Source organism: Photobacterium sp. S4TG1 (genome assembly GCF_036040035.1).
Taxonomy (GTDB): Bacteria; Pseudomonadota; Gammaproteobacteria; order Enterobacterales; family Vibrionaceae; genus Photobacterium.
This window is the reverse complement of sequence record NZ_JAYXUH010000014.1, coordinates 1-115,343: the sequence shown is the minus strand read 5'-3', so window position 1 is coordinate 115,343 and position 115,343 is coordinate 1. Positions and strand designations below refer to the sequence as shown.

96 protein-coding genes, 1 tRNA gene and 1 riboswitch (1 of these 98 running past the window's edge) are annotated in these 115,343 nt (G+C 40.8%); of the genes, 54 read left to right on the top strand and 43 right to left on the bottom strand.

Annotated elements, in window-relative coordinates:
• The 3 genes from cadB to VXS03_RS15360 form a co-directional block, all read left to right on the top strand.
• A protein-coding gene (cadB, locus tag VXS03_RS15370) for a cadaverine/lysine antiporter (RefSeq protein WP_327764763.1) crosses the window boundary here: on the top strand, nt 1–24 show its final stretch. Its footprint begins 1,326 nt before the window's first position; 24 of the gene's 1,350 nt are visible here — the last part of the coding sequence; its start codon lies off the left edge, out of view; it ends in the stop codon at nt 22–24.
• An 89-nt stretch (nt 25–113) separates the two neighbouring features.
• Nucleotides 114–2,246 (top strand): lysine decarboxylase, encoded by a 2,133-nt coding sequence (gene cadA / locus VXS03_RS15365; protein ID WP_327764762.1) that lies wholly within the window; start codon nt 114–116, stop codon nt 2,244–2,246.
• Nucleotides 2,247–2,421: 175 nt separating this feature from the next.
• Nucleotides 2,422–3,075 carry a 2'-5' RNA ligase family protein gene (locus VXS03_RS15360; RefSeq protein ID WP_327764760.1) on the top strand — a complete coding sequence of 218 codons (654 nt, stop codon included), beginning with the start codon at nt 2,422–2,424 and terminating at the stop codon, nt 3,073–3,075.
• Between the two features lie 74 nt (nt 3,076–3,149).
• Here the strand turns inward: VXS03_RS15360 and VXS03_RS15355 are convergent, their stop codons facing one another.
• Nucleotides 3,150–4,013 carry a PA4780 family RIO1-like protein kinase gene (locus VXS03_RS15355; RefSeq protein WP_327764759.1) on the bottom strand — a complete coding sequence of 288 codons (864 nt, stop codon included), beginning with the start codon at nt 4,011–4,013 and terminating at the stop codon, nt 3,150–3,152.
• 295 nt (nt 4,014–4,308) lie between these two features.
• Here VXS03_RS15355 and VXS03_RS15350 point away from each other — a divergent pair, with 295 nt between their 5' ends.
• Entirely contained in the window at nt 4,309–5,631 is a 1,323-nt protein-coding gene (locus VXS03_RS15350; RefSeq protein WP_327764758.1) for a porin, read from the top strand.
• 232 nt (nt 5,632–5,863) lie between these two features.
• Here the strand turns inward: VXS03_RS15350 and VXS03_RS15345 are convergent.
• Nucleotides 5,864–5,948: transfer RNA gene (locus VXS03_RS15345), tRNA-Leu, on the bottom strand.
• Between the two features lie 241 nt (nt 5,949–6,189).
• Between VXS03_RS15345 and VXS03_RS15340 the strand changes: the two genes are divergently transcribed.
• On the top strand, nt 6,190–6,681 hold the full coding sequence (locus VXS03_RS15340; RefSeq protein WP_327764757.1) for an RDD family protein: 492 nt from the start codon (nt 6,190–6,192) through the stop codon (nt 6,679–6,681).
• Between the two features lie 62 nt (nt 6,682–6,743).
• Here VXS03_RS15340 and lptG read toward each other — a convergent pair whose 3' ends face one another.
• Nucleotides 6,744–7,817 (bottom strand): LPS export ABC transporter permease LptG, encoded by a 1,074-nt coding sequence (gene lptG / locus VXS03_RS15335; RefSeq protein WP_327764756.1) that lies wholly within the window; start codon nt 7,815–7,817, stop codon nt 6,744–6,746.
• A complete protein-coding gene (lptF, locus tag VXS03_RS15330; protein ID WP_327764754.1) occupies nt 7,817–8,917 on the bottom strand; it encodes an LPS export ABC transporter permease LptF in 1,101 nt (366 codons plus the stop codon). Before lptF ends, lptG begins: the two co-directional genes overlap by 1 nt.
• Before the next feature lie 194 nt (nt 8,918–9,111).
• On the opposite strand from lptF, the gene pepA reads away from it, so the two are divergent.
• The 4 genes from pepA (at nt 9,112) to VXS03_RS15310 (ending at nt 14,643) form a co-directional block, all read left to right on the top strand.
• A complete protein-coding gene (gene pepA / locus VXS03_RS15325; RefSeq protein WP_080158545.1) occupies nt 9,112–10,620 on the top strand; it encodes a leucyl aminopeptidase in 1,509 nt (502 codons plus the stop codon).
• Nucleotides 10,621–10,668: 48 nt separating this feature from the next.
• Nucleotides 10,669–11,124, top strand: a complete 456-nt coding sequence (locus VXS03_RS15320) for a DNA polymerase III subunit chi (RefSeq protein ID WP_327764753.1) — start codon at nt 10,669–10,671, stop codon at nt 11,122–11,124.
• A gap of 28 nt (nt 11,125–11,152) precedes the next feature.
• The gene (locus VXS03_RS15315) at nt 11,153–14,014 is read left to right on the top strand and encodes a valine--tRNA ligase (protein ID WP_327764752.1); all 2,862 of its coding nucleotides are present in this window, start codon (nt 11,153–11,155) and stop codon (nt 14,012–14,014) included.
• Nucleotides 14,015–14,229: 215 nt separating this feature from the next.
• The gene (locus VXS03_RS15310) at nt 14,230–14,643 is read left to right on the top strand and encodes a DUF2061 domain-containing protein (RefSeq protein ID WP_327764750.1); all 414 of its coding nucleotides are present in this window, start codon (nt 14,230–14,232) and stop codon (nt 14,641–14,643) included.
• Nucleotides 14,644–14,697: 54 nt separating this feature from the next.
• Here VXS03_RS15310 and VXS03_RS15305 read toward each other — a convergent pair whose 3' ends face one another.
• Nucleotides 14,698–17,133 carry a beta-mannosidase gene (locus VXS03_RS15305; protein WP_327764748.1) on the bottom strand — a complete coding sequence of 812 codons (2,436 nt, stop codon included), beginning with the start codon at nt 17,131–17,133 and terminating at the stop codon, nt 14,698–14,700.
• Between the two features lie 202 nt (nt 17,134–17,335).
• Nucleotides 17,336–17,734 carry a ribonuclease E inhibitor RraB gene (rraB, locus tag VXS03_RS15300; RefSeq protein ID WP_256383276.1) on the bottom strand — a complete coding sequence of 133 codons (399 nt, stop codon included), beginning with the start codon at nt 17,732–17,734 and terminating at the stop codon, nt 17,336–17,338.
• A 542-nt stretch (nt 17,735–18,276) separates the two neighbouring features.
• On the opposite strand from rraB, the gene VXS03_RS15295 reads away from it, so the two are divergent.
• The 8 genes from VXS03_RS15295 to VXS03_RS15260 all read left to right on the top strand — a co-directional run bounded on the left by VXS03_RS15295 (nt 18,277) and on the right by VXS03_RS15260 (nt 26,936).
• Entirely contained in the window at nt 18,277–19,725 is a 1,449-nt protein-coding gene (locus tag VXS03_RS15295; RefSeq protein ID WP_327764741.1) for a YfcC family protein, read from the top strand.
• A gap of 742 nt (nt 19,726–20,467) precedes the next feature.
• Nucleotides 20,468–21,688 carry an arginine deiminase gene (gene arcA, locus VXS03_RS15290; RefSeq protein WP_327764739.1) on the top strand — a complete coding sequence of 407 codons (1,221 nt, stop codon included), beginning with the start codon at nt 20,468–20,470 and terminating at the stop codon, nt 21,686–21,688.
• 69 nt (nt 21,689–21,757) lie between these two features.
• Nucleotides 21,758–22,672 carry a carbamate kinase gene (gene arcC, locus VXS03_RS15285; RefSeq protein WP_327764736.1) on the top strand — a complete coding sequence of 305 codons (915 nt, stop codon included), beginning with the start codon at nt 21,758–21,760 and terminating at the stop codon, nt 22,670–22,672.
• Nucleotides 22,673–22,797: 125 nt separating this feature from the next.
• Nucleotides 22,798–23,808, top strand: a complete 1,011-nt coding sequence (locus VXS03_RS15280; protein WP_327764734.1) for an ornithine carbamoyltransferase — start codon at nt 22,798–22,800, stop codon at nt 23,806–23,808.
• Nucleotides 23,809–24,236: 428 nt separating this feature from the next.
• A complete protein-coding gene (gene pyrB, locus VXS03_RS15275) occupies nt 24,237–25,166 on the top strand; it encodes an aspartate carbamoyltransferase (RefSeq protein WP_327764733.1) in 930 nt (309 codons plus the stop codon).
• 15 nt (nt 25,167–25,181) lie between these two features.
• Complete coding sequence (gene pyrI, locus VXS03_RS15270) at nt 25,182–25,649, top strand: aspartate carbamoyltransferase regulatory subunit (RefSeq protein WP_080158557.1); 468 nt, start codon at nt 25,182–25,184, stop codon at nt 25,647–25,649.
• A gap of 304 nt (nt 25,650–25,953) precedes the next feature.
• Entirely contained in the window at nt 25,954–26,439 is a 486-nt protein-coding gene (locus VXS03_RS15265; RefSeq protein ID WP_327764730.1) for an arginine repressor, read from the top strand.
• A gap of 110 nt (nt 26,440–26,549) precedes the next feature.
• A complete protein-coding gene (locus tag VXS03_RS15260; RefSeq protein WP_327764728.1) occupies nt 26,550–26,936 on the top strand; it encodes a Rid family detoxifying hydrolase in 387 nt (128 codons plus the stop codon).
• Nucleotides 26,937–26,990: 54 nt separating this feature from the next.
• Here VXS03_RS15260 and idi read toward each other — a convergent pair whose 3' ends face one another.
• From idi to nudF, 8 genes are all read right to left on the bottom strand, one after another.
• On the bottom strand, nt 26,991–27,524 hold the full coding sequence (gene idi / locus VXS03_RS15255; RefSeq protein WP_327764726.1) for an isopentenyl-diphosphate Delta-isomerase: 534 nt from the start codon (nt 27,522–27,524) through the stop codon (nt 26,991–26,993).
• Between the two features lie 146 nt (nt 27,525–27,670).
• A complete protein-coding gene (locus VXS03_RS15250) occupies nt 27,671–28,399 on the bottom strand; it encodes a 1-acylglycerol-3-phosphate O-acyltransferase (protein WP_327764724.1) in 729 nt (242 codons plus the stop codon).
• Nucleotides 28,400–28,563: 164 nt separating this feature from the next.
• Nucleotides 28,564–30,843 carry a DNA topoisomerase IV subunit A gene (gene parC, locus VXS03_RS15245; protein WP_327764722.1) on the bottom strand — a complete coding sequence of 760 codons (2,280 nt, stop codon included), beginning with the start codon at nt 30,841–30,843 and terminating at the stop codon, nt 28,564–28,566.
• Nucleotides 30,844–30,924: 81 nt separating this feature from the next.
• Nucleotides 30,925–32,808 (bottom strand): DNA topoisomerase IV subunit B, encoded by a 1,884-nt coding sequence (gene parE, locus VXS03_RS15240; RefSeq protein ID WP_327764720.1) that lies wholly within the window; start codon nt 32,806–32,808, stop codon nt 30,925–30,927.
• Between the two features lie 214 nt (nt 32,809–33,022).
• Nucleotides 33,023–33,601 (bottom strand): esterase YqiA, encoded by a 579-nt coding sequence (yqiA, locus tag VXS03_RS15235; RefSeq protein WP_327764719.1) that lies wholly within the window; start codon nt 33,599–33,601, stop codon nt 33,023–33,025.
• A complete protein-coding gene (gene cpdA, locus VXS03_RS15230; protein WP_327764717.1) occupies nt 33,601–34,425 on the bottom strand; it encodes a 3',5'-cyclic-AMP phosphodiesterase in 825 nt (274 codons plus the stop codon). The genes yqiA and cpdA overlap by 1 nt, the downstream gene beginning before the upstream one ends.
• Before the next feature lie 40 nt (nt 34,426–34,465).
• Nucleotides 34,466–34,894, bottom strand: a complete 429-nt coding sequence (locus tag VXS03_RS15225) for a DUF1249 family protein (protein WP_327764715.1) — start codon at nt 34,892–34,894, stop codon at nt 34,466–34,468.
• 32 nt (nt 34,895–34,926) lie between these two features.
• Nucleotides 34,927–35,562 carry an ADP-ribose diphosphatase gene (gene nudF, locus VXS03_RS15220; protein ID WP_327764713.1) on the bottom strand — a complete coding sequence of 212 codons (636 nt, stop codon included), beginning with the start codon at nt 35,560–35,562 and terminating at the stop codon, nt 34,927–34,929.
• A gap of 319 nt (nt 35,563–35,881) precedes the next feature.
• Between nudF and tolC the strand changes: the two genes are divergently transcribed.
• Nucleotides 35,882–37,180 (top strand): outer membrane channel protein TolC, encoded by a 1,299-nt coding sequence (gene tolC, locus VXS03_RS15215; RefSeq protein WP_327764711.1) that lies wholly within the window; start codon nt 35,882–35,884, stop codon nt 37,178–37,180.
• A gap of 64 nt (nt 37,181–37,244) precedes the next feature.
• Here tolC and hldE read toward each other — a convergent pair whose 3' ends face one another.
• From hldE to VXS03_RS15195, 4 genes are all read right to left on the bottom strand, one after another.
• A complete protein-coding gene (gene hldE / locus VXS03_RS15210) occupies nt 37,245–38,675 on the bottom strand; it encodes a bifunctional D-glycero-beta-D-manno-heptose-7-phosphate kinase/D-glycero-beta-D-manno-heptose 1-phosphate adenylyltransferase HldE (RefSeq protein ID WP_327764709.1) in 1,431 nt (476 codons plus the stop codon).
• Nucleotides 38,676–38,746: 71 nt separating this feature from the next.
• Entirely contained in the window at nt 38,747–41,635 is a 2,889-nt protein-coding gene (glnE, locus tag VXS03_RS15205; protein WP_327764707.1) for a bifunctional [glutamate--ammonia ligase]-adenylyl-L-tyrosine phosphorylase/[glutamate--ammonia-ligase] adenylyltransferase, read from the bottom strand.
• Nucleotides 41,636–41,746: 111 nt separating this feature from the next.
• Nucleotides 41,747–43,339, bottom strand: coding sequence for a methyl-accepting chemotaxis protein (locus tag VXS03_RS15200; RefSeq protein WP_327764705.1), 1,593 nt, complete (start codon nt 43,337–43,339; stop codon nt 41,747–41,749).
• Between the two features lie 256 nt (nt 43,340–43,595).
• Nucleotides 43,596–45,110 carry a CYTH and CHAD domain-containing protein gene (locus VXS03_RS15195; protein ID WP_327764703.1) on the bottom strand — a complete coding sequence of 505 codons (1,515 nt, stop codon included), beginning with the start codon at nt 45,108–45,110 and terminating at the stop codon, nt 43,596–43,598.
• A gap of 185 nt (nt 45,111–45,295) precedes the next feature.
• On the opposite strand from VXS03_RS15195, the gene VXS03_RS15190 reads away from it, so the two are divergent.
• From VXS03_RS15190 to VXS03_RS15180, 3 genes are all read left to right on the top strand, one after another.
• Nucleotides 45,296–45,976: a TIGR00153 family protein gene (locus VXS03_RS15190; RefSeq protein ID WP_297481896.1), complete on the top strand. Its 681-nt coding sequence runs from the start codon at nt 45,296–45,298 to the stop codon at nt 45,974–45,976.
• A 31-nt stretch (nt 45,977–46,007) separates the two neighbouring features.
• Nucleotides 46,008–47,273: an inorganic phosphate transporter gene (locus VXS03_RS15185; protein WP_327764698.1), complete on the top strand. Its 1,266-nt coding sequence runs from the start codon at nt 46,008–46,010 to the stop codon at nt 47,271–47,273.
• A 114-nt stretch (nt 47,274–47,387) separates the two neighbouring features.
• Nucleotides 47,388–47,999 (top strand): TIGR04211 family SH3 domain-containing protein, encoded by a 612-nt coding sequence (locus tag VXS03_RS15180; RefSeq protein ID WP_327764696.1) that lies wholly within the window; start codon nt 47,388–47,390, stop codon nt 47,997–47,999.
• Nucleotides 48,000–48,096: 97 nt separating this feature from the next.
• Here the strand turns inward: VXS03_RS15180 and VXS03_RS15175 are convergent, their stop codons facing one another.
• Together VXS03_RS15175 and VXS03_RS15170 are read right to left on the bottom strand one after the other, a co-directional pair.
• Nucleotides 48,097–49,065, bottom strand: coding sequence for a general secretion pathway protein GspB (locus VXS03_RS15175; protein ID WP_327764694.1), 969 nt, complete (start codon nt 49,063–49,065; stop codon nt 48,097–48,099).
• On the bottom strand, nt 49,065–50,681 hold the full coding sequence (locus tag VXS03_RS15170; protein WP_327764692.1) for an AAA family ATPase: 1,617 nt from the start codon (nt 50,679–50,681) through the stop codon (nt 49,065–49,067). Before VXS03_RS15170 ends, VXS03_RS15175 begins: the two co-directional genes overlap by 1 nt.
• 243 nt (nt 50,682–50,924) lie before the next feature.
• Between VXS03_RS15170 and VXS03_RS15165 the strand changes: the two genes are divergently transcribed.
• Nucleotides 50,925–52,154, top strand: coding sequence for a multifunctional CCA addition/repair protein (locus VXS03_RS15165; protein WP_327764690.1), 1,230 nt, complete (start codon nt 50,925–50,927; stop codon nt 52,152–52,154).
• A gap of 60 nt (nt 52,155–52,214) precedes the next feature.
• On the opposite strand, the gene VXS03_RS15160 is transcribed toward VXS03_RS15165, so the two are convergent.
• Genes VXS03_RS15160 through folB form a run of 3 tightly spaced genes read right to left on the bottom strand, consistent with a single transcriptional unit; the run spans nt 52,215 to nt 53,888 of the window.
• Complete coding sequence (locus VXS03_RS15160; RefSeq protein ID WP_327764687.1) at nt 52,215–53,018, bottom strand: undecaprenyl-diphosphate phosphatase; 804 nt, start codon at nt 53,016–53,018, stop codon at nt 52,215–52,217.
• Nucleotides 53,019–53,061: 43 nt separating this feature from the next.
• Complete coding sequence (gene folK / locus VXS03_RS15155) at nt 53,062–53,535, bottom strand: 2-amino-4-hydroxy-6-hydroxymethyldihydropteridine diphosphokinase (protein ID WP_327764685.1); 474 nt, start codon at nt 53,533–53,535, stop codon at nt 53,062–53,064.
• Nucleotides 53,535–53,888, bottom strand: coding sequence for a dihydroneopterin aldolase (gene folB, locus VXS03_RS15150; protein ID WP_327764683.1), 354 nt, complete (start codon nt 53,886–53,888; stop codon nt 53,535–53,537). Before folB ends, folK begins: the two co-directional genes overlap by 1 nt.
• Before the next feature lie 250 nt (nt 53,889–54,138).
• Here folB and plsY point away from each other — a divergent pair, with 250 nt between their 5' ends.
• On the top strand, nt 54,139–54,753 hold the full coding sequence (plsY, locus tag VXS03_RS15145) for a glycerol-3-phosphate 1-O-acyltransferase PlsY (RefSeq protein ID WP_327764681.1): 615 nt from the start codon (nt 54,139–54,141) through the stop codon (nt 54,751–54,753).
• A gap of 74 nt (nt 54,754–54,827) precedes the next feature.
• Here plsY and tsaD read toward each other — a convergent pair whose 3' ends face one another.
• The gene (tsaD, locus tag VXS03_RS15140) at nt 54,828–55,844 is read right to left on the bottom strand and encodes a tRNA (adenosine(37)-N6)-threonylcarbamoyltransferase complex transferase subunit TsaD (protein WP_327764679.1); all 1,017 of its coding nucleotides are present in this window, start codon (nt 55,842–55,844) and stop codon (nt 54,828–54,830) included.
• A 249-nt stretch (nt 55,845–56,093) separates the two neighbouring features.
• Here tsaD and rpsU point away from each other — a divergent pair, with 249 nt between their 5' ends.
• From rpsU to VXS03_RS15110, 6 genes are all read left to right on the top strand, one after another.
• Nucleotides 56,094–56,309 carry a 30S ribosomal protein S21 gene (rpsU, locus tag VXS03_RS15135; protein WP_005301411.1) on the top strand — a complete coding sequence of 72 codons (216 nt, stop codon included), beginning with the start codon at nt 56,094–56,096 and terminating at the stop codon, nt 56,307–56,309.
• Nucleotides 56,310–56,337: 28 nt separating this feature from the next.
• On the top strand, nt 56,338–56,781 hold the full coding sequence (locus VXS03_RS15130) for a GatB/YqeY domain-containing protein (RefSeq protein ID WP_327764676.1): 444 nt from the start codon (nt 56,338–56,340) through the stop codon (nt 56,779–56,781).
• Between the two features lie 130 nt (nt 56,782–56,911).
• Nucleotides 56,912–58,669, top strand: a complete 1,758-nt coding sequence (gene dnaG, locus VXS03_RS15125; RefSeq protein ID WP_327764674.1) for a DNA primase — start codon at nt 56,912–56,914, stop codon at nt 58,667–58,669.
• Nucleotides 58,670–58,761: 92 nt separating this feature from the next.
• Nucleotides 58,762–60,621 carry an RNA polymerase sigma factor RpoD gene (rpoD, locus tag VXS03_RS15120; protein ID WP_327764671.1) on the top strand — a complete coding sequence of 620 codons (1,860 nt, stop codon included), beginning with the start codon at nt 58,762–58,764 and terminating at the stop codon, nt 60,619–60,621.
• Nucleotides 60,622–61,802: 1,181 nt separating this feature from the next.
• Nucleotides 61,803–63,215 (top strand): pyruvate kinase PykF, encoded by a 1,413-nt coding sequence (pykF, locus tag VXS03_RS15115; RefSeq protein ID WP_080158585.1) that lies wholly within the window; start codon nt 61,803–61,805, stop codon nt 63,213–63,215.
• Nucleotides 63,216–63,590: 375 nt separating this feature from the next.
• The gene (locus VXS03_RS15110) at nt 63,591–64,214 is read left to right on the top strand and encodes an FCD domain-containing protein (protein ID WP_327764668.1); all 624 of its coding nucleotides are present in this window, start codon (nt 63,591–63,593) and stop codon (nt 64,212–64,214) included.
• A 74-nt stretch (nt 64,215–64,288) separates the two neighbouring features.
• On the opposite strand, the gene ilvN is transcribed toward VXS03_RS15110, so the two are convergent.
• From ilvN to leuO, 4 genes are all read right to left on the bottom strand, one after another.
• Nucleotides 64,289–64,786 (bottom strand): acetolactate synthase small subunit, encoded by a 498-nt coding sequence (gene ilvN, locus VXS03_RS15105; protein ID WP_080158587.1) that lies wholly within the window; start codon nt 64,784–64,786, stop codon nt 64,289–64,291.
• Nucleotides 64,786–66,504, bottom strand: a complete 1,719-nt coding sequence (locus VXS03_RS15100; RefSeq protein ID WP_327764665.1) for an acetolactate synthase 3 large subunit — start codon at nt 66,502–66,504, stop codon at nt 64,786–64,788. Before VXS03_RS15100 ends, ilvN begins: the two co-directional genes overlap by 1 nt.
• A 331-nt stretch (nt 66,505–66,835) precedes the next feature.
• Complete coding sequence (locus VXS03_RS15095; RefSeq protein ID WP_327764663.1) at nt 66,836–68,659, bottom strand: AMP-dependent synthetase/ligase; 1,824 nt, start codon at nt 68,657–68,659, stop codon at nt 66,836–66,838.
• Between the two features lie 371 nt (nt 68,660–69,030).
• On the bottom strand, nt 69,031–69,990 hold the full coding sequence (leuO, locus tag VXS03_RS15090) for a transcriptional regulator LeuO (RefSeq protein WP_327764661.1): 960 nt from the start codon (nt 69,988–69,990) through the stop codon (nt 69,031–69,033).
• A 794-nt stretch (nt 69,991–70,784) separates the two neighbouring features.
• Between leuO and leuA the strand changes: the two genes are divergently transcribed.
• From leuA to thiQ, 8 genes are all read left to right on the top strand, one after another.
• The gene (gene leuA, locus VXS03_RS15085) at nt 70,785–72,326 is read left to right on the top strand and encodes a 2-isopropylmalate synthase (RefSeq protein ID WP_327764659.1); all 1,542 of its coding nucleotides are present in this window, start codon (nt 70,785–70,787) and stop codon (nt 72,324–72,326) included.
• Between the two features lie 42 nt (nt 72,327–72,368).
• Nucleotides 72,369–73,457: a 3-isopropylmalate dehydrogenase gene (gene leuB / locus VXS03_RS15080; RefSeq protein ID WP_327764658.1), complete on the top strand. Its 1,089-nt coding sequence runs from the start codon at nt 72,369–72,371 to the stop codon at nt 73,455–73,457.
• Nucleotides 73,458–73,483: 26 nt separating this feature from the next.
• Nucleotides 73,484–74,911, top strand: a complete 1,428-nt coding sequence (leuC, locus tag VXS03_RS15075) for a 3-isopropylmalate dehydratase large subunit (RefSeq protein ID WP_327764772.1) — start codon at nt 73,484–73,486, stop codon at nt 74,909–74,911.
• 14 nt (nt 74,912–74,925) lie between these two features.
• On the top strand, nt 74,926–75,528 hold the full coding sequence (leuD, locus tag VXS03_RS15070; RefSeq protein WP_327764657.1) for a 3-isopropylmalate dehydratase small subunit: 603 nt from the start codon (nt 74,926–74,928) through the stop codon (nt 75,526–75,528).
• Between the two features lie 121 nt (nt 75,529–75,649).
• A complete protein-coding gene (locus tag VXS03_RS15065; protein ID WP_327764656.1) occupies nt 75,650–76,432 on the top strand; it encodes a DUF547 domain-containing protein in 783 nt (260 codons plus the stop codon).
• 28 nt (nt 76,433–76,460) lie between these two features.
• Nucleotides 76,461–76,577: riboswitch (TPP riboswitch) on the top strand.
• A 74-nt stretch (nt 76,578–76,651) separates the two neighbouring features.
• Nucleotides 76,652–77,683 carry a thiamine ABC transporter substrate binding subunit gene (gene thiB, locus VXS03_RS15060; RefSeq protein WP_327764770.1) on the top strand — a complete coding sequence of 344 codons (1,032 nt, stop codon included), beginning with the start codon at nt 76,652–76,654 and terminating at the stop codon, nt 77,681–77,683.
• 12 nt (nt 77,684–77,695) lie between these two features.
• Nucleotides 77,696–79,303, top strand: coding sequence for a thiamine/thiamine pyrophosphate ABC transporter permease ThiP (gene thiP, locus VXS03_RS15055; protein WP_327764655.1), 1,608 nt, complete (start codon nt 77,696–77,698; stop codon nt 79,301–79,303).
• Complete coding sequence (gene thiQ / locus VXS03_RS15050; protein ID WP_327764654.1) at nt 79,296–80,024, top strand: thiamine ABC transporter ATP-binding protein; 729 nt, start codon at nt 79,296–79,298, stop codon at nt 80,022–80,024. Before thiP ends, thiQ begins: the two co-directional genes overlap by 8 nt.
• 88 nt (nt 80,025–80,112) lie before the next feature.
• Here thiQ and VXS03_RS15045 read toward each other — a convergent pair whose 3' ends face one another.
• Complete coding sequence (locus tag VXS03_RS15045) at nt 80,113–81,489, bottom strand: PhoH family protein (protein WP_327764653.1); 1,377 nt, start codon at nt 81,487–81,489, stop codon at nt 80,113–80,115.
• 341 nt (nt 81,490–81,830) lie between these two features.
• Between VXS03_RS15045 and rapA the strand changes: the two genes are divergently transcribed.
• The 3 genes from rapA (at nt 81,831) to VXS03_RS15030 (ending at nt 86,630) form a co-directional block, all read left to right on the top strand.
• Entirely contained in the window at nt 81,831–84,752 is a 2,922-nt protein-coding gene (rapA, locus tag VXS03_RS15040) for an RNA polymerase-associated protein RapA (RefSeq protein WP_327764652.1), read from the top strand.
• 159 nt (nt 84,753–84,911) lie between these two features.
• A complete protein-coding gene (rluA, locus tag VXS03_RS15035; protein ID WP_327764651.1) occupies nt 84,912–85,610 on the top strand; it encodes a bifunctional tRNA pseudouridine(32) synthase/23S rRNA pseudouridine(746) synthase RluA in 699 nt (232 codons plus the stop codon).
• Nucleotides 85,611–85,676: 66 nt separating this feature from the next.
• Nucleotides 85,677–86,630 carry a D-2-hydroxyacid dehydrogenase gene (locus VXS03_RS15030; RefSeq protein WP_327764649.1) on the top strand — a complete coding sequence of 318 codons (954 nt, stop codon included), beginning with the start codon at nt 85,677–85,679 and terminating at the stop codon, nt 86,628–86,630.
• A gap of 88 nt (nt 86,631–86,718) precedes the next feature.
• On the opposite strand, the gene djlA is transcribed toward VXS03_RS15030, so the two are convergent.
• Nucleotides 86,719–87,573, bottom strand: a complete 855-nt coding sequence (gene djlA / locus VXS03_RS15025) for a co-chaperone DjlA (RefSeq protein WP_327764647.1) — start codon at nt 87,571–87,573, stop codon at nt 86,719–86,721.
• A 170-nt stretch (nt 87,574–87,743) separates the two neighbouring features.
• Here djlA and lptD point away from each other — a divergent pair, with 170 nt between their 5' ends.
• The 6 genes from lptD (at nt 87,744) to VXS03_RS14995 (ending at nt 94,705) form a co-directional block, all read left to right on the top strand.
• The gene (gene lptD / locus VXS03_RS15020; protein ID WP_327764645.1) at nt 87,744–90,143 is read left to right on the top strand and encodes an LPS assembly protein LptD; all 2,400 of its coding nucleotides are present in this window, start codon (nt 87,744–87,746) and stop codon (nt 90,141–90,143) included.
• Between the two features lie 46 nt (nt 90,144–90,189).
• On the top strand, nt 90,190–91,497 hold the full coding sequence (surA, locus tag VXS03_RS15015; RefSeq protein ID WP_327764643.1) for a peptidylprolyl isomerase SurA: 1,308 nt from the start codon (nt 90,190–90,192) through the stop codon (nt 91,495–91,497).
• Nucleotides 91,498–91,507: 10 nt separating this feature from the next.
• Nucleotides 91,508–92,500, top strand: a complete 993-nt coding sequence (gene pdxA, locus VXS03_RS15010; RefSeq protein WP_327764768.1) for a 4-hydroxythreonine-4-phosphate dehydrogenase PdxA — start codon at nt 91,508–91,510, stop codon at nt 92,498–92,500.
• A complete protein-coding gene (gene rsmA, locus VXS03_RS15005; RefSeq protein WP_060998499.1) occupies nt 92,497–93,318 on the top strand; it encodes a 16S rRNA (adenine(1518)-N(6)/adenine(1519)-N(6))-dimethyltransferase RsmA in 822 nt (273 codons plus the stop codon). The genes pdxA and rsmA overlap by 4 nt, the downstream gene beginning before the upstream one ends.
• Nucleotides 93,319–93,452: 134 nt before the next feature.
• Nucleotides 93,453–93,836: a Co2+/Mg2+ efflux protein ApaG gene (apaG, locus tag VXS03_RS15000; protein WP_327764640.1), complete on the top strand. Its 384-nt coding sequence runs from the start codon at nt 93,453–93,455 to the stop codon at nt 93,834–93,836.
• Between the two features lie 50 nt (nt 93,837–93,886).
• Nucleotides 93,887–94,705, top strand: coding sequence for a symmetrical bis(5'-nucleosyl)-tetraphosphatase (locus tag VXS03_RS14995; RefSeq protein WP_327764637.1), 819 nt, complete (start codon nt 93,887–93,889; stop codon nt 94,703–94,705).
• Between the two features lie 65 nt (nt 94,706–94,770).
• Here the strand turns inward: VXS03_RS14995 and folA are convergent, their stop codons facing one another.
• The 7 genes from folA to rplU form a co-directional block, all read right to left on the bottom strand.
• Nucleotides 94,771–95,253 carry a type 3 dihydrofolate reductase gene (folA, locus tag VXS03_RS14990; RefSeq protein WP_327764635.1) on the bottom strand — a complete coding sequence of 161 codons (483 nt, stop codon included), beginning with the start codon at nt 95,251–95,253 and terminating at the stop codon, nt 94,771–94,773.
• Between the two features lie 49 nt (nt 95,254–95,302).
• Nucleotides 95,303–95,767, bottom strand: a complete 465-nt coding sequence (locus VXS03_RS14985; RefSeq protein WP_442957456.1) for a threonine/serine exporter family protein — start codon at nt 95,765–95,767, stop codon at nt 95,303–95,305.
• Nucleotides 95,764–96,555 carry a threonine/serine ThrE exporter family protein gene (locus VXS03_RS14980; RefSeq protein WP_327764631.1) on the bottom strand — a complete coding sequence of 264 codons (792 nt, stop codon included), beginning with the start codon at nt 96,553–96,555 and terminating at the stop codon, nt 95,764–95,766. The genes VXS03_RS14985 and VXS03_RS14980 overlap by 4 nt, the downstream gene beginning before the upstream one ends.
• A gap of 148 nt (nt 96,556–96,703) precedes the next feature.
• Nucleotides 96,704–97,876 (bottom strand): Obg family GTPase CgtA, encoded by a 1,173-nt coding sequence (gene cgtA, locus VXS03_RS14975; RefSeq protein ID WP_327764629.1) that lies wholly within the window; start codon nt 97,874–97,876, stop codon nt 96,704–96,706.
• A gap of 87 nt (nt 97,877–97,963) precedes the next feature.
• Nucleotides 97,964–98,890, bottom strand: a complete 927-nt coding sequence (locus VXS03_RS14970) for a DMT family transporter (RefSeq protein WP_327764628.1) — start codon at nt 98,888–98,890, stop codon at nt 97,964–97,966.
• Nucleotides 98,891–98,957: 67 nt separating this feature from the next.
• Nucleotides 98,958–99,215 carry a 50S ribosomal protein L27 gene (gene rpmA / locus VXS03_RS14965; protein ID WP_036796188.1) on the bottom strand — a complete coding sequence of 86 codons (258 nt, stop codon included), beginning with the start codon at nt 99,213–99,215 and terminating at the stop codon, nt 98,958–98,960.
• Nucleotides 99,216–99,233: 18 nt separating this feature from the next.
• A complete protein-coding gene (gene rplU / locus VXS03_RS14960) occupies nt 99,234–99,545 on the bottom strand; it encodes a 50S ribosomal protein L21 (RefSeq protein ID WP_005369904.1) in 312 nt (103 codons plus the stop codon).
• 278 nt (nt 99,546–99,823) lie between these two features.
• On the opposite strand from rplU, the gene ispB reads away from it, so the two are divergent.
• Together ispB and VXS03_RS14950 are read left to right on the top strand one after the other, a co-directional pair.
• Complete coding sequence (ispB, locus tag VXS03_RS14955) at nt 99,824–100,795, top strand: octaprenyl diphosphate synthase (RefSeq protein WP_327764625.1); 972 nt, start codon at nt 99,824–99,826, stop codon at nt 100,793–100,795.
• A 154-nt stretch (nt 100,796–100,949) separates the two neighbouring features.
• Nucleotides 100,950–101,141 (top strand): hypothetical protein, encoded by a 192-nt coding sequence (locus VXS03_RS14950; RefSeq protein ID WP_327764624.1) that lies wholly within the window; start codon nt 100,950–100,952, stop codon nt 101,139–101,141.
• A 75-nt stretch (nt 101,142–101,216) separates the two neighbouring features.
• On the opposite strand, the gene mdh is transcribed toward VXS03_RS14950, so the two are convergent.
• Entirely contained in the window at nt 101,217–102,155 is a 939-nt protein-coding gene (gene mdh, locus VXS03_RS14945) for a malate dehydrogenase (RefSeq protein ID WP_327764623.1), read from the bottom strand.
• A gap of 394 nt (nt 102,156–102,549) precedes the next feature.
• Here mdh and argR point away from each other — a divergent pair, with 394 nt between their 5' ends.
• A complete protein-coding gene (gene argR / locus VXS03_RS14940) occupies nt 102,550–103,020 on the top strand; it encodes a transcriptional regulator ArgR (protein ID WP_327764622.1) in 471 nt (156 codons plus the stop codon).
• A 105-nt stretch (nt 103,021–103,125) separates the two neighbouring features.
• On the opposite strand, the gene VXS03_RS14935 is transcribed toward argR, so the two are convergent.
• Complete coding sequence (locus VXS03_RS14935; RefSeq protein ID WP_442957455.1) at nt 103,126–103,746, bottom strand: flavin prenyltransferase UbiX; 621 nt, start codon at nt 103,744–103,746, stop codon at nt 103,126–103,128.
• Between the two features lie 11 nt (nt 103,747–103,757).
• Nucleotides 103,758–105,113 (bottom strand): UDP-N-acetylmuramate:L-alanyl-gamma-D-glutamyl-meso-diaminopimelate ligase, encoded by a 1,356-nt coding sequence (mpl, locus tag VXS03_RS14930; protein WP_327764620.1) that lies wholly within the window; start codon nt 105,111–105,113, stop codon nt 103,758–103,760.
• A 196-nt stretch (nt 105,114–105,309) separates the two neighbouring features.
• Here mpl and fbp point away from each other — a divergent pair, with 196 nt between their 5' ends.
• From fbp to VXS03_RS14915, 3 genes are all read left to right on the top strand, one after another.
• Complete coding sequence (gene fbp / locus VXS03_RS14925) at nt 105,310–106,323, top strand: class 1 fructose-bisphosphatase (protein WP_327764618.1); 1,014 nt, start codon at nt 105,310–105,312, stop codon at nt 106,321–106,323.
• Between the two features lie 168 nt (nt 106,324–106,491).
• Nucleotides 106,492–107,019, top strand: a complete 528-nt coding sequence (ppa, locus tag VXS03_RS14920) for an inorganic diphosphatase (RefSeq protein ID WP_327764616.1) — start codon at nt 106,492–106,494, stop codon at nt 107,017–107,019.
• Between the two features lie 12 nt (nt 107,020–107,031).
• Entirely contained in the window at nt 107,032–107,406 is a 375-nt protein-coding gene (locus tag VXS03_RS14915; RefSeq protein ID WP_327764615.1) for a rhodanese-like domain-containing protein, read from the top strand.
• An 87-nt stretch (nt 107,407–107,493) separates the two neighbouring features.
• Here the strand turns inward: VXS03_RS14915 and tamB are convergent, their stop codons facing one another.
• The 3 genes from tamB to VXS03_RS14900 form a co-directional block, all read right to left on the bottom strand.
• Nucleotides 107,494–111,255 (bottom strand): autotransporter assembly complex protein TamB, encoded by a 3,762-nt coding sequence (gene tamB, locus VXS03_RS14910; RefSeq protein WP_327764613.1) that lies wholly within the window; start codon nt 111,253–111,255, stop codon nt 107,494–107,496.
• Nucleotides 111,252–112,976 carry an autotransporter assembly complex protein TamA gene (gene tamA, locus VXS03_RS14905; protein WP_327764612.1) on the bottom strand — a complete coding sequence of 575 codons (1,725 nt, stop codon included), beginning with the start codon at nt 112,974–112,976 and terminating at the stop codon, nt 111,252–111,254. The genes tamB and tamA overlap by 4 nt, the downstream gene beginning before the upstream one ends.
• Before the next feature lie 454 nt (nt 112,977–113,430).
• Complete coding sequence (locus VXS03_RS14900; RefSeq protein WP_327764611.1) at nt 113,431–113,640, bottom strand: DUF1107 domain-containing protein; 210 nt, start codon at nt 113,638–113,640, stop codon at nt 113,431–113,433.
• Between the two features lie 169 nt (nt 113,641–113,809).
• Between VXS03_RS14900 and VXS03_RS14895 the strand changes: the two genes are divergently transcribed.
• A complete protein-coding gene (locus VXS03_RS14895) occupies nt 113,810–114,361 on the top strand; it encodes a YtfJ family protein (protein ID WP_327764610.1) in 552 nt (183 codons plus the stop codon).
• A 75-nt stretch (nt 114,362–114,436) separates the two neighbouring features.
• Nucleotides 114,437–115,276 carry a TIGR03899 family protein gene (locus VXS03_RS14890; RefSeq protein WP_327764608.1) on the top strand — a complete coding sequence of 280 codons (840 nt, stop codon included), beginning with the start codon at nt 114,437–114,439 and terminating at the stop codon, nt 115,274–115,276.
• The last annotated feature ends 67 nt before the right edge of the window (nt 115,277–115,343 follow it).

Here is a 115,343-nt window from a genome sequence, read left to right as displayed (position 1 = left end):
AATAAAGTCGCACAATCTCACTAAATAACGAACCTCATAATATTATCAAGGCGCACGCTTACACCTCCCAAATTGGAGTGGTGCGCCTTTGTTCACCCTGGAGATATTCAATAATGAATACTATAGCAATCTTAAATAATTTAGGCGTATTCTTCAAAAAATACCCAGTACAAGAATTAGAACAAGCATTAGCAGCTCGCGGTTATAAAGTTGTTTACCCTGTAGATGACAAAGATTTAATGAAGCTGCTTGAAATGAACCCACGTATTAGTGGTGTGATTTTTGACTGGGATACTTACTCATTAGACTTGTGCCAGCAAATTAACCAAATTAACGAGAAACTACCGTTATATGCATTTGCTAATGAACATTCAACACTCGATATTAACTTAGCGGATCTTCGCTTAAATATTTACTTCTTTGAATATTGCCTTGGTAGTGCTTCTGATATTGCGCATAAAATTGAGCAAGCAACAGAAGACTACAAAGACAGTATTCTACCACCGCTCACAAAAGCATTATTTAACTACGTTGATGAAGCTAAATATACTTTCTGTACTCCTGGTCACATGTCAGGCACTGCATTTAATAAAAGCCCTGTAGGTAGTATTTTCTACGATTTCTACGGTGCAAATACCTTTAAAGCAGATATTTCAATCTCAATGCCTGAACTTGGCTCATTGTTAGATCACTCTGGTCCTCACAAAGAAGCTGAAGAATACATTGCGCGTACGTTTAACGCTGATCGTTCTTACATTGTGACTAACGGTACTTCAACAGCTAACAAAATTGTTGGTATGTTCTCAGCGCCTGCTGGCAGCACAGTATTGGTTGACCGTAACTGTCATAAATCATTAACTCACATGATGATGATGACAGATGTTGTGCCAATTTACTTCCGCCCAACGCGTAACGCTTACGGTATTTTAGGTGGTATTCCTAAGAGTGAGTTTAGCCGTGAAGTGATTGCTGAAAAAGTAGCAAATACGCCAGGTGCAACTAAACCAGGCTATGCGGTAGTCACTAACTCAACTTACGATGGTTTGTTCTACAACACCCAATTTATCAAAGAATCACTGGATACTAAGTTTATTCACTTTGATAGTGCTTGGGTTCCTTACACTAACTTTAACCCTATTTACGAAGGTAAATGTGGTATGAGTGGTGAAGCAATGCCGGGTAAAGTGTTCTATGAAACACAATCAACTCACAAATTATTGGCTGCATTCTCACAAGCGTCAATGATCCATGTTAAGGGTCAGCTTGAAGAAGAATCTTTCAACGAAGCATTCATGATGCACACTTCAACATCACCACAATACGGTATTGTGGCGTCTGCTGAGATATCTGCAGCTATGATGCATGGCAATGCTGGTCGTCGTTTAATTCAAGATTCAATCGACCGCGCTATTCGTTTCCGTAAAGAGATCAAAAAACTACGTTCTGAATGTGATGGTTGGTTCTTTGATGTATGGCAACCAGAAAACATTGAAACAACAGAATGTTGGAACCTAAAACCAAATGAAAAATGGCATGGTTTCAAGAACATCGATGAAGATCATATGTTCCTTGATCCAATCAAAATCACACTATTAACACCAGGAATGAACGAAGACGGCGAGCTATCTGCAACAGGTATTCCAGCGTCTATCGTAGCTAAGTTCCTTGATCAACACGGTATTGTTGTTGAAAAAACAGGTCCGTACAGCCTATTGTTCTTGTTCTCAATTGGTATTGATAAACCAAAAGCAATGCAACTATTACGTGCATTAACTGAGTTTAAACGTGGCTATGATCGTAACATGACTATCAAGTCATTCTTACCATCACTATACCAAGAAGATCCTCAATTCTACGCTAATATGCGTGTTCAAGATCTCGCACAAGGTATTCACGATCTAACTATAAAATACCAATTGCCAGAACTTATGTATAAAGCATTTGATGTGTTACCTGAAATGAAGATGACACCACATGATGCATGGCAGCAAGAGCTACGTGGTGAAGTTCGTGAGATTCCATTATCAGAAATGGTGAATGAAATCAGTGCTAATATGATCCTACCTTATCCTCCAGGTGTTCCTGTTGTACTTCCTGGTGAAATGGTAACTGAACAATCTCGTCCAGTATTAGATTTCCTTGAAATGCTATGTGAAATTGGTAATCACTTCCCTGGCTTTGAAACTGACATTCATGGTGTTTACAACGTTAATGGTGTTTACAAAGTGAAAGTGATCAAGCGTTAATACATACACTGGATATCGTTATTATTAAGGCATGCTTAGAGCATGCCTTTTTTATTTATTTGTTATCGCTCTAACAAAATCATATTCCACAAAGATATAAAATATCGTATTACTGACTTAAAAGTAGAATAAATAAATGCTTAAAAAACATCTACTAGCCTTAGGATGCATTTGTATGAGCGCTACCGTTATGGCTAGTCCCTCAGTGCCACCATCATCAAACACTGTGAGCTATAACTTATTTCTCATTCCTAGTCATGCCGTTAATAAAACGGTATCTACCATCAGTAACCAACTTCAACAACAGCAATTATCATCACTTTATAGCCAAGGCTTTCTACCACATATCACTCTTTATTTAACGGAATACCCAACAAAAAACCTCAACTTACTCAAACAACAAGCGCAACAACTAGCAAGCCAATGGCACCGTTTTGATTTAACGCTAGATCATATTCAACGGACAAAAGGAAATTGGTTAATGCTGGATGTTAACAATACACCAGAATTACAACGATTAGCCGATACTACGGCAATAATGGTGGCCCCACTTAGAACCATGGATCCAAAAATTCCGACATGGGTTAGCCACTATCCTGAAAAACTAGCTGCATTCCAACGCTATGGTAGTCCCAATGTATTTATGAATTTTGAACCTCATATCACCTTGTTACCGCAAACAGAACCGCAAAAACTAACTCAATTTATGACTGATTATGGCGATCAGTTTCAACCCGTGCATTTTAAAGCACTCGGCATTGGTATCGCCGCTGTTAATAGTAACGGCCAAGCAAAAGCAGAAATTGCAAGTTACTCGTTTCCTAAATAGCAGCCATAAAAAAGCTTCAATCAACGATTGAAGCTTTTTTTAATAGCGATATTAAAGAGAAATAAAGGTAGTGACTACTCACACTCTTCTTCGTTAATATCCATCAATCGCGCTCGGCGTAACTCAGCCTCAGCCATCACAGCATTAATTTCAGCCATTAACCCATCAATATCGGCATCTATTTCACTTTCAACAAAGACGCCGCTTAATTCAGTATCAGGATTGAGAGTGCCTGCCTGAAATAATGCCCACATCTCTTTCGCATATTGCGTTTCAAGTAATTCAGGGGCGTATTGGCCATAATAATGCGCCATATTATTTACATCACGCTCAAGCATCCATTTCGCATTATTATTTGCAGAAGCGTCTACAGCTTGAGGTAAGTCGATAATTACAGGTCCTTGCCCATCAACAAGCACATTAAATTCAGATAAATCACCATGAATAATACCAATACATAACATACGGGTGATGTAATTAATCATCACAGCATGATCACGCAGTGCTTGTTCTTTAGTTAGCGTAATATCATTTAGGCGAGGCGCAACAGCACCATCAGCATCGGTGATCAATTCCATTAACAACACGCCGTCAAAACAACCATAAGGAATCGGCGCACGTACATCCGCTTTTAGTAATAAAGATAAAGCATCAACTTCAGCTTGTTGCCAAACTTTTTCTTGCTCATCACGACCAAACTTAGACCCTTTTTCCATCGCACGAGCACGACGGCTATTACGTACTTTGCGTCCTTCACGGTAAGTTACCGCTTTCTTAAAGCTACGTTGATCAATTTCTTTATAGACTTTAGCACAACAAATTTTGCCGCCACTGCGAACAACATACACAGAGGCTTCTTTACCGCTCATCAGTTGAGATAAAACGTCATCAATAAGACCATCTTCAACTAGGGGTTGTAATCGTGGAGGAATCTTCATTACACCTACATTTGCCAGTAACTAGGAATATACCTGTTTATAATATCGCATTATCGCTAGCTAAAATTTTTTAACAAGCCTTGCGCAAAAGGATTTGTTAATAAACTGACCGCCCACCAGCTAATAATCGTAAACATTCGTCACAAAAAAACATTATTACCCATTAAAAACAACAACATAAAATTCCATTCTTCAATGTAGATTTAGGTTTCAACGACTCGCATTATTAGTGTCAATAAAAAGCTAGCAATTGATAGTCACTAATTAAAAAATAACAATAATAATGAGATTTCATATGAAGAAATGCTTGGCTACGCAAAAAACATTACTCTCCATCGCTATCATTGGAGCAGTAACACTTTCCCCGTTAGCGATAGCTAACACCACATCTCAAAATGGCTTTATTAACGGCTCATCACTTAATACAAAACTCATCAGTGACACTCGTGTTCGTAGCAATAATACTCACCCTAACTCTGATTTTCAGAGCCGATTAAATTATTCATCTTATAACGCTATCGTTGATTTTAATTCAGGCTATTACAATCAATTTATAGGGGTCGATGTTGCTGGTTATTTAGCGGGAGATATCTATAACAATAGTATTCAAAATGATAATGATGAATATTTATCAAATGAGATCTCATTATCAAATAACCAAGATTGGGGAGCCGGTGATGGTCCACATTTCAAACTTTATACTGCTGCGATTAAATTTCAATACCACGATATTTTTAATGGCAAGATCGGCTTAATTCAATCAACGGGTAATGGTACTGTGGGTAACGTCTGGTCATTTGTTCCGGGTACTTATCGCGGTTTAGAAGTTAACGCCTACATTGGTAGTGGTAAGTTAACCTATTTTTGGGCTGATAAATACACTGCGCCTTGGTTACTGAGTGAAGATGATTATATTGGCTGGGCAAGCACTAAATGGACTTATTTACATTCAATAGGCTATGCGAATCAATTCGGCAAATTTAGCTACAACCTTGGTATAGGCCAAGCTATGGATGTGCATTATAGCGACAGTAATCGTAGTGTTAATCCAATATCTTATAAATTCTATACCCAGTATATTGTTAATAGCCAAATAATATTAGCCGCTGATTTTTATGGTGTTAAGGATAAAGTTAAATATAACGGCTTAGGATATATGAGTGGTTTATCTCTAAATATTAATCAAGGCCGCTGGGGCTGGTTATCACAGTTAAGGTACGCTAATAGCCATAACGACATTGAGATTGTGCCACGTACCATCTATACCTATGCGATGAATAATGGTAGCTGGTCGCAATTTTGGGATGCATTATCTGATTGGAACCAATCAGGTGAAACATCATTGTATAACCGCTTATCGTTTAATGCAGGCAATGGCTGGAATTACTACATGGGTGTAGGGTATGGCTCTGGAATGGATCAAACTAAAGTTGGCTATAGCAGTGAAGCTGTGGTCAACGGTACGATTGGATACACCTTACAGCAAAGCACATTAAAAGGAAGTGTGGTACAGCTACACACTACATGGTTAACTCGTGATGAAGTTAAATCAGCAACAGTCGGTAAAGATGAAACGGATGTCCGCTTACAAATTATCATTCCCTATATTGTATTTTAATAACAAATAACGCTGACATTTAGCCTCAACATCAAGTTGAGGCTTTTTATAGGCTATTACTATAGTGATTATAAAATATAACCTAATGCTAAAGAACAAATAATATCAAGGGGGACTTAAACCCGCTTTCCTTTGATTGATGACAAGGTGAAAAGCGAACTTAAGAAAGTTGGAATAACCATGAGGCAAAAAAAAAGCCTCAATCTTACGATTAAGGCTTTTCTCTGAAATTTGGTGCCCGAGGACGGACTTGAACCGTCACTCCCGAAGGAAACGGATTTTGAATCCGTCGTGTATACCAATTTCACCACTCGGGCTTATGGCGGCTATTATACGTATATCGTATTGATGCGCAAGCGTTAATCCTCACAATTTACGACATTAAAGATCAAGCGTTGCTTTTTTGATCTGATATCAACTTATTGATGGTAATCAAACCACAGCCACAATAACCATCAATATATTTTGTAGCAATTTTGTACGTTCATTCGAATTTAATTTACTGCTACACTGCCGACAACAAGGACTTGCCCAACCATTATTGATACTGGAACCATCATGCAAAAAAAGAAACAGCAACAAACTACCGTTTCACACCAATATCCTAGCCTGTTACGTCGTTTAGGGGCTTGGTTCTACGATACGCTTATCGTCACTGCTATTTTAATGGTTGCAGGCACACTGGCAATGGTCATTGTTGCCACTTTACTCGCAGTTGGTGTGCTCACTTTAGGTGACTACCAAGATGCCAGTGATTATTTGATGTCAAATCCTACAGTAAGCATGTTATATAGCGCTTATCTTGCTATCGTTATTATTGGTTTTTATAGCTACTTCTGGACTCAAGCAGGACAAACCTTGGGAATGCGAGCGTGGAAACTAAAACTTCAAAATGAAGATGGTTCTCATATCAAAATTACTCAAGCTTTTATTCGTATTGCAACATCAGCATTTGGTTTAGGTAACTTACTTGCCTTTAATAATAAACGCCGTTCAATGCAAGATATTATGGCGGAATGTGAAATGGTCGTAACTGAAAAAGTGCATTAATACATCATCAGTCTTAATAAAAATCAGTCATAAAAAAGGAGCCATTAGGCTCCTTTTTATGACTATAATTTACGTCGAAGTAAATAAATAGTAATAGCTAAAAACACCAGACTAGGCGCAAGAGCACCCACGACAGGCGGTAAGTTATAAACTAAGCTCATCGGCCCAAAGACTTCATTGGAAATATAAAATGCAAATCCAAAGATAACCCCAGACAACACGCGCGCTCCCATCGTCACTGACCGTAACGGCCCAAAGACAAATGACAATGCTAACAACATCATTACCCCAATGGAGACAGGTTGCAGTGCTTTACGCCAAAAGGCGAGTTCATAGCGCATAGCATCTTGCTTAGATTCTTTTAAATAACCCACATAGTCATATAACCCAGATAGTGATAACTCTTCTGGTTTTACAGTAACTACCGCTAACTTATCAGGGGTTAATGTCGTATCCCATTTCTTGGTATCGTAATGTGTATTGGTAATCTGCGCCTTATTGGTCATATCCGTTACCGTCACATTATGCATCGTCCAGCCAAGCTTCGCGTCATAAACTGCTGTTTTTGCTGATAACACATCTAGCAGTTTATCTTGGCTATTAAATTGCCAAATGTTAACCACATCAATTTGGTTTTTATCATGTACACGGCCAAGATAAATAAAGTCATTATCATCTTTTGCCCATACTCCACTTTGAACAGATAGCATGCTGCCGCCACTGATCCATAAAGCTCGCAACTCACGCGCTGATTTTTGCGCTTGTGGTGCGCCCCACTGTCCAAGTAACGTCACAATGATCATTAACGGCACGGCGGTTTTCAACGTTGATAAACCAATATCTAACTTAGAAAAACCTGCTGCCTGCATCACCACCAGTTCAGAGCTTGATGCCAACATCCCCAAACCAATCAAAGCGCCAAGTAATACTGCCATCGGGAAAAATGTTACGATATCTTGTGGCATGGATAGCAACACAAAATACAATGCTTTCAGTAAATCATAACTGCCTTGACCGACTTTACGTAGCTGCTCAACATATTTAATGATGGCAGAGAGTCCGACGAGAGTTGATAAAGTTAATGCCGATGTTGCAATAATAGTTCGGCCAATATACCAGTCGAGAATTTTAAACATTAACCACGTCTCCGTAATTTATCTTTGAGGCGTCGAATCGGTAAACTATCCCAGCTATTTAAAGCGATTGCGATCAATAATGCGCCAATATTAATCGGCCACATTCCCATCCAACCAGGAATAAAACCATCTTCAATCGCAGATTTTGCCGATGATATTGCTAAGAAATACGCTAAATAAATTAATACCGCAGGCGCTAATTTAGCAAAACGTCCCTGACGAGGGTTAACTGCAGATAATGGCACCACAATCATGACTAATAATGGAATACACAAAATTAACGACAATCGCCATTGCAATTCAGCTGTTGCCGCTTTAGTTGGATCTTTTAATAATTCAGCGGTCGTTTTCGCTTCCCAATCACGAGAGCCTTGTTTCACTTCACGTTGACCGATTAACGCTTGGTAATTATCAAACTGTGTAATGGCATAATTGAGTTTAGTAGGTACACCTTCATAACGAGTACCTTGCTGAAGATCTAACATTTGACGACCATCAGCTTGTTCGGTGACAAAACCACGATCAGCAACCATTACACTCGGTTGTAATGAATCTTGCGCTTTTAATTGGGCAATAAACACTTTATGTAATTTGGAACCTTTATCGGTAATGTCATTAACAAATACCACCCCTGAGCCATTAGGTGCCATTTGGAATGTTCCTTTGACCAGCATATTTAAACCCGGATCAGCCTTAGCTTGATCGGTAATCTGTTCAATTTTATTTTGAGCCCACGGCGCAACCCATAATGCATTGGCGGTGGCTATCGAGCCGGTAATTAAAGCTAAAGCTAATGCGGCACGAATAAGAAATTTATTTCCCATACCAGTGGCGCTCATTACGGTAATTTCACTTTCAGCGTACAAACGGCCAAATGTAAGTAAAATACCAATATATAAACTCAGTGGTAACATCAGCAATGCCATTGCCGGAATAGAAAGTCCCATTAAAGTCACAATCAGATCGCTCGGAATCGAACCATCCGTCGCTTGTGCTAAAATGCGAATGAACTTTTGGCTAATAAAGACAAGAAAAAGCACAAAAAGTACTGCTAATTGGCTTTTTACTGTCTCTCTCGTCAAATACCTAACAATAATCACGCGTTATATTCCCATAGAAAACTTGTTTTTTTGATGGAATCACTATAGTTTTTGGTTAAATTAGTTATTTTTTTATCTTTCGGCTGAATGTAAGTCCGCGCTTTAAGCCTATACCGAAATCTCGGCAGAGCAAGCAAGTGTGGTATTATCTAACATTTAGCGTTAATTGTCTTTATAGGATGTTAGGAGTACGCATGGAGTTCAGTGTCAAAAGCGGTAGCCCCGAAAAACAGCGCAGTGCGTGTATTGTCGTGGGCGTATTTGAACCACGTCGCCTCTCTCCAATCGCGGAACAGCTAGACAAAATTAGTGATGGCTATATTAGCTCATTATTACGTCGTGGTGACCTTGAAGGTAAACCAGGACAGATGTTGTTATTACACCATGTTCCCAACGTATTGTCAGAACGAGTGCTACTTGTTGGTTGTGGTAAAGAGCGTGAACTTGACGAACGCCAATACAAACAAATCATCAAGAAAACCATTAGCACCTTAAATGAAACTGGCTCAATGGAAGCGGTATGTTTCCTAACCGAGCTACATGTTAAAGGTCGCGATACCTACTGGAAAGTACGTCAAGCAGTAGAAACGACTAAAGATAGCCTTTATACCTTTAACCAGTTTAAAAGTAACAAGCCAGAGACGCGCCGTCCACTACGCAAGTTAGTTTTTAATGTACCCACTCGCCGTGAGCTTTCTTTGGGCGAACGTGCTATTGCACATGGTCTTGCTATTTCATCGGGTGTTAAAGCCAGTAAAGACCTTGGTAATATGCCACCTAACGTTGCTAATCCTGCTTATTTAGCCTCACAGGCACGTCGTTTAGCGGATGATTTTGAAACGGTAAGTACCAAAATTATTGGTGAGCAAGAAATGGCAACTTTAGGTATGACATCATACCTTGCTGTTGGTCAAGGCTCTAAAAACGAAGCCATGATGTCAGTTATTGAATACAAAGGCCACCCTGATCCTGAAACCAAACCTATTGTACTGGTAGGTAAAGGTTTAACATTTGATTCAGGTGGTATTTCTATCAAACCTGGCGCGCAAATGGATGAGATGAAGTACGACATGTGTGGTGCTGCATCTGTATTTGGTACCATGAAAGCACTGGCAAAACTGAACCTACCTATTAATGTTGTCGGTGTACTGGCAGGTTGTGAAAATATGCCTGGTGGTAACGCTTACCGCCCTGGTGATATTTTGACCACTATGTCAGGGCAAACGGTTGAAGTGTTAAATACTGATGCTGAAGGCCGTTTAGTGTTATGTGATGCATTAACTTACGTTGAACGTTTTGAGCCAGAATGTGTGGTTGATGTTGCCACATTAACGGGCGCATGTGTGGTGGCGCTTGGTCATCATATTAGTGGCTTAATGGGTAACCATAATCCATTAGCGCATGAGTTAATTAATGCCTCAGAACAAGCAGGCGATCGTGCTTGGCGTCTACCGATGAGTGATGAGTACCAAGAGCAAATTGCCAGTCCATTTGCAGATATGGCGAACTTAGGCTCACCAGGTGCTGGTACCATTACGGCGGGTTGTTTCTTGTCGCGTTTTACCAAGAAATACAACTGGGCTCACCTTGATATTGCAGGCACAGCTTGGAAAGGCGGTGCTGCAAAAGGCTCAACTGGACGTCCTGTGCCATTGTTGGTCCAATTCCTTCTCAATCGAGCTGGCCAAGAGATTGTCGAATAAGACATTCAGAAAAGGGCCATTGGCCCTTTTCTTTTAGGACATTAATTTATGACTCATGCTACGTTTTATATATTAGATGATAAGCAAGATGGCGCTGATAGTGATTTTCAGTGGCATTTTGCTTGTCGTTGCGCAGCCATGAGTTACCGTCAAGGATTACGTGTTTACTTACTTGCAGCAGATAAACAACAAGCAGAACAAATAGATGAATATCTATGGCAACAAGATCCCGACAACTTTATCCCTCACAATTTACTTGGAGAAGGACCAAGAGGCGGATCGCCGGTTGAGATTGGTTGGCCCGGTTTACGTTATAGCGGACACCGCGCAGTATTAATTAATTTAGCCGAAATTGTCGCAAATTTTGCGGTTAGCTTTGCACAAGTGGTAGACTTTGTCCCTTGCGATGAAACGCTCAAACAGCAGGCGCGCGAGCGTTACAAGGCTTATCGCCTTGCTGGCATTCAAATTACGACTGTCAATGCTGTTACTGAGACGCCTTAATTCCACATAGAATCCTTCTAAGAGCGCTATGGAAAAGACATACAACCCACAATCAATTGAACAGGCGCTTTATCAGCGCTGGGAAGAGGCTGGCTACTTTAAGCCTCATGGTGATACATCTAAAGATGCTTACAGCATTATGATCCCGCCACCAAACGTCACAGGCAGCCTACACATGGGCCACGCGTTCCAGGATACCATTATGGATACCCTGATCCGTTGTGAGCGTATGAAAGGTAAAAACACCCTATGGCAAGTTGGTACTGACCACGCAGGTATTGCTACCCAAATGGTTGTGGAGCGTAAGATCGCTGCTGAAGAAGGCAAAACGAAACATGACTATGGTCGTGATGCTTTCATCGATAAGATCTGGGAATGGAAAAACGAATCTGGTGGCACTATCACCAAACAGCTTCGTCGCCTTGGCGCATCTGTAGACTGGGATCGTGAGCGCTTCACGATGGATGACGGTCTATCAAATGCAGTTCAAGAAGTTTTCGTTCGCCTTTACCAAGAAGATCTACTTTACCGTGGTAAGCGTCTGGTTAACTGGGATCCAAAACTACACACAGCGATCTCTGACATCGAAGTTGAAAACAAAGATGTTAAAGGTCACATGTGGCACTTCCGTTACCCACTTGCTGATGGCGTACAAACAGCAGATGGCAAAGACTACATTGTGGTAGCAACAACCCGTCCAGAAACTATGCTGGGTGATACAGGTGTTGCGGTAAACCCTGAAGATCCACGTTATAAAGATCTGATTGGTAAAGAAATCATTCTACCTATCGTTGGCCGTCGTATCCCTATTTTAGGTGATGAGCATGCGGACATGGATAAAGGTACGGGTTGTGTAAAAATCACACCTGCACACGATTTCAATGACTACGAAGTAGGTAAGCGTCATAGTCTGCCAATGATCAACATCCTAACCTTTAACGCTGATATTCGTGATGCAGCTGAAGTCTTCACCACTAACGGCGAAGAAAGTGATGTTTATAGCACTGAAATCCCAGCGAAATACCAAGGTATGGAGCGTTTTGCAGCTCGTAAAGCTATCGTTGCTGAATTTGACGAGCTCGGCCTGTTAGAAGAAATTAAAGATCATGATCTCACCATTCCTTATGGCGATCGTGGTGGTGTGGTTATTGAACCAATGCTAACAGCACAATGGTATGTTCGCGCAGCACCATTAGCAGAACCCGCTATTCAAGCAGTTGAAAATGGCGATATTCAATTCGTACCTAAGCAATACGAAAACATGTACTTCTCTTGGATGCGTGATATTCAAGATTGGTGTATTTCACGTCAACTTTGGTGGGGTCACCGCATCCCTGCTTGGTACGATAACGACGGTAAAGTTTACGTTGGTCGTAACGAAGCAGAAGTTCGTGAAAAGTACAACCTAGCACCTGTTGTGGTTCTAAACCAAGACAACGACGTACTTGATACATGGTTCTCTTCAGCACTATGGACATTTGGTACTCAGGGCTGGCCAGAAAACACGGCTGATCTTCAAACCTTCCACCCATCTGATGTGTTGGTAACTGGTTTTGATATCATCTTCTTCTGGGTTGCACGTATGATCATGATGACCATGCACTTCTGTAAAGATGAAGACGGCAAAGCACAAGTACCGTTTAAAACTGTTTATGTAACCGGTCTTATCCGTGACGAAAACGGCGATAAAATGTCTAAGTCTAAGGGTAACGTAATCGACCCTATCGACATGATCGACGGTATTGATCTTGAGTCTCTAGTAGAGAAGCGTTGTGGCAACATGATGCAACCACAACTTGCAGCGAAGATTGAAAAAGCCACTCGTAAGACATTTGAAGCAGGTATTGAACCATACGGTACCGATGCGCTACGTTTCACTCTTGCTGCTATGGCCTCTACTGGCCGTGACATCAACTGGGACATGAAGCGTCTTGAAGGTTACCGTAACTTCTGTAACAAGCTATGGAACGCAAGCCGTTACGTACTGATGAACACAGAAGATCAAGATTGTGGTTTTGCAGCTGGTAGCGAGCTTGAATACTCAGTGGCTGATAAGTGGATTGAATCACAATTCCAACTAGCGGCAAAAGAATTCAATACCCATATTGATAACTTCCGTCTCGACATGGCAGCAGGTGTACTTTATGAGTTCATCTGGAACCAATTCTGTGACTGGTACTTAGAGCTAACGAAACCTGTTCTATGGAAAGGCACTGAAGCACAGCAACGTGCAACGCGTCATACGCTAATCACAGTACTTGAGAAGACATTACGTCTTGCGCACCCAGTTCTTCCTTACATCACTGAATCAATCTGGCAGAGCGTTAAGCCGCTGGTTGACGGTGTTGAAGGTGAAACTATCATGAACCAGGCATTGCCTCAGTTTGATGAAGCGCAATTTGATCAAGCAGCAATCACTGACATTGAGTTTGTTAAAGCGTTTATCACTAGCATTCGTAACCTACGTGCTGAATATGATATCGCGCCAAGCAAGCCATTATCAGTCATGCTAAAAGTCGCTGATGCTGCTGATGCAACACGCGTTGAAGCCAACCTAACGGTACTGAAATCTCTAGCAAAACTAGAAGAAGTGAAAGTATTGGCTGACGGTGAAGCAACCCCAGCTTGTGCAACAGCACTTGTGGGTAAATCTGAATTGATGATCCCAATGGCGGGTCTGATCGATAAAGACGCTGAACTAGCACGTTTAGATAAAGAAATCGCGAAAATGGAAGGCGAAATCAAACGCACTTCTGGCAAGCTAAGCAACGAAGGTTTTGTTGCTAAAGCACCTGAAATCGTGATCACTAAAGAGCGTGAAAAGCTAGCGGGTTATGAAGAAACACTGGTTAAACTGACAGAGCAAAAAGCAACGATTGCTGCGCTATAAGTTATTGTTTACTGACTAAATAAAAAACCGACGCTTTAACGTCGGTTTTTTTATTTCCCTCAACTGCACAATTCCCCCATCATTTTAAAAACATTGCTCGCTTAGAAATACAGGCAAATGATAGCTTTTATCTATTGGTGATATATAAAATACCAAATTTACCTATTGAAGTAAGTTTGTAATACTCATTACATCAAATTAATGAGATTGACCTTATGAAAAAGACCCTCAGTTTTGCCATTATCCATTTTACCGTTGCTTTTAGTGTGGCATTCCTATTAACGGGCAATCTTTTGATCGGTGGCCTGATAGCTTTAATAGAACCCATGGTTAATACCGTTGCTTTTTACTTCCATGAAAAAGTATGGCAAACCCAAAAGCTTGTTCAAACCCAATATTCTTCTCCAAGTAAAAAGACAATCAGTTTCGCTATATTGCATTTTAGTGTCGCTTTTACAGTGGTGTATTTACTAACCGGTGATTTAGTGATTGGTGGTGCAATGGCGATGATCGAGCCAACAATCAATACTTTGGCTTATTACCTGCACGAACGAGTGTGGCAAAAAAAACAGCATCATCAAAATGCGCCTCAGCAATTAATGTCAATGATGGTATGTTTGCACCATTAAAATGCAAAAAACCTGCTAACGACTAATCGCAAGCAGGGTTTTATTAAGAGACGGTTAGTAACTCTGTTTTAGATGATAAACTCGTAAACCTTGCGCCACTTCAGCATAGCTTGCTGAGCCAATGTATTTAATTTGACGTTGGTGTTCCGGTACCAAAGTGAAACTTGAGTCTTCAAACCGACCTTCTCCCTCAAATTCCAAATGCACAAAGAAAGCGGGCTTACTGCTACTTAGCATCACCACGATATCATTATTGTGCTCTGCAACTTCAAACCGTAAATCAGGACAAGCTAACTCACAGTATTTAGGACGCGCTGGAAACCACGTGTTTTCAATTAATTGTTGGCCACTATGTAAATGTACATGGAAAAAACCGTCTTGTTCATGGCCGTCTAAATCTTCATTTAGCCATTCCCATACCACTTTGGTTGAGTCGGCTTCTAAATATTGAGAAATGGGCTCACGATAAAGAATTTCCCCTTCCCAGCTTTGCCATACCACTTCGCCTTTTAACTCGGCATTTTTACGGCCATCATTAACGAGGTGTAATTTAAGCCCTTGTTGATCACGAGTAAACGTGGCGATTTGCGGCGCAAAGAAGCGCCGCGCATGGTAATGCAATTGTTTCCAACGACCGCTGTATTCTAATGATGACCATGAGCTCACAGGCCAGCAATCATTTAATTGCCAAAACAACATTCCCCGGTTAATCGTTTTTTGAGTACGCCAATATTCAGCAGCTGTTTTCACCGCCAATGCCTGTTGCACTTGCGATAAATACAGCATATTAACGAACCCGTTTGGAAACCGGAAATAGCGGGTAAACATCTCGGTAATAACCGAATTACCATGACTACTTTTCTGATGATTTTCAAAACTTGGCGAACTTATATTCCAATCTTGCTCAGGTAAGAAACTCTTTACCGTTGGCAATGATGGCCAAGATTGAAATCCAAATTCAGAGCAGAAACGTGGCGTTACTTGCAAATAAGTATCAAACTCTTTACCGCTATCCCACACATCCCAACAGTGCATGTCACCCCGTAGAGGATCATGGTGCCACGTATCGATAATATCTAATTCACCATTACATGGTGAACTCGCCCAAAAACGACGTGATGGATCTTCACGTTCAACCACCTCTGCTAAGGTACGATTGAGACGATCGTAATTAAGCAGATGCTTCTCACGATATTGACGCGATTCAGGATCACGATTAATCGCCCCTAGCACTTCATTATCACCGCACCACAACGCTAAACTTGGATGATCTTTTAAACGTCGAACTTGATATTCGACTTCTTGTTCAACTTCTGCAATAAAATCAGGGGTTGATGGGTACAGCGCATTAGCAAACATCAAATCTTGCCAAACAAGCAGCCCCAATTCATCACAGATATTATAAAAAATGTCTTTTTCATACATGCCACCGCCCCACACTCGCAGCATGTTCATGTTGGCCGCTGCGGCATCAGTTAATAAACTACGGTAACGCTGTTCACTCATTCGCGCAGGCATCGCATCCAGAGGGATCCAATTTGCACCACGAGCTGAAATCGGCACATCATTGACCATCACCACCATACTTTGGCCGTGATCATCATCTTCAGTAACTAACTCTAACTTACGTAAGCCAATTTGCTTGGTAATGGCAACCCCATCAGCTTCTAAAGCTAATTTATATAACCGTTGCTTACCGTAGCCTGCAGGCCACCAATGACGGGGATTATCAATACGGAAAATAACACTGGCTTTGGTTGCTTCACGATCAAGCGTAAGGTGGAAAGTCTGTCCATCAAAGGTAACTGACGCATTAGCCAGTCCTTTTTCAGAGACAACTTCATAATGTAAAGTGACCGCTAACTCACACTCTTGTTGGTGCCATTTCTGCTTGGTTGCTAAATGACTAATGCGTACATGCTCAATCGGCTGCAGTACAATATCGCCATAAACACCCAATACAGATAAACAAATACTCCAATCCCAACCACTGTGAAATTGAGGTTTACGCAACGTATTCATGAATGGAATTCGATTATTCCCTTCTGCCCACGCTACTGGAAACGGCAGTTTATCTGCACGACTTTTAGCTTCTAAATCCGCACGATGTAGCACAATTTCAATACGGTTAGTACCGACTTGCAAACAGCTTAATACATCCACCTTATGGCGCATGAACATATTTGTAAAATCAGCAACGGTATGACCATTAATGCGAATCTCAGCTACCGTATCAAGCTGATTTAATACCAAGTCCATGGCATTACACGTCAGTTGTTCGGCCGTTAATTCAAAGTGGCGGCTGACAATCCAGTCGCACTCACCGACCCACTGAACTTTTTTTTCATTGGTTGCCCAATATGGATCAGGGATCTCTTCGGCTGCATATAATGCCGAATGAACATCACCCGGCAAATCAATATGAAGGTCTTGAATTGCAGGACGTTGAATACACGCAAGCAACCACTGGCCATTAAGTGAGATTGTCATCAATCACTCCAATACTGAAGCTATTCAGTATGATTTAAATTTGTGAGGATAAACGGAAAGATTTACACGCGTCGTGATTACAGACAGTGATCACGGGTAAATTTCTATCATATCGTGAATATCAAAATTTGATATCACCGCCAAAAAGTAGAAAAAGCCAGCAAAATGCCGGCTTTTTAGAACAGAGTGGTATTATGACGACTTATTCTTCGTCTTCGCTCTCTTCTTCATCATCTTCGTCAGATTCGAAGTAGGTACCCCAACCGTCATAATCAATGCTGTGTTTTTCAGCTAGTTTGATGAGCTTTTCAGCTTGCTCATCAATAAGCTCAGCGTTTAGAGCTGACTCCATAACTGCATCAAAACATACAACCTTGCCACCGCCATCTTCAGGATCAAGCTCTAGCTCTTCTGCTTCTAAAACATTAAAACCAAGTTTAAATGCTTCAACCGCTGCAGCTTCTAGTTCTTCAAATGTGTCTGCAGAGAAGTGGTGCTCAATAGTGTAAAGCGCCTCAGGCTCACTGCCATCTTCAAGTAATGCGGCAATAATTTCGCGCGTTTCTTCTTTTTGCTCTGCAATCAATTCTGCGTAAGACATGGTATCACTCCACCTATGGAATAAATTTGCTGGCAAATATCGCATGGTTTGCACTCAATTACCATATGTTACGCATCCACCAAGCCTAAATTGATCTTAATCAAGCGTTGATGAATTAACGTTAAACCACTAAATACTCACTGTAATGCATAATATTCCATGCTTATTTCAACAATTATTCAACAATAGCCGCAGCATCAGCCCTTATCCTCATTTCGTATATTCATTATTCGCATAGCCACCCATTTTTTTTACACTAATATCCCTCATCGAAAAATCATGCCTTGATGCATTAATATTGATACAAAAAAACTGTGAACAATCGTTGAGTTAGTAACTATATTCCGCTTTAGAATCATGGCACCCCAAAGGAAAATGAGACTGTTTATTAGTACGTTACACCTTTGATACTAAGTGATGCCCATTTTTAGTAAATTACGTTTATTGTTTGTTCCCTTATTTATCCATAAGTGCTTCTTATTTCACTCATGCAGACAAACACACCTTATGGTTATCATTAACCGACGGTGCAGGAGATAACCATGACGACACACACAGAAATAAAACCCGAAAAGAAAAGCTTTTTTTCTCAATTAAAATTCCCATCGGCCTACACCATTTTATTTACGCTTATTGCTTTAGTTGCCGCGCTGACATGGGTTGTACCAGCTGGTCAATATGATCGTGAAATGAATGTAGATCTTGGTAAAGAAGTCCCAATTACTGGTACCTATAAACCAGTTGAGAGCAACCCTCAGGGCGTTATTGATGTCTTACTTGCTCCTATAGATGGCTTCTATAACCATGAGTCTTATGAAGCTGCAGCTATTGATGTGTCACTGTTCATTCTCATTATCGGTGGCTTTTTAGGGCTAGTGACAAAAACAGGAGCCATTGACGCAGGTATTGAGCGCGTCACAGCTCGTCTGCACGGTAAAGAAGAGCTAATGATCCCTATTCTAATGGGTCTATTTGCTGCTGGCGGAACCATTTATGGTATGGCAGAAGAATCATTACCTTTTTATACGTTATTAGTACCAGTGATGATGGCGGCACGGTTTGACCCTCTCGTTGCTGCTGCAACAGTGTTATTAGGCGCTGGCATTGGAACCTTGGGATCAACAATAAACCCATTTGCAACGGTTATTGCATCTAACGCAGCAGGCATACCGTTCACTGATGGCATTATGTTACGAATTATTATTCTAACGGTTGGTTGGTTAATCTGTGTTGGTTACGTCATGCGCTATGCAAAAATGGTGCGCGAAGATAAAACAAAATCAATTGTGTATGACCAATATGAACAAAATAAAGCGCATTTTCTAAGTAATCAATCAGATCAAATGCTGGAATTCACCACCACACGTAAAGTTATTCTAGCCATTTTTGGACTCTCGTTTGCAGTGATGATTTACGGCGTAGCGGTTGCAGGTTGGTGGATGCCACAAATATCTGCAATGTTCCTTGGTGCTTCTATTCTGATTGGTTTTGTGTCACGAATGAGTGAAGAAGATTTTTCAACCAGCTTTATTGATGGTGCACGAGATCTACTTGGCGTGGCGTTAATTATCGGTATTGCGCGCGGTATTGTAGTGATAATGGATCGCGGTATGATCACCGATACCATTCTAAACTCAGCCGAGCATATCGTCACCGGCCTCTCAGCGGTGGTATTTATCAATGTAATGTATATATTAGAAATATTACTGTCATTTTTAGTACCATCCACTTCTGGATTGGCAGTACTCACCATGCCAATTATGGCACCACTGGCTGATTTCTCAGGTGTCGGGCGCGAGCTTGTTGTGACAGCTTATCAATCTGCTTCTGGTGTAGTTAATTTAGTCACCCCTACTTCTGCTGTAGTAATGGGAGGGCTTGCGATTGCACGTGTACCTTATGTTCGATGGTTAAAATGGGTCGCACCATTATTAGGTATTATTATTGTATTTACGATGGTGGTATTAAGTATTGGCGTAATATTAGTGTAGATCTTTAATTTACCCATTAAATCATTTTAAATAATTAAAACCACCCTTGGGTGGTTTTTTATTTTTCAGTCCAAATAGAATTAGATTTTTTATTATCCTTTAATTTATCACTATACTTGTTGTTAATATTTTTATTATTCATTACGTCCTACTCTATAACTCTATAACTCTATAATTCTATAATTCTATAATTCTATAATTCTATAATTCTATAATTCTATAATTCTATAATTCTATAATTCTATAATTCTATAAAACATAATACATATTTAAACAAAAAAAATAACATTTAATTGGTTTAACAAACAATGAATCAGCATCACAAAAAACACTTTAAAATTAAAATATCCAGCGCATAAAGACCATTATTTAAAATAGATAATCATATTAGGTGAATATTATTCAACAGCATTAAAACTTATTTAAAACAATAAAATGCATAAGATTCCACATTGAAAATAAATACTAATTAAAAACAACATCATAAGATAAGAAGACTTCTTAAAAAAACATCAAAACCACATAATAAACCAGGCTATATTTTTATTTTTTTACTATTTTTTTTTGAAAATAACCACCATAACTGAGCTAAGTCATTAATAATTAAAGTGTGATAACGATCTTATACAAATAAAACCAACCACGTAGAATCAATTGCATAAACAACACGCAATACTTATTTAACGCTTCGTAACTTTAAACATAGCCAATCATTAACAGGCATAAATAGAGAGATACTATCATGAGTAACTTTTATGTGGGTTCTGAAATAGGTCAACTACGCCGCGTACTAATCCACCGTCCAGAGCGTGCTTTAAATAATCTTACACCGTCTAATTGCCAAGACTTATTATTTGATGATGTTTTATCAGTTGAAAAAGCAGGCCAAGAACATGATGTATTTGCTAATACTTTACGCCAACAAGGTGTTGAAGTTTTATTATTACAAACCATGTTAAGTGAAACATTAGCAATTCCTGAAGCCAAAGATTGGCTATTATCAACTCAAATTTCAAATTACCGTTTTGGTGATACCTTTGCGAATGATATTCGCTGTTTCTTAGCGGATCTTCCTCACGCAGAACTCGCTTCAATATTATTAGGCGGCTTAAGCTACGCAGAATTACCACTGCAATCTTCTTCTATTATGCAAAAAATGCATTCGCCTTGTGATTTTATTATTAAGCCGTTACCTAACCATCTTTTTACTCGTGATACTTCATGTTGGGTTTATGGTGGTGTTTCAATTAACCCAATGGCTAAAGAAGCGCGTCAACGGGAAACTAATCATTTACGCGCTATTTATCGCTGGCACCCAACATTTGCAGGCCAAGACTTTATTAAATACTTTGGCGATGAGCAAAATGCTTATGACAAATCCACCATTGAAGGCGGTGATGTTTTAGTTATCGGTAAAGGCAGCGTATTAATCGGCATGTCAGAGCGCACAACACCACAGGGTGTTGAAGCATTAGCAGCAAGCTTATTTAAGCACGGCCAAGCCAAGCAAGTCATTGCAATGGAATTACCAAAGCACCGTTCATGCATGCACCTCGATACAGTTATGACACATATGCGTGAAGACACCTTCTCTGTTTACCCTGAAGTTATTCGCAAAGATGTCCAATGCTGGAGCCTAACTGGCGATGCTTATGGCAATGTTAAAGCTAAAGAAGAAAGTTATTTTGTTCACGCTATCGAAAAAGCTTTGGGCGTTGATCAACTTAATCTTATTACCACAGGTGGTGATAACTTTGAAGCTGAACGTGAGCAATGGAACGATGCTAACAACGTATTAACCGTCAGCCCAGGGGTCGTTATTGGTTATGAGCGTAATACTTACACCAATGAAAAATATGATAAAGCAGGCATTACCGTATTACCTATTCCTGGTGATGAACTTGGCCGCGGTCGTGGTGGTGCTCGCTGCATGAGCTGCCCAATTGAGCGTGATGGTATTTAACCCGAGATAACAAAGGCTGGTGCGGTGCGACTACCGACCAGCCACTAATAAATACGGAGATACACAGCTATGACTAAACAAACTGTTGTGGTTGCCCTTGGTGGTAACGCTTTATTACGTCGCGGTGAGCCTTTAGAAGCCAGCATTCAACGTCAAAACATTGCGACAGCCGCCAAAACTATCGCAGAAATTGCACAGCAATATAACGTGGTATTGGTACATGGAAATGGTCCTCAAGTAGGTCTACTTGCATTGCAAGGATTGGAATATAAAAAAGTCATGCCGTACCCATTAGACGTCTTGGGCTCAGAAACCCAAGGCATGATCGGCTACATCTTAATGCAAGAATTAAAGAATTTACTGCCAGAGCAAGACGTCTCTTGCATGCTAACTCAAATGCTCGTTGACCCACAAGACCCTGCATTTGCTGATCCAACCAAACCTATTGGCCCTGTGTATCAAGAAGCTGAAGCGCGTGAGTTAGCTGAGAAGTTTCATTGGACGGTAAAAGCTGACGGCCAATACTTCCGCCGCGTAGTACCAAGCCCACAACCGATTGGCATCGTGGAATGTGATGCAATCGAAACCTTAATTAAACGCGATCACTTAGTCATTTGTACTGGTGGTGGTGGTATTCCGGTTAAACGTGAAAATAACAAACTGGTGGGTGTTGAGGCTGTAATTGATAAAGACATGTCAGCGGCTTATCTCGCCAAGCAATTGAATGCCGATGCACTACTTATTTTGACAGATGCAGATGCCGTTTATCTTGATTGGGGTAAAGCGACTCAAAAAGCTATCTCAAGTACTACGCCACGAACGTTAGCACAATACAGTTTTGATGCTGGCTCAATGGGTCCCAAAATTGAAGCCTCCTGCGAATTTATCAAGCAGGGTGGAAAATTAGTTGGTATCGGTGCATTACATGATGGATTAGAAATTCTAAAAGGGCTTGCTGGAACAAATATTATTGCAGATAAGTAGAATAACTATTCACAAATTACAAAAAATAAGATACACATATTATTAACATTGAATATTATCGAGTAACTCAACCATAACATAAAAGATTCAGTCGAAGAGATACTGAACCTTAAGAGGGATACATCATGGCTTTTAATCTTCGTAATCGTAACTTCCTAAAATTACTTGATTTCACTCCTCGTGAGATTCAACATTTACTAGAACTATCGGCTGAATTAAAAAAAGCAAAATACAATGGCTATGAACAACCTCGCCTTAAGGGTAAAAACATTGCACTGATCTTTGAAAAAACCTCAACCCGTACGCGTTGTGCATTTGAAGTTGCCGCTTTTGATCAAGGCGCTCAAGTTTCTTACTTAGGTCCTTCTGGCTCTCAAATTGGCCATAAAGAATCAATGAAAGACACCGCTCGTGTATTAGGTCGTATGTACGATGGCATTGAATACCGTGGTTTTGGACAAGCTATTGTTGAAGAACTTGGTGCCTACGCTGGTGTGCCGGTGTGGAATGGTTTAACTGATGAATTCCACCCAACGCAAATTTTAGCAGACTTCCTAACAATGCAAGAGCATGGTCGTGGTAAAGCATTGCACCAAATGTCATTTGCTTACCTTGGCGATGCACGCAATAACATGGGTAATTCATTGATGGTTGGCGCAGCGAAAATGGGAATGGATATTCGCCTTGTTGCACCAAAAGCTTTTTGGCCTGACGCTGAACTTGTTGCTCAATGTCGTGAAATTTCGGCTGAAACAGGTGCAAAAATCACCATGACCGAAGATGTTCAAGAAGGTGTTCAAGGGTGTGATTTCCTTTATACCGATGTGTGGGTTTCTATGGGTGAAGCCAAAGAAGCATGGGCAGAACGAATTAATTTAATGCTGCCATACCAAGTCAATATGACGATGTTAAAAGCCACAGGTAATCCGCATGTGAAGTTTATGCACTGTTTACCAGCGTTCCATGGCGAAGATACCACCGTAGGAAAAGAACTCGCTCAAGCTTACCCAATGTTATCTAAAGGGGTGGAAGTGACTGATGAAGTAATTGAATCTGATCACTCTATTGTATTTGATGAAGCAGAAAACCGTATGCATACTATTAAAGCGGTAATGGTAGCAACACTGGGCAACTAAGTGACTATCAACAACAATAACGTTTAATGCCTGCCGTTCGCTTGAACGGCAGTTGCATATTTTTGCAGACACAAAATTCATCACAAAATAAATGTCTTTATTTTTCATGCAAATAAGAACATAAAACACCAAAAATCACGTAACTAAAATTGCATAAAAATCCGTAGATTGAATAGTTAACGCAAACGCTTGCGCCATAAAAAATAGACGGTATAATCCTTGCAATTTGCCTAGCAAGAGATAAAAAATGAACCCAGCAATGAACTCGACATTAACTCGCAGTAATCATCCTTTGATGATGGTTTGTTATTTTATTTTTACTATTTTTCAAAAAAAAGCCTCCTTTTAATAGGGGGCTTTTTTTTGCCTAAAATTTAGCAAACAACAACCGTTTTTAATTTAATCAAACCATCATAGGGAAAGAAGCCATGGCTAATTCGCTGTTTAAAAAGCATATTATTTCTATACCAGAGCTTAATCGTGCTGAGCTAGAGCTTATTATTGATACAGCCGCGAGACTAAAAGCCGAACCGAACCCGACCTTACTTCAAAATAAAGTCGTCGCTAGTTGCTTCTTTGAACCTTCGACCCGTACTCGTCTTTCTTTTGAAACGGCGATTCAACGCTTAGGCGGCACAGTTGTCGGTTTTGATTCACCAGGAAATACATCGTTGGCAAATAAAGGTGAAACATTATCAGATTCAGTCCAAGTGATTACCTCTTATGTTGATGCTTTTGTGATGCGTCATCCACAAGAAGGGGCTGCACGATTAGCATCTGAATTTTCAAATGGTGTGCCTGTTATCAATGGTGGTGATGGTGCAAACCAACATCCAACCCAAACTTTGCTGGATTTGTTTACTATCCATGAAACCCAAGGTCGACTTGATGGTATTAATATCGCCTTTGTCGGTGATTTAAAATATGGCCGTACCGTACATTCATTAACTCAAGCATTATCAAAGTTTAATGATGTTAAGTTCTTCTTTATCGCTCCAGAAGTATTGGCAATGCCTGATTATATTTGTGAAGAGTTGGATGATGCGGGTATCAGTTACAGCTTGCATAACAACATGGAAGACGTCATTCCTGAGTTAGATATTCTTTACATGACTCGTGTTCAAAAAGAGCGTTTTGATGAGTCTGAATATGTGCATATGAAAGCCGCTTATATTTTAACCGCCAACATGTTAGAAAGCGCTCGTGATAACCTAAAAGTATTACATCCACTACCACGAGTTGATGAAATCACTGTTGATGTCGATAAGACCAAATATGCTTACTTCTTCCAACAAGCAGAAAATGGTGTCTATGCACGTCAAGCGTTACTGGCTCTTGTACTTAATGAAACTTTATAAAAAGGTGTGATGATCATGGTTAAGGAAACCCAACTAAAAGTTGAAGCAATTAAAAACGGCACTGTTATCGATCATATCCCAGCCAATATTGGCATTAAGATTCTTAAATTATTTAATATCGATGGAACAAATGAGCGTGTCACTATCGGGCTTAATTTGCCGTCTTCAGCGCTAGGCGCCAAAGATCTTATTAAAATTGAAAATGTGTTTGTCACTGAAGATCAAGCCAATCAATTAGCGCTTTACGCGCCAAAAGCAACCGTTAATCAAATTGAAAATTATGAAGTAGTTAAAAAGCTAAATTTATCACTACCTGAATTTATCAGCGCTATATTTAAATGCCCAAACAGTAACTGTATATCACACGGCGAACCCGTTAACAGTGGCTTTAAAGTGCTGACTAAAAAATCAGATATTCAATTAAAATGTAAGTACTGCGAAAAAGTGTTCTCACGTCAAATCGTCACTGAATGTAATAGCTAAATAGCTCCCTCCTTTACCCAGCAAATACACTTTCGACAACAAAGCGTAAATGCTGGGTATGTTTGCTTCGCAAGATCACAAATTTACTATCAATTAGCAGTATTCAATAATGCTAATCAGCATCACATTGCCATCATTCACTACAATAACTCCATATTACGTTTGTTATTTGGTGATAATGGTCATATCACCACTATATTATAATTGTTATTATCCATATGAACCAAGATGCATTTTTGAGCCGTAACGGTTATTGATATCGCCAATCTGTTTTTGATCCATACATTGCCAAGGAGTGACTTCAATGGATATCCAACCCCCAGCAATCGATCATCATTATTGTAATGATAATATGACATCAGCATGTAAACGTTTACTACAACAACAAAGCTTTACAACGCAAGATGATATTCGGTATCAATTAATTGAATTGGGCTTTCATGATATCAGCCAATCAACAGTATCACGGCTATTATTACGCTTAGGCGTTGCGAAAGTACCTAATGCTGCGGGGAAAAAAATTTATTGTCTTACTACCGAAAATGAACCTATTAAAATTAATGCATCCATTGCATCACAAATAGAATTTGTTAGTCATAATCAACTCGTTGTCGTCATTAAAACCCATCCAGGTAGCGCACAGTTAGTAGCGAGATTAATCGATATGCAGCCTCATGTGGATATTTTAGGCACCATCGGTGGCAATGATACGGTGATGGTTGCACCAAAAGACATCACTCGAATTAACCAATGTCTACAAGTTGTAAAACAATGCTTAGGGTTGAAATAGCGATTTATAACGGTGATCATTAGTTGAATCTAAGCGTTATTGCCCCCATATTAATTAGCACTTAGAGGCGATTACTTGTGCCTTTTAATGATCATTAAATAGGATATATCATGACAAAAATTCTTCATACAGAGCAAGCACCAGCAGCAATCGGTCCTTACGTACAAGGTGTTGATCTTGGTAGCATGGTACTAACATCAGGCCAGATCCCTGTTAATCCTCTAACAGGTGAAGTTGCAGAAGACATTGCAGCTCAAACACGTCAGTCACTAGATAACGTTAAGGCCGTTGTGGAAGCATCAGGCTTATGTGTTGCTGATATCGTGAAGATGACTGTATTTGTTAAAGATCTAAATGACTTTGGTGCTGTAAATGAAGTTTACGGTACATTTTTCGATGAACACAATGCGCCTTACCCTGCTCGCTCTTGTGTTGAAGTTGCACGTCTACCTAAAGATGTGAAAATTGAAATTGAAGCGATTGCTGTACGTAAATAATCGTTAAAAAGCGATCACGAGACTGAAATCAGTGATCGCTTTTTATGATAATGATTAGGAATGAGACTGTTCCACGATAGCTAATACTTGCGCAAACCATGCAGTAAACAACTGCGGGGCTTGTTGTAGTTGTAACTGTAACTCCGCGATAGACCACCAACGGTAAGCCATCACTTCAGCAGTATTAGGCGTAAAGACTAATCCATCACCATTGGCAATCAGCACATGATCTAATTCATGTTCAATTAACTGCTGATCCAATTTAGCGTAATAACAAAAGTGACCTACATCAGTTAATTTAGTTGGTAGCGTAATGCCCATTTCTTCTTGTAAGCGACGAATACCCGCTTGACTAAATGACTCCCCTTTACGTGGATGAGAACAACAAGTATTAGTCCATAAACCACCACTATGGTATTTCTCTAGTGCACGTTGATGTAACAGGTATTCACGCCCAGAGGGAGTATCACGATAAAGTAATACTGAAAAAGCCAAGTGCAATGTGCCATCACGGTGAGCTTGCATTTTTTCTTGAAGACCCAGTTCATGGCCTTGCTCATCTACCAATACTACATATTCTTCAGTCATGATTATCTTCTACTTTTATAGCAAAATATTGCTCATTGTTATTTATTCACAATAAAACAAAACAAGGACATGTTCATAAAACATGTCCTTGTTAATGATGCTCATATTATATCTTTTAGCTATATTTATTAAGCTTTATATGGATATTAGTGATGACTGTTGCGCTGAGCAACTTCTTGATTGAGCTCTGCTAATTTAGCAACCATCACATCACGGCTTTGAGTTAGTAAGTTACGTACATCTTCCTTACCCAACCCTTGCGTCGCGATCGGTGCCATTACTTCAACAATCACTAAACCGTTATTCCAACGATTCAATTTCACATTATCCGTTGAACTACACACGATTGGTACCACAGGTACTTGAGCACCAATTGCCGCATGAAACGCACCAGTCTTAAAAGGTAATAACCCACGGCCACGAGAGCGTGTTCCTTCAGGGAACATCCACACAGATACTTTATTTTTTTTTATTTTATCAACAACCTGACCAATTGTACCTACCGCTTTACTGCGATTAGCACGATCAATAAGAATGTTACCTGTGATCCAGTATAGTTGCCCAAACAGTGGAATCCAGACTAAACTTTTTTTACCTACCGTTACTGTACGCTGCATAATCGCACCTGAAACGGTAAATAAATCATAGTTATTTTGATGGTTAGCAATATAGACAGCCGAGCCAACTTGCTCTGCACCTTCCGCGTAACGAATCTCCAGTTTAATCCCTAATACGCGTGACATTTTGCTAAAAAGCCGCCCAAAAGTATAAACATGTTTAGGGTTACGAGGGCTAAATAAGCAATAACCACAGCCAAAGACAAAGGTTACAATCGCAAAGATCGCGACAGCAATCATGCGTAAAATATAAATCATTCAAACACTCCTCTGCGTACAAGTGTGCGCCAGTATACCCACAGCAAAGAAAATTACACCTGTTATATAAATCTATAACGTTATAATTAACAGCACAATTTACACACATAAATCATTAAAAAACCCTCAATAAAAAGAGGGCCTTATGGTATATATCACCGTCATTAACTGTCAGTTAATTGATCATCGGTTGCTGTTTGTGGGGAATCAATTTCAATATTTGTCACACGTTGCAAGCCTCGTGGCAACATTGAACCTCGACGTCCTCGTTCGCCACGGAAATTTTCAAGATCACTTGGTTTTAGACCTAACTTACGTTTACCGGCGTACAATGTGACATGACTATCAGCCGTGATCACCGTCAAATACGATAAAAATTCTTCTCGAGCTTTTGCGCGGGCTGATGGAATATTAATGATCTTATTGCCCTTACCTTTACCTAACTGTGGCAAATCTTTAATTGGGAATAATAGCATTCGACCTTCATTAGTGATGGCCATAATTTGATCATTATTAATATCATCAATAGGTTGCGGTGGCAGTACCAATGAATTTTCAGGTACGGTTAATAAGGCTTTACCGCTCTTATTTTTCGATACCATATCACTGCTCTTACAAATGAAACCATAGCCAGCATCTGATGCCATTAGCCATAATTGATTATCATCAGCCATCATTACCTGTCGCATATTGGTGCCAGGTGTTAGATTTAAACGACCAGTGATCGGTTCACCCTGGCTACGTGCTGACGGTAAACTATGAGATTCAAGCGCATAACTACGACCATCTGAACCTAAGAAGATTGCAGGTTGATTACTCTTACCTCGCGCATGAGCAAGATAATTATCACCTGACTTATAATTTAGCGTGCATGGATCAACCTCATGCCCTTTCGCATGACGTATCCAGCCTTTATCAGACAGAACAACAGTGATCGCTTCGCTTGGAATTAAGTCACGTTCTGTCATCGCTTTTGCTTCTGCTCGTTCAACTAATGGTGAACGACGATCATCACCATACTTTTCAGCATCTGCGATCATTTCTTTTTTAATTAAGGTATTTAAACGACGTTCAGAACCTAATAACTTTTCAAGTTGCTCACGTTCTTTGGCTAATTCGTCTAATTCGCCACGGATCTTAATTTCTTCAAGCTTGGCTAACTGACGTAGTTTGATTTCTAAAATGGCATCAGCTTGAGTCGCACTTAAATCAAAGCGTGACATTAACTCGGCTTTGGGATCATCCTCACTACGAATGATCTCAATCACTTCATCAATATTTAAATACGCCGCTAATAAACCTTCAAGAATATGTAATCGTGCTATCACTTTATCTAAACGATACTGTAAACGGCGACGTACAGTGCTACGACGGTACTCAAGCCATTCTTTGATGATAGTCACTAAGCCTTTAACTTGTGGACGACCATCTAATCCCAGCATGTTGATATTAGCGCGAAAACTTTTTTCTAAATCTGTTGATGCAAATAGGTGGTTCATCAACTGATCGCAATCAATACGATTAGTACGCGGTACGATCACGATGCGAGTTGGATTCTCATGATCAGATTCGTCACGTAGATCCTCAACCATTGGCAGTTTTTTGGCACGCATTTGTGCCGCAATTTGCTCCAATAATTTGGCACCTGATGTCTGATGTGGCAAAGCAGTAATAACGATATCACCGTTTTCTTTATGCCAAATAGCGCGCATTTTAACGCTACCACGCCCGGTGGCGTACATCTTCTTCAAGTCTGATTTTGAGGTGATAATTTCAGCTTCTGTCGGATAATCAGGACCTTGGACAAATTCCATTAATTGTTCAAGATCAGCATTAGGATTATCGATCATATGTACCGCAGCATTGGCGACTTCACGTACGTTATGCGGTGGAATATCCGTTGCCATACCCACAGCAATACCTGTAATACCATTTAATAGAATATGAGGTAATCGTGCTGGTAACATTTTAGGCTCAAGCATGGTACCGTCAAAGTTAGGTATCCAATCAGCAGTGCCTTGGCTTATTTCAGATAATAAGACTTCTGAAAAACGCGATAAACGTGATTCGGTGTAACGCATTGCAGCAAAAGATTTGGGATCGTCAGGCGCACCCCAGTTACCTTGACCGTCCACTAACGGATAACGGTAAGAGAAAGGTTGTGCCATCAATACCATCGCTTCATAACACGCAGAATCACCGTGTGGATGGAATTTACCTAATACGTCACCAACTGTACGTGCCGATTTTTTATATTTTGCTGTTGCGTTCAAACCTAATTCAGACATCGCATAAATAATACGACGTTGTACTGGTTTTAAGCCGTCACCAATAAAAGGCAAGGCACGATCCATGATCACATACATGGAGTAATTTAAATAAGCGTCTTCAGTAAACTTTCTAAGTGGAAGCTGTTCAACGCCATCCATAGAGACATCAGTCATCGTGAGATAATCCGTCTTAAATAATGCGATTCGGCAAACATAATGTTTGCCGATTTAAAAAATGATATAGGTGGGGATGAATTACACTTCCGCCATATCGCCTTTGCTTTGTAGCCAATGGCGACGATCTTCTGCACGTTTTTTACCAAGCAACATATCCATCATTTCATTGGTTTCACTATCATCATCAATAGTTAATTGCACCAAACGACGAGTATTTGGATCCATGGTAGTTTCACGTAATTGCAATGGGTTCATCTCACCCAGACCTTTAAAGCGCTGCACGTTAATTTTGCCACGCTTACCGCTTAAACGCTCAAGAATGGCATTCTTTTCAGCTTCATCTAATGCATAAAAAACCTCTTTACCTAAATCGATACGGTAAAGTGGTGGCATCGCGATAAACACATGCCCGGCACGTACTAAGGCTTCAAAGTGCTTCATAAACAAAGCGCACAGTAAGGTTGCGATATGTAAACCATCGGAGTCCGCATCGGCAAGTACGCATATTTTACCGTAGCGTAGGCCACTTAAATCGCCACTATCCGGATCAATACCCAATGCAATTGAGATATTATGAACTTCCTCAGAAGCCAATACTTGATCCGATGACACTTCCCAAGTATTCAATATCTTACCGCGTAACGGCATGATAGCTTGGAACATGCGATCGCGAGCTTGTTTTGCAGAACCACCAGCCGAATCACCTTCCACCAAGAATAATTCAGTACGATTTAAGTCTTGCTGCGAACAGTCGGCTAATTTACCCGGTAACGCTGGGCCTGAAGCTATCTTTTTACGAACGACTTTTTTACTGGCTCGCATACGGCGATGGGCATTAGCAATACAAACTTCTGCCAACAATTCAGCCAGTTGTGGGCGCTCATTAAGCCATAAACTAAAGGCATCTTTTACTACGCCAGCAACAAATGCCGCACATTGACGTGACGATAAACGCTCTTTAGTTTGACCGGCAAATTGTGGATCCTGCATTTTTACCGATAACACGTAAGCACAGCGATCCCAAATATCATCAGCTGTTAGTTTTACGCCTCGTGGTAATAAATTACGGAATTCACAGAACTCACGCATCGCATCAAGTAAACCTTGGCGTAAGCCATTAACGTGAGTACCACCTTGGGCGGTTGGAATCAGGTTAACGTAACTTTCAGTGATCAGTTCACCGCCTTCTGGCAACCATAGCAGCGCCCAATCGGCAGCTTCAGTGGCACCACTAAAGACACCGGTAAAAGGTTCTTCAGGCAATAAAGTATAGCCTTTAACACCTTCAGCCAAATAATCCTTAAGGCCATCCTCGTAACACCAACTAACTGTTTCATCAGTTATTTTATTGGTAAATACTACTTCTAAGCCAGGGCATAATACCGCTTTGGCTTTTAAGTTACTTTTAAGACGGGTAACTGAAAATTTAGCGCTATCAAAATATTTAGGATTAGGCCAAAAATGAACTTTAGTTCCTTTAGCACGACGACCACAAGTGCCAATCACTTCTAATTCAGAGACTTTATCGCCATTTTCAAATGCGATTTGGTACACTTGACCGTCACGTTTAACCGTCACTTCAACCCGATTAGAAAGGGCGTTAACAACTGAAATACCTACCCCGTGCAAACCACCTGAAAATTGGTAGTTCTTGCCCGAAAATTTACCTCCGGCATGCAATTTACATAGAATAAGTTCAACCCCAGAAACCCCTTCTTCTGGGTGGATATCTACCGGCATACCACGGCCATCATCAATCACTTCTAATGATTGATCGGCATGAAGAATGACTTCAACTTTACGAGCATGTCCAGCCAAGGCTTCATCGACACTGTTATCGATAACTTCTTGACCAAGGTGGTTAGGTCTTACCGTATCGGTATACATACCCGGACGGCGGCGTACTGGCTCAAGGCCATTTAGAACCTCAATGGCTCCAGCGTTATAGCTTTGATCTGTCATATCACGGAAATTTACGGGAAAATTTTACAAACAATAGTCAGTAACCCTCGCGTTGTTGTCAAGCGAGAGTCAGCGGAAAACTCACATTCAGTGAGTAGCACCTCTTTTTGGCGTTATTAAAAAGGGGCAAAAACAAGCGATTCATTTATGCTAATGCACATAACTTGATTTATAGGGTAGCCTATCTCGTTACTCAATGAACAGATAAGTCAGGTTATAACCCTAAGAATTGAATAATGGTGGCGGGAAAACGTTCAAAATCACAAAAACCATGATCACCATTGGCTTCGATTGTTAACCGACAGTGTGCATATTTTAATGCTGCTTGGCGATAATCAAGTACTTCATCACCTTGCTGTAATAATACCCATAACAATTGCGGGTGAGTAATATTGATCACCTCAAGCGCTTTCAACTCATTAATATGCTGAGCATCCAATACATAGTGTTCACCACTGTATGGGTTTTGTTGAGGCCCAAGATAATCAACTAACAATTGATAAGGCTTAACCGCAGGATTAACCAATACAGCAGGAAGCTGATAACGCTCACTGAGCCACGCGCTTAAATAGCCTCCCAAAGAACTTCCGACAACACCAATCGTATAGTGGTCTTGGTACTGCTCAATGAGTTGTGTAAGGTATTGGCTAGCCTCAGCAGGATAATTAGGTAATTGAGGAGCAACAACTTTTATGTCAGGTCGATGTTCTTCACAATACGTTATCATTTGCTGAGCTTTCAATGATAATGGTGAGCTATTAAAGCCATGTAAGTAAATCAATAACGATGGCATCAGTAACCCGCCGCATCGAGTTTAGGTTTAAATTGATCGCCACTAATACGGTGTACACTGGTAATGATTCGCCCATCTTTAGTCAGTTCTAAATAACGCCAACCCGGATTATTATGATCTAATGCAAAATCGTCTGAGTCAGGCATAAACTGAATACATGTTGATGGCGTAGCCAGTACACGTACATCATGATATGTACGATCTAAATCTTGATGAATATGCCCACACAACACCGCCTTCACTTGCGGGTGACGATCAATCACATTCCATAAACCACTGTTATTATGCAGTTGATGTTGATCAAGCCACGCACTTCCAGCTTCAAGCGGATGATGGTGCAATAGAATCAAGGCATGTCGATTAGGATAACGTGTCAGAGCGGTCTCTAATAATGCCAGCTGTTCCGTACTTAGTTCACCATGAGGCACACCTTGAACTTGGCTATCGAGTAAAATCATTTGCCAGTAATCACCCACTAATACCTGTTGATGTGGCTTAATTTGCTCACTTGGTAAAATGGATTGCATTGTTGGCTGAAAATCATGATTACCCGGTAACCAAAAGCACGGTTGTGACCAGCGTGAAATACCATCAGCAAAACGCTGATAAGAGTATGGAGTATGATCTTGAGAAATATCACCCGTGGCCACAATAGCATCAAAATGACGCGCGGCAATATCTACCCCAGCAAGCACGGCATGAAAACTGTCTTTGGTTGCCACGCCAAGCAAAGAGCCTGAACCATTGGCAAACAAATGAGTGTCGGTAATTTGCAGAAGAACCACACTTTCGGGGTTAGTCTGCGGCAGCGAATAGGTCTGCAAAACGTAAAAAACCTTGTCTATTCTGAGCAATTAAGTTCAATTAACAAACGGATTGTTTACTAAGCCCGTGGCGTAAACAATGCTTCAACCAGTCACCTAAGAAAAGGTTGACTTGATGTTTCTCATTTTTTTGATGCATACGCAAGTTAGGATAATCATATATTGGCTTGAGACGAGAAATCTGCTGAGCAGCACACACTTCTGCTACCTTAGCATCATGATATAACCGCACTGTTAATAAGGGTGCTAGATAATCAACGACCGCTTCACTCTCAACTAAACCTAATGTTACCACTGTGGTGTAACGTGTTGTTTCAATAATTTCTAACTGGTATACATCATCACACACTAGGTATACGTGTCTGTCTCCAACAGTATCACTGCGAGGCAATAACGGAAGGAGTTTAGCGTAATTAGTTTCATACAAGCGCATTAGACTTATCAAATCAACAGTATACCTTTTATTCAAATCATTCCCCTAGAATTATAAGATAATTTATTTTATGCCAGTCGCAAACGTTGATGATGAAGTTGCAACCATTGTAATGCGATAATCGTGGCTGCATTTTCAATTTTACCAGATTCTAGCCATTGATAAGCCTGATTTCTGGAAACAACATGCACACGAATGTCTTCTGACTCACTCGCAACCCCGTGGAGCCCCCGAGCTAAACGGCTATCAACCTCACTAATAAAAATATCAAGTATTTCAGAACAGCCACCAGAGCTAGACAAATAACGTGAAATTTTTTCAGTTTTACCAAGCACAAGCCCTGATTCTTCAGTCGCTTCTCGACGTACGACTTGTTCTGCTGACTCATCGTCATGATCAAGCATACCAGCCACAATCTCTAGCTGCCATGGCTGACAATTAGCCGCTAGCGCACCGACACGAAACTGCTCAATCAATACGACTTGGTCACGTACAGGATCATAAGGTAAAACAGCTGCAGCATGACCACGTTCAAATAATTCACGCTCAAATTCACCGCTCCAGCCACCAGCAAATAGCTTATGTCGTAAACGATATTTGATCATTTTAAAAAAACCGTCATATACTGTGTTGGTTGATATAACCTCGACATCATTCCGATGAAATGTCTGTGGCATAGATAAATTATCTGATCCTTTAGTCATGATTTTCTCCTTTGACGATAAATATCAATTAAAAGTTCATCAACTCCAACCAATATTGTATCAAACTTAAGTGATATTCCTTGTAGTTATACTTTAAGTGTAATATTCCACTTTTAATGTTTAAACAATTAAATATCATGTATCTTTTTGACACGGTGTTTATTAAATCGATTACAATAAGTTTATTATTGAATGTTAGAATACAGTCATTAGGTAAAACTACGTAATGATCAGTTTCAAGCAAGCCTGCTTCAGGTAAACTGGCGCTTGCACTATTTATACATTCCCATTTTTGTCAGCAAGACCAGGAAAGGCATCCATGAAAAAATTGCTTCCAATCATTATTAGCCTTGCAATTGGCTCAATTAGTCAATCAGCATCGGCTGACGATCTCGCTCAGATTTATCAGCAAGCCAAGCAAAATGATCCACAACTTCTAAAAGCCGCGGCCGATAAAGATGCAGCTTTTGAAGCAATCAATTCTTCACGTAGCACCCTTTTGCCTCAAATTAATCTTTCTGCAGGCTACAACACCTACTACCTTGACTCAAAAGAAGGCAAGGATAACGGTTTTAATGCTGGCGTAACATTAAGCCAATCATTATATAACCGTGCTAGCTGGGTTGGTCTTGATATTGCAGAAAAGCAAGCTCGTCAAAGTGATGCAGCTTTCGCTGTTACGCAACAAGGTTTGATTTTACGTGTCTCTACTGCGTATTTTAACGTGTTAAAAGCGCAAGATGATTTGAAGTTTGGTGAAGCAGAAAAAGCAGCGGTTGGTCGTCAATTAGAGCAAATGAAACAACGCTTTGAAGTTGGTCTATCTGCAATTACAGATGTTTATGATGCACAAGCACAATACGACACCGTATTAGCCTCTATCATCGTTAAGAAAAATACCCTTGCTAATAGCTACGAAGAATTACGTGAAATTACAGGTCACGCTTATTCATCATTAGATCTATTAAATACAGCAAGTTTCTCAGTGAGCAAGCCTAAGCAAGCTGCTGATAATCTGGTTAAAGATGCAGAAACTGAAAACTTGACCCTATTAGCGTCACGTATTGGTCAAGATATTGCGCGTGATAATATTTCATTAGCCGATTCTGGGCACTTACCAACCCTATCGTTTGAATCTGGTTATCAATACGATGATACAAGTCGACTAATTAACCCAGATCAAGGCAACCTAAGTGCGGGTATTAAAATTGATCTTCCAGTCTACACTGGCGGTAATACCACCTCTCAAGTAAAACAAGCACAATATAGATACGTATCGGCAAGTGAAGCTCTTGAAGCACAATACCGTTTAATCGTCAAAGACGTACGTAACTACTACAACAACATTAATGCAACGATTGGTTCAATCAATGCATATAAACAATCTGTTGTTTCTGCAAAATCAGCATTAGAAGCAACAGAAGCTGGATTTGATGTAGGTACACGTACGATTGTTGATGTATTAGACTCAACCCGTAGCCTATACTCAGCAAACAGTGAGCTAGCTAATGCGCGTTATGATTACATTCTTGCGCAATTACAACTAAAGCAAGCGGTAGGCACGCTTAGCGAACAAGACGTGTTAGATATTAATGCTGGTTTAATTCAAACCAAATAAGCCATTAATACTGATATAAAAAAAGCGCCATTAGGCGCTTTTTTTATACGTGAAAACTCTTAGATTAACCGCGTCCACCACGAATGGCTTCAATAATTTTAGATGTTGAACACCCATCTTCAAAATTCAGCACTAGCACTTTACCCCCCGCCGCGATCACTTCTTTACCACCTGCAATTTGTTCAGGGGTGTAATCACCACCTTTAACTAGAATGCTTGGCAATACTTCACTGATTAATCGTTGTGGTGTCTCTTCAGTAAACGGAACCACCCAATCCACTGCGCCTAAGCCTGCTAATACAGCCATACGGCGATCTTCAGGATTCACTGGACGTCCTGGGCCTTTTAAACCTTTCACGGAATCATCAGAATTTACCGCCACAATAAGTCGGTCACCCAATTTTGCTGCTTCTGTTAGATAAGCGACATGGCCTGCATGCAAAATATCAAAACAACCATTGGTCATGACGACGGTTTCACCACGTGTACGTGCCGCTTTCACGGCATCGACTAATGCTGGTTCAGAAATAACCCCAAAGCCAGTGTCTTGACTACCATGAATAGCTTCGGTTAATTCAATCGTCGATAAGGTTGAGGTACCCAACTTCGCAACCACCACGCCCGCAGCTGCATTCGCAAGTTTGCATGAATCAGATAACGATTTACCGGCTGACAATGATGCGGCCAAGACAGAAATAACCGTATCACCGGCACCCGTTACGTCATAAACTTCTTGGGCAAGGGTTGGCATATGTAACGGCTCACACCCTTTTTCAAGTAAGGTCATACCATGTTCAGAGCGAGTAACCAGCAAAGCTTCAAAATCAAATTGTTCGATCAGTGCCATGCCTTTTTCAACTAATTCTTGTTCTGAATTTACACACCCAACAACAGCTTTAAATTCAGATAAATTAGGCGTCAGTAACGTCGCACCACGGTAGCGTTCAAAGTCAGTTCCTTTAGGATCAATTAGCACAGGTAAGTTTGCTGCACGAGCCAATTGAATCATTGCTTGTACATGAACTAATGCACCTTTAGCATAATCTGACAAGACCACAGCTTTAGCATTTGCCAGCGCAGGTTGCATTCGTTCAAGTATTAATGCTGGATCAACATTTTGAAAGCCCTCTTCAAAATCTAATCGAATTAACTGTTGACCACGGCTCATCACTCGTAATTTAGTGATCGTTGGATATTCAGCCAATGCAACAAAATCACTACGCACATTCAGTGATGATAATTTTTCAGTTAATGCTCGTGCTGGCTCATCGATACCGGTTAAGCCGATCAATTTTGCATTACCACCTAACGCAGCAATATTCATGGCCACGTTTGCCGCACCACCTGGGCGCTCTTCAATCTGATCAACCTTAACCACAGGCACTGGTGCTTCTGGCGAAATACGATCAGTGGGACCCGTCCAGTAGCGATCTAACATTACATCGCCAACAATCAATACCTCTGCTTGGTTATAATCAGGCAGCGTCAGTTTCATTTCTTTCTCCGAGAATATGGCAACGTTCGAATACTAGCATAAACTAAAATCAAGGGGCATCGAGATCACAACTAAACCTGACAAGGTTCAAGCCATTGCTGCCACACTTGCTCGACCGTTTGTCGCATTCCAACAAATTGTTGCTGATCAACATAAGCAGGTAACCCCAATAAACTCAATCGATGAATGGCATTACGCATATCACAGTAAGCTTGCCGTAATTGAATAGCAGTGGTGCTATCAATAATGCCGTTATCAGCCATTGATTCAAAAATACGTACATTATCAGACCAACGCGTTAAGGCGGGTTGCTGATGGGCGTACGCTAGTACTAAATATTGCGCTAAAAACTCAATATCGGTGATGCCACCTTGATCTTGTTTGAGACCAAACATACCTGCCTTTTTCTTACCAAGATGTGCGCGCATTTTGTGGCGCATTGTCACCACATCATTTGCTAATTGCGCCGAATCACGTACTGCAGTTAATACCTGCTGACGAACATCGGTAAATGCGGCTTGTAATTGTGCATCGCCATACACCATTCGTGCGCGAACAAGAGCTTGATGCTCCCACGTCCATGCTTGCTGCTGCTGGTACTCACCAAAAGCACTAATTGTTGTTACTAACAACCCAGAAGCACCAGAAGGTCGCAAACGCATATCAACGTCATACAATACTCCCGATGCGGTTCTGGTTGAGAATAGATGAATGATTCGCTGTGCTAACCGTAAATAAAATTGACGGCCATCAATTTCTTTACTGCCCATGGTATAGACATTATCAGGGCAATCATGAACAAACACTAAATCAAGATCTGAGCCATACCCCAACTCCCAACCTCCAACCTTGCCATAACCAATCACAGCAAAACCTTTACTTTCACGTTCTAATACATGGCTAGGCTCACCATATTTAGCTGCAATCTGTAACCACGCTTGATTAACCACCGCCGCAATAATCGCTTCAGCAAGATAGGTTAAGTGATCACTTACTTTCATTATTGGCAATACACCTGCAATATCTGCCGCAGCAATCCGTAATAATTGAGTTTGCTTAAACTGACGAATCGCTTCCATTTGTTGCTCCATATCCTCTTCAGGAATACGTGCCAGATACTCACGCAGCTCATCACGGTAACTGGTGAGTTTGGTCGGCTGATACAAATGCTGTGGGTCGAGTAATTCATCAAGTAACAATGGATATAACGCTAACTGATCAGCGACCATTGGACTTGCTGCACATAATCGAATTAGCTGTTTAAGTGCAATAGGGTGTTCGGTTAATAGTTCCAAATAGGTAGTACGCGTCGCAATACGAATGATTAATTTCGTCAATCGCGGCAACAACAGTACCGCATCCTCTCGCATCACAACCTGCGCTAAAATTTCAGGCATTAAGGTGGCTAACGCTTCACGTCCTCGCGGACCTAAAGTTCGTTTCGATAATTCATGCTTAAAAGAGACTAAGTTCTGTGCTTGCAATGCTTGCTGTGGAGCATCAAGCTCAGCCAAAATAGTGAGTAATACATCTTCATTAGTCACCATTGCCCACATTTCATGGTATTGCGTCGCCACATCTTGCTGATTATCTTGCTCATCATGCCCAATAATATCATCAAAAATAGCATGAATAGCGGTCATATGCTGTTCGGTTGTTGCCACCAATGCGGCCCAGTCAGGTTGTACCATCGCACAGGCTAATCGCGCTTGATCAAGGGCTTTATCTGGCAATGTTTGAGTTTGCTTATCATCAATTGCTTGCAAAAGATTTTCTAAACGACGTAAATGACAATACCCTGCCGTTAAAGTATCAATATCAGCAGATGGTAATAAAGCCAGTTCTTTAATTGCAGCAAGGGTTGGTAATAAGCCTCTTCCACGTAAACTTGGTTCACGTCCACCACGAATTAATTGAAAAGATTGCGCGATAAATTCAACTTCACGAATGCCACCCGCCCCCAATTTAATATTATTAGTAAGGCCACGTCGACGCACCTCACTGCCAATCATCGCCTTCATACGCCGTAACGATTGAATGGCACTAAAATCGATATAACGTCGAAACACAAACGGCCGTAGCATTTGGCGTAAGCTTTGATATTGCGTGAAGCTTTCTTTACCCATGACCCGTGCTTTGATCATCGCATAACGCTCCCAATCACGACCTTGTTCTTGATAATAATCTTCTAATGCAGCATAGCTCATTACTAATGGGCCACTGTCACCAAAAGGACGCAACCGCATATCCACTCGATAACAAAAGCCATCAAAGGTGATGTGATCTAATGCTTTAATCAATCGCTGCCCTAAGCGGGTAAAAAACTGCGCATTAGCCAAACTACGACGACCACCGACCGTTTCACCGTTTTCAGGATAAGTAAAAATCAAATCGATATCTGACGAGAAGTTAAGTTCACCACCACCCAATTTACCCATGCCTAAAATAAGCATAGGCTGCGGCTCACCTTGGTCATTCATTGGCGTTCCCCATTCAGCGCAACACTGCTGATAAAGCCAATGATACGCTTCCATGATCAAGGCTTCTGCCAATTGCGACAAACTAGCAAGGCTATGTTGTAAAGGTGCACGATGACTAAAATCTTGCCACGCAATTAACGTCATATAACGACGTCTAAAGTGACGTAAGTTGCGCATTAAACCCATTTCATCGGTTACTTGCGCCAGTTGTTGACTTAATAGCTGACGATAATCAATATCACTACACTGTTGATACTGGTCTAACAGCCATGACAATAGTGTTGAGTCTTGTATTAGAGATGCACTAATAAAATCACTTAGCCCTAACATCGCATGTAATTCTTGTTTGGCTTCACCTTGCCATAACGCCAACAGTTCTGGCTGCTTATCGGCTAATTTTTCCCATGCTAAGTCTGCAACTGCAACGATATCGCTACAATGATCAATGGTTGGATAAATTTGTGATTTTTCGGTCGCCATGCGCTGTCCCTTGAACAAGTAACTCGATAAAGAGTTCTAATTTAGCATATAAAAACGCCCATCAAACGATGGGCGTTATAATTTTATTTTATTCAATACCTAGCATTTTATTTACACTTTAAATGTATCTATTTTCGCTTCTAAATCACTAGCTTGATGCTGCATTTCTATCGAAGTTTGTGCCAACTCCGTGACAACACCAACCGAACCATCAACCAGTTCTCGTACATTTGTTAAGTTAACATTCATCTCATCAGCCACTGCACTTTGCTGTTCAGCTGCGGCAGCTATGTGAAAGTTCATATCATTAATACCTTGAATTTGTTCAACAATTTTATTTAACTCACCACCAGCACAGGTAACTAATTCAACGCCCTCATCAGCTTCAAGAACACTACGTTCCATTAAGTTAACTGCTTGTTGAGCACTTTGCTGTAATTGAGCAATCATATCTTGAATTTCAACGGTTGCTGTTTGAGTGCGTTGTGCAAGATTACGGACTTCATCAGCAACAACAGCAAACCCTCGCCCGGCATCTCCCGCTCGTGCGGCTTCAATTGCGGCATTGAGTGCCAATAAATTGGTTTGTTCAGAAATACTTTGAATGGTCACAATCACTGAACTTATTTTATCAACGCGTGTTTCTACTTGATTAACGGCAGCGGCTGATTGAGTAATGTCATTCGACAATTGATTGATGGTGACCATAGTACGGCTCACAAATTGTTGCCCTGTTGCCGCTTGTTCTGAGGTATTTAAGGTCGCATTAGACGCATCACGTGCATGACCCGCAACGGTTTGTACTGTAGACGTCATCTCAGCCATGGCCGAGGCTAACTGATCGATTTCAGCAAATTCTTCTTGAGAAGATTCTTTGGTTTGCTCCATCATCAATGACATTACTTCCGCTGATTGAGAAAGTGTGGTGGCCGCTTGACGTTGAGCAATAAATGCCGCTTTAAGCTGACAACGGCTTTGTTCAAGTTCTCGACTTAATTCACCAAATTCATCACGACACGCCATCGCTATCGGTTGTGATAAGTCATAATGCGTTAATGCTTGAATACTTTGTTTTAAACCTTCGATTTGACGCAGCATAATTCGTGATGCAAGCAGTAACACCAAAATAAACATCACTACCATTAGTGATGTTTGCCATGCAATTTGTACTAAATACTGTTGATAATAATTGGCTGCTAATGCATTTGATTGATAGCTAATAACCGCTAACTCTAGTGTGGGAAGTTTAACAATATACCCATAACCTTCATTATCTTGTCGTGTAAATGGCTGATTATTTAGCTGAGTATCTGTTACAATTTGACGTAACGTTTGCCCTTGCTTTAATGGCTGAGTTAGAGAAATGACTTGATTCAGTTTAGATTTATTTAGCATGTTGTCATCAATATAATCAACAACATATACATTATGATTACTCAGTACGGCGGATAATTTAGAAACAACTGAAGCAGAAGATTGGTCGTCGGTCGCGATTACGTTCGTCAGCATCTGAGCGTTAGACTGAGCTAACTGCTGTACTTTGTTTTGTTGTGTCGCAACAACTGATTGATAGAATAATTCAGCATCCCACAATTGTTTGCCAATTAATAACAACGTGCTAAACACCATCAATAAAACAAGTTTGGGTCTTAATTTAAGGTTGGTTAACCATTTTTCCCAAGGTTTAAACTCTAGCGTTGCCATTTATTATCTCCGTATCGCTAACGTTTACCCCCTTCACATCGATAGTGATGAGGTTATTCGTAAGCCAGTCATATCATCAATAAGCATCATTGCCCCATTCTCTTTAATACTTATCGACATAAGAGAATAAATATTTAGCTATCGATAACAAAGATACGTCAAAACATGATCTGTACCGCATGTTGTATTTCATTGGGGTAAAAACAATAACGCCCCGCATAAAGCGAGGCGTTGATATTTAATAACTCATAACGTATTACGGCCAGTAAGGCGTTAGCTCTATACTGATCTGTCGAGTCTGGCTCATCGCGTGCAACAATGATTCTTCTTGACGTTGTAGCCACTTTTGAATTTGTGCTAAATCATCACCTTCAAATAAGGCTAATAATTGACGAATAGGTTCTAATGCGCGTAAATCTTCTAGGCCTTGTAGTAAATCTAACCACGGCATTCTAAAAGACGCACGACGATCTTCATCATATAAACCAGCAAATGCAATGCCACTCATTAAATTTCGTAATAAACGTGGTTTTTGATCAAGATAATCAATACGACTCAATTCGCGCTCAGCGGGGAAAACATCAAGCAATTCAGACCATGATCGGGTCAACATATTATCGGCAAATGCTTTCACTGGTGCGGCTAACTTATCGCGAGATTTATCATCAAGGAATGGCTGCCAACCACGGCTTAAAATCCAACGGCTCAAATCAAGTAATAATCCACAATAACGCGCAGAACGCATTAATTGAACCATATCATCACTATCAGGCAGCTCTTGGTAACGCAGTTCCAGTTGCTGTTGCAACTCTTTACGCGCATTAAGCTTACGTAAAACATAGGCTTTATCGTCAATCAGTTCCTGAATGCTATTGGCTTCTTCTAACCAAGTGAGCTCACCTTCTAACCATTGTAATTCTTGGCGTAATAAGGCACTTGCACGACGAGGAATAATGCCACCAAAGGTTGCAAAAGTTTGACGTAATAGACTCAGGGCTTGTGATATTTGTACAAGCGCTTGCGGCTCTTGGCGCTCCATATAAATCTGTTCATGGTACAACCAATGCTCTAACGCATGTTCAAGTGTATTAATGAACGCCGATTCAACAGAATCTTGAGTTGTCGTGTTAACAAAAACTAATGGCTTGATAGGATCGCCTTGATAATCAGCAGCAAGTCGGTAGCCACGAGCAGCCTTGCTAAGATTACCTAATCGCATTCCACCATCAACGCATAATTCACGCGCTAAAGTGAATAAAGCGTCTGTCTGACCCGATTTAAGTTCTAGTTCTACTTCACAAATTGGCGAGCGTTTATCATCAACACTCACTTCACCATGATCAAAAGCTAATTCAATTTGGCTACCATCTGGCATTGCTACTAACCATTGCTGGCGAGTAAAATCAGTGCTAAATAATGGCTGAATTTGCTGCTGAACAGCAACAATATCAAAGTTGTGAGGCCAGGCATCTGCGGGATGAAGCGCTAAACTCGGTTCAGTACTATTCACTTCAACATTATATTCAGGACGCTGGTGTAATCCAGCAACAACACGGCCTGCGGTTTTTAATGTTTGAACAAACACATCATCGAAACGACGAATACGTAACCCAATATCATGCTGGCGCAATACTTGATCGGGAGTGTCAAAGTAAATATTACCCAACTCTCGACGGCTCTGTTGCAGAATTTTAGCAGCGGAAATTGTATCCACTAGCTGGGTTGAAAATTCTGGTAAGACAAAAAACTTCAGTTCTATCTCGGTTTCCATAGTTATACCTATAAACGGTGGCAAACCAAGGATATTTGCTTATTCACTCAAGGGCAAGTGAGAAATATCAATAAAACCTTGATCAAAACTAGTTCCACTATACTCTTTAATACGTTAAAATGCGCGATTCAATGACCATCGCTCAAGATTTAGCCTTATTCGGGCGCTCTTTAGGTTGATCGGCTATGCCAGTAAATACAATAATGGGGCTCTTTGCAAAATCCCCAATCAAACCACTACAACGCCATGTTATTCGCGTAACTGAGTGTTGTGATCTGCTTATTCCGTTCTTCGAGGCATGTAATGCCGGAGATTGGGAAAAGGCGGCCGTTTTACGCGAACAGATATCGCAACTTGAAAAAGATGCGGATGTACTCAAGCGTGAGATCCGTCTGAAGCTTCCTCGTGGTCTTTTCATGCCAGTAGATCGTACTGATATGTTAGGACTGTTAACCCAGCAGGATAAACTCGCTAACCTCTCTAAAGATATCGCTGGTCGAGTCTTAGGTCGTAAGCTACAAATGCCTGCTATCATGTACCCAGACTTCGTGGCATATATTCAACGTTGCTTAGACGCGGCTGATCAAGCTCGTCGTGTAATCAATGAATTGGATGAATTACTCGAAACTGGTTTCAAAGGCAGAGAAGTGACACTTGTCGCCGAGATGATTAATCAGCTAGATGTTATCGAAGACGATACCGATGCTATGCAGATTACATTGCGTCAACAATTAATGTCCATCGAAGACCAACACAGCCCGGTGGATGTCATGTTCCTGTACAAAATTCTCGAGTGGGTAGGCGCAATTGCTGATCAAGCACAGCGGGTCGGCTCACGTTTAGAAATTATGCTCTCGCGTTCTTAATAACGAGAATTTAACAAAACAAGGTTTTACAATGGAAATCCTGGCTAACTACGGCACTCTATTAATCGGAGTGGCAGCTTTTTTTGGTCTTTTGATGGCGATTGGTATTGGTGCAAATGATGTTGCCAATGCCATGGGTACTTCAGTTGGTTCAAAAGCACTTACAGTAAAACAAGCGATCATCATCGCGATGATTTTTGAATTTGCAGGTGCTTATCTTGCAGGTGGTGAAGTTACCGATACTATTCGTAAGGGTGTTATCGAGACTTCTCTATATGCAGCCCACCCTGAAACCCTCGTTTTTGGCATGATGTCAGCGCTTCTTGCTGCTGGTACATGGCTACTTGTCGCTTCTTTTATGGGCTGGCCTGTTTCAACAACACACTCAATTATCGGTGCTATCATCGGTTTTGCTTGTGTGTCAGTTGGCACCAATGCTGTGGATTGGCATTCAATCCAAGGTATTGTGGGTAGCTGGTTAATTACACCGTTTATTGCTGGTATATTTGCATATCTGATTTTCATCAGTGCTCAAAGGTTAATCTTTGATACTGATAACCCGATGGCAAATGCAAAACGCTTCGTTCCTGTCTATATGTTTATCACAGCGATGGTCATTGCGTTGGTAACAATTAAGAAAGGCTTGAAACATATTGGTTTGCATCTGACTACGGGTGAAGCTTGGATTGCTTCTATTGCTATTTCATTTGTCGTTATGATTGTAGGTTACTTCTACATTCAGCGTAAATATGCTGATGACGATCTAGTGGACAGCAATGGTTATGCCGGTGTGGAAAGTGTATTTAGCGTATTGATGGTTGTTACTGCGTGTGCGATGGCATTTGCCCATGGTTCAAACGACGTAGCAAATGCAATCGGTCCACTATCAGCAGTTGTTTCAACTATTGAAAGTTCAGGTCAAATTGCAGCACAAAGCCAAATTGCATGGTGGATCCTTCCACTAGGTGGTATTGGTATCGTCATCGGTCTAGCTACTCTTGGTCATAAAGTAATGGCTACCGTAGGTACAGGCATCACTGAGTTAACACCGAGCCGTGGTTTTGCTGCTCAGTTAGCAACAGCATCGACTGTTGTACTAGCATCAGGTACAGGTTTACCAATCTCAACTACACAAACACTTGTTGGTGCGGTATTGGGTGTTGGTTTTGCTCGCGGCATTGCTGCTCTTAACCTAGGTGTTGTTCGCAACATCGTTGCTTCGTGGATTGTAACATTGCCAGCAGGTGCATTCCTTGCTGTCATTTTCTTCTACATTATACAAGCACTTTTTAGTTAAATAGTGGCAGAGTTCAAAGAGAGAGGTCTCCCCTCTCTCTTTTCTTGCTCCCTTTCCACAAAGCCCTTACTATCCTCGATCTCTAACCATTTCAGGTTCATCAAGGATTCGATAGTGAAGCACTTCATAAGCTTTTTTTTGTTCTGTTTGACACTAATTAGCCCGATAGCTAATGCTGAACAAGCCCATTATATTTCAGACAATTTATTTACCTATTTATTAAAAGGCCCTGGCAGCCAATACCGTATTGTCGGTAGTGTTAATGCTGGCTCACCCGTTACCCTCTTAGAAAAAGATAACGGTTATAGTCGTATTAAAGATGCTAAAGGTCGTACTGGCTGGGTTGAATCTAAATTCATCTCAACCGATGTTGCACTACAAGAACGCCTGCCCGTACTTGAAACGGAATTAACCACAGTTAAAGCCAGACTAGCAGAAGCACTGACAACCAATGATAATAAACACAGTGATTTAAATAGTGCTTTAGCTCAGCGTAATAGTCAGATTAATAAATTAGAAACACGTAATACGCAATTACAAAATGAGCTAACAATAGCTCAAGATGAAGTACGCAGTTTGCGAGCAAAAATTGACACTCAAAAAGATGACCTATTAATGAAATGGTTCACTTATGGTGGTATCGTCGCTGGTATTGGTTTGCTACTAGGATTAATACTACCGCATATCACGCCACGTCGTCGTAAGCGTGCTAATGGCTGGGCATAAGTATTTCTAACTCAGTGTTTATATTATAAAGACAATCAATATCACTAAAAAAGGCAGCCAATTGGCTGCCTTTTTTGATTTTTATTAAACTCACAGCCTACCATTCAGACAAAGCAGGCATGCTAATTTCATAACCATCAAATGTCAGAATAACATCTCGTGATTCAATCTTAACCAACTTCACGCCAGGTGCGATCATATCCCCTTGATGGCGTTCATTACCATTGACTTTAACCCAACGTTTCGCTGGCGTAGAAGAGTAAATATGCTGATTAAAGTTCATCTTTGGTAGCTGTCGCTGCACCGTTGAAGGCAGTAAGCCAATTGGAATTACTTTACTCTTCGGCGCCGTGATCACGGGTGAATTATGCTTAATCGCATTACGATCAGCATTGCTACGATCAACCTCACTATCTTGATAATGTTCCCCGGTCGTCGCCACAATAGCTGATTTCAATTTTGCTGCGAGATCTGGAGAAAGATTCGATAAATCAAGATTCTCTAGTTTGTAAGGATCATCAGTCGTTGGTGTAAGTTTAGCACTATGCGAAACAGTATCTACCTGCAGATCATCACTTGGACCAAGATCTCTATCTTGCTCTCGCGGTTTAGCATCCGCATTATAGGCATCCTTGTTCACAGCAGATTGATATGCCGGAGAAGCCACATATAACCCATCACTGATAGGTAACGGCTCTGTCACGAGATTCGGATACGCCATAAAAATCACATCAGCATTGGTCACCGTAGAGTCAGTGTCTAATACTTGTTTCTTTGGCGCTTGTAATACTGATGGTGGTAATGCAGTAGTGACTAATGAAGGTTGCTGTGTTGTCGTTGTCGTTACACCAACAATTTGTTGCTGATAAATCTTATACGCCACAATCGAGGCTGCAGGTAGCAGCGCAATAATGATTGGCATCAGCCATTTTACTTGAGATTGTTGTGCTTTAACTGCCCGCATCGGATGCACAATTTTCACTGCCTCCCCCTCAGTATTGCTAGCACTTGATTGAGCCTCATTATTTTTATCTGATTGTTTTAACGCCGTTAATAACTGAGACATTAGGCTAGCTCCGGTTGTAACGTCGGCCCAGGAAGATTAAGCGCAGAATCAAGGATCATTAGTGTCATTGGACCGGCAATACCATCAGCACTAATATCTTGCGCGCGTTGGAAACGACGTAATTTATCAAGTATCGTTTGACCGAAATAGCTCACCTGAGGGCCACTATCCCCTAAAAAAGCATTTAATTGCTGATTTAACCACACGACTCGCGCTCCACTTTGACCAAATCTAATCGTGGTTTTATCACCTAGTGGTGGGCGCCATAGCAAACTAAAGTGGCCATTCCAACGTGCCTCAAACCATGTCGGTGTCACTGAGATACGTTGTTTATCTAAGAGTAATTCAATTCGATCACTCGTAATCGCATAAACAACCGCATAGAAAGGCTGCTGCTGACCATCTTTTAGAGTCACTATCACGGGCCGATTAATCAAACCTAACCGCGTTAATGTTGTTGAACCAGAAAAACACGTTAACGCAATACGTGAACTCGTCGCACACGTTGCTTGATTTAATGCGGTATCAAAGCCCCATAATTGATACAAGCTTTGCATCGCACTTCGTTGGTTACGGCTATCATTAATAGCAGTTACTAGTCGCTTTTCAATATTTACACTGACTGTTTTTAACGATGCCGTATTCGGTGTTACCGCAGGTAAAGAAGAGGCAGTAGTTAAAGGTAATGCTGATGGCGGTGTTTGAGGCCAATATTGCCATGCCACTGTCGCCATCACACCACACAGTACTGCTGCTATTGTCCATGGCAGCCATACTAATCTGGAACCTAACACCGCCGCAGAGGGTACCTGCCAACTCAATATATCTTCACAGGCTTGAACTGCCATCGCTTTGGTTACACTGTGAACGCCCCCCTGACAAGCTAACTGCATCGATTTATCGCACACTAAGTTAATTAATCGTGGCACACCTTGAGTTTGTTTAGCTATATAACTGACAATATTGGCATTAAATACTGGGTATAAACAATCAACCGCATTGAGACGATAATGAATATATTCACTGACTTCGGTTTCAGTCAGAGGCAGCAAGTGGTAACGAGAAGTGATCCGTTGTGCTAATTGACGCAACCGCTCTTGCTGTAACAACTGCTGTAATTCAGGCTGACCAATCAAAACAACTTTTAATAACTTACGGCTATCGGTTTCTAAATTGGTTAATAAACGCAATTGTTCTAGAACATCAGGCATCAGATGTTGAGCTTCATCGACTAACAATAGTGTCTGTCGACCCGCAGCATGATTAGCAATAAGATGCTGATAAATAATATCTGTTAATTGCTTAAAACTGGCTTCATCGCGATAAGGTAATCCTAATTCATCACAAATAGTGGCCAGTAAATCATGTGATGATAACGCCGGATTGAGGATCACAGCCACTTGCGCCTGTTGCGGTAATCGTGAAATCATCGCTCGCAGTACCGTCGTTTTTCCAGTTCCCACTTCCCCCGTTAATAAACCAAAACCACCGCCATCGGTAAGTCCTGATAACATATGCGTTAACGCTTCTCGATGACGGTCACTGAGGTAGAGAAAACGGGCGCTTGGCACAATTGAAAATGGTGCTTCATTTATGCCAAAAAAATCTTGGTACATATCTATACTCTAATACTTAAAATTATTGAGAAATAAATTATCGATAACATCATCAACAATATAAAAAGACTTAATACTGACAAACTCTCATTGCTGATCGATATTTGCTATCATGATGACATCAACAAACCAGTGTATATTGGTTAACAAAATAATACCGATTAACATTATCATGCTGTGATAATGGTGACTTTTTCATTGTGACTTACAACTATTAACCCGCGTGGTATTAAGGAGTCTTCATTGCAAACCTATCTTGTCGGTGGTGCAGTCCGCGACACTCTATTAGGCTTACCCATAACAGATCAAGACTGGGTGGTTGTTGGTACCACACCTACGGCCATGCTTGAGTTAGGTTATGAGCAAATTGGCAGTGATTTTCCGGTTTTTCTTCATCCTCAAACCAAACAAGAATATGCTCTTGCGCGTACCGAACGTAAATCTGGTTATGGTTACACAGGCTTTACGTGCTATGCCGCTGCAGATGTTACCCTTGAACAAGATCTATTACGACGAGATTTAACCATCAATGCTATTGCTCAAGATCAACAAGGACAACTTATTGATCCTTACCATGGTAAAAATGATCTCGAACATAAGATCTTACGCCATGTTTCACCTGCATTTAGCGAAGATCCACTACGTGTATTACGTGTTGCTCGTTTTGCCGCTCGTTTTGCTCACTTAGGTTTTACCATTGCCGCTGAAACAATGGCATTAATGCAAGAAATTGTGGTGAGCGGTGAATTAGCAAATTTAACACCTGAGCGAGTATGGCTTGAATGGCACAAGTCACTTTCAAGCAATGATCCACAAGTCTTTTTAAGCGTATTACGTCAATGTGGTGCTTTGGCAGTAATTATGCCAGAAATAGATGCGCTATTTGGCGTACCACAACCAGCAAAATGGCATCCTGAAATAGATTGTGGCATTCACACCTTGCTGGTAGCAAAGCAAGCCGCTTTACTGAGTGATGATACAACCATTCGTTTTGCAGCCCAAGTACACGATCTTGGAAAAGCACTCTCTCCTAAAGAGGATTTACCTCACCATAAAACCCATTGTCGAGATGGTATCAAACCAATTAAACAGTTATGTCAGCGCATCAAAGTACCCAATGATTATCGAGATTTAGCCTTATTAGTTTGTGCTCAGCATACCAAAATTCATCATGCTCAAGAAATGCGAGCAAGCACTTTTATTTCAATATTTGATCAAATAGATGCGTGGAGAAAACCTCTGCGCGTTGAACAACTAGCACTATGTTGTCGAGCTGATGCTCGTGGCCGCCAAGGTTTAGAAGATACCGCCTATCCACAAGCAGACATCACTATTACAGCTTTTGATATCGCTCAAGCCGTGCCCGTTGCTCCAATTATTGCCGCAGGGTTTACTGGCGTTGCAATCAAGCAGCAACTCACTCAAGCCCGCACCCTCGCCGTTGATGAATATTTACAACGCACTCGCACCTAATCTACAGCAACAAAAAAGCCGACATAATGTCGGCTTTTTTGTAACACGCTTATCCTAAAATTATTTAGATAATAAAAATAGGAATAAACCAGCACCTAAGATTAGACGATAGATAACAAACGGTGTCATACCTAAACGCGTCACTAATTTTAAGAACACATGAATACATGCATATGCACTAACAAACGATACTGCAATACCAATACTTAGGTTACTGATATCAATCGGCTCAGTACCGGTTACTAATTTGAGTCCTAAATATCCACCTGCAAGTAAAATAATAGGAATCGACATTAGGAATGAGAATCGTGCCGCAGCTTCACGAGTAAAGCCAAGATATAAAGCCGCGGTCATGGTTGCCCCCGAGCGAGACGTGCCAGGAATGATAGCAGCTGCTTGAGCTAAACCAATTAAAACCGCGCTTTTCCATGTGGTTTGGTATTCATTGTCAGTTTGCTTAGCATGTTTATCAACCCACCATAGCAGCAAGCCGAAAATAATAGTTGTACAAGCAATAACCCACGCAGAACGTAAATACATCTCAATGAAGTCTTTCATCAAAAAGCCAAAGATACAGGCTGGAATGGTTGAAATAACAATCATCCATGCTAATTTAGATTCAGCATTATGTTGACGTTTAAAAATTGAAGCTAGCCATGCGCTAAGTAGCGTAACAACTTCTTTACGGAAATAAATCATTACCGCTAATAATGTTCCTACATGCACCGCAACATCAAATGCCAACCCTTGATCTGACCAGCCCAATATTTCTGACGGTAAAATTAGATGGGCAGAACTCGATACAGGTAAAAACTCTGTTAATCCCTGTAACAGGGCAAGCATAATCGCTTCAAAGTGACTCATTCATTATCCTTAATTTAGGTTATATATCGCTACAAATAATATTTTATTCAACTGGCCATAATGACTGTTGAGGTGAAAAATTTTGCCATAACTCAGCAATCGTCTGTTGCTGCCCGGGAATAACTAACTTAGGACATAATTCACTCATAGGCCAAAGCACAAAAGCAAATTTATACAGATCAGAACGGGGTATTGTAGGTGAGCACTCACAAACTACGTCACCATAAAGTAAAATATCAAGATCAATTGTACGACTTTGATTTTTTTGGGTATTTTCAGGTCGTCCTAATTGATGTTCAATATCTTTTAGTGACTGTTGCAGAGTAGCTAATGACAATGACGTTTTTATTTCAATGACACTGTTAAAGAAATTATCACCATTAAAGCCAACTGGTTCAGCCTCAAAAATACGAGACATCCGCCATGAAGTCGCTAACAGTGCTACCGCTTCTATTCCTGCGGGTAAGTAATGTTCGCGATCAATATTGCTGCCAATGCTGATATAAGCGGTGATCACTACTTAATGCCTCGTTCAATTTGAACGCCAACGCCAGCGGCATTAGCAATGGCGCTCGGTTTAGTCACTCGCACTTTAATCCATGGCACAGCAAAACGCGTCATGATCAAAGTGGCAATATCTTCCGCAACACGTTCAACTAATAAAAAACGCCCTTGAGTAATATGTTCGGTAACTGCAGTACTGACCATTGAATAATCTAATGCTAAATTAACATCATCAGCCATGGCTGCAGGACGATTATCGTGAGCCATCTCTAAATCTATTACTAATTTTTGCTTAATTTTTTGTTCCCAGTCATACACTCCAATAGTGGCGATAACTTCAAGTTGTTCTATAAATACCGTGTCCATATTTAATCGCTAATTTTGATAGAGGTCGGATACCTAATACACACAAAAACGCGTATTATCAGGCTATATAAGTTAGCGTAGATACCTGCTAACAGGTCAACAACACATTGAATGCTGACCATAATATGACTATATCACAGCCATAAACACGCTGATATTTATCAGCACCAATATTGATCAAGATAAGATCCAGCTAACATTTAGCGGTAATAAATAATGCCACTTATCTTTCAAATAACCGGGATATTGCATGACACCATTAGCGTTACTGATGATCATTGCGGCCTATTTATTAGGATCCATTTCCAGTGCAGTGTTAATTTCAAAACTGTACCATTTTCCCGATCCTCGTACCCATGGCTCACTCAATCCAGGCGCCACCAATGTCCTTCGTCTCGGAGGTAAAACGGCCGCAATATTAGTCTTAGTTGCCGATATTTTAAAAGGTATGATCCCTGTTTGGCTAAGCTATTTTTTTGGCTTAAATCCTTTTTTATTAGGCATCATAGGTATCGCAGCATGTCTCGGTCATATCTACCCCATTTTCTTCCATTTTCAAGGGGGTAAAGGGGTTGCTACCGCACTTGGTGCATTAGCTCCTATCGGCTGGGATCTCAGTGGTGGTTTAATTATTATTTGGGTATCAGCACTGACATTAACAGGCTATTCATCCCTAGCATCATTAATTACCGCCCTTGTTGCACCACTGATGACATGGATGGTAAAACCAGAATACACCATGCCCGTCGCCATGCTTTCTTGCTTAATTATCTTTCGTCACCAAGATAATATTCGTCGTTTACTCGATGGTGATGAAACAAAAATATGGCAGAAATTTGCACGAAAAAGTCACGAAAAGCAATAAAAACACAGAAAAAAACACAAAAAAAGCGAGAATATACATTCTCGCTTTTTGTTTGAATTAATGCATATTTATTATTAAGCAACCGGCTTCAGTTGATCGATTGGCCAACGAGGATAAACCTTAACACCCAGATCCATCAATTCATTATTCTTTAGACGTTGCATACCCGCATAGGCAATCATCGCACCATTATCAGTACAGAATTCAGTACGAGGGTAAAACACTTGACCATGCATGCCTTTCATCAAGGTTTCAAGCTGTTGACGTAATGATTTATTGGCACTAACACCGCCAGCAATCACTAGGCGCTTATAGCCCGTTTGCTTTAATGCACGCTTACATTTAATCGCTAACGTATCAACAACAGCGTCTTGGAATGCATACGCAATATCAGCGCGTGTTTGTGGATCATCGTCATTGCTACGAATCGTATTCGCTGCAAATGTTTTCAATCCTGAAAAACTAAAATCAAGACCTGGGCGATCTGTCATTGGACGTGGGAACTTAAATCGTCCCGGCGTACCTTGTTCTGCCATTTTAGACAACAGTGGACCACCAGGGTAATCCAGTCCCATCATCTTCGCGGTTTTATCAAAAGCTTCACCCGCGGCGTCATCGACTGACTCACCAAGAATTTTATAATCGCCAATACCACGCACATCTACCATCATGGTATGCCCGCCAGAAACCAGCAATGCCACAAAAGGAAATTCAGGCGGGTTATCTTCTAGCATCGGAGCAAGAAGATGACCTTCCATATGGTGAACAGCAACCGCAGGTAAATCCCACGCATAGGCTAAACTTCGACCAATTGTCGCACCAACAAGTAGCGCACCAACAAGACCAGGACCGGCAGTGTACGCAACACCATCAAGATCTTCTGGCGTTAAGCCCGCAGCCGCCAACGTTGCCGTAATTAAGGGAATAGTTTTTTTAACATGATCACGTGACGCTAACTCAGGGACAACACCGCCGTAATCAGCATGTAACTTTACTTGACTGTAAAGTTCATGTGCCAATAAACCTTTTTCATCATCAAAAATTGCGATACCTGTTTCATCACAGGAGGTCTCAATGCCCAATATACGCATAACAGCCTCTATACTATTCTGGGACCTAATCTAAAAAATCAGCCTAGTTTCAATAACAACCGATAATTCATACAGGTTTATAAGGGAGTAATTGAGTGCCATGTTACCGCTGTTAACACAAATTAACCAGTTCATAGGCGTAGAATGCTTTACAAATACCCCCAAATCAGATTAGAATTTCGCACCATTTTAATCATCTGACACTTTGAACGTCAGTATTAAACCGAATCACTCTGAGGTGAGTATTACATGCCAGTAATCAAAGTACGTGAAAACGAACCGTTTGACGTAGCACTACGTCGTTTCAAGCGCTCTTGCGAAAAAGCAGGTATCCTTTCTGAAGTTCGTCGTCGTGAGCACTTCGAAAAGCCAACAACTGTACGTAAGCGTGCTAAAGCAGCGGCAGTTAAGCGTCACCTGAAGAAATTGGCTCGCGAAAACGCGCGTCGCGTTCGTCTGTACTAATCGTTAGATTAAACAGAAGGATCGCGTAATGACTCTTATTGAACGCCTAAAAAGCGAACAAATAGCGGCGATGAAGGCGAAGGATAAACCTCGTCTTGGTGCTATCCGTTTGGTTCTTGCTGCAATTAAACAACGTGAAGTTGACGAAAAGATCACTCTTTCCGACGACGACGTGTTAGTAGTATTGACCAAAATGGTGAAGCAACGTCGTGACTCTGTAGCGCAGTATGAAGCTGCAGGCCGTCAAGATCTTGCTGATATCGAACATGCTGAAATCAGTGTCTTAGCAGAATTTATGCCTCAACCATTAAGTGAAGATGAAATCTCTGCTTTGATGGATGAAGCAATTGCTGCGACAGGTGCTGTCAACATGCAAGATATGGGTAAGGTTATGGGCGTACTGAAACCGCAAATTCAGGGTCGTGCCGATATGGGGATTGTTAGCAAGCTGGTGAAAATCAAGCTAGGCTAATCACTCCTCTTATTCTGCAACAAGCCGTGCTATTCTTTTGGAATGCACGGCTTGTTTGTATCTGACAATCCCACTTTTAACGGTTCAACCGTTACACTCTTTTTGTTTACTCTAGGTTGTTTGCTTTGTTATGGCAGGAAAAATACCGCGTTCATTCATTGATGATTTAATCTCTCGACACGATATCGTCGATGTCATTGACGCGCGCGTAAAACTTAAAAAACAAGGTAAGAACTTTGGTGCCTGTTGTCCCTTCCATAACGAAAAAACGCCATCTTTTTCGGTAAGCCAAGAAAAACAGTTCTATCATTGTTTTGGGTGCGGTGTTCATGGCAACGTACTTGACTTCGTGATGGAGTATGATCGATTAGAGTTTGTTGATGCCATTGAAGAGCTTGCCTCACAACTAGGTTTAGAAGTGCCACGTGAAAACGACGGTACCAATGCACCTCGCGGGCCTAAAGCGGCAGACAAACGTAATTACTATGAACTCATGGGCCAAGTGTCACAGTTTTATCAATCACAACTGCGAGCGCAAGATGCTCAGATTGCTGTTGATTATCTCAAGGGACGTGGTTTATCGGGCGATATTGTAAAAAAATTCAATATCGGTTTTATTCCAGATCAATGGGACATGGTTCGCACTCGCTTTGGGCGTGATAATGAATCGCAAAAAGCACTTGTTAACACTGGAATGCTGATCGAAAATGATCAAGGTCGTCGTTATGACCGCTTTCGTGGACGAGTGATGTTTCCGATCCATGATCGCCGAGGACGCGTGATTGGTTTTGGCGGCCGAGTATTAGGTGATGGTACGCCAAAATACCTTAACTCCCCTGAAACCGATATATTTCATAAGGGCCGAGAGCTTTATGGATTATATGAAGTATTACAAACCCATCGTGAACCTGAAAAGATCATGGTGGTTGAAGGCTATATGGATGTCGTCGCATTGGCTCAATTTGGGGTTGATTATGCGGTTGCCTCGTTAGGTACCTCAACGACGGGTGATCATATTCAAAGCCTGTTCCGTCAAACCAGCACTGTTGTGTGTTGTTATGATGGTGACCGAGCTGGACGTGAAGCGGCATGGCGAGCAATGGAGCAAGCATTGCCTTACCTAACCGATGGTCGTCAGCTAAAGTTTATGTTCTTACCTGATGGCGAAGATCCAGATTCATGTATTCGCGCCGAAGGTAAAGACCAATTTGAACAACGCATTGATGCAGCAACATCGCTATCAGAATTTTTGTTTAATAGCTTAATGCTACAAATTGATACCAGTAGCCGTGAAGGTAAAGCGAAGCTAACCACACTCGCTGTTCCCTTAATTGATAAAGTACCAGGTGGCACTCTGCGACTATACTTGCGAGAGTTACTAGGGAAAAAACTTGGCTTACCTGACGAAGCACAATTACAACAACTATTATCAAAGCATGGCCAAATCACTAAACCGGTAGGGCAAGTACAAATTAAGCGTACACCGATGCGAGAAGTTATCGCATTATTGATTCAGCACCCACATTTTGTGCAACAGCTTGAATTTGATATGGACGCATTTGCTGTTATTGAGCTCGCCGGATTAAATTTATTGATATCTATAGTTGATAAATGCCGAAACAATCCCAATATTAGCACTGGACAGCTTTTAGAATATTGGCGTGGCACCAAAAATGAAGCCATGATGGCACGGCTTGCCGCGTGGGAGCTACCGTTGTCAAATGATGAAGACAACAGCCTCGATGTATTTTTAGACGCAATGGATAAAATTATTATTCAATGTGTTAATCAACAAATTGAACAGTTGCAGACTAAATCAAGAACTGTCGGCTTATCAGTCGAAGAAAAGCAGGAATTACAATCCTTATTATTGGATCGTCCTGCCTAATAAGTAGTCAACAATTAAGAAATTTGTTATAATGACTGGTTTGCAACTCTGCATACTAAATTATCACTCAGACCCGAAGTTGGATACCGTCTATGGAGCAAAATCCGCAGTCACAGCTAAAGTTACTTGTTGCTAAAGGCAAGGAACAAGGCTATCTGACCTACGCCGAAGTAAATGACCACCTACCAGAAGACATTGTTGATTCTGATCAGGTTGAAGACATTATTCAAATGATTAATGACATGGGTATCAAGGTAGTTGAAACTGCCCCTGATGCCGATGAACTCATGATGACTGAAGATAATGCCGACGAAGACGCCATTGAAGCAGCGGCGCAAGCATTATCAAGCGTAGAAAGCGAGATCGGTCGCACAACAGACCCAGTACGTATGTACATGCGTGAAATGGGCACGGTTGAACTACTTACTCGCGAAGGCGAAATTGATATCGCAAAACGCATTGAAGATGGTATTAACCAAGTTCAATGCTCTGTTGCTGAATACCCTTCAGCAATCGCTCATTTACTTGAGCAGTTTGACAAAGTTGAAGCCGATGAACTTCGTCTAACTGATATCATTTCAGGCTTTGTTGATCCAAACGAAGAAGCTACTGCAGCACCAACAGCAACACACATTGGCTCAGAGCTAAGCGAAACTGATCTTGAAGATGAAGATAAAGATCTTGAAGACGGTGACGACGACGATGACGAAGATGGCGCTGAAGAAGAAGAAGACGATGGCAGCATCGACCCAGAATTGGCGCGTGAAAAGTTCCTAGAACTTCGTCAATCCTATGAAAAAATGGCACTAGCCATTAACACTAATGGTCGTCAGCACGCTACAACAGAAGTTGCTGTTGAAGAATTGTCAGAAATCTTTAAGCAATTCCGTCTGATTCCAAAGCAATTTGATCGTCTAGTTAGCTCACTACGTGACTCAATGGATAAAGTACGCACTAACGAGCGTCTTATCATGCGTATGTGTGTTGATAACAGCAAAATGCCAAAGAAAACGTTCATTAGCTTATTTGCAGGCAATGAATCAAACAGCGATTGGATTGATACTGCACTAAACTCAGGCAAGCCTTATGCTGAACGTTTAAAGAACTATGAAGAAGATCTTCGCCGTTCAACGTTAAAGCTACGTATTCTTGAACAAGAAACAGGTCTGTCGATTGAGCGAATCAAAGACATCAGCCGTCGTATGTCAATCGGTGAAGCAAAAGCTCGTCGTGCGAAAAAAGAGATGGTTGAAGCAAACTTACGTCTTGTAATCTCTATCGCGAAGAAATACACCAACCGCGGTTTACAATTCTTGGATCTAATCCAAGAAGGTAACATCGGTCTAATGAAAGCCGTTGATAAGTTTGAATACCGTCGTGGTTACAAATTCTCAACTTACGCAACATGGTGGATCCGTCAGGCAATTACACGTTCAATCGCTGACCAGGCACGTACTATTCGTATTCCTGTGCACATGATTGAAACCATCAACAAATTGAACCGTATCTCACGTCAGATGCTACAAGAGATGGGCCGTGAGCCATTACCTGAAGAATTGGCTGAACGCATGCAAATGCCGGAAGACAAGATTCGCAAGGTACTGAAAATTGCGAAAGAGCCAATCTCAATGGAAACCCCTATCGGTGATGATGAAGATTCACACCTAGGTGATTTCATTGAAGATACAACACTTCAACTTCCAATGGATGCAGCAACAGCAACTAACTTGCGTGCAGCAACTAACGACGTACTTGCTGGGCTAACGCCGCGTGAAGCAAAAGTACTTCGTATGCGTTTTGGTATCGACATGAATACCGACCACACGCTAGAAGAAGTGGGCAAACAATTTGATGTTACTCGTGAGCGTATTCGTCAGATTGAAGCGAAGGCACTGCGGAAATTACGTCACCCAAGTCGTTCTGACGTACTGCGTAGTTTCCTTGATGAGTAAGTAAATACGATAGTATTATCGAAAAAAAGCGAGCCTTGAGCTCGCTTTTTTATTATCGGTAATAACGGCATTGAACCGTGAACAAGTCCATAAAATTTATCTAACCGTTGAAAAAACAAACGATTTTTTGGTGTTAATCGCTAGACAAGAGCAATCCCATCCCCTATAATTTGCCGCATATGGCCCCTTAGCTCAGTGGTTAGAGCAGGCGACTCATAATCGCTTGGTCCCCAGTTCTTATTAGGGGGTTGTTCTGAGGTTGTATTTAAAACCTCTTTTAGAATAACTTGTTTATTAGCAGTAACAACTGTTAAGATAACAAAAAAACTGGTACATTTTTGTGTATTAGTTAATACAATTTGGCCCCTTAGCTCAGTGGTTAGAGCAGGCGACTCATAAGTGAAATTGTGACCTATGTTAGTAATAACATATGGAAAAATCGGATGAATTGCTGGAAAGCTACAGGATAGATAACTATCCCATGCCAATCAGCAGCCAAGCACATCAAGCGTGGTGTGAAGGTTCAGAGACTAGTTGGTTCAGCACGATCTTGCTGTGTAAAACAACACTAGCGTCCGACATCCCACCGCATTGCGAGGATGATGATATAGTCCAGCCCTTTACGAAAGTATTGGAACGACTGAATCGCTTGGTCCCCAGTTCAAGTCTGGGAGGGGCCACCAAATTCGAAAAAGCTGAAGTATTTTTACTTCAGCTTTTTTTCGTTTAGATGACAGCAATATTTCCCCCTTCCCCTTATGTAGCCGCAAAAAAAATTTATCAAACACACCGACACTTGATAAATAGCAAAGCTTTATTTTAAATTTTCCACATAATCATCATTTTTATGTCACGCACGACATTGACAATGAACGGCTATATCTCAGGGTGCCAAATGGTGGAATATCTGCTATAATCCTGCGCTTGAATATTAGGGCTACAATCAATGTTGTAAAGGCATTTAACTACTTGTTCAATAATAATGACAATATACTAATGCCGCTTAAGATCACCTAGAGATGAACTTTACAAAAGCGCACTAACGCTTTTTTAAAGTAATATTTAAAGCGTTTTTTATTTATTCATTACTCACAATCAGCTCCCAACAGCATGTTGATGAACTGATCATGATTAATGTTAATTTTCCCTTGGGTAAAAAGTTCGTCCGGAGAGTATCCTCAATGAAAAAGACCAAGATCGTATGTACGATTGGACCAAAAACTGAATCTGTAGAAATGCTTACTAAACTAGCTAACGCTGGTATGAATGTAATGCGTCTTAACTTCTCACACGGTGACTTCGAAGAGCACGGTCAGCGTATCACTAACCTACGTGAAGTTATGGCTAACACAGGCAAAGAACTAGCAATCTTGCTAGATACTAAAGGTCCTGAGATTCGTACTATCAAACTAGAAGGTGGCAATGACTTCACTCTAGTAGCTGGTCAAGATTTCACTTTCACAACAGATACATCTGTAGTCGGTAATCAAGACCGCGTGGCAGTGACTTACCCTGGTTTTGCTAAAGATCTAGCAAAAGGCAACATTATCCTAGTAGACGACGGTCTAATTGAAATGGAAGTGTTGGAAACAACAGAAACTGAAGTTAAGTGTAAAGTACTTAACAGCGGTGACCTAGGCGAAAACAAAGGTGTTAACCTTCCTGGCGTTTCTGTAAAACTTCCAGCTCTTGCTGAAAAAGATAAAGCTGACCTTAAATTTGGTTGTGAGCAAGGCGTTGATTTCGTTGCAGCATCTTTCATCCGTAAAGCTGAAGACGTACTAGAAATCCGTGCTCTACTAGAAGCAAACGGCGGCGCTGATATTCAAATCATCTCTAAGATCGAAAACCAAGAAGGTGTTGATAACTTTGACGCTATTCTTGAAGCATCTGACGGTATCATGGTTGCTCGTGGTGACCTTGGTGTTGAGATTCCAGTTGAAGAAGTTATCTTTGCTCAAAAGATGATGATCGAGAAGTGTAACCGCGCTCGTAAAGTAGTTATCACTGCAACACAAATGCTTGATTCAATGATCAAGAACCCACGTCCAACACGCGCAGAAGCGGGTGACGTTGCTAACGCAATCATGGATGGTACTGACGCAGTAATGCTTTCTGGTGAATCAGCTAAGGGTAAATACCCAATCGAAGCTGTAACTATCATGGCGCAAATCTGTGCACGTACAGATAAAGTACTTAAAGCTGAGCTAGGTTCTCGTTTAGATAGCCCACGCCTACGTATCACTGAAGCGGTATGTAAAGGTGCAGTTGACACAGCAGAGAAACTAAATGCTCCGCTAATCATCGTTGCAACTGAAGCAGGTAAATCTGCTCGTTCAATCCGTAAGTACTTCCCAACAGCACGTATCCTTGCTGTAACAACAAATACTAAGACAGCAGCTCAGCTATGTCTTTCTAAAGGTGTTACACCTGTTATTGTTGATGCAATCGACAGTACTGATGCATTCTACCTACGCGGTAAAGAGTTAGCTCTTGAAACTGGCCTAGGTGCTAAAGGCGATATCGTTGTTATGGTTTCTGGCGCACTAGTTGCTTCAGGCACAACCAACACTGCATCTGTTCACGTACTATAATTGTTCGTAAATAGACAGTAAAAAAGGGAGCTTCGGCTCCCTTTTTATTTGTATATTATTCTGTACATGTAGCACGTTTATCGCCCTATGCTATTCATAATATTATGAATATTTATAAACTAACAACCATAAAATCGCATTCATATCCTTATTTTATAAATCAATATCTCACAACAGTAACATTCTTGCCATCAATCCATTTTAATCATTGTTTATCACCCTCTTTAATGTTTAAGCAACAAACAAAGCCAGTTATACTTCTTATCAATAGGTACTAGCACACATAACATTCACAATGTTATGTCTGTATTGTGTCGAATAACAATAACAACAAAGAGGGAAACTGTGTCCAGTCCTACGCAAACGAATAAAATTATGGAGGTCATACGACAAGATATTTTGCTTGGCAAATTGACTCCCGGACAAAAACTTGTTGTTGCTGATTTGAAAGAACATTATCAAGTCGGTGCATCACCTATTCGTGAAGCCTTAGTCCAATTATCGTGGAAAAAGTATGTTAAATTCGCCCCACAAAAAGGATGCTGGGTCGCTCCAGTGTCAGTGGAAGAATTAACAGACCTTTTTAATGCTCACCAATTAATTTCACATGAGTTATTAAATAAAGCTATTTTACAGGGCGATGAAACTTGGGAACTCAATATCCTCACGAGTTACCATAAATTAAGCCGCCTCAACCCGACCTCGGATAATGCTGATCTCTCGGAATGGGAACAGCGTCACGGTGATTTTCATATTGCTATTTTATCGGGTAGTAACTCACCGGTATTACTTGATCTTTACCTTGATATCTATGAACAACTTAAACGTTATCGTCATGTTTGGTTGAGTCAATCTCGTGATAGCGAAAATCGTTATCATGATGGTGGAGAACATGAAGCACTAATGAAAGCAGTCTTAGATCGTGATATTGAGCTGGCACGAACGATCATGCATGAACACTCAAAAAATGCCGTCAGTTCAGTGAGTCCATATCTCTAGTTTTACTCAAATAATTAACCAATAAAAACCCATGTCATATTTATGCCATGGGTTTTTTTGTTTATTACCTAACGCTATGCTTTTAAAGCTCGTTCGCCACGAGCTAAACCAACAATACCGCTACGTGCTACTTCTATAATCTCAGTAGCTTCACCGACCGCAGCTAAAAATGCATCTAGCTTACCGCCTGTCCCTACTAATTGAATCGTATAAATCTGGCTCGTTACATCAACAATTAAACCACGAAAAATATCAGCAGTGCGTTTCACTTCAGCTCGCGCAAAACCACTGGCTTTGACTTTTACTAACATTAATTCCCGTTCAATATGATCTGACGCAGTCACATTACTGACCTTTAAAATATCGATGAGTTTATGCAGTTGTTTTTCAATTTGTTCATACGCAGCTTCATCTTCAACATGCGTGGTAATATTTAACCGTGATAACGTAGGATCATCTGTTGGAGCAACAGTTAATGACTCAATGTTATAACCTCGTTGAGAAAATAATCCCACTACCCGTGATAAAGCCCCTGGCTGATTCTCAAGTAACACTGAAATAATTCTACGCATTATGTACGCTCCGTTTTACTTAACCACATATCACTCATTGCGCCACCACGGATCAGCATCGGGTACACATGTTCAGTCTCATCAACACTGATATCAATAAAAACTAATTTATCTTTTAAAGCCAATGCTTGTTCAAGCTGTTGATCCAATTGTTTAGGATCTGAAATACGTACCCCTACATGACCATAAGCTTCAGCGATTGCTGCAAAATCAGGCACAGAATCCATATAAGATTGGGAATGGCGGCCTTGGTAAATCATATCTTGCCATTGTTTTACCATGCCTAGAAAACGATTATTAAGATTAATTATTTTAACGGGAATATCATATTGTAATGCCGTGGAAAGCTCTTGAATATTCATCTGAATACTACCATCACCAGTCACACAGACTACATCAGCATTCGGCAATGCAAATTTGACCCCCATCGCCGCTGGTAAGCCAAATCCCATGGTGCCAAGACCGCCAGAATTAATCCAACGACGAGGCTTATCAAATGGATAATATAATGCAGCAAACATTTGATGTTGCCCGACATCCGAAGATACATAAGCATCACCATCAGTAATACGATATAAAGATTCAATCACTTGTTGCGGTTTAATGCGATCTGTTGTGGTGTCATAACGTAGGCATTGACGTTGGCGCCACGTTGATATTTGTTGCCACCACGGCTGTAATACTGCTTGATTATCAATATCATCTTGTTCATTAATCAATTTAAGCATACACGTTAGAACAGTATCAGCCGAACCTACGATAGGGATATCAACAGCAACGGTTTTTGATATTGATGACGGATCAATATCAATATGCATAATAGTCGCATTAGGGCAATATTTTTCAAGATTATTGGTAGTACGATCATCAAACCTCACTCCAATTCCAAAAATAAGATCCGCATTGTGCATCGCCATATTAGCTTCATAAGTACCATGCATGCCTAACATACCAAGGCATTGTTCATGTGTTCCCGGAAAAGCGCCAAGCCCCATTAACGTATTTACAACTGGAATATGTAAACTTTCTGCTAATGCCATCAATTGCTCGCTACAATTAGACATCACCGCACCACCACCAACATACAGTACGGGCTGTTTAGCGCTTAGCAAGGCTTTCACACCCCGCTTGATTTGACCTTTATGACCCTGAGTGGTGGGATTGTAAGAGCGTAATGCTATCGATTCAGGATATTGATATGGGTAGGTTTCTGCTGGATTAAGCATATCTTTAGGAATATCAACCACAACAGGTCCAGGACGGCCACTGGCAGCAATATAAAACGCTTTTTTGATAATGGTTGGAATATCTTCAGGTTTGGTTACCAAAAAGCTGTGCTTTACGACTGGGCGTGAAATGCCGACCATATCGCACTCTTGAAAGGCATCATTACCAATCAGATTACTCATTACTTGGCCTGACAATACAACCAGCGGGATCGAGTCCATATAGGCAGTAGCAATACCGGTGATCGCATTTGTCGCACCAGGACCGGATGTAACAAGAACAACACCAACATCCCCAGTGGCTCTCGCGTAACCATCCGCCATATGCACTGCAGCTTGCTCATGACGAACAAGCACATGCTCAATATCGCTTTTTTCATGTAAAGCATCATAAATATCAAGGACCGAACCTCCGGGGTAACCGAAGATATGCTTAACGCCTTGATCGATCATTGAACGAACGATCATGTCTGCGCCAGACAACATTTCCATATTTTGTCTCCAGATCGATAAAACATAGTTAGGGCTTATTTTTAGCCTAATAAAAAACATGAATACTCATGCTATGTTTATCATGGTTGTAATAACAACCACGAATAACCGTAACAACCTTAACGCTTTTGCATCATTAATTGCTAGAGCAAAAGAGAAGTTTACGGTTTATATCTATCGGATTTAAAATTATTAATGTTTTATAAAGCGATTAGCGAACACTGCACTACCTACAACTACTATCTAGTGTTGATTTAGAATATCTCTCTTTTACTCCAATAAAAAAAAGAAGCCTTAGTGGCTTCTTTCTCAAATTTAAGCAAAAAATAGATTAGTCATCTTTCTGTTGCGCTTTTTTATGGCTTTCTTCGTACATATGTTCAATCTCTTTGTGGTAACGATCTTGAATCACTTTACGACGTAATTTTTGCGTTGGTGTCAGCTCACCTTTATCCATCGAAAATGATTTTGGTAATAAGGTGAATTTTTTCACTTGCTCAAAACGAGCTAAATCTTTTTGAAGTTCAATAACGCGTTTTTCAATTAGTTCAACAATTTGACTATGCTTAACCAATTCCATACGGTCTTGATATTTAATATTAAGCTCGCGCGCATGTTCTTCTAATGTTTCAAAACAAGGCACTATCAATGCTGATACGAATTTACGAGTGTCAGCTATAACTGCAATTTGTTCAATCAGATGATCTTTACCAATCGCACCTTCAATCACTTGTGGTGCAATGTACTTACCACCCGATGTTTTCATCAACTCTTTAATACGATCGGTAATAAACAAATTCCCTTTCTCATCGATATAACCCGCATCGCCCGTTTTAAGAAATCCATCATCAGTAAAGTTGTTTGCTGTCTCTTCAGGCATATTGTAATAGCCACGCATCACCATCGGGCCACGCACTAGAATTTCATTATCTTTACCAATTTTAACTTCTGCGCCAGGCATCGGCATACCAATCGAGTCAGGGTTATAGCAGCGATCATCCCAGCAAGACACCGTCGCAGTTGTTTCTGTCATGCCATAGCCTAACTTCACGTTGATACCCATAGCATGGAAAAAACGGCCAATACCCGCATCTAATTTAGCACCACCACATGGCATACACTTAATGTTGCCACCCAATACTGCACGCAATTTAGACAGCACCATTTTATCGGCTAAGTTATGACTTTTTTGTAATAACCATGAGGGCTCACGACACTCTTGACGAGCCAAAGACATCCTTGCCCCCATATTTACCGCCCAAGTAAAAATCATCTTACGATGAAAAGGGGCACGAGCAACTTTTTCGTGAACACCTGAATAGATTTTTTCATAAACACGTGGCACAGCTGACATATAATTAGGCTTCACTGTCACCAATGCTTCTTTGAGCTTATTGGTATCAGACAAGTAACAGTTAATTACACCACGGTGCAAAACATAGAATGTCCAAGCACGTTCAAATACATGTGACAAAGGTAAAAAACATAGTGAAGTATCACCTTCATCTAATGCTAAACGCTCATCATGGGCAATAATTTGTGAGGCAACATTAGCATAATCTAGCATTACCCCTTTAGGTGTACCCGTCGTACCAGAGGTATAGATCAGCGTTAATAAATCATCCATCGCCAGATTATCTAAACGGCTATCAAGCTCTGATTGATGCTCTGAACTGGCTGTTTTTAAAAAATCGACGTAATGGCAAACCAATGGATGTTGAGGCAATTCAACATCATCTGTTAGTGCGACAATACGTTCTAAATTCGGACACTGATCAGCAATAGCAACAGCGGCATTTAGCTGTGCTTGTTCACCAACAAAGAGAACTTTTACATTGGCATCATTTAGAATATATGCCGATTGCTGAGGTGTATTGGTTGGATAAATAGGCACTGTAACACAGCGATTATATAGCGAAGCAAAATCCGCAACCGTCCAACGAGGCATATTATTAGCAAAAATACCGACTTTATCTTGTACTTCTAAACCTTGGTTTAATAGTGCTAATGCCAATTGCTGAATTTTTTCACCAAAATTATTCCAGCTAATATCTTGCCACTCACCATTTACTTGATGACGTAAAGCAGGACTGTCGCCTAAGCGCACAATTTGCTGACGAATACGGTGAACAATATGGAAATCATGTTGTGCCATAAGTACTCTATTTTTTTAGCTTACACTTGTAAGCTGATTTGAGAGATGCAGTCTACAATTCAGTCTTTGAAAAGCCAACTATAATGAATATTAAATTATAGTTTCTGATGACCGAGATCACTCTATACCCGCTTACTTATTGTCTTCAATGACTTTTTAAACAAACAATAAAAGTGTAAGAATCTATAAATAACATGGTCTCATAACAGAAAAAGAACCTAAACAATCTACGTGATAATAGAAACTTTAAATATCATGACTAGAAAGCCTTATTACGCCAGCTATATTATTATGTCACAGCATATAATTTTATTTTAATCATAAAAAAAGCCAGCGTTTAAGCTGGCCTTATAATAACGCTATATAAACTATTAGCTGGTCAGATCACCACAAATAGCCATTAGTTGATCACGCATCCAAATATTACCTTTATCTTTCTGCGTTGATTCATGCCAGCTTAAGTAGCCGGTGATTTTCGCATTCGTAAATGGTAATGGTAGTACTTTAATTTGTAAGTTTTCAGCAGACGCTTCAGCTAACCAACGTGGTGCTACAGCAATCAATTCTGATTGGCTAACGACAAACATAATATCGTTTAGACTTGCGCCTTGATAAGCATCCTGACAATTTGTTTCACTATGATTATAAATATCATCAGCAAACATTTTTACATCTGATACTGACTTCAATACCGCATGCATTTCATTACTGAATTCATCAACTGAAATACTGTCACCAATTCGTGGATGGCTATTGGCAGCTATAGCCACTAATTCATCGCAGAATAATTCAGTGCTACAGAAACCATCTTCATCAAAACGAGTATAGTCAATCACGAAATCCACTTCTTGATAACGCATTTTTTGTGATAATTCCGCATCCACTTCTGCCTCTAATTGCAATTGAATATGTGGCGCTTGCTCACGCATTGTTGACAATACAGTCGGTGCAAAACGCATATCTGAAGGACTACAAATTGCGAGTTTAAAAGTGCGGCTTGATGTTAATGGTGCAAAGATAGAGCAAGGTAATTCATTTTTTACCAGCTGTAATGCTTGACGCAATGGACCAAATAATTGTTTAGCTCGTTGTGTCGGTTGAATACCACGACCATGACGAATGAAAAGATCATCATTAAACATCACTTTTAAACGCGCAACCGCATTACTTACTGCCGGTTGAGACATACCTAAATTTTGTGCTGCACGCGTTATATTTTGCTCTTGCATAACGGCATCAAAAACGGTCAATAAATTAAGGTCAACACTACGAAGTGTTGATTCCATACTGAAATTATCAACGGCAGAAACTGAAGTAGTCGTTCGGCTCATGTATACCTCTAAAAATAATCATTATTGGTGCATCGCAATGCTATACATAAGTTAGACATTAAATTTTTGTCTACCGTGTCTGCTTGGAATGCCTTTATTGGAATGCGACAAGTATCAACCATATAGATTGATGTAACTAATAATAGAAAATAAGACAATATAAACAACCTCTTATTTAAATATAATTCATCAGCATTTATACTTAAATATCAAAACCTTAATGCAATGAAATACAGCATTTAATTTAACATAAATAAAACAATCATTGATAAAATAAAATAAAATTATACTTTATTTTGATAATATAAATTCATAATTAGAATACAGCAGGATATTGTATATTTATATTATGAATACATATTCATTATTAAAAGTAATTAGCTATCAATATAATAAATAATAACAATTGTTAATATTTATTATTTACAGCCAAAACATACCTTTTTAACGCTACTCTTCGCCTCTATTCTGATGGCTATCTAAATGTTTAAACGATAACCTGTTCTTGAAAGTACAAAAAAAACACAATTTTTGGTTGACCTATAGCCTGTCTATTTGATATTCATTTGTTAACTAAATTTATTGAAGTCTTTAATGAAATGAAAACACGCTTCTATCTCCTCTTAGCCCTCCTCCTTATCGTGACATAATCGCGCGGATTGCTATCGAGTGGAAAACACCACTAAAGATTTCAAAACCCGCGCAAGCAAGCGCGGGTTTTTTCATATTTTGACCAGCGCAAGTGAATGCGGAACTCTGCCTTTATACAGGCCTACATATAAAAGGATGTCACTATGAAAGATCAGGTCATTATTTTTGATACCACTTTACGTGATGGTGAACAGGCTTTATCCGCCAGTCTAACAGTCAAAGAAAAATTGCAAATTGCTTATGCACTAGAACGTCTAGGTATCGATGTTATCGAAGCTGGTTTTCCAGTGTCATCCCCTGGCGACTTTGAATCAGTACAAACCATCGCTAAGCACATTAAAAACAGCCGTATTTGTGCCTTGTCGCGTGCGGTAGAAAAAGACATTGATGTTGCCGCTGAATCATTAAAAGTCGCTGAAGCATTTCGTATTCATACCTTTATTTCAACCTCTACCGTTCACGTACAAGATAAATTGCGTCGTAGCTACGACGATGTTATTGCAATGGGTATTGCAGCGGTAAAACGGGCTCGAAAATATACCGATGATGTCGAGTTTTCCTGTGAAGATGCCGGACGAACCCCGATTGATAATTTATGCCGCATGGTAGAAGCCGCAATTGATGCGGGAGCAACGACCATTAATATTCCCGATACTGTAGGCTACACTCTACCAAGTGAATTTGGTGGCATTATCACCCAACTATTTAATCGAGTACCCAATATCGATAAAGCCATTATTTCCGTTCATTGCCACGATGATCTTGGCATGTCAGTAGCAAACTCCATGGCCGCCATTCAAGCAGGCGCCCGCCAAGTTGAGGGCACCATTAACGGTTTAGGTGAACGCGCGGGTAATTGTGCTCTTGAAGAAATAGCGATGATTATTAAAACCCGTCAATCACTATTAGGGGTACATACCAATCTCAAGCATGACGAAATCCATCGCACCAGCAAAATGGTCAGCCAACTATGCAATATGCCAATTCAAGCCAATAAAGCTATCGTAGGTAGTAACGCTTTTAGTCATTCTTCAGGTATTCATCAAGACGGAATGCTAAAAAACAAAAACACCTACGAAATCATGACCCCAAATTCGATTGGTCTTAAAAATCAAGCATTGAACCTTACCAGCCGTTCAGGACGAGCTGCTGTTAAAAGTCATATGGATACCCTTGGTTACACCGAACATGAATATGATCTTGATAAATTGTATGCCGATTTTCTTAGCCTTGCAGACAGAAAAGGCCAAGTATTTGATTACGATCTTGAAGCCTTAATGCATTTTTCTAATCTGCGTGATGAAGATGATTTTTTCAAAATAAACTATTTAAGCGTCCAATCAGGCAGTGTAATGGCAACCACCAGCATTAAACTTCAATGTGGCGATCAGGAAAAGTGTGAAGCTGCCGTCGGTAACGGGCCTGTCGATGCACTGTATCAATGTATCTACCGTCTAACAGGGTATGAGATTGTGCTTGATAAGTTTGATCTTACCGCTAAAGGTGAGGGTGAAGATGGCCTAGGACAAGCCGATATTATCGCTAATTACAAAGGCCGTAAGTACCACGGCACAGGCCTTGCGACAGATATTGTTGAGGCTTCAGGCCAAGCACTGATCCACGTTATCAATAGTATTTATCGTGCCGATCAAATCGCAACCATCAAGCAACAACATAACCATTAACAAATTCAATTTTACTTTAGTACATTATGGAGAGCACCCACCATGGCAGGTTCATATAATATAGCAGTACTACCCGGCGACGGTATTGGCCCCGAAGTGATGCAACAAGCACACAAAGTCTTAGCCGCAGTCCAACAGCAATTTGATATTACCCTTGATTGTCATCATTTCGATGTCGGCGGTATTGCGATAGATAATCACGGTTGTCCATTACCTTCCATCACTTTAAAAGGCTGTGAAGCAGCAGATGCGGTGCTGTTTGGCTCTGTTGGTGGCCCTAAGTGGGAACATCTCGCCCCCAATGATCAACCGGAGCGTGGCGCACTTTTACCACTTCGTAAGCACTTTGAATTATTTTGTAATTTACGCCCAGCACAAATCCACCGTGGTCTAGAACACTTTTCTCCACTACGAGCTGATATCTCTGAGCGTGGGTTTGATATTGCCGTTGTACGTGAACTCACTGGCGGCATTTACTTTGGCGAGCCTAAAGGTCGATCTGGTGAAGGCGCACAAGAAAAGGCCTTTGATACTGAAATCTATCATCGCTATGAAATTGAGCGTATTGCTAAAATAGCTTTTGAATCTGCACGACTACGCCGTAAAAAAGTCTGTTCCATCGATAAAGCCAATGTTCTACAAAGCTCAATCTTATGGCGTCAAGTGGTTGAAGAGGTGGCTGCTGATTACCCAGATGTTAGTTTAAGCCATATGTACATTGATAACGCCACGATGCAACTAATCAAAGATCCATCGCAGTTTGATGTGATGCTATGTTCCAATATCTTTGGTGACATCATTTCAGATGAGTGCGCAATGATCACCGGCTCAATGGGCATGTTGCCATCTGCCAGTTTAAACCAGCAAAAATTTGGTTTGTATGAGCCTGCGGGCGGTTCAGCACCTGATATCGCAGGTAAAAATATTGCCAACCCAATAGCCCAGATTTTATCCGCAGCCTTAATGTTGCGTTACAGCCTTGGCGAAGAAAAAGCAGCATGCGCCATAGAAAATGCGGTTGCTCAAGCACTAGAAACTGGCCAGTTAACGGCAGATTTAGCCACCAATGGCACCGCTCTTACTACCAGCGAAATGGGTGACAAAATCGCCGCCTATATTCAACAATCATAAGGATCTGCATGATGTCGAATACAATAATGTCACCCTCAAGCCAAGCCAAAACACTTTATCAAAAAGTCTATGATGCTCATGTGGTCGTTGCCGCTGCTGGTGAAAACCCCATTTTATATATTGACCGCCATCTGGTTCATGAAGTGACTTCACCACAAGCATTTGATGGACTGCGTGAACAAGGTCGCCAAGTTCGCCAAGTGAATAAAACCTTTGCCACCATGGATCATAATGTATCCACTCAAACCAAAGACATTAACGCCTGTGGTGAAATGGCACGCATTCAAATGGAAACACTGGCAAAAAATTGTGCCGATTTTGGCGTTACCCTTTACGATTTGAACCACAAATATCAGGGTATCGTCCATGTTATGGGGCCTGAACTCGGTATTACGTTACCCGGAATGACCATTGTTTGTGGTGACTCACATACCGCGACTCACGGTGCATTTGGCGCACTGGCTTTTGGTATTGGTACCTCGGAAGTTGAGCACGTATTAGCCACTCAAACCCTAAAACAATCCCGTGCCAAAACCATGAAAATTGAAGTCACTGGAAAAGTGGCAGAGGGCATTACCGCGAAAGATATCGTACTGGCGATTATCGGTAAAACCACCGCAGCTGGCGGAACAGGTTATGTGGTTGAGTTTTGTGGCGAAGCAATCACGGATCTGACAATGGAAGGTCGCATGACCGTGTGTAATATGGCGATAGAATTAGGCGCAAAAGCTGGCTTAATCGCCCCAGATCAAACCACTTTTGATTATATTAAAGGTCGAAAATTTTCGCCTCAAGGTGCTGATTTAGATGCCGCCATTGCTTATTGGCAAACCCTCACCAGCGATGACAACGCAGAGTTTGATGCGGTTATCACTTTAGATGCCGCCGATATCAAACCACAAGTGACATGGGGCACTAATCCCGGTCAAGTCATTGCTGTAGATGATCCCATTCCAGCTCCTGAAAGTTTCAGTGATTTGGTTGAGCAAACATCTGCGAAAAAAGCCTTGGCTTACATGGGATTAGAACCACATAAATCATTATCTGATTATGCTATCGATAAAGTTTTTATTGGTTCATGCACCAATTCACGCATCGAAGATATGCGCGCAGCAGCTGCTATTGCTAAAGGTCGAAAAGTAGCGGCTAACGTTCAAGCTTTAGTGGTCCCAGGATCGGAACAAGTCAAAGCTCAAGCAGAACAAGAAGGGCTTGATAAAATCTTTATGGAGGCTGGGTTTGAATGGCGACTACCTGGGTGCTCAATGTGTCTTGCGATGAATAACGATCGCCTTGGCCCTCAAGAACGATGTGCATCCACTAGCAACCGTAATTTTGAAGGGCGTCAAGGACGAGATGGTAGAACCCACCTTGTTAGTCCCGCAATGGCTGCAGCCGCTGCATGTGCAGGGCACTTTGTAGATATTCGTCAACTTGAACCAGTATCGGCATAATAAGGACATAAACAATGACAGGCTTTACTCAGCATACAGGATTAGTGGTGCCGTTAAATACCGCCAATATTGATACCGACGCCATTATTCCAAAACAGTTTCTGCAAAAAGTAACTCGTACAGGATTTGGACAACATTTATTTCATGATTGGCGTTTTTTAGACGAGAGCGGCCAACAACCCAATCCAGACTTTATAATGAACGCTCCTCATTACCAAGGTGCGACCATTTTATTAGCTCGCGAAAATTTTGGCTGTGGATCATCGCGTGAACATGCACCATGGGCGTTAGCAGATTACGGCATTAAAGTAATGATCGCCCCTAGCTTTGCAGATATTTTTTATGGCAACGCAATCAATAACCAAATGATTCCGGTTCATCTTACCGATCAACAAATTGATGAACTCTTTAAATTTGTAGAAACAACGGAGGGTGCTCAAATCTGTGTTGATCTAAAAGCAATGTCAGTAACAGCTAATGGCCAACAATATTCATTTGAAATTGACGAATTTCGACGTCACTGCCTATTAAACGGATTAGATAATATTGGCTTAACCCTTCAACACCAAGCACAAATTGCTGAATACGAAGCCAATATTCCCACTTACCTCGCTTAAATTAGCTAACCTAAATACTAACGCCTGTTAATTACGGGCGTTAATGTCACCCTTCATGGCTGTAATAAATAAGATGTCATTACGGTCTATATTGATATCTCTTTTTTATAACAGGTTCAGTATGCGCATTGCATTTAGTTTATTGTTAATTTTCTTCTCTTGGTCGGTGTTTGCGGCCCCTAAGGCAGATCTATTGCCTTATTGGAAGCATCAGGTAGCCAGTAATCAACACAATATCGATCATCACCAATGGCAACAATTATTAACTAAATATTTAGTTGTTAGCCCACAACAAACACTGTTTCGTTATAACGCCGTTACTCCTGCCGATAAACAACAACTACAGAATTATATCAATCACTTATCTAACCTTGATCCACGCCAATATAACCGTGATGTTCAATTTGCTTATTGGGTTAATTTGTATAATGCACTTACCGTCCAATTGATCATTAATAATTACCCGATTACATCTATTACTAAACTCGGTGGTTTTTTCAGTTTTGGCCCTTGGGATCAACCCATTGTGACCATCACAAATAAAACCTTAAGTTTAAATGACATTGAGCATCGTATATTACGTCCGATCTGGCGTGATCCTCGCATTCATTATGCGGTTAATTGTGCGAGCTTAGGTTGTCCTGATTTACTCCCTCAAGTATTTGACAGTCATCACCTTGATCAACAACTCAATAATGCTGCCAGCCGTTTTATTAATAGTAATAAAGGGGTACGTACAAACTCAAAACAAACAACTTTATCGTCAATTTATGACTGGTATAGCGTTGATTTTGGTAATCGACAGGCCTTGTTGCAGCATATAAACCATTATCGAGAGCATCAAAAAATCAATGGCGATAACATTAAATTTGACTACAATTGGCAGTTAAATCAGAAGCTATAACTTAGTACAAGTTACAGGTACAATATGCATGTTCTCATTGGGGAGCCATTAGGCTGAGATTGTTGTTATTATCTTGTTTGATATAACAGAACCCATTGAACCTGAACCAGGTAATGCTGGCGTAGGAATTGAGATACACATGGGTATTTACCCCTGTCTAGCTGCTATTACAGCATGCTGCTAACACCTCTCAACCCTGTGCCGCTCTCTTTTTCTATTATGTTTGCAGAATGTAAGCATGAGGAGCGCATAGTGAAAATCAATTATACCCTATTACCCTTACTTTCAATCACATTGCTCTCAAGTAATGTTTTTGCCGCAGATAATACCCTTAATGTTTATACCTACAGCTCATTTTCGTCTGAATGGGGACCTGGACCGCTCATTAAAAAAGCCTTTGAAGCCCAATGTGATGGTTGTAAGGTTAATTTTGTATCGTTAGAAGATGGGGTTTCTATCTTAAATAGAGTCCGTTTAGAAGGTAATAGCAGTAGAGCAGATATTTTATTAGGACTTGATAACAACCTAATGACCGAAGCTAAACAAACAGGGTTATTAGCTAAACAACAGGTTGATCTTAGCAAGTTAACACTCCCAAAAGGCTGGCATGACGATACTTTTATTCCTTTTGATTATGGCTATTTTGCATTTGTTTATAACAGCAATAAATTATCCAACCCACCAACCAGTTTAAAAGCGCTGGTTAACGATCAAAACATCAGTGTGATCTACCAAGATCCACGCACATCAACTCCAGGTCAAGGGCTGATGTTATGGATGAAATCAGTGTATGGTGATAAAGCTGCTGCCGCCTGGCAACAATTAGCTAAACATACCGTTACCGTCACCAAAGGCTGGTCAGAAGCTTACAGTATGTTCCTTGATGGTGAAGCTGATATGGTATTGTCTTATACCACCTCTCCGGCTTATCACATTATGGAAGAGCATAAAAACCAATATAAAGCGGCCAATTTTAAAGAAGGCCATTACATGCAAGTTGAAGTTGCCGCCAAAATGAAAAACAGTCCTCATCCTAAACTGGCCGATCAATTTATACAGTTCATTGTTAGTGACGGTTTTCAATCTCAAATTGCAACCCATAACTGGATGTATCCTGTCACCAAACAACCACTACCAGCGGCATTTGACCAACTAACGATTCCAGATAAAGCATTAGAATTTAGTGCTGATGAAGTAGCTCACAAGCGTAAAGCATGGATTCGAGAATGGCAGCAAGCGCTGACCCAATAATGGCATACAGCTGTGAATAAACGTATAACTCAACTTTTGCCCGGACTATTAAGTATCGGGCTTATTTTATTACTGGTGATCGCCGCAATCACCAGCCTTATTCTTCATGCAGGTCAATGGCAACTGAGTAGCTTATGGCATGATCCTTATCTACGCCATGTAACTCGGTTTAGTTTTTATCAAGCGATATTATCGACCTTACTTAGTCTTGTGCCAGCAATAGCGATTGCTTACGCATTTTCTCGACGTGATTTTATTGGCAAACAGTTATTATTACGTTTATTTGCGATGACGCTAGTTATGCCGGTGTTAGTCGCTGTATTTGGATTATTAGCTATCTATGGCAAAAGCGGCATCATTAGTCATGGATTAAGCTTACTTGGATTACCACGGCTAAACATTTATGGTCTAAGTGGCATTTTACTGGCGCATGTATTTCTTAATCTTCCCTTAGCGGTACGCTTTTTACTTCAAAGTCTAGAAGCAATTCCTCATGAACAACACCAATTAGCAGCTCATTTAGGCATTAGTGGTTGGCATAAATTCAAACTTGTTGCTTGGCCACGACTACGTCAACAATTACCCCATGTTGCCGGACTCATTTTCATGCTGTGCTTTACCAGTTTTGCCGTGATTATGTCGTTGGGTGGCGGACCAAAATCAACCACCATTGAACTTGCGATTTACCAAGCAATTCGCTACGACTTCGATCTGGCAACAGGTGCTATTTTAGCATTGTGGCAAATGTTACTGTGTGGTGGATTAGTGTTACTTAGCCATCGCTTTGCTAAACCATTAGCAACCTTTAGTGCGTCGGTAAATAGAAATGTAGTTAATTATCAAGATACTTGGCGATCTAAATGCTGGGATTGGAGTTGGATAGTGGCTGCAATATTACTGGTGGTTCCACCGATTATTGCCGTCTTTGTTGCTGGACTTAATCGTCAACTGCCGCAATTATTACAACAATCGGCACTGTGGCATGCGGTCGCTAACTCACTTCAAATTGCAGTTATGGCCTGTGGGTTAGCCTTTGTATTTGGCGTGATGATATTACTGGCTAGCCGACAATTACGCTTAAATAAACAACGTCTCAGCGCTGATAGCATTGAAATGATCGGCACCATTATTTTAGTGACTCCAGGGCTAGTATTAAGCACCGGTATTTTCTTATTACTGCGCCAATATACCGATGCCTATGGCGCTGCATTTTGGGTCGTCGTCTGTGTTAACGCGCTAATGGCGCTACCGTATGTCATCAAGACCTTAAGTCAGCCAATGTTACATATTGCTCAACAATACAATATGTTATGCCAAAGTTTAGGCATGAAAGGCTGGACCCGCTTGCGACTTGTTGAGTGGCGCTCTCTGCGTAAACCCATAGCACAATCACTGGCTATCAGTTTGGTCTTATCTCTGGGAGATCTCGGAGCTATTGCTTTATTTGGCAGTCAAGATTTTCAAACACTACCACTATATTTATTTCAATTAATGGGCAGTTACAGAATGGATGGTGCTGCGGTGGCAGCATTATTACTATTGCTGCTCAGTTTGGGCTTATTTAGCGCGATTGAATACTGCGTTCAACCTCGGCGTACTAAAGGTAAACACCATGCTTAATGTCAACCAACTCTGTTACACCTATCTACCGCAACGCCAACATGAACAGCCAATGACGTTAAGCTTTAACTTTAGCCTTCAACAAGGAGATATTGCAGCGTTGATAGGCCCAAGTGGTGCCGGGAAAAGTACACTATTGGCACTTATTGCTGGTTTTCTACAGCCAAATAGTGGCGATATTCTCATTCACCAGCAATCAATCATTACACTCGATCCAGCTCAACGACCATTATCAATGTTGTTTCAAGAACATAACTTATTTCCGCATTTAACGGTCTATGAAAACATTGCGCTTGGTATTGATCCACGCCTTAAACTTAACGCTCAGCAGCAACAACGAGTACATGATGCAGCTGAAAAAGTGGGGTTAGCCACATATTTGCCACGCTTACCGGAACAACTATCAGGCGGTCAGCGACAGCGGGTGGCATTAGCTCGTTGCTTGATTCGACAACGCCCACTATTACTCCTTGATGAACCCTTCTCTGCACTTGATCCAGCCCTGCGTAATGACATGCTCAAATTAGTACAACAATTAGCGCAGCAGCAAGCAATTATCGTATTAATGATCACTCATAGCCCCGAAGATGCTAACAAAATAGCCAATAAGTGTATTTTTGTTGATAACGGTGAAATTAAAGCTCAGGGTGATACCGACACCCTTCTTAATCACCCTCAACAACTAGATTTACGTCACTACCTTGGATTAACTACAAATTAAATAAATGTAATAAATTACTGCGGGCTCAACACACAATGCGTTGAGCCCGCTTTATTTTGCCAAGCCAATCAATAACACAATAATTAGCTTAAAGGTTTTCTTCTGCAAACTCGGCTAAACGACTTCTTACCACACCATTAATATAAATATTGGCGCTACCCTCAAAGTGTTTAAACCGTTCAACAATATAAGTTAACCCTGATGTTACTGGCGATAAATAATTGGAATCAATTTGTGCCAAATTACCCGAGCACACCAACTTAGTGCCCTCACCACAACGGGTAATAATAGTTTTAATCTGTGATGCAGTTAAATTTTGACACTCATCAAGCAGCACAAAGGCATTTTGAATTGAACGTCCACGCATAAAGTTAATTGATTTAAATTGAATATTGGCTTTATCAAAAATATATTTCATTGAACCATCAGTGCAGACATCATGCTTATGTAATGCTTCCATAGTGTCGGTAACCGCCGCTAACCACGGTAACATTTTCTCTTCTTCAGTACCGGGTAGAAAACCAATTGATTCAGCAATTTCAGGTGTATTACGCGTAACAATAATTTTGTCATACATGCCTTTTTCTATAACCTGCTCTAACGCTGCTGCCATCGCTAAAATGGTTTTACCACAACCAGCAGGACCAGTTAATATCACTAAATCAATACTGGGATCGAGCATGGCGTCCAATGCCATACCTTGATAAATATTTTTAGGGTGAACCCCCCAGGCTTGACGATGCATTAAGCGCTCATAACTGATGTCTTTAATGGTAACATCTTCACCATCAATGGCTTTTATTCGCACAGCAAATTCATCACTATCATCCAATAGGTATTGATTCATATACGGATTATCAAATAGCGATCGTGGCAACGTATGTAAGGTAGAATTGCCTCGATTTTCAGAATGACACTCAGCAACATTACTCCAAAAATTACCCTCATAGCGATGAAAACCTTTGCTGAGTAAGGCGATATCATCAATCAATTGATCTGAACGATAATCATCAACGTTCAGCACACCAGCACCTTTGGCTCGCAAGCGCATATTGATATCTTTCGTCACTAAGACTACGCTTCTAGGGGTATGTTTTTGTTGTAGAAAAAGAACACTATTAAGAATACGGTTATCACCTGCTTTATCACTAAAAGCGTGCACCGTTTGTTTGACTTCATAATCAGCAAAAATAGCAATGGTGCCGTTATGTGGAATCTGATCATTGAAAGGAATACCCGCTGCAATTTGCTCAGGGGTCGCATCGTGAAAGATATTTTCTAGTGCGCGAATAGCAACCCGCGCATCACGTGAAACATCACGCTTACTGTCTTTAATACGATCTAATTCTTCCAGTACCGTCATCGGGATCACGACATCGTGTTCCTGGAAAGAAAAGATAGCGAGAGGTTCATGAAGCAGAATATTTGTATCAAGTACAAACAGTTTCCGTTCGGTATTGTCCATAAGCACCTCCTTGGTAGGGCGAACAACAATAAACTTGGCTATCACTCTTTTAGCTTACGTCAAAATTAACGTTTGTGTTAATTACAGCATTTATAACGATTAACGTTCATAACAATTAAAGCATCTATTGATTAAACTAAAATGACATTAAGACTCACGCTTCTTTTGCACACTTTCACCGTGACCTTAATCACATCATGCAGTAACATAACTCCCCCATTTTTGAGTTATGCGTATGCCATATTATTCATCTATGCATTTAGTTTTATTATAGACGATAAACAGACAACGCGAATTATAATATTTCCTTTATATCAAATAATTAGAAGGTTTCTAGCACTATGCCATTTGCTTTGGGTCAACGTTGGATCAGTGATACAGAAAGTGATTTAGGTTTGGGAACAGTCGTCGCGATTGAGCCTCGCACTGTTAGCTTGATGTTTCCAGCATCAGATGAAAACCGTTTATACGCTCGACATGATGCACCAGTTACCCGTGTAATGTTTAATGTTGGCGATGTGATTGAAAGCCACGAAGGCTGGTCGCTCAAAGTTGAAGCGATCGAAGAAGATAAAGGAATTATCACTTATATCGGTACCCGTACAGATACCGAAGAAAGCGATGTCGCGTTACGTGAAATATTTCTAAGCCATCAAATTCGTTTCAATAAACCACAAGATAAATTATTTGCAGGTCAAATTGATCGTATGGATCGATTTGCATTACGTTACCGCGCGCTAAAAAATCAATATGAACAGCTAAAAAGCCCATTGCGTGGTTTATGTGGCATGCGTGCAGGTTTGATTCCACACCAACTTTACATCGCTCACGAAGTCGGTCGTCGTTATGCACCGCGCGTACTTTTAGCCGATGAAGTAGGTTTAGGTAAAACCATTGAAGCGGGCATGATCATTCACCAACAAGTGCTATCTGGCCGTGCTGAACGTATTCTGATTTTGGTACCCGAAACACTACAGCATCAATGGCTTGTAGAAATGATGCGTCGCTTTAATCTGCACTTTTCTATTTTTGATGAAGAGCGTTGTGTTGAATCTTTAGCGGATGCGGCTAACCCATTTGATACCGCACAATACGTGTTGTGTTCACTCGATTTCCTACGCAAAAGCCGTCGTCGATTTGAGCAAGCATTAGATGCCGATTGGGATCTATTAATTGTCGATGAAGCGCACCACCTTGAATGGAGTGAAGAGCGTCCAAGCCGTCAATACCAAGTGGTTGAAGCTATTGCTGAAAAAACACCTGGCGTATTACTGCTAACGGCAACCCCTGAACAATTAGGCCGTGAAAGCCACTTTGCTCGCCTACGCTTATTAGACCCTGATCGTTTTTACGATTACGAAGCCTTCGTCGAAGAAGAACGTCAATATGAGCCGGTTGCTGACGCCGTATCAAAATTACTTGCCGGTGAAAAACTTGATAGTAACGCTAAGCAGACTCTAGTTGATTTGCTTGCAGGCCAAAACGTTGAGCCAATGATCACTGCCATTGAAAATGCAACCACAGCAGATGATGCAGAAGCGCTTGAAGCACGTCACGAATTAATCCGTAATCTCATGGATCGTCACGGTACTGGCCGCGTATTATTCCGTAACACTCGTTCCGCAATCAAAGGTTTCCCTAAGCGTCACCTTAATATGTACCCATTACCAATGCCAAATCAGTACAGCACCGCAATGCGTGTAGCTGGCATGATGGCAGGTAAACTAAGCATTAATGAAAAAGCAATTAAACTGCTTTACCCTGAAGATATCTATCAAGAGTTTGAAGGTGAATCAGCAACATGGTGGAACTTTGATCCTCGCATTAATTGGCTGCTAGATATGCTCAAAGCCAACCGTAATGAGAAAGTGTTGGTGATCTGTTCACGTGCTCAAACTGCATTAACATTAGAGCAAGCTTTACGAGAGCGTGAAGGTATTCGTGCGACCGTGTTCCACGAAGGCATGTCTATTATTGAACGTGATAAAGCGGCAGCATATTTCGCGCAAGAAGAAAGTGGCGCTCAAGTATTAATCTGTTCAGAGATTGGTTCAGAAGGTCGTAACTTCCAATTTGCTAATCAATTAGTGATGTTTGATTTACCAAGTAACCCTGATTTACTAGAGCAACGTATTGGTCGTTTAGATCGCATCGGTCAGCAACGTGAAATTGAAATTCACGTACCGCACCTTGAAGGTACCTCACAAGCCTTATTAGCACGTTGGTTTAACGAAGGCTTAAATGCCTTTGAAGAGACCTGCCCAACGGGTCGTCCTGTTTATGAAGCGGTATGTGAAGATTTAATCACACTACTTGCTAGTGATAAGCAAGACAGTGACGCACTGGAAGCGGTGATCACTCAAAGTGCAGCACTGCATAACGAACTTAAAGGTAAACTTGAACAAGGCCGTGACCGCTTACTTGAAATCCACTCTAATGGTGGTGAAGCGGCACAACAGTTAGTGGAACAAATTAGTAGTAAAGATGGCGATACTAACTTGGTCTCTTTTGCACTGGGTTTGTTTGATACTATCGGCCTGAACCAAGACGACAAGGGTGAAAATGCGATTGTGGTAACACCATCAGAACACATGATGGTTGCAAGCTACCCAGGCTTACCTTATGACGGTTGCACCATCACTTTTGATCGTAACACTGCACTATCACGCGAAGACTTACACTTTATCAGCTGGGAGCACCCAATGATTCAAGGTGGCATTGAATTACTATTAAGTGAAGGTGTGGGAACAACAGCAGTTTCATTATTGAAAAACAAAGCACTGCCTGTTGGTACCTTGTTATTAGAGCTGATTTACGTGGTTGATGCGCAAGCACCAAAACAATCCGGCATTGGTCGTTTCTTACCGAAAACACCGATTCGCATTTTACTTGATAGTAAAGGTAACAATCTATCTGCCAATGTTGAATTTGAAAGCTTTAACCGTCAGTTAAGTCCAATTAACCGCCATTTAGGCAGCAAATTAGTTAACTCAGTACAAAAAGATATCCATACTCTTATTGCTCATGCTGAACGTGAAATTGACAAAGAATTAGTCACCGTACGTAGTCAAGCACAAGCCGAGATGGAAGCGACTTTACGTGCTGAACATCAGCGTTTACTTGCACTAAAAGCAGTTAACCCCAACATTCGTGATGACGAATTAGAGTTAATCGAATCTCAAATTTTGGATTTGACAGATTATATTGCTAAAGCTCAAATTCAGTTAGATTCACTACGTTTGATCGTTGTTAGCCATAACTAATTACTGATGTTATCGTTATAAAAATTTGACCGTCGATAGTATGTTTACAGCATCTTATCGGCGGTTTTTTTTATGGCTAACGTACTATAGACATACCAATTGTAAGGCATTCATATTAGTATGCTGACCAATTTTTCACTCTCAATTTGCGAGCGCATCATGAAACCATTGCCAGTGCTGAACTATAATCCACCCACAGATCCTTGGCTGGATACTCTTTTTATTGATAATGATATTATAGCGGTCAATAAACCAGCCGGTCTGTTATCAAATCCAGGTCGCCAGCCTGAGCATCATGACAGTGTGTTTGCGCGCGTATTAGCTCAATATCCTCAATCACAAATTGTACATCGGTTAGATATGGGCACCTCTGGCTTGATTGTATTGGCTTTAAATAAAGCAGCTGAACGTCATTTCAAAGCACAATTTCGTGAACGTGAAACTAAAAAAGTATATTACGCACGGGTTTGGGGACACATGGAGCATGATACGGGTACGGTTGATTTACCATTAATTTGTGATTGGCCTAATCGTCCGCGTCAAAAAGTATGTTTTGATGATGGTAAACCTTCTGTGACTCACTATGAAGTACTAAGTCGTGATGAGAATAGCACTCTCGTTCGCTTATTACCTATCACAGGGCGTTCACATCAGCTACGAGTACATATGCAAGCACTAGGACATCCGATTTTAGGTGATAAATTCTATGCTAATGACGATGCGATTGCGGCATCACCACGATTGTTACTGCATGCTGCTGAGCTAACTTTTACCCATCCAGGGACTGATGAACCAATGCACCTGTTTGCGCCGTGTGAATTTTACCCACAAGCACTAACGCAAACAATTTACCCGTAAACGGTAGGCATCTTTCACAATGAATGCTAGCTTACAGCTTGCATTCATTGTTTATTGAGATGACCCATGGAAACTATCGTTTTTCTTGATCATGGCACTATTCCGGCACACATTAGTCTTCCTCGCCCTGATTTTTGTCACCAATGGCATCAATACGACACAACACCACCATCACAAGTGGTTGAACGCCTACAACACGCCACGATAGCAATCACTAATAAAGTTGTACTAGATAGTCAGGTACTAGCTCAATTACCGCAGCTTAAATTTATCGCCATTGCTGCAACAGGGACCAATAACGTTGATCTCGACTATTGTCGAACTCACAACATCAAAGTTGCCAATATTCAGGGCTATGCCACACGCTCGGTACCTGAGCACGTTATTGCAATGATCTTTGCCCTTAAACGTAATCTTGCGGGTTATCATCAAGATATTGCTAACGGTGAATGGCAACGTCAGCAACAATTTTGTTTTTTCACGCACTCCATTACCGATGTTGCAGGATCAACCTTAGGTATTATTGGTAACGGCTCTTTAGGTCAGGCTGTTGCGACACTGGCACGCGCCATTGGCATGGAGGTTTTATTTGCCGAGCATGCAGGAGCAAGCCAGTGCCGAGATGGTTACCACCCTTTTGAGCAAGTGCTACGCGAAGCTGACATTATTAGCTTACATTGCCCACTGACACCAACCACCCATAATATGATTGCAGCACAGCAATTAGCACTAATGAAATCAAGCGCAATAATAATTAATACTAGCCGCGGTGGTTTAATTAACGAACAAGCCTTAGTTAATGCACTCCTCTCTCACCAAATAGCAGGAGCAGGAATCGATGTTTTTACAACCGAGCCAGCATTGCCATCAAATCCATTAGTTGCTCATAGTCAGCTATCAAACCTGATTCTAACGCCACATGTCGCGTGGGGATCAGATTTCGCCATTCAAACTTTAGTTAAACAATTGATAGATAATATTAATAGCTTTCATCAAGGCACCCATAAAAACCAGCTGTAATCTCGATTTTTAACCACAAAAAAGCGAGCATTGCGCTCGCTTTTTTTCAATTGCTAATTGCGGTTCAACTGTCGATTCCGTTAGCTGACTATTTAAAGCCTTTTTCTTTACGAATCAGATCATAAGCCGCTTGCAGTTCTTGAGTCTTTTGCTTTGCAATTTCCATCATTTCTGGCGGCAAACCTTTAGCTGCCAATTTATCTGGATGATGTTCATTCATTTGCTTACGGTAAGCACGTTTCACTTCTTGCGCAGAAGCATCTTCATTAACGCCTAACACCTTAAATGCATCCGCTAATTGATCTCGTGTAGGTGGTGCTTGAAAACCACCTCCTTGCTGTTGATACTGCTGATGGAAGCCGCCTTGTTGGAAACGAAATGCTGCTTCTTGCATCTGTAAACGTTGTTCTAATTGTGCTTCAGAGAAACCAAGATAACGCGCAATAACATGCAAGAGTTGACGCTCTTTCGGGTGTAATTCACCATCAGCAAACGCCGCTTGAATTTGCAATTCTAAGAAAAACTGTAATAAGTCAGCTCGGCCGGCACTATTACGAACGCGATTAAGGGTTTCTTCTAATGGGAAGTTATCTTCCTTACCTTCACGAAACGCATTTTGTGCTTGGCGACGAGATTCTCCCTGCAGCCCCATTCGATCCATGATCGTACTGGCGACACGAATTTCATTTTCAGTGACACGTCCTTTGGCCTTTGCCATGTGCCCCATGGTAGCAAAACAAGCATTAAAGAACTCAGCTTGGCGCTCTGCATTAGTGGCATTTTTACCACCAAAACCGCCAAAACCACCATTTTTTTGGCGGGCATACGCTTTATCAAATTGATGACCAATAAATAAGCCAATTAAAAAACCTATATATTTAGGGCCAAGCAATATTCCCAGTAGAGCACCGAAAATTTTTCCCCATATACCCGTTCTCTGCATTCTATACTCTCTGGTAGTTCGTTAATTTTTTCACTGTTTACCCAACAGCATGCGCTGAAAAGATGCCGTCGCGTTAAATTTGCATTATGATAGCTGTCATTTGTCGGGAATGCTTGTAAAAAGCGCAACAATTCGCCTTGCACCAAATTGATACAGGAATGTTGAATTAGATGTCACTTACCTCTCACAGTTTACTAGCCACAATGATTAGCTTAGCCCTATATGGCCCAGCAATGGCAGCTGACATTACCCCAACAAGCGGTGATAGTCACAACCAAAAAAACATTGCTGACCCTGCTAATAATGCAATTAATGGTAACAAAAATCCAATTGCGATGGTACGTGGTGTCTGCATCCCGGAAAAAGATCGCAAACAAGATACCAATAACGAACCGATCCATATCAGTGCTAACCGTGTTGAAGCACAACAAAATACAGCCGCTGTATATTCTGGTGATGTGGTAGTAAAACAAGGCACACGGACGATTGTTGCCGATAAAGCGACCTTGCAACAACCAGCCAACATTGTGACGGCAGATGGCAATGTTTTCTATCAAGATGGCGGCATGGACATTGATGCCAAAAGCTTAACTAGCGATCTTGATACCAAAGATGCTCAAATGGATGATGCCATCTATAAAATGACCTGTCAGGCTGGACGAGGGGACGCTAAATTAATTGAGCGTCGTAATGTTGACGGCACTCAGTTTTATAAGATGACAGATGGAACTTACACCACCTGTCCTGCTAACGATAAAAGTTGGCGCTTCGCTGCGGGCAGTTTAGATCGTGATGGTGACTCACCGTTTGCAGATCTGTATAACGCCCGCTTTGAAGTCCTTGATGTGCCTGTGTTTTATCTACCGTGGTTACGTGTTCCTGTTACTGATCAACGTCTTACTGGTTTTCTATATCCGTCAATTAGTTACGGTTCGAAAAACGGTATGGAGCTAGAAACACCTTTTTACTGGAACATAGCTCCCAATTACGACTTAACTTTTACTCCTAAGTATATGAACCACAGAGGATTACAGTTAACCTCTGAGTTCCGTTATCTGTCTGATTTTGGTCAAGGTAAAGTCATTGGGGAGTATTTAGGCCACGATAAAAAATACCGCGATTATGATCAGCGTTGGGGATTCCAATGGACGCATAGCGGTATTATCGATAAAAACTGGTTGCTAAATATCGATTACAGCAAAGTCAGTGATGCAAAATATTTTGATGACGTCGACTCTATTATTGGTCAACGTGAAGATAATAACTTATTGCAAACGGCATCGTTGGCTTATCGTAATGATAATTGGGACACTAACTTAATGGTACGTGACTTCCAACCACTGACTGAAAGTGGCGAAGGCACGCAGTACCGTTTAATGCCTCAACTATCAAGCACCTATTATAAATCAGATCTTCCTTATGGGTTAGATTTTAGTTTACCAATGAGTATCAGTAAATTTGATACCGATGATAGATCGAAGCCAACAGCGGATCGAGTAACAGTAGAACCTACATTAACCTTGCCGTATGCGACCCCTTGGTGGTCTGTTACCACGCAAGCTAAATTAATGTATGCCCATTACAATCAGCAATTTGATGTTCAGGCAAACCCTGATCTCAACACGCTAGATAAAACAGCAGACCGCACGGTGCCCGAGTTTAGAGTCAACAGTAGCTTGTACTTTGAACGTGACACCTCGATCATGGGTGAGCATTACACTCAAAGTTTAGAGCCACAACTACAATATTTATATGTGAAAGATGTTGATCAAAGTGGCATCTATAATCCCGTTAATTATAGCGGTGGCGGCTATGACTCAACCCGCTTACAACAAGACTATTACGGCCTATTTAGCGACAGAACTTATAGTGGTCATGATTATATCGCGCCAGCTAACCAATTTACCGTTGGTGCGACCACACGTTATTATGATGCAGACTTTAAGGAACGTTTTACCCTTTCATTGGGTCAAATTTTCTATATTGATAAACCCGTCGCTGATGGCACTGATGCAAAAAGCTATTCTGCAACCGCATTAGAGACTGAATTCAACCTTGATGATAATTTATTCTTCAAGAGTGCAATGCAATATGATTCAAGTGAAAATGAAGTTCAACAAGGCAGCACCGCGGTTGAATACCGTAATGGGCGTGTGTTTGTACAACCAAGTTATCGCTATGTTTCTAGTAGTTATCTAACCAAATATGTTGATAATCCCAATATTGAAGTCAATGGCAAGCGCGATGGTATTTCACAATTAGGTTTATCGGCAGGTTTCCCTATTAATGACAATATTGATGTTACAGCGGATTACTTCCAAGATATGAACGTCAATAAAATGTTAGAGAGTCGTGTAGGCTTAGTTTACCGCTCGGCATGTTGGATGATAGGTTTAAGCTATAATCGCTATGCAAAAGATCCATTGAACCAAGATTTTACCGAATACGACAGCAATGTTAGTTTCTCGTTTAGTCTACTTGGTCTTCAAGGTGCACGACCATTTGGTCAAACATCAGATGATGGCGACAATATTCTGGGTTATGCAGACCCATTCACACTTAAAAATTAATGATCGTGGCGATAACATAATCGCCACTCAACATGACGGACTATAAATGAAAAAGTGGAAGTATTCGGCGCTAAGCGTAATGCTTATGGGTATGACAGCAACAGCGATGGCAGCCCCTCAACCGCAAGAATTAAATCAAATTGTCACCACAGTTAATGACGGCGTGATTTTACAAAGTGACGTCGATGCAATGTTGAAAACCGTTCATCTCAATGCTGCGGCAGAAGGCCAACAACTGCCTCCGAACAATATTTTACGTCAGCAAGTGATGGATAAATTGATCATGGAAAATTTGCAGATCCAACAAGCTAAACAGCTGGGATTACGCATTGATGATAGCCAATTAGATCAAGCCGTTGCTGATGTTGCTAAACAACGTAATATGACCGTGACTCAACTACGTCAAGATTTAGCCAATGCGGGTATTAGCTACCCAATGTTCCGTGAGCAATTACGTAACGACATGCTAGCCTCTGAAGCACGTACCATTATTGTACGTAAACGCGTTAACATTCTTCCTCAAGAAGTGGATAACCTTGCAGCTCAATTAGCAAAACAAACCCAACAAAACGTGCAATACAATATCAGCCAAATTCAAATTGCTGTCGATGATGATGCTGATAAAGCTACGCGTGAAAAAGCCAAGCAAGAAGCAGACAAGATTTATGCTGAGATCAAACAAGGCGCTAATTTTGCTGAATTGGCTTACCGCTACTCAAAAGGTCCTAAAGCTCTAAAAGGCGGTGAATGGGGCTGGATGAGTAAAGAAGAAATGCCAACAATTTTTGCTGACCAAATTAAAACCAGCAGCAAAGACAGTGTAATCGGTCCTTTCCGTAGTGGTGTTGGTTACCATATTTTAAAAATTAATGACGTTAAAGGCATGCCAACCGTTTCAGTGGTTGAAGTAAAAGCACGTCATATTTTAATTAAAACCTCGGTTATTCTTAGTGATGCAGCGGCAAAACGTGAACTAGAAACGATTCGTCAAAAAATCATTAGCGGCAAAGAAACATTTGCAGCAGCAGCAAAACAATACAGTGCAGATCCAGGTTCTGCGGCTAACGGTGGCCAATTAGGTTGGCAAGTACCATCAATCTATGCGCCTGCGTTTGAAAAAGAAGTTGAAACATTACCTGTTGATCAAATTAGCCAACCGTTTAAATCACAGTTCGGCTGGCACATTGTTGAAGTTGAAGGCCGTCGTAATGTCGATCGTACTGAAGCCGCATTAAAAAATCGTGCCGCTCAAATCCTATTTAACCGTAAGTTTAATGAAGAAGCACAAACATGGTTACAAGACCTTCGTGCTGGCGCATATATCGAACAAATGAATAAGGTAAATAATGGCTAATAACAAGCATATGACTAACACACAACGGATTGTTATCACCCCAGGTGAACCGGCCGGGATTGGCCCTGATCTAGTCATTGCCTTGTGCCAACAACCTTGGCCTCACCAACTTGTCGTTTGTGCTGATGCGCAGGTTATGGTAGAACGTGCGGCTCAATTAGGTTTACCTTTAACCATTTTGCCTTATCAGCCCGAGTTAGCAGCGCAACCGCATCAAGCGGGAACCATGACTGTCGTTCAGGTTGATAGCGCCACTGAGGTTGTCTGTGGACAGCTTAACGAACAAAATGGTCTCTATGTACTAGCGACACTAGAGCGTGCAGCTGCAGGCTGTATGAGTGGTGAGTTTGCTGCGGTTGTAACCGGCCCTGTTCATAAAGGGGTTATTAACCGCGCTGGGGTTTCTTTTAGTGGCCACACTGAATTTTTTGCACAACAGTCTGATACTGCGCAAGTTGTTATGATGCTTGCAACAGAAGGATTACGGGTTGCTTTAGTGACAACCCATATTCCGTTAAACTGTGTAGCAAAAGCCATTACAGAACCTCGGCTAAAGCAAGTTATTCGTATCTTGCATGCTGATCTAGTGACTAAATTTGGTATTGCGTCTCCCAAAATTTATGTTTGTGGGCTCAATCCTCATGCCGGTGAAGATGGCTGTTTGGGCATGGAAGAAATTGATACCATTGCTCCAACATTAGAACAACTACGTCAACAAGAAAGCATGGATCTTATCGGACCGTTACCGGCTGATACCATCTTTCAAGAAAAATATTTAGCTGATGCCGATACGGTGTTAGCCATGTATCACGATCAAGGGTTACCGGTGCTGAAATACAAAGGCTTCGGTAAGTCAGTCAACATTACGTTGGGACTGCCCTTTATCAGAACTTCAGTAGATCATGGTACCGCACTGGAACTCGCAGGTACTGGGCAAGCAGACATAGGTAGCCTTCGGACAGCGCTATCCCACGCCCTCGAATTGGTAGAAAAACAAGCATGAGCAGCGATCAAGTCCACTTAGGTCACCGCGCGCGTAAGCGCTTTGGCCAAAACTTTTTAAAAGACCCATATATTATTGATGGCATTGTGTCAGCGATTAACCCTCTACCAGGCCAAAACTTGGTAGAAATTGGCCCCGGCCTTGGTGCGATCACTGAATATGTTGGTAAGTTAGTTGATAAATTTACAGTTATCGAACTTGACCGAGATTTGGCTGAGCGTTTACGTAATCACCCAGATCTAGCGTCAAAGCTTACTATTCACGAAGGTGATGCAATGCGTTTCGACTTTACGCAACTTATTAAAGAAAATAATAAGTTACGTATCTTCGGTAACTTGCCTTACAACATATCAACCCCATTGATGTTCCACATTTTTGAATTCCATAAAGACGTACTAGATATGCACTTTATGCTTCAAAAAGAAGTGGTTAATCGTCTTGCTGCGGGTCCTGGTAGTAAAGCTTATGGCCGTTTAACGGTAATGGCGCAATACTACTGTAAAGTGATGCCAGTATTGGAAGTTCCACCAGAATCTTTCGTACCAGCACCAAAAGTAGATTCAGCAGTAGTACGTTTAACGCCGTATGAAGTGCTACCGTTCCCATGTACTAACCTTAAATGGCTAGATCGTGTGTGTCGTGAAGGCTTCAACCAACGTCGTAAAACAATCCGTAACTGTTACAAAGGGTTGTTCACACCAGAACAACTAGAAGCGCTAGGTATTAACCCTGGCCATCGCCCAGAAAACATTACGGTAGAACAATTTGTTGCTATGGCAAATTGGCTTGACGCTAATTTCCAAAAAGAAGAGCAATAACGTTATCGCGCATTAACAACTGCGCTTATAACATAATAACCCTGTGTAACGTATCACGTGCTATGCAGGGTTTTCTTTATTTATCAGCCAACAATACTAAAATGAGAATAAATCATCAGCAAAGGATATTGCCTGTGAGTCTCTCATCTCCTCCAACGATCAAATGCCATGTTGTCAGTCATTATCTAGCAGAACAATCGCAACCGGATCAGCAACGTTATGTATTTTCATACACGATCACTATTAAAAATCTAGGCCGCGGTAGCGCCCACTTACTAACACGCTATTGGTTAATTACTGATGCTAATGGCAAAAAATTAGTTATTGAAGGTGAAGGCGTCGTCGGACAACAACCCCATATAAACGCAGCAGATGAATTCACTTATACCAGCGGTACTATCATCGAAACCCCTGTCGGTGTTATGCAAGGTCAATACACCATGGAAGATGAAGCAGGTAATCGCTTTAAAGTTGAAGTCATACCATTTCGACTAGCAATGCCGAACATTCTTCATTAACCTAATGCGATTAATTTCATGTTAATTAACGCATTGATAATGGGAGCACCATGGCGACTTATCTTGTCGGTGATATTCAAGGTTGTTTACCCGACTTAAAAAAATTACTGGCCCAAGCAAATTTCGATCCTCATCATGATCATTTATGGCTTGCTGGCGATCTGGTTGCTCGCGGCCCAGAATCGTTAGAAACATTACGCTTTGTAAAAGCATTGGGCGATCATGCTACGGTCATTTTAGGCAATCATGATCTGCATTTATTAGCGGTATCTCATCAACTGGCGCGCGCTAAAAAAAGCGATAATATCCATCAAATTTTTACCGCTGAAGATGGCCCAGAACTCCTTAATTGGTTGCGCCACCAGCCATTATTAGCGGAACATCCTCATTACCCATTGGTTATGGTGCATGCGGGTATTACGCCACAATGGACGCTTGAACAGGCGCGTCAACATGCACGAGAAGTCGAGGCTCTGCTTCAGTCTGATGATTACTTGTGGTTATTAAAAAACATGTATGGTGATGGCCCAGATTGGTGGCAAGACGATCTTTCTCAAATAGAACGGTTACGATTTACGATCAACAGTTTTACGCGAATGCGATTTTGCGATCCTCAAGGACGATTGGATATGCACTGTAAAGTACAACCCAATGATCCAAGTGCTGGTAACTTGATCCCTTGGTTTGATGTTAAGCGCGCACAACCATTAGCAAAGACGATTATCTTTGGTCATTGGGCTGCCTTAATGGGTCATCAAGATGAGCACTGTATTGGATTAGATACTGGCTGTGTATGGGGCAATAGCTTAACTATGCTGCGTTGGGAAGATGGGCAGCGATTCGTTACTGAGTGCCCACTTTACGCATGATCGCGACACATAAAAATGCCGACAGTTATTGTCGGCATTCTTGATATTAACGTCTGCAACTTTGGTTATGATCGCTCTAAGATCACAAACTCCATCGCATAAGCATTTTTATCATCTGCAGCATAATGCTGACTTTCAATAGTATCCCAATGTTCGCCCCATTCAGGAAATTGGGTATCGCCGTCGAGATCTGCATCAATAAATGTCAGGTATAACCGATCTACACACGGTAAATAAGCCTGATAAATACTGCCACCACCAATAATCATCATTTCTTCAGCATTCGCTGCTGCTAACTGTGCAGCCGCCATATCACCGACAACAGTGATCCCTTCAGCATTAAAATCAGGATTACGACTAATAACAATATTTAATCTACCAGGTAATGGACGCCCAATTGATTCAAAGGTTTTACGTCCCATAACAATCGGTTTACCAAGTGTACAACGCTTAAACCATGCAAAATCAGCAGGTAAATGCCATGGCATACTATTATCTTTGCCAATGATCCGTTGGTGTGCCATTGCGGCGATCATGCTGATCTTCATCTTTGCGTCTCCATTTCCGTTGTCAGTGTCGTCTTTTCATTCTGAGTAGTTATACCACAGGACGACGACGATAGAACAATAACCCAGGCATCGCGAGTCCAATCGCTAACGCAGCAACAATAAACATCGCTTTTAGCACGTTATCGATCATCAATCCCCATAGGGCTAACGAAAAGCCGCGGTGATTAATCTCAACAATCGCAATCATAGCTTTAAAAGCAAACACGCCAGGAACCATAGGGATCAACGCCGCTACTGTAAACACTTTAGGATGAGCTAAAAAACGGTGCGACCAATGCACTCCTATCATACCAACCAGCGTAGCAGCCACAAGCGTTGACCATTCAATAGAAAGCCCCCAATGCATTAATAGAAACCGCGTTCCATGGCCAATAGCACCACCAATCGCACAATATTTAAGGGCCTTTTGTGGCACATTAAACACTAATGCAAACCCTAATGCAGGGATCATCGCCAATAGCATATCATTGAGTAACGCTAGGATTAACGTCATAGCAACCACCCCCATACGCCCAATACATTCATCGCTGCGATGATGCCCATGCAGGTCGATAAGGTTAATAAACTTGCCATGGTCCAACGGGCTAACCCCATACTTGGAAAACCTTTCACCATGTCAGCAATAGCATTAATTAGCGGGAAACCAGGGACTAACATCAGTACTGATGAAGCCATAGCTAAAAAGGGTTGATCGCCGATATTATAGACTTCACCAAGGCCTGAAATGAGCGTAGTTACAAACGCTGTTACTCCAAAATTAAGCAGTGGATTAAAATGGTAACTGGCGATTAGTTGGCGGACATACATTCCCACAGAAGAGGCACAAAAAGTCAGTAAAAAAACAGGCCAATCGCCACCAGCTAAACGGCTAAATGCGGCACAGGATAGACCTATCATAACCACCACTAACCAGCGATTATAACGTTGAGTTTTGAGGTTTTCTAAGCGGTATTGAACGTCATTATCATCCAACAACCCCCGCTCAACAAGAATACAAATTCGTTGAATATCGGTCACTATTTGCATGTTGATCCCGCCGTCTTGGCAACGTCGAGTTGTGGTAATACAACAACCTAAATGGCGAGTACTGATCACCATTGAACTCGCCGATAATGACACCTCAACATGCTCGACACCAAGCGCTAATCCCAATCGGCGGGTAACATCCATAATTACGGTACTCTCAGCGCCATGCTGTAATAACCGCTGTCCCGCCTCTATTGCCAACCGAGTCACTTTCCGTTGCTGGGTTTCGCTCAACGGTAGCAAAACCCTCTCCATGTTGATATCCATTTACAATCCATTATAAAAATCATTTCAGAATAACTAGCATACCTAACCCACGACCAGGCGTGTTGATTAAGCACAAAAAAAAGCCACACCTCAACGGTATGGCTTCTTATGCATGTCGCCGATAATGGCTTATGGCTTATGGCTTATAGATGATTTCTACATCGTAATCATCTTCATTCCAGTCATCCCAATCATCATCATCGTCTTCATCCTGAACTTTCTTAATCTGCTCAGCGTGGTAATCATCCCACTTAAAGTCGACTTTATCTTCTTTCTGCTCTTCAACTTCATACTTAACACGAGGTAATGCCTCGATAGCAGCCATCAGATCATAAGTCAGCTCTTTAGTACCAATGCGGTTTAACGCTGAGATACTATAATGTTTGCCTTCCCATGCTAATGCTTCAAGTACTTCAGTGATCTTTTCTTGTGCTTGTTCTTCATCAAGAAGATCTGCTTTGTTAAATACGATCCAACGTGGTTTATTACCTAGCTTATCGCTGTATTGCTCAAGCTCATTGATAATAGTAAAGGCATTCTCTACTGGATCTGAACCATCGGCAGGTAACAGATCAACCATGTGTAATAACACACGACAACGCTCAAGGTGCTTCAAGAAGCGAATACCCAAGCCAGCACCGTCAGCAGCACCTTCGATTAGACCTGGAATATCAGCAACAACAAAACTACGCTCTGCATCAACACGTACCACGCCCAAGCTTGGAACAAGGGTAGTAAACGGGTAATCAGCTACTTTCGGCTTAGCAGACGATACAGCGCGAATGAAGGTAGATTTACCCGCATTAGGTAAACCTAGCATGCCCACATCAGCTAAAAGCAGTAACTCTAGGCGTAAATGACGAATTTCACCTTTACTGCCCATACTCTTTTGACGTGGAGCACGGTTTACAGATGATTTAAAGCGTGTATTACCTAGGCCGTGGAAACCGCCTTTAGCAACCATCACTTTCATACCATGTTCAGTAAGATCGGCAATCACTTCGCCCGTATCTTCGTCGATAGCACGCGTACCTACAGGTACTGTTAATACTTCATCCGCACCGCGTTTACCAGTACAGTTACCGCCACGACCATTTTCACCACGCTCAGCGGCATGGAAACGCTCAAAACGGTAATCAATTAGTGTATTGAAGTTTTCATCAGCGTACAGGTAAACGTCGCCACCGTCGCCGCCGTCGCCGCCATCAGGACCGCCACGAGGAATGTACTTTTCAGTACGAAAACTTACTACACCGTTACCGCCATCACCGGCATCGGCGCGAATAACCGCTTCATCTATAAACTTCATTTTTTTCTCCGCACTGTGGCGTTTAACATACTGCGATGAGGGCATTTAGCGCATATCACCGCGTAGTAATTATTTCATGGACCTTGGCTATTTGCCTGGGCTTATAAACTTATGGCCTATAGCACAACAAACAGCGCCACCTACCACAACTATAGCACCGAGATAGCCCCATATATTCAAAGAGACCGTCGCAACATATTGTGGCCAAGCCAAACTCGCAAGATCGACAAATAATATCGTAAACAAGGGTGTCAGTGTGATCACTGCACTCACTTGTGATGCTTGCCAACGTGCCATTGCTTCTGCAAATGCACCATAGCCAACAAGCGTGTTAACACAACAGAATAACAACATCCCTAATTGGCGGTTATCCATTGTTAAAATTTGTTGTGGTTGTGCCATGGGAGTTAGTATTACAGCACAGATAATATAAATCATCAGCAATATTTGTGCCGATGAAAATTGCCGTAATAACCACTTCTGTGCCAAGCCATAAACGACCCACACTAACGCAGCTGCAACAGCAAGGCTAACACCCACAGTATAGCCAGAAAAACTGGTAAACAACTCAATAAGCCGTTCATTAAAGAATAGGATCAAACCACTAATGAGTGCAATTACACCCACAATTTGATGACGACCTAGTTTTTCTTTAAACACCCATGCACTGGACACTAATAGCATCACAGGGGCTAATTGGATAATTACTTGTACTACGGGAGGGTTCAGATATTTTAATGAACTATTATACAGTACAAAATTACCTGCGAGACCAAGACTGGCAATGACAAGCACCACACAGCTCATTCGTCCAAGATTTGATATTGTTGGTAATTGCTTACGCCACGCTAAAAAAAGGCCTAAGCCAAACGCTGCAGTAATAAAGCGATACCAAACAATGGTAAAAGGATCCATCACTTCTACGGCTTGTTTCATTGCAATGGGTAACGCACCCCAAAAAACGGCAGTGGTCATTGCAAGAAAAAAACCCATCATCGGGCCACGATCAATCATAAACCTTCCAGATATAAAAAGCCCCGCCAAAAAGGCAGGGCTTTAATATTCGTGTCGATTCTGAAAATTATTCAGCGTCGATAGATACGAATTTACGGTTTTTAGGACCTTTAACTTCAAACTTCACTTTACCGTCAGATAGAGCGAATAGAGTATGGTCTTTACCTAGGCCAACGTTTGTGCCAGCGTGGAACTTAGTACCACGTTGACGAACGATGATGTTGCCTGCTAATACAGACTCGCCACCGAAACGCTTAACACCTAGGCGTTTGCTTTCTGAATCACGGCCGTTATTAGTAGAACCGCCAGCTTTTTTATGTGCCATCTTTAAATTCTCCTGTTATTAAGCGCTGATGCCAGTAATTTTGACTTCAGTGAACCACTGACGGTGGCCCATTTGCTTACGAGAGTGCTTACGACGACGGAACTTAACGATTTTTACTTTATCGCCACGACCGTGAGTAACAACTTCAGCAGTTACTTTACCGCCAGCTACAAAAGGTGCGCCTACAGATACTTCTTCGCCATTAGCTACTAAAAGTACTGAGTCAAATTCAATGCTAGCGCCAGTTTCAGCGTCTAGTTTTTCTAAGCGTAAGGTTTGGCCTTCGCTTACACGGTGTTGTTTACCACCACTTTGGAAAACAGCGTACATGTCTTACTCCGCTTCTCCGCATAGGCCATTTGCCACGTCTAAAATGGGCAATGGGTATGCGCTTAATCTTGTCATCAATAGGGCGCGAATGTTACGCGAAAAGAGACTTTGTGGCAAGCCATTCTCGAAAGAAAATTGGTGAAAAGCTACCCAACACAAAAACTGTTTGAAATAGCTGTATTTGAGGTTATGACGATATGGTTATTTTAGTGTAAGATTCACGTATCAATTCGAAATATTTTCCGCCCTACGCGGCTAACAATCTTGCTGGACGTATAATGGATTTTAAAGCTATCCAAGCGCTCACCGCCAACGATATGGCGGAAGTCGACGCGAAGATACAGGCGCAACTGAACTCAGATGTAGCCCTAATTAATCAACTCGGATTCTACATTGTAAACAGTGGTGGAAAACGTATTCGCCCTATGTTGGCTGTATTAACAGCCCGCGCACTTGGCTATGACGGTGATAAACACACCACAGCCGCTGCTTTTGTTGAATTTATTCATACCGCTACATTGCTTCATGATGATGTGGTTGATGAATCAGATATGCGTCGTGGTAAAGAGACTGCCAACGCAGCTTTCGGGAATGCGGCCAGTGTGTTAGTTGGTGATTACATCTATACGCGTTCATTTCAAATGATGACAAGCCTAAGATCATTAAGGATCCTTGACATCATGAGTGAAGCAACTAATGTGATCGCCGAAGGTGAAGTACTGCAGTTAATGAACTGTAATGATCCTGATACCACAGAAGATAGCTACATGCAGGTGATCTACTCAAAGACCGCACGTTTATTTGAAGCATCAACTCAAATTGCAGCGATCATCGCTGACGCATCTGCGGAAGTTGAAGTTGCACTGCAAGAATATGGTCGTTATTTAGGTACTGCTTTCCAATTAATTGATGATGTTCTTGACTATGTTGCCGATGGTAAAGAAATGGGTAAGAACGTTGGCGATGATCTTGCAGAAGGTAAACCAACATTACCATTACTACATGCTATGCATCATGGCGATCAAGCGCAATCTACAATGATTAGAGACGCTATTGTGCATGCTAATGGTATGGATAAGCTTGATGCTATTCTGGCTTGTATGCGTCAGCACGGCTCGTTGGAGTACACACAACAACGTGCAGAACAAGAAGCACAAAAAGCCATTGCTGCACTTGCTCCAATTGCTGATTCAGACTATAAACAAGCACTGATTACGCTTGCTCATATGGCAGTACAACGTAAGAAATAATCTATCCCCCCCTATTTATCTATATATTCAAACCTGTCTTTTAAAGACAGGTTTTTTATCTCGTGTTCTATACCAAGATAAATACCACGATCAATCATGATCTATACTGTAGCTATCACACCAATTTTATGTGTAACAGACAAAGAAGGTGATCATGGATATTAATCAATTAACAATGGGTATGTGGGTAGAATCTCACCATGGGGTAGGAAAAGTGATCGGAATCGATCATCAATATAATTCTGTGATCATTGAACACGCCCAGGATCACCAATTACAGTCAATTGATGTAGCAGATCTTATCGAGCAGCCACAACTCCATAATGGCTGTGAGCGCTACTACTAAAAATAACCCTTTTTTATTACATATAAAAAAAGCGGCTGTTATAAAGCCGCTTTTTTGTGCTTAGTCTGTTAATGCCTATTTAGCGGCAAATTCTTCACCAAGCGCGATATCTGCACGTAATGTTTCAAGCATGCTTTCTAAGGCATTTTGTTCAAACGCACTTAACTTGCCATAATCCATCACTTCTTCAATCCCCTCTTTACCCAATAGCACAGGTTGAGCGAAGAAACGCGTATGTTGGCCATCACCTTCAACATAAGCACACTCGATTACACCTTGCTCGCCTTGTAGCGCTCGCACTACAGCCAAACCAAAGCGACACGCCGCTTGACCCATAGACAAGGTTGCAGAACCGCCACCCGCTTTAGCTTCTACAACTTCAGTACCGGCATTTTGAATACGTGGTGTTAATGCTTTAACTTCATCTTCAGTAAAGCTCACGCCTGCAACTTGCGATAATAATGGTAAAATTGTCACACCTGAGTGGCCGCCGATAACAGGAACACGAATATCACACGGAGAAACACCTTTTAGCTCTGCTACAAATGTTTCAGAACGAATCACATCTAACGTCGTAATACCAAAGAGCTTACGCTTATCGTAGACACCCGCTTTTTTGAGTACATCAGCAGCAATTGCAACCGTGGTGTTAACTGGATTTGTAATAATACCAACACAAGCTGTTGGGCATACTACTGCAATTTTTTCAGCTAATGATTTAACGATGCCAGCATTTACATTGAATAAATCAGCACGATCCATTCCAGGTTTACGCGCGACACCAGCAGAAATAAGCACAACATCAGCCCCTTCTAATGCTGGTGTTGGATCGTCCCCACAATACCCTTTAATTGCTACAGGTGTTGGGATATGACTTAAATCAGCCGCAACACCGGGTGTTACTGGAGCTATATCATATAAGGCAAGATCTGAGCCTGCAGGTAAACGGTTTTTCAATAGCAACGCTAATGCTTGACCAATACCACCAGCCGCACCAATTACAGCAACTTTCATATTCGTTCTCCTTTACGATAGAAGTATATTTATTGACGTGGGTACAATCTGATCCAGTTAATAATCGTAGTAACTGAATAACAATCTATGGACGTTATATTAAGCAAAAAAAAATTACAATCATCTCCGACTCGCTTTGCGAAGTAACGCAGAATCCCATAAAAATGCACTCAAACGCTTTTATCAGACAAATAAATTATAAATTTAATCGTGACTCGTCTTTAGTCGGTTTCAACTAATTAGTCATGATAAAACAATGACAAAAGTCACAATAAAAAATTTTATATACGCCAAAAATGCGATTTCACATATTTATTTTGATGCACATTGTTTGCCAGTGAGTCACAGGTTATGCAAAAATGGCTTACCTCGTCCCTGTAGATAATATTTACTTATGCGAAATTCAGATAAGCAAGAACGTTTAGTTAAAGCATTTAAATTAATTTTAAAAGAAGAAAAGTTCAGTTCTCAAGGTGAGATTGTTGATGCATTGAAAGCACAGGGTTTTGATAATATTAACCAATCAAAAGTCTCTCGTATGCTAACAAAATTTGGTGCCGTACGTACTCGCAATGCCAAAATGGAAATGGTGTATTGTTTACCGATTGAACTTGGTGTACCAACAATTACTAGCCCATTAAAAGAGCTTGTAATGGAAATTGGCTTTAACAGTGCATTAGTTGTGATCCACACCGGTCCTGGTGCTGCACAAGTCATTGCGCGTTTATTAGATTCTTTAGGTAGAGCAGAAGGGATTCTTGGTGTTGTTGCGGGTGATGATACTATCTTTATCACACCAACTAATAACATCACCACCGATGAACTTTATGAATCAGTGTGTGAGCTATTTGATTACAGCAACTGATTGACGGACGATTAGGGTCTATCTAACTTTATATGGCATCAGCATAATTGCTCAAGAAATATAGACCCTTCGTTTATCATATGTCACTCATGTGAGCGTGACCAATCACGGTTGACGTTGATCATATCCCCAACGTGGCACCAATCCCTGCTCAATGTTGAGATGATCTAATATTCGAGCTACCATAAAATCAACCAAATCATCAATGGTTTGTGGTTGATGATAAAACCCAGGAGCTGCAGGCATAATCGTAACCCCCAACTGCGATAGCTTGAGCATATTTTCTAAATGAATGCTTGAAAATGGCGTTTCTCGAATCACCAACAGTAACTGCCCACGTTCCTTAATAACCACATCAGCAGCCCGTTCTAACAAGTTATTTGACATGCCATAAGCTACAGATGCTAACGTTGATGCCGAGCATGGACAAATTACCATTTGCCTTGGTGCAGCAGATCCCGATGCAACCGGTGCAAACCAATCTTCTTTACCACATACCACCAACTTGTCAGTTGAACACTGTAAATGTGCGACTAACTGTTGTTGGGCTGTTGCTGGTGCTGCCGATAATTTAAGTCCATGTTCAGTCGCTAACACCACTCGTGCAGCGGATGAAATTAACAGATAAACCTGATAATCGGCAGCTAACAAGCATTCAAGTAAACGCAAACCATAAGGTGCACCAGACGCACCCGTCCATGCTAATGTTATCTGCTTATTCGTCATTATCTCTCACTTTATTTTGCTGTTAATGCCGCTAGTAATTTGTCATGAATACCGCTAAAACCGCCATTACTCATCACTAAAATCGTATCGCCAGCTTGTGCAGATTTAACAATATTTGCCACCAGCGTATCAATATTGTCACTACAAAATGTAGGTTGTGGACACTGATCGGCAATCTCTTGTACTGACCATGGTATGTTATCTGGCTGAAATAAAAATACCTCATCAGCCGCATGTAAAGCTGGCGCTAAATCGTGTTTATGCACCCCTAATTTCATAGTATTTGAACGTGGTTCAAGTACAGCAAGAATACGAGACTGATGTAATTTAGCTCTTAATCCACCTAAAGTTAATTCAATCGCCGTTGGGTGATGGGCAAAATCATCATAAACCGTAATGCCATTTATCTCACCTTTATACTCTAATCTACGCTTAGTATTGATAAATTTAGCTAATGCGTCACACGCTAAATTCGCCGTAACTCCAACATGTCGAGCTGCTGCAATAGCCATTAATGCATTATTGACATTGTGATCGCCAACTAACGCCCAATCGACAGTACCAACCAATTTATCATCAAGATAAACATCAAACACACTGCCATCAGCTAACTTTTTATCTGCACGCCAATGACCATCATCACCGATATATTCCAGCTCACTCCAGCAGCCCATGGCTAAGGTCTCATCAATATTTTTCACGCCATGCGGCGCTAAAATACGTCCATTACCAGGTACTGTACGTATTAAATGATGGAATTGGCGTTGAATGGCTTTTAAGTCATCAAAAATATCAGCGTGATCAAACTCAAGGTTATTCATGATCAATGTGCGAGGATGGTAATGAACAAACTTCGAACGTTTATCAAAAAAAGCACTGTCATATTCATCAGCTTCAACAACAAAGAACATGCTTTCGCCAAGACGAGCAGAAACACCAAAGTTTCCAAGCACCCCCCCAACAAGAAAGCCTGGCTGATAACCACAATCATCTAAAATCCACGCTAACATACTCGCGGTTGTGGTTTTACCATGGGTTCCAGCAACCGCCATAACCCAACGATCATGTAATAAATAATCCTGTAACCATTGCGGGCCTGAGGTATAACGTAAATTATTATTAAGTACATATTCAACACATGGATTACCACGGCTCATAGCATTACCAATAACCACTAAATCAGGCGCTGGTTTTAATTGCTCAGGATCATATCCTTGAATTATTTCAATGCCTTGAGACTCAAGCATCGTACTCATAGGCGGATATACATTGGCATCAGAACCCGTTACTTTATGGCCTAACTGAGTCGCTAATGTCGCAGCGCCTCCCATAAATGTTCCACAAATACCTAAAATATGAATATGCATAACTGCTGTTTCCATCCTTAAATTTTATTAATGTCACGCTTTGACGTTACTTCGTTACCATAAAAAAGATCTTTATATACAATTCTTTATATAACAAAAAATACAGTGAGGCATTAGCCTTCATTACACATTGAGATCCAATAAGTATACAACTGAACTTACATCTTCTTCTGACAACATAATGCAAGGATTGTTTATGACCGATATTAGAACGCTTGGTGAATTTATTGTCGAGAAACAGAATGACTTCCCTCATGCTAGTGGCGAACTATCATCACTTCTTGGCTCAATAAAACTAGCGGCTAAAATCGTAAATCGCGAAATCAATAAAGCCGGATTAGCCGATATAACGGGAGCCGTTGGTATAGAAAACATACAAGGTGAAGAGCAACAAAAACTTGACCTTTATGCCAATGATAAATTTAAAGCCGCATTAGAGGCACGCGATCAAGTGTGCGGTATTGCCAGCGAAGAAGAAGATCAAGCGGTTAGCTTTAACCGACAATTAAACAGAGATGCTAAATATGTAGTGTTAATGGATCCTCTTGATGGCTCATCTAACATCGATGTTAATGTTTCTGTCGGTACCATATTCTCTATTTATCGCCGTATATCCCCCGTTGGATCCCCCGCAACAGATGCTGATTTTCTGCAACCTGGACACTGCCAAGTAGCTGCCGGTTATGTTATCTATGGTTCATCCACCATGCTAGTTTACACGACCGGAAATGGCGTCCATGGATTTACTTATGATCCCTCACTGGGTGTATTTTGCCTCTCTCATGAAAATATGCAAATTCCTGTTGATGGAAATATCTACTCCATCAACGAAGGCAATTATATTCGGTTTCCATTAGGCGTGAAAAAATACATAAAATTTTGCCAGGAATATGTACCACAAGATAATCGCCCTTATACATCACGCTACATTGGATCTTTAGTGGCTGATTTCCATCGTAATCTATTAAAAGGTGGCATCTACCTTTACCCAAGTACAGCCAGTTATCCCAATGGTAAATTACGGCTACTATATGAGTGTAATCCAATGGCATTATTAATCGAACAAGCGGGAGGACGGGCAACAGATGGCCAGCAACGTATTCTAGATCTTGTGCCAACCGAGTTACATCAACGCGTTCCTTTTTTCGTTGGCTCAACCAATATGGTTAATAAAGTAGAAGCTTTCCTGCACGAAGTTGATGAACAATAACCATTGATACTCAAGGTGGCATTAGCCTAGCCACCCTGAGTATCAACCATCACCGCTTTCAGCTGTCGTTATCCCTTCAGCGACGATATTCTGACTACAGTTGTTTTTACTATAAATCATGATAACCTCAAAGTGTGTAACATTTAATTAACAACAGAGAGACCAATCATGAGCTTAAATAAAGTAACTGCTGGCCAAGATCTTCCTCACGACATTAACGTTATTATTGAAATACCGGCTAATGCCGATCCAATTAAGTACGAAGTCGATAAAGCCAGTGGGGCTATTTTTGTTGATAGATTCACCTCAACACCAATGTTTTACCCATGTAACTATGGCTATATTAATCATACTCTTTCACTGGATGGCGATCCTGTCGACGTCCTAGTGCCAACGCCATATCCATTACTAGCAGGATCAGTCATTCGCTGTCGCCCAATTGGGGTATTAAAAATGACTGATGAATCAGGTGAAGATGCCAAAATTGTAGCGGTACCTCATAGCAAACTCAGTGGTGAATATAACCATATTCAGAATATTGATGATCTTCCAAGCCTATTAAAAGCGCAAATTGTTCACTTCTTTGAGCACTATAAAGAATTAGAAGCCAATAAGTGGGTTAAAATTGATGGGTGGGAAAATGTAGCAGCAGCCAAAGACGAAATTATTACCTCGTTTGAACGCGCACAAAAATAGCGATCAATACCAATGAAACACACACTACGATATACATCACTAATAGCCGCACTTAATCTTACCGTGATGATTCCAATAACTTATGCCCAAAACGTTTCTGTTCAACAATTTTGGCAACGACAACAGCAACAACCACATATCATTATCGACGTTAGAACGCCAAATGAATTTTCACAAGGACATCTAGATTCGGCCATCAATGTTCCTTACCAAGATATTGCAACCATAGTGACAATCTATAAAGATAAAGGTCAACCGATCTTACTTTATTGTAAATCAGGTCGACGAGCCGAAGTAGCTGCAGCAACATTACACCAGCTAGGATACACCGCTGTATATAATGGTCGTAATTATCAAGATCTCAATGCAGCACAACCACACCCTTAGCTATAATGACATGAAACAAAAAACCCGATTATCACTAATCGGGCTTTTTATTATCAAGATTTAAACGCTAAAGTATCAAGACTATGTTTAATCAAACTCAAATTGGTAAAGTAAGTCCACCGTCTGATCAAGACCAGAAACCGCTTCAACATACAAGTTTCGCATTAGTCGGTAGCGTAAAGTAAATTCGTCCACTTGGTTGAAAATACCTACCCCATATTTAACCTGTAACCCTGGTGCTATATAACCACTGATTGTCACTTGCGAATCATCACCTGCACCAGCCGTTGATAAGCTTAGATCTTTAACACCGACAGCCTCACCAACATCACCCACCAATTGACCACTTTGTGCCAAGCCCATACCAATCAATGCGGTTGTCATGGCACTATTACTATCACCGGAGCTTTCAGAATCAAGATTCTTACCCGTTAGGATATATGACAACGCATTTTGTTGTGGCATCGCAGGATCAGAGAATATATTTACTTCTGGTTTATCCGCAGGTCCCGTTACTCGAACTCCAGCAATAACATCATCTTCAACATTATCAGGATCTCGAATTGCCTCGATAGAAAGATAAGGTTGCTCTGCTGGACCATTAAACAAAATTTGTCCTTTACGGATCAACAATTCTTGCCCTAATGCACGGTAATACGATCCTTTAGCAATATTAACTTCACCATAAATCATCGGTCCTTTGCCAGCTTGGCGAACGTTTAGATCACCCAACAAGCCCGCTTTTAAACCAAATGCCGACAATTTAACATCATCGCCAATATGAACAAAAATATTGGTTTTAATATCAAAAGGAACTTCTGATTTTTCTTTTAGCGGCTGCATATTATCTTTTAAGATCACTTGATCTTTTGAGACTCTCACTGCCGATTTAGGTAGCTGATTAACCGTAATACGTCCCCATGGAATACCAATTTTTCCGGTAATTTCAGCCATCGTTGGTGAAGCTTCAATCGTTAAATCTGGTGATACTTTCAATGCAACCATTGGCGGTACACTTACTTTTAACTCTTTGCCATTAACATTCAGCTTCGTTTTCCAAGCATTCATATCCTGCCAATCACCAGTACCTCGCAATAATAATTGCCCATCTGGCGTGTAAATATTACCGATTAGATTGGCGTTATAACCATTAAATGCCAGTTTAATATCTGCATTTTTAATATCTAACGGTACCTTACGTCCTGTTGCCTCTAGTTTAGACACTTGTAATAAACCATTAACCGCAGGATGTAAGATAGGCCCTGTCACTGTTAAATTCGTATCAACTTGGCCATCAAACTTATGATAATCTTTGATCATCGGCTCAAGGAATCCTAGTGTAAAACGATCTAGCTTCACATTAGCATTGATCTGCTTATCTCCTTGCAGATTAGTGATCCTTGCACGGCCACTTAAATCACCATTATTCTTAATTGCAACTAACCAATTTGCATTTAACACATCATCTTGCATTTCTGCATTAACGGTCACCTTATCCCAACCTAATGTTAGTGGTTGTTCATCACTACTCATCTGCTGACGCATGCCACCCGTTGGCATAATGATATTTGCTTTTAGATAAGGTGCCGATTTAGGAGACCATCTCGCATCAACGTTTGCCCCGACTTCACCTGTTACTTTTAGTTCAGGTGGTAGGAACGGCTTTAACAAATCAAAGTTAAATTTACGAATAGCTAACTGTGCCTGACCTGATGTGCCAGCGCTAAGATCATTAGTTAAGCAAATACCTGCTTGTCCTTGTTGCCAACAATGCGCACCAACATTTGCCATTGCCGTTTTAAGATCATAGCGAATCAATGTCGGATGATTAAGTACCCAGTTCCCTACAGGCGTACTAATATCACCTTTAACTAACGTTCCTTTCCAGCCAGTTTTCTTATTAAAATCACCATTGATCAATAAATTAGCGCCAACAGGATCACCTTTCGCATTAACACTTAGACTATGCTGCTGCTCAGTGCCTTTAAATAGAATATTAAGATCATCAAGGGTTGTTGTGCCATATTTACCCTTTCCAGCATTCAAGCTAACATTCGCTTTTAGCATCGGTAAAGGCGTCACATTACCTTTAAGATTAAACGAAGCTAAGCTTGCTAACTGTTGCCAGCCTAAATCATTACCTTGTAAATCAAGCTTAACATCTGGTGTCGCCATGCTTCCTGAGAGTATTACATCGCCATTAACTGCACCGTGGAGGCCTTTTAAAGATTTAGATAAATTCGGTGCATTAATATTAGCAACCATGTTCCAGGTCTTATCAAGCTCACCTTTTATCATCATGCCATTAGGACCATGTTTTAATGTTAATCCAGGTGTATTGACCCGCAATAAATCCCCTTTGCCATTAACATCAGATGCATCGACCTTACCAACCAGCGTTAAGGTTTGTTTCATGATAGTGCCGTTAACCGCTAATTGTGGCAGTTTAACAAACCATCCACCTTGTTTAGTTAAGCCACCAGAAGTATCAAGCTTACCACTAACATTGCCTTGTGCCGCAGGCCACTGTAAACCCGGTTGAATGTCAGCAAATTCTAACTGCCCACTCCAGTTTACTAAATCTTTCCAGCTTGCTTTTGCATTGCCCGTGATAACACCACCTAAGGTATTAATTTTTAATGATGAAAGGTCGACCTTATTTAGATCACCTTTACCATTAAGAGCAAACTTCACTGCCGGCATTTGTTTGCCATCAATGTTACTTTTCGCTTTAAATGTAAACCCGTTTAAACTACCTTTCGCATCAATATTGGTATGATCAACAGTAAACTCAGCCGGCTTATCAATTGGCCACTGTAAATGTCGGCTAGAGATTGCAACATCAAATGGAAAATCTGCTTTTAACGGCGATAAGCGACCTTTAACGATGGCGTCTAATTTACCTTTAAGCTGCGCATCAACAACGAGCTTTTGTAATGAACCACTCGCTTTTAATGTCAGTGTTTGACCACTAACAGGCTTCATTGCGATATTAGCATCAGCATTTAACGTTAAAGGATAATCACCCGCCAATGTTACTTGTGCCTGCGCTTTCAAATTTGCTTGTGGCGCATCAAGCTGTAGCTTTTTAAGGTTAATTTCACTCCCTTTTCCTGATGCAATAACTTCAAGTAAAGATACTTTTTGCGATGCTTTACCTTCTAATTCAAAATTCTTAACTGTAAAACGTTCAATATCGAACGACATTGGTAATACAATATCCGGCAATGTAATTACGGTAGTATCAGATTTAGCTTTAACCTTTACTTTTGGCTTTGCTTTCGATTTTACAGGCTCTTTCGCAGGAGCGAGTGCTAACTTAATATTGTCCCAATCCGTCGGCTTTAATGTAACATGACTACCAACAACCGTCGCAGCGGTAGAGAAATGTTGCCAATTAACTTTGTTTTCCAAGATATCAAGATCAATATTATCTAAAGTAACGTTATCAATTTTGATTGGAATCGGAAGACTAATTTCAGTTACAGGTTTTGATGGTTGTTCAGGCTCAGTTGTTGGCGGTAATGTTGGCATTGAAAACTTAACGCCATTAACCCCTACATTTGAAATACAAATCTCAGGTGTCAATAAACAGCGATCATCCAAGGTTAGATTCAACTGGTTAACAGCTAAATTCATATTACTATCTTGATAGCGTACATTATCAACTTGAAAGCCGCGTAATAGAGAGCCGGAAGTTTCACCTATAGATAATGTAGGTAACGCTTTTTGCGCTCCCCAGCTAGCAAATTTTAACCCAGCAGGGGTATATAAGATCACCGCAATAGCGATCACTAGTAATAATAAAATTGCTAAAATAGTCAGGGATATGCGCTTTACCCAGATCATAATTCAGGCCCTAGAGTAAAGTGAAGTTGGAACTTATCCTTGTCGGGTTTATCAAGCCCCCAAGCAAAGTCGATACGAACGGGTCCCACTGGAGATGCCCAACGAATACCGAAGCCAGTACCTCGCATCCAATCAGGTTTATTATCATTCCACGTTGAGCCATAGTCATAAAATAATGCCCCCCACCAATCGCCATATAAACGATATTGGTATTCAATGCTACTGGTCGCCATATATTGACCACCAACCATACGGCCTAAATCATTACGCGGTGAAATCGACTCATAGCCATAGCCTCTAATGCTATTGTCACCACCAATAAAGTAACGTAATGATGGTGGAATATCACGAATACTATCAGCTAATACTGCACCACCTGCCATACGGAAAATACCGCGCTGATTTTCACTTAACGTACGAATCCATGCCGATTTTGCTTGTAAACGAATTAAGCTCGTATTTGAGCCTAAGGCTTTATCTGCAAATTCAACGGAAAAATTATATTTACTACCAGACGTGGGGAATACACCACCTGTAAAATGACTCTTGCTATAAGAAAGCCCAGGTAAGAAGACATTAAAGGTGCCATCCTCATCACCACCCTGCTTATATTTTTCATTAAGCCAATGTAGTGAAACAGTTCGCTCCCATCCAGAAGTTAGCTTCCAGTGTCGTTCAACGCCTAAGCCTAGTTGCGTACTGATTGTATCGTGACTGTCAACATAACGAATACCACCAACAATTTGATAATAGTTATTTAAAACATCATCGAGTGGAATTTTATAGGCGGCTTCAAGCTTTGGTTGTTCTTTTGAAATCTCGGATTTAAGATAAAAACTATGACCATTACTGGTAATCCATGGCTTTTTCCAATTAAATTTCAAACGAGGGCCAGTATCAGTTGAAAAACCAATACCCGTTTCAATTTGATTTCTCACCTGAGGAGTTAAAGCAACCTCAATTGGAATTTTATCATCTTTACGTTTAGTAACATCTCCACCAACATAAATAGATGAGAACCAACCGACATTAGATAAACGTTCATTATATAAACCTAATTTAGATGCTAAATAAGGCTCATTTTCTGTATAAGGAATCATTGAGCGAAGTCGTTCGTCTTTAATTTGACTTCCGGTAAAATTGGTATCACCAAAGGTATAACGGCGTCCAGAATCAAAATCTATCGTAATGATCGCTTCATTACGTGTAGGGATAACCCCTAATTCGGTTCTCTTTAACTCTGCATCAAAATAACCACGGCGTACAGCTAAGCTTTGTAACGCTGATTTTAAGGCTTCATATTTACCCTGATTAAGGGGCATTCCAACGCCTAACCCGCTATTTTTTAATAATGAAACAAAAGCCGGATCATCATGAGCATCACCTGTAATAATGATATTACTTTGGCTAATATGAGTACGAGGACCAGCATCAACAGTGACAGTTATATCCGTATTTTTACCACTTCCTTTAACCTGATAGTCATACGTCGGCTGATAATAGCCCAACGCTTGTAATGCTTGACTGATTTCAGATTTAACCTGCTCTTGAAAGCGCAAGGTATTACTATAGTCATTTTTAGAAATAGCCGATAAATAGGCATCGACATTATCCTCAAGACTACTATTTAATCCCTTCACTTTAAGAGATGCCGCCATTGCCGGACTTGATAACACTAAGGCAAAAGATGCAACACCCAGCCATTGATAAACTTTATTCATTCGAATTATGCTTCTTGGAAAAAATTAGATTCATTCACACGGTCTATTTTGGCAAATGGTGTAGATCTATACCAACAATAGCTACAAATATTATTGATAATAAACCACTCAATTCATATATGTATCATTAATAATGTACTCTATTAGTCTTAATTATTTAACGTCATCAACTTTTATAATGATAATCAGAACGCCTACATCATGACAATGTTACATAACAACTCAAGATTTATAGAGCAATTATTCTCATTTTAGCTAAGTAAATTCTAACACTAATAGTGCGCTAAATATTATCAACAAGCTTTGCAAAATGAAAATAGCAATTCTCTAGCCATTACATTTTTATTTTCCCTTGATGAATATACGCATAAAAAATAATTATTAACAATAAAGTATAATAGGTTTGATATCCTAATACATAAAACAGCATAATTTATTACCAATGTAGTATAATTTAAACAATGGTTACAGAAAGTGCCTTAATTTCTTTATTTACCTCCGATATTACATTCAATACTTTAAGATCAGCAGATAGAGGTGCGACCAATCGACCATTTTCAAATTCAAAACCGCCAATTCCACTAATAAAGAGTCGCCCTCGAAAGAAATTTTTGACGTACTTTGCTATTTGAATAGGACGATAAACTTGGAATATTCTTAACATAAATCCTCACATAATAATGAATAAAACGCAGTGATTTTTATTAACAATCAAACATGCAAACAATCTGCCATATAAAATGGATATTAATAATTAATGATAAAAATAGAATAATAACGATATTGAAATAGAATTCACAATACGAATAACATCATAAATAAAAAGGGAAATTATGTATAAGATACTTTTAACTTTAATTTTTATTGCTTCGATACCAACAATCGCTCAAGCAAATAATCTTGAAAAAGGTACATTACTGACGCCGATTACAATAACAAGTAAAGGTGAACTTGTACTGAACAATAACAGTATTAGTTATCAACCATGGCACAGTACGCAACTAACAAGAAAAGTTCGTATCATAATGGCAATCGCTGGAAGAAGTTCTGCAAAAAAGATCAATGCAGACTTAATCAAAGCGATCAGTGACGCACATTTTCCAGAATCAAAATACCAAACAACAACAATCATCAACCAAGATGACGCTGTCTGGGGAACATCAGGCTTTGTCAAAAGCGCTTCAGAAGACAGCAAGAAACAGTATCCATGGTCGTCTATAGTTCTAGATAGTAATGGCATAGCACAGAAAACATGGGAACTACAAAAAGAAAGCTCTGCCATTATTGTTCTTAACCAACAAGGAAAAATATTATTTCAACATGAAGGCCAGTTAAGCCAACAACAAATCAAACAAGTCATATCATTAGTAAAGATAAGCCTATAACGACTATTTACTACTTAAGATATATTCATGTAGGCCGTTACAAGTAGCGGTCTGATAGTTAGTAGATATTGAATAATGACAACAACACAACCACCTTTAAAAAATATATCTGTAAAACGACAACGGACTAGTAGTAAGAGTCGAACTCATGCACTAGCACAGCACTTTGGTTTTGACGGGTTAATAAACTCTAATAATGAACGTTCCTTAATGGAAAGGAATATTCATAGCCAACAATTACAGCAACAACACGAACAATATAATATCGAAACCATCTTTAAGCTAACTTATGATCAGTGTAATAATGAAACGACTACAGAACCCGATCCTGATTGGCTAGTACGTTTTATTAATATGGCAAAACAAGTTTATAGTCCATCTATGCAAAAATTATGGGCTCAAATTCTCAAAAAAGAGTTGATATATCCAGGATCGACATCGCTAAGAGCACTTACAATTCTAATCTCAATGACCCATAAAGAAGCATTGTTATTTCAACGTGTTATGAGCGTAAGTTGCCAAGTAAATAATAATAAAGATAGAAAAGTCATTACGAGTATTAAAACAACTGAGAAAATTATTTATTTTGGGACAAAGAGTAAGAGCTACCCTATTGAATATCATCAATACGCTCTACCGTATTCAAGTATTATCATTTTAATGGACTTAGGGCTAATATTAAAAACAGAACTTGAATCAAGTAAAATAAATCATACACAAAATATTCAATTACACTTCAAAACTATTAGTTATACACTTAGCTGCCATAATAAAAACACATCTCTTACTTATTACCGCATATCTCCAACAGGACAAGAACTCGCCTCCCTAATAGACCATAATACAAATACTAAATACCAGGATTATCTATTAAGTAGACTAATACAAGTATTCACAATTACAACTAGTAACTAAATATTATGTGGTGATTTCAATAAAGAATATAGCCTTGTCGTTATAAATAACTTATCACTTTTTACAA

Coding starts and splice junctions, on each gene's coding strand:
- cadA (WP_327764762.1), top strand. CDS start 114: ATGAATACTATAGCAATCTTAAATAATTTAGGCGTATTCTTCAAAAAA.
- VXS03_RS15360 (WP_327764760.1), top strand. CDS start 2,422: ATGAGCGCTACCGTTATGGCTAGTCCCTCAGTGCCACCATCATCAAAC.
- VXS03_RS15355 (WP_327764759.1), bottom strand. CDS start 4,013: ATGAAGATTCCTCCACGATTACAACCCCTAGTTGAAGATGGTCTTATT.
- VXS03_RS15350 (WP_327764758.1), top strand. CDS start 4,309: ATGAAGAAATGCTTGGCTACGCAAAAAACATTACTCTCCATCGCTATC.
- VXS03_RS15340 (WP_327764757.1), top strand. CDS start 6,190: ATGCAAAAAAAGAAACAGCAACAAACTACCGTTTCACACCAATATCCT.
- lptG (WP_327764756.1), bottom strand. CDS start 7,817: ATGTTTAAAATTCTCGACTGGTATATTGGCCGAACTATTATTGCAACA.
- pepA (WP_080158545.1), top strand. CDS start 9,112: ATGGAGTTCAGTGTCAAAAGCGGTAGCCCCGAAAAACAGCGCAGTGCG.
- VXS03_RS15320 (WP_327764753.1), top strand. CDS start 10,669: ATGACTCATGCTACGTTTTATATATTAGATGATAAGCAAGATGGCGCT.
- VXS03_RS15315 (WP_327764752.1), top strand. CDS start 11,153: ATGGAAAAGACATACAACCCACAATCAATTGAACAGGCGCTTTATCAG.
- VXS03_RS15310 (WP_327764750.1), top strand. CDS start 14,230: ATGAAAAAGACCCTCAGTTTTGCCATTATCCATTTTACCGTTGCTTTT.
- VXS03_RS15305 (WP_327764748.1), bottom strand. CDS start 17,133: ATGACAATCTCACTTAATGGCCAGTGGTTGCTTGCGTGTATTCAACGT.
- rraB (WP_256383276.1), bottom strand. CDS start 17,734: ATGTCTTACGCAGAATTGATTGCAGAGCAAAAAGAAGAAACGCGCGAA.
- VXS03_RS15295 (WP_327764741.1), top strand. CDS start 18,277: ATGACGACACACACAGAAATAAAACCCGAAAAGAAAAGCTTTTTTTCT.
- arcA (WP_327764739.1), top strand. CDS start 20,468: ATGAGTAACTTTTATGTGGGTTCTGAAATAGGTCAACTACGCCGCGTA.
- arcC (WP_327764736.1), top strand. CDS start 21,758: ATGACTAAACAAACTGTTGTGGTTGCCCTTGGTGGTAACGCTTTATTA.
- VXS03_RS15280 (WP_327764734.1), top strand. CDS start 22,798: ATGGCTTTTAATCTTCGTAATCGTAACTTCCTAAAATTACTTGATTTC.
- pyrB (WP_327764733.1), top strand. CDS start 24,237: ATGGCTAATTCGCTGTTTAAAAAGCATATTATTTCTATACCAGAGCTT.
- pyrI (WP_080158557.1), top strand. CDS start 25,182: ATGGTTAAGGAAACCCAACTAAAAGTTGAAGCAATTAAAAACGGCACT.
- VXS03_RS15265 (WP_327764730.1), top strand. CDS start 25,954: ATGGATATCCAACCCCCAGCAATCGATCATCATTATTGTAATGATAAT.
- VXS03_RS15260 (WP_327764728.1), top strand. CDS start 26,550: ATGACAAAAATTCTTCATACAGAGCAAGCACCAGCAGCAATCGGTCCT.
- idi (WP_327764726.1), bottom strand. CDS start 27,524: ATGACTGAAGAATATGTAGTATTGGTAGATGAGCAAGGCCATGAACTG.
- VXS03_RS15250 (WP_327764724.1), bottom strand. CDS start 28,399: ATGATTTATATTTTACGCATGATTGCTGTCGCGATCTTTGCGATTGTA.
- parC (WP_327764722.1), bottom strand. CDS start 30,843: ATGACTGATGTCTCTATGGATGGCGTTGAACAGCTTCCACTTAGAAAG.
- parE (WP_327764720.1), bottom strand. CDS start 32,808: ATGACAGATCAAAGCTATAACGCTGGAGCCATTGAGGTTCTAAATGGC.
- yqiA (WP_327764719.1), bottom strand. CDS start 33,601: ATGCCATCGTTATTGATTTACTTACATGGCTTTAATAGCTCACCATTA.
- nudF (WP_327764713.1), bottom strand. CDS start 35,562: ATGACTAAAGGATCAGATAATTTATCTATGCCACAGACATTTCATCGG.
- tolC (WP_327764711.1), top strand. CDS start 35,882: ATGAAAAAATTGCTTCCAATCATTATTAGCCTTGCAATTGGCTCAATT.
- hldE (WP_327764709.1), bottom strand. CDS start 38,675: ATGAAACTGACGCTGCCTGATTATAACCAAGCAGAGGTATTGATTGTT.
- glnE (WP_327764707.1), bottom strand. CDS start 41,635: ATGGCGACCGAAAAATCACAAATTTATCCAACCATTGATCATTGTAGC.
- VXS03_RS15200 (WP_327764705.1), bottom strand. CDS start 43,339: ATGGCAACGCTAGAGTTTAAACCTTGGGAAAAATGGTTAACCAACCTT.
- VXS03_RS15195 (WP_327764703.1), bottom strand. CDS start 45,110: ATGGAAACCGAGATAGAACTGAAGTTTTTTGTCTTACCAGAATTTTCA.
- VXS03_RS15190 (WP_297481896.1), top strand. CDS start 45,296: ATGCCAGTAAATACAATAATGGGGCTCTTTGCAAAATCCCCAATCAAA.
- VXS03_RS15185 (WP_327764698.1), top strand. CDS start 46,008: ATGGAAATCCTGGCTAACTACGGCACTCTATTAATCGGAGTGGCAGCT.
- VXS03_RS15175 (WP_327764694.1), bottom strand. CDS start 49,065: ATGTCTCAGTTATTAACGGCGTTAAAACAATCAGATAAAAATAATGAG.
- VXS03_RS15170 (WP_327764692.1), bottom strand. CDS start 50,681: ATGTACCAAGATTTTTTTGGCATAAATGAAGCACCATTTTCAATTGTG.
- VXS03_RS15160 (WP_327764687.1), bottom strand. CDS start 53,018: ATGAGTCACTTTGAAGCGATTATGCTTGCCCTGTTACAGGGATTAACA.
- folB (WP_327764683.1), bottom strand. CDS start 53,888: ATGGACACGGTATTTATAGAACAACTTGAAGTTATCGCCACTATTGGA.
- plsY (WP_327764681.1), top strand. CDS start 54,139: ATGACACCATTAGCGTTACTGATGATCATTGCGGCCTATTTATTAGGA.
- tsaD (WP_327764679.1), bottom strand. CDS start 55,844: ATGCGTATATTGGGCATTGAGACCTCCTGTGATGAAACAGGTATCGCA.
- rpsU (WP_005301411.1), top strand. CDS start 56,094: ATGCCAGTAATCAAAGTACGTGAAAACGAACCGTTTGACGTAGCACTA.
- VXS03_RS15130 (WP_327764676.1), top strand. CDS start 56,338: ATGACTCTTATTGAACGCCTAAAAAGCGAACAAATAGCGGCGATGAAG.
- dnaG (WP_327764674.1), top strand. CDS start 56,912: ATGGCAGGAAAAATACCGCGTTCATTCATTGATGATTTAATCTCTCGA.
- rpoD (WP_327764671.1), top strand. CDS start 58,762: ATGGAGCAAAATCCGCAGTCACAGCTAAAGTTACTTGTTGCTAAAGGC.
- pykF (WP_080158585.1), top strand. CDS start 61,803: ATGAAAAAGACCAAGATCGTATGTACGATTGGACCAAAAACTGAATCT.
- VXS03_RS15110 (WP_327764668.1), top strand. CDS start 63,591: ATGGAGGTCATACGACAAGATATTTTGCTTGGCAAATTGACTCCCGGA.
- ilvN (WP_080158587.1), bottom strand. CDS start 64,786: ATGCGTAGAATTATTTCAGTGTTACTTGAGAATCAGCCAGGGGCTTTA.
- VXS03_RS15100 (WP_327764665.1), bottom strand. CDS start 66,504: ATGGAAATGTTGTCTGGCGCAGACATGATCGTTCGTTCAATGATCGAT.
- VXS03_RS15095 (WP_327764663.1), bottom strand. CDS start 68,659: ATGGCACAACATGATTTCCATATTGTTCACCGTATTCGTCAGCAAATT.
- leuO (WP_327764661.1), bottom strand. CDS start 69,990: ATGAGCCGAACGACTACTTCAGTTTCTGCCGTTGATAATTTCAGTATG.
- leuA (WP_327764659.1), top strand. CDS start 70,785: ATGAAAGATCAGGTCATTATTTTTGATACCACTTTACGTGATGGTGAA.
- leuB (WP_327764658.1), top strand. CDS start 72,369: ATGGCAGGTTCATATAATATAGCAGTACTACCCGGCGACGGTATTGGC.
- leuC (WP_327764772.1), top strand. CDS start 73,484: ATGTCACCCTCAAGCCAAGCCAAAACACTTTATCAAAAAGTCTATGAT.
- leuD (WP_327764657.1), top strand. CDS start 74,926: ATGACAGGCTTTACTCAGCATACAGGATTAGTGGTGCCGTTAAATACC.
- VXS03_RS15065 (WP_327764656.1), top strand. CDS start 75,650: ATGCGCATTGCATTTAGTTTATTGTTAATTTTCTTCTCTTGGTCGGTG.
- thiB (WP_327764770.1), top strand. CDS start 76,652: ATGTTTGCAGAATGTAAGCATGAGGAGCGCATAGTGAAAATCAATTAT.
- thiQ (WP_327764654.1), top strand. CDS start 79,296: ATGCTTAATGTCAACCAACTCTGTTACACCTATCTACCGCAACGCCAA.
- VXS03_RS15045 (WP_327764653.1), bottom strand. CDS start 81,489: ATGGACAATACCGAACGGAAACTGTTTGTACTTGATACAAATATTCTG.
- rapA (WP_327764652.1), top strand. CDS start 81,831: ATGCCATTTGCTTTGGGTCAACGTTGGATCAGTGATACAGAAAGTGAT.
- rluA (WP_327764651.1), top strand. CDS start 84,912: ATGAAACCATTGCCAGTGCTGAACTATAATCCACCCACAGATCCTTGG.
- VXS03_RS15030 (WP_327764649.1), top strand. CDS start 85,677: ATGGAAACTATCGTTTTTCTTGATCATGGCACTATTCCGGCACACATT.
- djlA (WP_327764647.1), bottom strand. CDS start 87,573: ATGCAGAGAACGGGTATATGGGGAAAAATTTTCGGTGCTCTACTGGGA.
- lptD (WP_327764645.1), top strand. CDS start 87,744: ATGTCACTTACCTCTCACAGTTTACTAGCCACAATGATTAGCTTAGCC.
- surA (WP_327764643.1), top strand. CDS start 90,190: ATGAAAAAGTGGAAGTATTCGGCGCTAAGCGTAATGCTTATGGGTATG.
- pdxA (WP_327764768.1), top strand. CDS start 91,508: ATGACTAACACACAACGGATTGTTATCACCCCAGGTGAACCGGCCGGG.
- rsmA (WP_060998499.1), top strand. CDS start 92,497: ATGAGCAGCGATCAAGTCCACTTAGGTCACCGCGCGCGTAAGCGCTTT.
- VXS03_RS14995 (WP_327764637.1), top strand. CDS start 93,887: ATGGCGACTTATCTTGTCGGTGATATTCAAGGTTGTTTACCCGACTTA.
- folA (WP_327764635.1), bottom strand. CDS start 95,253: ATGAAGATCAGCATGATCGCCGCAATGGCACACCAACGGATCATTGGC.
- VXS03_RS14985 (WP_442957456.1), bottom strand. CDS start 95,767: ATGACGTTAATCCTAGCGTTACTCAATGATATGCTATTGGCGATGATC.
- VXS03_RS14980 (WP_327764631.1), bottom strand. CDS start 96,555: ATGGAGAGGGTTTTGCTACCGTTGAGCGAAACCCAGCAACGGAAAGTG.
- cgtA (WP_327764629.1), bottom strand. CDS start 97,876: ATGAAGTTTATAGATGAAGCGGTTATTCGCGCCGATGCCGGTGATGGC.
- VXS03_RS14970 (WP_327764628.1), bottom strand. CDS start 98,890: ATGATTGATCGTGGCCCGATGATGGGTTTTTTTCTTGCAATGACCACT.
- rpmA (WP_036796188.1), bottom strand. CDS start 99,215: ATGGCACATAAAAAAGCTGGCGGTTCTACTAATAACGGCCGTGATTCA.
- rplU (WP_005369904.1), bottom strand. CDS start 99,545: ATGTACGCTGTTTTCCAAAGTGGTGGTAAACAACACCGTGTAAGCGAA.
- ispB (WP_327764625.1), top strand. CDS start 99,824: ATGGATTTTAAAGCTATCCAAGCGCTCACCGCCAACGATATGGCGGAA.
- VXS03_RS14950 (WP_327764624.1), top strand. CDS start 100,950: ATGGATATTAATCAATTAACAATGGGTATGTGGGTAGAATCTCACCAT.
- mdh (WP_327764623.1), bottom strand. CDS start 102,155: ATGAAAGTTGCTGTAATTGGTGCGGCTGGTGGTATTGGTCAAGCATTA.
- argR (WP_327764622.1), top strand. CDS start 102,550: ATGCGAAATTCAGATAAGCAAGAACGTTTAGTTAAAGCATTTAAATTA.
- VXS03_RS14935 (WP_442957455.1), bottom strand. CDS start 103,746: ATGACGAATAAGCAGATAACATTAGCATGGACGGGTGCGTCTGGTGCA.
- mpl (WP_327764620.1), bottom strand. CDS start 105,113: ATGCATATTCATATTTTAGGTATTTGTGGAACATTTATGGGAGGCGCT.
- fbp (WP_327764618.1), top strand. CDS start 105,310: ATGACCGATATTAGAACGCTTGGTGAATTTATTGTCGAGAAACAGAAT.
- ppa (WP_327764616.1), top strand. CDS start 106,492: ATGAGCTTAAATAAAGTAACTGCTGGCCAAGATCTTCCTCACGACATT.
- VXS03_RS14915 (WP_327764615.1), top strand. CDS start 107,032: ATGAAACACACACTACGATATACATCACTAATAGCCGCACTTAATCTT.
- tamB (WP_327764613.1), bottom strand. CDS start 111,255: ATGATCTGGGTAAAGCGCATATCCCTGACTATTTTAGCAATTTTATTA.
- tamA (WP_327764612.1), bottom strand. CDS start 112,976: ATGAATAAAGTTTATCAATGGCTGGGTGTTGCATCTTTTGCCTTAGTG.
- VXS03_RS14900 (WP_327764611.1), bottom strand. CDS start 113,640: ATGTTAAGAATATTCCAAGTTTATCGTCCTATTCAAATAGCAAAGTAC.
- VXS03_RS14895 (WP_327764610.1), top strand. CDS start 113,810: ATGTATAAGATACTTTTAACTTTAATTTTTATTGCTTCGATACCAACA.
- VXS03_RS14890 (WP_327764608.1), top strand. CDS start 114,437: ATGACAACAACACAACCACCTTTAAAAAATATATCTGTAAAACGACAA.